This is a genomic window from Tritonibacter litoralis (assembly GCF_009496005.1).
Classification (GTDB): Bacteria; Pseudomonadota; Alphaproteobacteria; order Rhodobacterales; family Rhodobacteraceae; genus Epibacterium; species Epibacterium litoralis.
The window spans coordinates 1-115,343 of sequence record NZ_WIBF01000010.1; the positions used below are offsets into that span (position 1 = coordinate 1).

The window sequence follows — 115,343 nt, forward strand, 5'->3', positions numbered from 1 at the left end:
TAAGATAAAATAACAAACACACTTATCCACAAAACAAACCAAACAAACTCCAAATCAAACAATCAAAACGAGTCGGGAAAACATAAACACCGACTCGTTTTTACGAGTCGGTGTCGAAAACCGCAGGATTACCACTGGCGGCGGAGATGAGACCGCAAGGTGGCCTGCGTATACAGTAGGACTTAGGCGCGGACGCAGGCCGCGGGGCGCATAGCATCCATCATATCGACAGGATCACAGACCAGTGCATCCAGAGTAACTTCATCCAGGGCATGAAAGAACGCTTGGGCCGCATCTGACAGCGCGGTGCGCAGGCGGCACACGTTCAGTTGCGGGCACGTATCATCACCGTCACCAAAACATTCAACGATCGGCACCGGGCCTTCAACCTGACGAAACACATCACCCACACGGATCTCGGACGCGGGGCGCGCAAGGGCGATACCACCGCGGCGGCCACGATGGGTGTTGAGGAAACCCAGCTGGCTAAGCTGATTGATTACCTGAGCCAGGTGATTTTCCGAAATCTTGCAGCGGTCCGCGATTTCGGATTTGGTCACAAGACGATCGCTGTTGGCCGCACAATACATCAGCAACCGGACAGCAATATTGGTTCGTTTGGTAATACGCATAAGACATCTCCGGATAAATTCAGATGTCGAAGGGTTGCACAGTGCGGCAAAGACCGGTTTGACATACATCAATCTGATTTGGAGAAAACGAGAATGCAGAGCCCCTATTTTTTTGGCTATGGCAGTTTGGTGAATGTTGCGACCCACACTTATGTCGATCCACGGCCTGCACGGCTGTCCGGGTGGCGGCGGGCTTGGGTTCAGACGGATGTCCACCCGCTTGCATTTTTGAGCGCGGTTCCGGACGAGGCGTCGGTTATTTCTGGACTGGTGGCCTCGGTCCCTGGGGCAGATTGGGCGGCGTTGGATCTGCGGGAAACCGGGTATGATCGCCTGCCCGCGGCCGACCAGGTGGACCACGACCTGCCCGCGGAAACCGACGTTCAGGTTTATTCAGTGCCCAAGGCGACCCATATCACAGCGGAACCTCCCCTGCCCGTTTTGCTCAGCTACCTGGACGTTGTGGTGCAAGGCTATCTGCAGGTCTTTGGGGAAGAAGGTGTCGCCGGATTCTTTGACACCACCGACAGCTGGGATCGTCCGTTTGTAGATGACCGTACGGCACCCAGATATCCGCGTGCGCAGGTTCTGGATGCAAAAGAAACCGCACTGGTCGATCACTGGCTGGCAAAAACCGCCGCGATCCGGGTCGAGGTCTAAGTGGCGAGTTGATCAAAAACAAAAAGGCGCGCTCAGATCGCGCGCCTTTGTCCTTTGCGGTAAACAAACGTTAGCCGCGAGCGCGGACAACTTGCATCAGAGGCAGCAACGCGCCCATGTCGGGGCCGCGTTCCATGCCCGTGACAGCCTTGCGTAATGGCATAAACAGGCCTTTGCCCTTGCGACCGGTTGCGTCCTTGACGGCCGTGGTCCAGGCCTTCCAGCTTGTGCTGTCATATGGCCCCTCAGGCAGTAGCGTCATGGCCTGGGCCACAAACTCCTGATCCTCATCCGCAATCAAAGGCTCCGCACCCTCTTGGCACAGGCTCCACCACTGCGCCAGATCCCCCAATGTGGTGATGTTTTCCCGAGCCACATCCCAGAACGCCGGTTGGGTCTGGGCTGGAACGCCAAGCGCATCGAGCTCTGATTTCACATCTTCCGCCGATTGCGCCTGCAAATAGCGCGCCGTCAGCGGGAAGACATCCTGCACGTCAAACTTGGTTGGTGCGGTTCCAAAACGAGAGACATCAAAGCCTTCGATTAGTTCAGCCATATCCGTGCGCAGCTCCACCGGATCGGATGAACCAAGGCGCGCCATCAAGGACAGAAGCGCCATCGGCTGCACGCCCTGTTCGCGCAGATCACGCAACGCCAAAGTGCCGAGCCGTTTGGACAATGCCTCGCCCTGCGGGCCGGTCAACAGCGAATGGTGTGCAAACTCGGGATGATCAAAGCCCAGCGCTTCCATAATCTGGATCTGGGTCGCCGTATTGGTCACATGGTCCGAGCCGCGCACCACATGGGTCACACCCATGTCCGTGTCATCTACCACAGAGGCCAGCGTATAAAGGAACTGACCGTCACCACGGATCAGAACCGGATCCGACACCGAGGCCGCATCGATGGACGTGTCCCCACCAATGCCATCGGTCCAGTTGATCCGCGCATGGTTAAGCTTGAACCGCCAGACGCCATCACCGCGTTCCGCACGCAACGCGTCCTTTTCCGCGTCCGACAGCGCCAGCGCCGCGCGGTCATACACCGGCGGTTTGCCCATGTTCAGCTGTTTCTTGCGTTTCAGATCCAGCTCGGTTGGAGTTTCAAACGCCTCATAAAACCGACCAGCCGCGCGCAATTTGTCGGCGGCGTCGACATACATATCCAGACGCTCTGACTGACGTTCAATCCGATCCCAAGTCAGACCCAACCATTCAAGATCCTGCTTGATGGCATCAACATATTCTTCTTTTGACCGTTCCGGGTCGGTGTCATCAATCCGCAGGATGAAGGTGCCGCCTGCCTTGCGGGCAATCAGATAGTTCATCAGCGCGGTGCGCAGGTTGCCCACATGGATATAGCCGGTGGGCGACGGAGCAAATCGGGTGGTGGTCATCAAGCATCTCCTGTTGCGATTTGCTCTGTCATATGCGGGCCCGTTTGTCCAGTTGAGCAAGGCCGCGCGCTTGCCCAAGCGCCCTCTGGGCGCTGCCTCCGGCTGACGTATTTGGAAAAAGATGAAATTGGGGCCGCAAAAACGAGATTTCTGGGCAGGAGGTGTTTCACAGCAGCCGTCGCGTTTTCGTTGCAAACCTCACGCGCTCGTCATTACCATTTAATCGCCCTGACGTGAAAAACGCCTAGGTTAAAGGCGTTCGACTGCCCAATGGAATGAGGTTCCACCATGTCTTTCAAGTTTTCCCGCCGCGCAGCCCTTGGTGCTGCAGCCGCACTGCCCCTGTCGCTGACGGCGCGCCCGCTTCTGGCGAAGGGCAGCGTCACCCCGGCCAACAGCACAAAGGCCCGCAGCTTTGCAATTGGCAAATTTGTTGTCACCACACTGTTGGATGGGTCGGTTCTACGTGAAGATGCCCGCCAGATTTTTAGCGAAAGCACAACCGAAGAAGAATTCAATGCCGTGTCGGCAGCGAACTTCATCTCTCCAGAACAGGCGCAGTTCTATTTCACGCCGACCCTGGTGGACACCGGCGCAGAGCTGGTTCTGTTTGATACAGGCCTTGGCAATGGCGGCATCCAAGCGGGCCTGGCAGAGGTCGGCGTTACCCCAGATCAAATCGATGTTGTTGTCATCACCCATATGCATCCAGACCACATTGGCGGGTTGATGAGCAATGGCGCCGTTACCTTTCCCAATGCACGTTACGTGACTGCGGCGGCGGAATATGACTTCTGGTCCGGCTTTGACGAGACGCACCGCGTCGGAGGCTTGGTCAAGAAAAACGTGACGCCGCTGGCAGAAAAGACAACCTTTATCAAAGACGGCGAAGCCGTTGTCTCTGGCATCACGGCCATTTCGGCAGCGGGCCACACGCCGGGTCACACGATCTACATGTTGGAAAGCGACGGCCAGCAGCTGCTGCTGACCGCGGATATGGCGAACCACTATGTTTGGGCGTTCCAGAACCCCGAATGGTCGATCGTGTTTGATGGCGACAAGGAACAAGCGGCCAAAACCCGCCGTAAGAACCTGGATATGCTCGCAACAGACAAGATCCCGATGATCGGCTACCACATGCCGTTCCCGGGCATGGGTTTTGTTGAGACACGCGGATCGGGCTTTCGCTTTGTTCCGGTCAGCTATCAGTTTTCGCTTTAAGCGTAACTGCGAAAGGGGAGAGGCTCCCGCGCCCTCGGCCCCTTCCCGCCCTATCGGGCGGGCACGGACCTCACGCTTGGGGGTGGCGCCGCGCACAGCGCGGCGCCACCCCCAACGGGCACAGGTTTGCCTGCAAACCGAAGCCGGGCGGGAGAGCTTGCTTGATCCTGGAGGGGTCGTCTATTGAGGTGAGCGCCAGCGGTTCACAATTGGGTAGCGCCGGTCCAACCAGAATGCCCTTGGCGTGAGCCGGGCTCCGGGTGCGGATTGGAACCGTTTGTATTCGCTGATGAAGACCAGATGTTCGACTCGCTTAGCCTCTGCTGAATCAAATCCAGCCGCTACGCAATCCGCAACAGAGCCGTCCTGATCCACCAAAATGTCCAGTATCGCATCCAACACTGGATAATCAGGCAAGCTGTCGCTGTCTTTTTGGTCCTCACGTAGTTCCGCTGACGGCGGCTTGTCGATCACATTGGCGCGGATCACCTCACCGGCGGGTCCCATCATCCAGCTGCGATGATGAGCATTGCGCCAGCGGCAGGTTTCAAACACGCGGGTTTTATAGAGATCCTTGATCGGGTTATAGCCCCCGTTCATATCGCCATAAATCGTGGCATATCCAACTGCGACCTCGGATTTATTTCCTGTGGTCAGTAGCATCTCTCCGAACTTGTTGGACATTGCCATCAACAGCAATCCACGCAGGCGGGATTGGATGTTTTCTTCGGTCAGATCCGCATCACGCCCTGCAAAAAATGGTGCCAGCGTATTGGTTATCGCATCCCGCCCGTCTGAGATCGGGACATAATCATAGTGAACGCCCAGCGCCTTGGCGACGGCCTCGGCATCCGCGAGAGATTCGGCCGAGGTGTATTCAGATGGCAGCATCACACAGCGGACGTTTTCAGCACCGATGGCATCAACTGCAATGGCCGCAACCAGCGCCGAATCCACGCCGCCAGATAACCCCAGCAGAACTTTGCCAAATCCGCTTTTGCGCAGGTAATCACGGAGCGCTTCAACCATCACCCGGTAATCCTGCTCCCAGGCATCCGGCAGATGGGCTTTCTCGCCTTCAACCGCACGCCAGCCGTCCGGGCCGCGCTCCAGATCCAGCTGTGTCACCGCCTCATCAAACACCGGCATCTGCAGGGCCAAAGCGCCACCGGGGTTCAGCACAAAACTGCCACCATCAAAGACCTGATCATCCTGCCCACCAACCATATTCAGGTAGATCACCGGCAAACCCGTTTCGACGCAACGGGCGACCATATGGTTCTGGCGCACTTCCATTTTATCGCGATAGTAGGGTGAGCCATTGGGGATCAGCAGGAACTCGGCCCCGGTTTCCTCCAGCGTTTCCGCCACATCCACGTGCCACCCGTCTTCACAAATTGGCGAGCCCACACGGGTGTCCCCCACAACATAAGGGCCTCCGAGCGGTCCTGCGTCAAAGATGCGAACCTCGTCAAACACGGTCTCATTAGGAAGGTGATGCTTCAACACGCGGCTGGCGACCTTCCCCCCTTTGAGGATCAGATAGGCGTTGAAAAGCTTGCCGTCTTCAGCCCAGGGACAGCCGATGGCCAATGCAGGTCCATCGGCACAGCGGACTGCCAGATCCTCGGCTGCGGCCATTGCAGCATGGTGAAACGCCGGTTTCATCACCAGATCCTGTGCATTGTAGCCAGTCAGGAACATTTCCGGCAGCGCCACCAGATCCGCCGCAGCGCTGCGACCTTCTTCCCAGGCGGCAAACGCCTTGGCCGCATTGCCCGCAATATCACCCACGGTCGGGTTGAGCTGCGCCAGTGTTATGCGAAACCGATCAGCCATGTCTGTCCTACATCTTTTGGTCGTTCTCTTTGCCATTTATCAGATCATCCGCCTAAGGAAAGCCTCGAGCGCAAAAGAGATTGCGACAACGCGACGGCTGGCATAGTTTTTGCCCAAGCATTGAAGGCGACCAGAACGGTTGCCCCCCAGAAGGCAGGCAGAGGTTAATATGATCCGCTTTGGCACTTTCACCGCACTCACGACCGTGCTGACTTTGACCACGGCTGCTTGGGCGCAGGACAGCCAGCCGATCACCACCCAGGATGAGATCGGCGGAATCTATGAAGGCGCGTTCAAAGGCGGGCTGCAACATGGGATCGGCACTTATACGTTGCCCAATGGCTATGAATACTCTGGCGAATGGGTCGAAGGCGAAATTCAAGGCAACGGTGTCGCCCGCTTCCCCAACGGGTCGATCTATGAAGGGGAATTTGCCAAAGGCAAACCCGAGGGCCTTGGCAAGATCACCTTTGCCGACGGCGGCACCTATGAAGGTGAATGGCTGGACGGGGAGATCAACGGACAAGGCATCGCGATCTATGCCAATGGCATGCGCTACGAAGGTGCCTTTGCTGCGGGCAAACACCATGGTCAGGGCACCATGACAAACCCGGATGGGTATCAATATGCGGGCAACTGGGTGGAAGGGCACAAGGAAGGCAAGGGCAAGATCCTGCAAGCCAATGGTGCCACCTATGAAGGCGACATCCGCGATGGGAAGCTGGATGGTTTTGGCAAGCTGACTCTGCCAGATGGGTTGGTTTACGAGGGCGAATGGTTGAACGACCAGATGCACGGCCAAGGCAAGCTGACACTCCCCAATGGCGACATCTACGAAGGCCCGCTGGTCGCGGGACGCCGTCAGGGGAATGGCAAGCTGAGCTATGCGGATGGCTCGTCCTATCAAGGCGCATTTGAAGATGACCTGCGCCATGGCCAGGGCACATTTACCGGCACGGATGGGTATACCTATACGGGTGCATGGTCTGGTGGTCAGATCGAAGGCCAGGGCAGAGTCACCTACCCCGATGGATCGGTCTATGAAGGCGCGTTCCGCGCGGACCTGCCGGATGGTGAGGGCAAGGTAACCTACCCCGATGGGTCGTCTTATGAGGGCAACTGGATCGCGGGCGTGATCGAGGGCGAAGGCACCTCGACCTATCCCAATGGTGTTGTCTATGTCGGCACTTTCAAAAACGCCAAACACCACGGCCAAGGCGTGATGACCTATACAGACGGCTACCGTTATGAGGGCGGTTGGGACAACAACCTGCGTCAGGGCGAGGCGGTTGTGACCTATGCGGACGGCTCGGTTTACACCGGTGGGTTTGAGGCCGGGCAACGCCAGGGTTCCGGTAAAATCGTGATGGTTGACGGCTTCAGCTATGAGGGTCACTGGGAACAGGGCAAGATCACGGGCAAAGGCATCGCGCGCTATGCCAATGGCGACATCTACGAAGGTGGGTTTTTGAACGGCAAACGTCAGGGCCCCGGTGTGATCCGTTATGCCAGCGGTCAGGAAAAAGCAGGCCAGTGGGAAAACGGTGCGCTGGTTGTGGATCCGACCGAGACGGTTGAGGACGAAACCACAACCGAGGCGGCCAGCGAATAACGCAAGCCCAGTTGGATAAAACGCCAATGCGCCCGTCAATCATCATTGGCGGGCGCATTGTTGTTCAGTTGCTTTACCCCAGCTTGATGCGGCTCAGGTGATCGGGCTGGGGCACATCTAAGCGGGTTTCGGCGTCATCGATTGGCGGCATCAGGTTCATTTCGATCGGCACCACACCCGCCCAGATCGGCAGCTCATAGTCTTCCTCATCATCTTTAGGGCCGCCGCTGCGGATCTTTGCGGCCCCTTCGGTGATCGGCATACGCATGACCCATGTCGCCTTGAACTCTTGATCCGTCATCGGCCGCAAGGTCTCCCAACGGCCAGGAAACAACGCGTCAAACATCCGCTCCAAACTGGTTGCCGCGTGATCCCCCTCGACCCGCTCGGCCTCACCAAACAACATAACCGAGCGGAAATTCACCGAGTGGTGCATGGCTGAACGCGCCAACACATAGCCATCCAGGCAAGACACCGACAGGCAGACTGACTTTCCCTCCATCGCGCGCAGGGCCCGGCTGGCCGCAGAACCATGCCAATAGACATAATCCCCCTCGCGCCACTGAAGGGTGGGCAAAATCGAAGGCGCGCCATCGATTTCATAAGCAATATGGCACATGGGCATTGCTGCCAGAACCTGATCAATCGCTGCGCGATCATAATGACCACGTTCATGCGAACGCCGCAGGCGGCTGCGGTTGGTTTTCAGCGGGGCTTGGTCGGTGGATTGGGACATAGGCATCTACTTCATTCAAATTACGACTTACGCTTGACCTAAAGGTGATGCGGTCCTTTCATAAGATCCAGTTCTGATATAAATGAGCATACCAATATGATCGATCTCTCCACGCTCATAAAACCCGACGATCCAAAACCGATCTATGTGCAGCTGGTCGAGGGGCTGAGGCATGCGATTACCCAAGGGCGGCTGGCCGTAGGGACCCGCCTGCCAGCTTCGCGCACATTGGCGCATGATCTTGGCGTGTCGCGCAGCACCGTGATCCAAAGCTATGACCAGTTGGTGGCCGAAGGCTACATTGCCTCGCGCCCCGGCTCTGGCGTCTTTGTGGAAGATATTACGCCCTTGGCCGCTGTCCCCGCCCCCATCGCGCCACTTGCAACTTCACAAGCCCCTCACTCCTATACATCAGGTATGCTACGGCCAGGTGAGCCGGATCCAGCGCTGTTTCCCACGGGTGTTTGGGCGCGGACAATTGCGCGGGTGTCGCGGTCGACGCCCGAGGCGTTGTGTATTCTCAATGATCCTTTTGGCGATGATATGTTGCGGGCCGAGATCGCGAACTACCTACATCGCTGGCGCGGCATGACCTGCACGCCCGATCAGATCCTTGTCACCTCTGGCGCGCGCGAAGCCTTGGAGCTGGGCCTGGATCTTGTCATCGATGGACAAGACATCGGCTTGGAAAGCCCCGGTTTCTCCCCCCTGCACCGGTTTGCGGCGGTGCGCCATTGGCCCGTGCGCTGGCTGACACCCGGCCAACACGGTCCCGAACTTCCAAGGGATCTGGCCAAGGTCACTGTATTGACACCCTCACATCAGTTTCCATTGGGCGGCACCCTCCCCATTGCACAAAGGCAAGCGTTTTTAGCGCAGGCACAGGCCCAGGACGCCTGGATCATCGAGGATGATTTTGACAGTGAGTTTCGCTATGCCGGGCAGCCGGTGCCCGCGATGGCAGGGTTGGATCAGACCGGGCGATGCCTTTACGTCGGGACCTTCTCTAAAACATTCTCCCACGCAATCCGCCTTGGATATCTGGTGCTGCCGCCCGCCTTGGTCCCACACATGCGGCAACGTTTTGTGCATCCCAGCGCCGGGGCCAGTGTGACCGCCCAACGCCCGCTGGCGCATTTCATGGCCGACGGGCAATACGACAAACACATCCGCCGCGCGCGCCGCCACTATGGCGAGCGATATGAGGCGGCCGTTACCGCCCTTGCCAACTGGCCCAAGGTCTGGGGGCGGTTTCGACACCACCGTGCCGGCATGCAGATCGCGTTTCACCTGGCAGAAGGCATTGATGACACCCAGATTTGTGCGACCGCGGCCAGCGAGGGTTTTGCAGTCCAACCTCTGTCCTCAAACACCCCCGTCGGCGCAGCGCAGGGGCTTTTAATCGGCTTTTGCCGCACTCAGCCTCAAGACATCGCCCCGCAGATCGCGCAACTGGGCCAACATATCAGCGCCACACAGACCCGTGCGTTTTGACCCTTTTCATTTTGTGCGACGCCTGTATAAATCGCCCTATGACCGTTCGCGCACATATCACCCAAGCCGACACCGCCCTGTGCGGTGCGCTAGCGCGCGACCTACTGCTCCTAATCCGCCTCTGAGCGTGCCATTTGGCGCGCCCGCTCAGAGGGTTTGGATTGCGCGCCAGAAATGGATTTAGGACAGAGACACAGAAAGCTTACCGACATGACCACTGCATCTGACAAAGATCGCGTATTGATCTTCGACACCACTCTGCGTGACGGCGAACAAAGCCCTGGCGCAACCATGACCCACGACGAGAAGCTGGAGATCGCTGAGCTTCTGGACGATATGGGCGTGGATATTATCGAAGCCGGTTTCCCAATTGCCTCCGAAGGCGACTTCCGCGCGGTGTCCGAGATTGCGGAACGCTCAAAGAACGCCACCATCTGCGGTCTGGCACGTGCCAACTTCAAAGACATCGACCGCTGCGCCGAAGCGGTGCGCAAATCGGCCCGCCCGCGCATTCACACTTTTATCGGCACCTCGCCCCTGCACCGCGCCATCCCGAACCTGACGATGGATGAGATGGCCGACAAAATCCATGAAACCGTGTCCCACGCCCGCAATCTGGTGGACAATGTCCAATGGTCCCCGATGGATGCGACTCGGACCGAGTGGGATTACCTGTGCCGCGTGATCGAGATCGCGATCAAAGCCGGTGCCACCACCATCAACATCCCTGACACCGTGGGCTATACCGCACCGGTGGAAAGCGCCGACCTGATCAAACGGTTGATCGAGACCGTACCGGGCGCCGACGATGTGATCTTTGCCACCCACTGCCACAATGACCTCGGCATGGCGACCGCCAATGCGCTGGCCGCGGTGGCGGGCGGGGCGCGTCAGATCGAATGCACCATCAACGGTCTGGGCGAACGCGCTGGCAACACCGCGCTGGAAGAGGTTGTGATGGCCCTCAAGGTGCGCAATGACATCATGCCCTTCCACACCGGGATCGACACCCAGAAGATCATGCATATCTCGCGCCGTGTTTCGACCGTCTCTGGTTTTGTGGTCCAGCCGAACAAAGCGATTGTCGGCAAGAACGCCTTTGCCCATGAAAGCGGCATCCACCAGGACGGCATGCTGAAGAACAAGGAAACCTTTGAAATCATGCGCCCCGAAGATGTGGGCCTGTCGGGCACATCGCTGCCGCTGGGCAAACATTCTGGCCGGGCTGCGCTGCGCGACAAGCTCAGCCAGCTGGGGTATGAGATCGGTGACAACCAGTTGAAGGACCTGTTTGTCCGTTTCAAAGAGCTGGCGGATCGCAAGAAAGAAGTGCTGGACGATGACATCGTTGCCCTGATGCGCGTCAGTGAGAACGCTGAAGAAGATCATCTGCAATTGGTCTCGATGAAAGTTGTCTGCGGCACCGGCGGCCCAGCCGAAGCCACGGTTGAGATGGAAGTGGACGGCGCAGACATCACTGCAACATCGGAAGGCGATGGTCCGGTAGATGCAACGTTCAAGGCAATCCGCAAAATCCACCCGAACACCGCACGCCTGCAGCTTTATCAGGTGCATGCGGTCACAGCGGGCACCGATGCGCAAGCCACGGTGACGGTACGACTCGAAGAAGAGGGCAATATCGCCACCGGCGAAAGCGCCAATACAGATACGGTGGTGGCCTCGGCCAAAGCCTATATCCACGCGCTGAACCGTTTGATCGTACGCCGGGGTAAAATGGGAGAAGGCGCCGACGCGCGCGAGATCTCTTATAAAGACGTGCACTGACGCTTCGTAACGACTGCACGCAAAACCAAAGGGCGGTCTGGTCTGAACCAGTTCGCCCTTTTTTGCGGCGCGGCGCTGCGCACGTTGGAAAGACAAGCCCTCCCGCCCCCGCAGCTGCTCTGGCTGCGCCAGAACCGCTTGGCGGCGTTGGGCCGAGCGCTGCTGGCGCAGCGCGGTCGGCGTTCAACTGGACCGATGCGTCGGAACGCCAACCGCAGCGCACCGCAGGTGCGCTGCCACGCCCAAAGCTTTGTCAGAGGTCTTTGACCTCTAGCCAAGGCGCGGGAGCACCGCGTTTCAGCTCATGCCGCCATAACAGAGACTTGCCTCAGAGCTGGCGAAACCTGTCGGAAAGCTTTGCGCTTTCCTCTTCGATCCCATAGGGCGCGTTCACGACAAACATGCCGGATCCAATCATACGGTGCCCTTCGCGTGCGGCCGGGAACGTTACTTCGTGGCAAAACGTCCCGGGCAAATTCTGATGTTTCAGCGCGTTGATCATGGGTCTGTGCAGACCCTCGCGCAGGATTGGATACCAAAGCGCGATCACGCCCACATTCCACTTGCGGTGCAGTTTCGCAATGATCCCCGGCAGGCGCGCGTATTCGGTTTTAATCTCATAGCTCGGGTCAATCAAAAGCATCCCCCGACGGGGTGTCGGTGGCGCTAGCGACAGTGCCAGCTCATAGCCGTCCTGTTTGTGGACTTTGGCCCCGCGCCCCTTCAGCGCTTGACGCAGGGCTGTGTTTTCCTGCGGATGCAGCTCTGCAAAATGTAGGCTGTCTTGGGCCCGCAGCAGCGACGCCGCAATCAAGGGAGAGCCAGGATAGGCCTGCGCTCCATGATCTTGGCGCAACTTGGCCACCACATCCATCAGCGGGTGATCCGCGGGCAAAATACCCTCTGAGACAAAGCGCTCGACCCCCGCAGCGGCCTCACCGGTTTTTACCGCTTCGGGCGCATCCAAATGATACAGCCCGCGCCCCGCATGGGTTTCCATATAGGTCAACGGTTTGTCTTTTTGGGTCAGATACGTCAGCATCCAGGCCAGCAGCGCATGTTTCTGCACATCCGCCAGATTGCCCGCGTGATAGATATGTTGATAGGAAAGCATATCCCCCTCTACCGCGAAGCGACACATGAAGAAATGGCAAACTGCGGATCTTTTGCGCGAATCTTGCGCCGGGTTTGCGTAGATATGCGCCGCCTATCTCCTTTGACGCCAAGTCTTTTCTTGCCCACCAGCGAAAAGGCGCTGTTCCTGCGTATTCCAGTCTTTCGCGCGATGCCTGCGCTGCTTATAAGATCATAACGCCCTCCCACTTCAAGGGAGTCGGCATTTGATTGCAGCACTTACAGGATCCCGACTATATGGCGCTCTTCGGAAATCTAGGCGGTCTGTTCACTTCGGACATGGCCATCGACCTTGGCACCGCAAATACCCTTGTTTATGTCAAAGGGCGCGGCGTGATCCTGTCGGAGCCTTCCGTTGTGGCCTATCATGTCAAAGACGGCGTAAAGAAGGTGTTGGCCGTGGGTGAGGACGCCAAGCTGATGCTGGGCCGAACCCCCGGGTCCATCGAGGCGATCCGCCCGATGCGCGAAGGTGTGATTGCGGATTTTGACACTGCGGAAGAGATGATCAAACACTTCATCCGCAAGGTGCACAAACGCTCGACCTTCTCAAAGCCCAAGATTATCGTCTGCGTGCCCCATGGCGCCACCCCGGTTGAGAAACGCGCAATCCGTCAATCTGTTCTGTCGGCGGGCGCCCGTCGGGCCGGTTTGATCGCAGAACCCATTGCCGCAGCCATCGGGGCTGGCATGCCCATCACCGACCCAACTGGTAACATGGTGGTCGATATTGGTGGTGGTACAACCGAAGTTGCGGTTCTGTCGCTGGGTGACATTGTTTATGCACGCTCGGTCCGGGTCGGTGGTGACCGTATGGACGAAGCGATTATTTCTTATCTGCGACGCCAGCAGAACCTCTTGGTGGGTGAAGCCACGGCTGAACGGGTTAAAACCTCGATTGGTACGGCGCGGATGCCAGATGATGGCCGCGGCCAGTCCATGCAAATCCGTGGGCGTGACCTGTTGAACGGCGTTCCTAAAGAAATCGAAATCAGCCAGGCCCAAGTGGCCGAGGCGCTGGCGGAACCAGTACAACAAATCTGCGAAGCAGTAATGACCGCGCTGGAAACAACTCCGCCAGATCTGGCCGCTGATATCGTGGACCGCGGCGTAATGTTGACCGGCGGCGGTGCGCTGCTGGGGGATCTGGATCTGGCGCTGCGTGAACAGACCGGTCTGGCGGTGTCCATCGCGGATGAAAGCCTGAACTGTGTGGCGCTTGGCACCGGCAAGGCGCTGGAGTTTGAAAAGCAACTGGCGCATGCCATTGACTATGACAGCTGAGGCCCTGGCCCGCGTCTTCTGACCGGGCTGGACCACTCCCGAAAGGAACCCCCGTGTCCCGAGACCGGACTCAGCGTGAAGATTTTACAACCCCGCTGCGTCGCCTGCTGATTGGGGTTTTATGTTTGTGCCTGGCCGCAGTGTTTCTGGTCTGGCGTATCGACAACCCGCGCGTTGAACGGTTCCGCGCGCAGGTCATTGACCGTTTTGTGCCCAATTTGGACTGGGCTATGGCACCGGTCACGGGAACGATCAACCTGCTGCGCGATTTTCAAAGCTATCAACGACTGGCCGAGCAGAACCAGGAACTGCGGTCTGAGCTGCGCCAGATGCGCGCCTGGAAAGAGGCCGCATTGCAGTTGGAGCAGGAAAACGCCCGGCTATTGGATCTGAACAACGTTCGCCTGGACCCCCGGCTGACCTATATCACCGGTGTGGTTATGGCCGACAGCGGTTCACCGTTTCGTCAGTCCGTGTTGCTGAACGTGGGATCACGTGACGGCATTCAGGACGGCTGGGCGGCGATGGATGGGATTGGTCTGGTGGGGCGGATCTCCGGCACTGGGCGCAACACCGCACGGGTCATTTTGCTGACGGATACCGCAATGGCAGTGCCGGCCACCATCCAGCCGTCGGGCCAAACTGCATTGGTCACCGGCGACAATACAGCCGCGCCGGTTCTGAACTTCCTTGAAAACCCGGACCTTGTGCGCCCTGGTGACCGGGTGATCAGCTCGGGCGATGGCAGCGTGTTTCCGGCGGGGCTTTTGATTGGTCAGGTCGCCTTGGACCCTTCTGGACGTCTTCGGGTGCGCCTGTCGGCCGATTATGAGCGGTTGGAATTCCTGCGGGTGCTGCGCCATCACGGGACCGAGGTGATCACCGATCCCGGCGGGCTGGTGGTGCCTGATCCGGGCGCAACCACACCGCGCGAACGCCCCCAAAACCTAGAGGATCTGGCCCAAAGCGGAGCAGACAATGGGTAGCGGTCAACGCGCCAAAATCTGGTTGATGCGGGCAAATTTCGCGCTGATCGCGCTGGTGATTATGTTTTTCCAACTGCTGCCGCTGGAAACGCTGCCTCGCAAATGGGCACCGCCTGATATCATTATGGGCTTTGCCTTTGCTTGGTCTCTAAGACGCCCGGACTATGTGCCGGCGCTTCTTTTGGCGGTTATTCTGTTGCTCACAGACCTCCTGTTCCAACGCCCACCGGGCTTGCTGGCGCTGCTGGTTGTATTGGCCTGCGAGGTTCTGAAATCGCGTGTCCTCTCTCAACGTGAAACCACATTTGCCGCCGAATGGTTCGAAGTCGCCCTGGCCGTTGCCGCCGTCACCGCGCTGGATCGCATTATTTTGAACCTTACCGGCGTTGCACAGGCGGCTTTGACGCTGACATTGATCCAGATGATCATGACAATTGCCGCTTATCCGATTCTGGCTGTGATCAGCCAAAGCATATTTGGTGTACGCAAACTCACTCCGGTCGAAGCAGATGCCATAGGGGCCCGCTGATGAAACGCAATCCACAGGAACAAAACGGTGCGCATCGGACGTTCTCTCGTCGGGCTTTGTTGCTGGGCGGCGCGCAGCTGGCCTTTGCCGGTGGTCTGGCCATGCGCATGCGGTATCTGCAGGTTGAACAGGCCGACCAATTCCGGCTTTTGGCCGAGGAAAACCGGATCAAGTTTCAGCTGATCCCGCCCGCCCGTGGGGAAATCTTTGACCGCAATGGCATGATCCTCGCACGGAACACGCCATCATATCGGATCAATATTGTCCCCGAAGACGCAGGCGACGTGGAAAAAGTGATTCATGATCTGGGTCTGCTTATTGATCTGGATCCGGATGATCTGGAACGTGCACGGACTGAAATGCGGCGCAACCGAAATGCGCCCTTCCGTCCGATCACCTTGGCAGATCAGATCAATTGGGAGGACATCTCCAAAGTTGCGGTCAACGCCCCGGCCCTGCCTGGGATTTCCCCAGAGATCGGCCTGTTGCGCAGCTATCCGATGATGAACAGCCTCGCCCATGTTGTGGGCTATGTCGGTCCCGTCTCGGACTACGACCTCAGCCAGCTTGAAGACCCGGAACCGATCCTCAAGGAACCGCGTTTCCAGATCGGCAAGGTGGGTTTTGAGGCCAAACGTGAGGAAACACTGCGTGGCAAGGCGGGCACCAAACAGGTTGAGGTGAACGCGGCCGGGCGCGTGATGCGAGAGCTGAGCCGCCGGGAGGGGGAAGCCGGCGCGGATATGCAGCTGACAATTGACGCAGAGCTGCAAAGCTATGTTCAGGCGCGATTGGGCCGCGAAAGCGCCAGCGCCGTGGTGATCGACTGTGAGAACGGAGATTTGGCGGCGATCTGTTCAGCGCCAAGTTTCGACCCGAACCTTTTTGTGCGCGGCATCTCTGTGGCCGACTACCGCTTCCTGACAGAGGACAACTATCGCCCGCTGGCGAATAAAACCGTACAGGGCACATATCCCCCCGGTTCGACCTTTAAAATGGTGGTGGCTATGGCCGCGCTTGAGGCTGGGTTGATCGGCACCGATGACACTGTTTGGTGCCCCGGTCACCTGGAGGTTGCTGGCCGCCGATTCCACTGCTGGAAACGGGCGGGTCACGGGCATGTGGATCTAAACGGCTCGCTCAAAGGCTCCTGCGACATTTATTACTATGATCTCGCGCTCAAGGTCGGAATCGACAAGATTTCAGAGATGGCACAACGGTTTGGCCTTGGCACTCGCCACGACCTGCCGATGTCTGCAGTGGCTGCGGGGCTGGCACCCAACAAAGCCTGGAAAGAACGTGTGCACCAGCAGGATTGGCGCGTTGGCGACACGGTGAACGCATCCATCGGCCAGGGCTATATGCTGGCCTCTCCGCTGCAGCTTGCAATCATGTCCGCGCGGCTTGCCACCGGTCGGTCTGTGACACCGCGTCTGATCAAATCCATTGATGGGATCGAACAGCCCTCGGGCGCGGGCGAATCCATGGGGCTGAACGAAAACAACCTGCGCGTCGTGCGCAAAGGGATGTATTCCGTCAGCAACGAGCGCCGCGGCACAGCCTATCGCAATCGGATCGTGTCTGAAGGCATGCGCATGGCCGGCAAAACCGGCACCAGCCAGGTCCGCAATATCACCGCCGCAGAACGCGCCGCAGGCGTGATCCGCAACGAAGACCTGCCCTGGGAGCGCCGGGACCACGCGTTGTTTGTGTGTTTTGCCCCTTATGACAATCCCAAATACGCCGTCTCTGTTGTGGTTGAACACGGCGGGGGTGGCTCCAAAGCCGCAGCCCCGATTGCGCGCGATGTTCTGCTTCAGGCGCTTTATGGTGGCACCCCGCCGTTGGATGCCTACCCCAAAGGGGACCGGAGCCGGATCAAAGCCCAACAGGAACGACTGGCGCGCGACATCCAAAAAGCGCGCCACCCAGAGAGTGATCAAGCATGAGCTATCTCGCCTATCACGCCAAGACGACCCCAAGCGGCCTGCGCAAGATCCTGTATCTGAACTGGCCGCTCGTCTTGTTGCTGGGCACCGTGGCCAGCGTCGGCTTCCTGATGCTCTACTCGGTTGCCGGGGGGGATTTCTCCCCCTGGGTTGAACCGCAATTTAAACGGTTTCTGCTTGGCATCGGCGTCATGCTCTTTGTCGCCATGGTGCCGATCTGGTTCTGGCGCAATGTCTCGGTGGTGGCCTATCTTGGCTCCTTTGCTCTGTTGCTGGCGGTTGAGTTCTTCGGCACGGTCGGCATGGGCGCGCAACGGTGGATCGACATCGGTTTCATGCGACTACAGCCCTCAGAACTGATGAAGATCACATTGGTCATGTTATTGGCCGCCTATTACGATTGGCTTCCACAAGACCGCACATCACGTCCGTTTTGGATTCTGCTGCCGGTGGCCATGATCCTGATCCCAACCGCGCTGGTTCTGAAACAGCCCGATCTTGGGACCTCGATCCTATTGATGGCCTCAGGCGGAGGTGTGATGTTCCTGGCGGGGGTGCATTGGGGCTATTTCGCCGCTGTAATTTCGGCCGGTGTGGGTCTGGTTGCTGCCGTTTTCCAAAGCCGGGGAACCGATTGGCAGCTGCTCAAAGACTATCAGTTCCGCCGCATTGATACCTTCCTTGACCCATCCCAAGACCCGCTAGGCGCCGGCTATCACATCACCCAGTCTAAAATCGCGCTCGGCTCTGGGGGCTGGTCTGGCCGTGGTTTTATGCAGGGAACCCAGTCCCGTCTGAACTTCCTGCCCGAGAAACACACGGATTTTATCTTTACCACACTTGCAGAAGAGTTCGGTTTTATCGGCGGCTTTACCCTGCTCAGTATCTATATGCTGATCATCGTCTTTTGCGTCGCAGCCGCAATTGCAACCAAGGATCGATTCTCTTCCCTGGTGACCATGGGGATTGCGCTGACGTTCTTCCTTTTCTTCGCCGTGAACATGTCGATGGTCATGGGGCTTGCGCCCGTTGTAGGGGTCCCTTTGCCGATGGTGTCTTACGGTGGCTCCGCGATGCTGGTTCTGCTTGCGGCCTTTGGACTGGTGCAAAGCGCCAATATCCACCGTCCCCGTTAGGTCTGCAAAACACCCTCGCACAGCAGTGCGATCAATTTGCTGTCGGCATCCCGCTGGTGACACAACACGCCCAACGGGCGCATATGCCCAGCATATGGCGTAAAACAGATGCTGGCGTGGCGCGCCAAACCCCGCCACTGGGGCAAGACCGCCTGTGCAGCACCTTCTGCAACCAGTTGCGCAATCACCTCCAGCGCGTCCATCTCCGCCAGAATCTCCGGTTCGGCTGTCAATTCCTCCAGCAACGCCCAGCATTGCGCGCCGCCCCAGGCTTCGCGGCTGTATACCAGATACGGAAGATCAGACCGCGCATCCGCAGGACGCAAGACACCTATGGGCTGCTGCACGATCTCAAAAAAGGCAAAGGCCTTGGGTATCACAAAGGGCGGCGCAACCAGCAAGGCCGCATCAATCACGTCCTGTTCCAGGGCCTCATACAGCGACTGCGAGGTTCCGGGAACCAGCTGCACAGCCAGATCCGGGGCTTCCGCGTTCATGTGGCGCAACAGAGGCCCTGCGTAATCCCACATCGCAGTGGATACCGCGCCCAACCGCAAGCGACCGGACAGAACCGCTCCCCGCAGCGTGTTCTGCAACTGCGTCGTCTCGCGCAGAATCTGACGCACCTGCGGCAGAACATTGCGACAGGCCTCGGTGGGCTGCACCACACGCCCTGCCCGGCGCAGCAATTCGACCCCCATTTCACCTTCCAGCGCCGTGACACGCTGTGCAATTGCCGAAGCCGTAACATGCTCCCGCCGCGCCGCCGCTGCAAAAGACCCTTCCTCGACCACTGCGACAAGGCTGGAGAGAAACCGCGTATCCATAGAAAACCTTGTGTCTGACCGCAGAAAAACAAGCTACCCTTCTGCATCCTATCCGCATAGATCTGTCAGCAACAGAGACAGGAGCCGCGCATGAGCATTTTTCACCTCGCCTATCACGTCGACGATCTGGCCGCAGCGCGCCAGTTTTACGGCGACCTTCTTGGCTGTGCCGAGGGGCGCAGCACCGACACTTGGGTTGATTTCAACTTCTTTGGGCACCAGATCTCGCTCCACCTTGGACCCGTTTTCGCCACGGCAAATACCGGCAAAGTTGGCGCTCATATGGTGCCGATGCCGCATCTCGGCGTGATCCTACGCCAGGCCGAGTGGCACGCGTTGGCGGATCGTTTGACGGCCGCAAACCTCGCCTTTACGATCGCGCCAACAACACGTTTCGCCGGTGAACCCGGCGAACAAAGCACCATGTTCTTTCACGACCCCGCAGGCAACCCAATCGAAATCAAAGGGTTCCGCGACATGGCCGGAGTATTTGCCACATGATCAACGTCGAATTTGCCGCAGGCGCACACCGCTTGGAAAACTATGCAAAGCCATTGCAGCGCGCTTTTGACCAAGCCGGATTGGATGTGGACCTGCGCATCGGCCACAGACCTCAGGATGTGGACTACATCATCTATGCTCCAGGCTCCGACCTGCAGGATTTCACACCCTATTCCCGCGCCAAAGCCGTCCTCAATCTCTGGGCTGGCGTCGAACGTATTGTTGGCAATGAAACCCTCACCATGCCGCTCTGCCGCATGGTGGATCCCGGTCTTACGACGGCGATGGTGGAATGGGTTTGCGGCCACAGCCTGCGGTATCACCTTGATATTGACCGCTGCCTTGCGACCCAAAACCGATGGGAGCCTTTCCTGCCCCCTCTGGCCTGTGAACGCCCTGTCACGGTGCTGGGTCTTGGTGAACTTGGCCAGGCCTGTGCCACGGCTTTGTCGGCCCTGGGGTTCCCTGTCAGCGGCTGGTCCCGCAGCCCACGCGATGTCGCAGGTGTCACCTGTCATTCAGGTGCAGAGGGGCTCAAAGATGCGCTCAGTCGCGCACAGATCCTGGTGCTGTTGCTGCCAGACACCCCTGCCACGCAGAACCTGCTGAACGTGGAAACACTCAGCTGGCTGCCGCATGGGGCGCGGATCCTGAACCCTGGCCGCGGCCCTTTGATCGATGACGATGCCTTGCTTACAGCGCTAGATACAGGCCAGATTGCCCAGGCCACATTGGATGTGTTTCGCGTGGAACCTTTGCCCCTGGGACACCCGTATTGGACACACCCAAAAGTCACGGTCACACCGCATATTGCTGCGGAAACACGCCCCCTGACCGCGTCGCAGGTTGTGGCCGAAAACATCCGCCGTGGCGAAGATGGCGCGGAGTTCCTCTATCAGGTGGACCGCAGCGCCGGATATTGACAGGAAACGGGGGCACACGGCCCCCGCTTTCATCTTTTCAAAAATACTTCCGCCGGAGGCACCTGTGTTTTGCACATCGCAAAACACAAAAACCTGCATTTGCCGCAAGGCAAATTCCGTTACCCCGCGGCCAGACCTCGCCCTTTGAGCAGCGCATCCACACCCGGTAAACGCCCGCGGAAATTGGTATAAAGCTCTTTGGGATCCACCGACCCGCCAGTGGACAGAATATGCGTCTCCAATGCACGGGCACGATCCGGGTCAAAGGCGCCGCCCGCTTCCTCAAAGGCTTCAAACGCATCTGCATCCATCACCTCGGACCACATATAACTGTAGTATCCTGAGCTATAGCCGTCGCCTGCAAATACATGGGCGAAATGTGGTGTGGCGTGGCGCATTGTTATCGCGGCGGGCATTCCGATCTCGTCCAGAACCGCAGCCTGTTTTGCCATTGGATCAGCAGGTGCAGGACCATCATGAAAGGCAAGATCCACCAAGGCAGAGGCCACATATTCTACGGTCTGGAACCCCATGTCATAGGTTGCAGCCCCCAAAACCCGTTGCAACAGATCCTGAGGCATGGCCTCGCCGGTCTCCGCATGCGTTGCAAATTTCTGCAAGACCTCCGGCACCTCCAGCCAATGCTCATAAAGCTGGCTTGGCAGTTCCACAAAGTCGCGCGCCACCGAGGTGCCCGAGATGCTCTCATACGTCACATCCGACAACATCTGATGCAGCGCGTGGCCAAACTCATGAAACAAGGTGCGCGCATCATCCCAGCTCAGAAGCGCCGGTGCGCCCTTGGCAAAATTGCAGACGTTGATCACAATTGGAGCCTGCATATCCGGAAACTTGGCCTGGCTGCGCATGGCCGAACACCAGGCACCGGATCGTTTCGAGCCACGTGCAAAGTAATCACCAATAAAGACCGCCACATGTTCGCCGCCGCGCGTCACTTCCCAGGCGCGGCAATCCGGGTGATACAGCGGCACATCCAACCGAGCGAATTCCAATCCAAACAAGCGGTTCGCACAGTCAAAGGAGGCCTCGATCATGCGGTCCAGCTGCAGGTAAGGTTTCAACTCCGCCTCATCCAGATCATGCTCCTGGGCGCGGCGTTTTTCCGCGTAGTAGCGCCAATCCCAAGGCTCCAGCGGGCCATTGATCCCATCGTCCTGCATCATCTTTGTCAGATGCTCTGCATCCTGATCTGCCTGCGCCTTGGCTGGGGTCCAGACATCCATCAACAAGCCACGCACGGCCTCTGGCGTTTCTGCCATTTCTGTTTCCAGCTTGTAAGCGGCAAAGCTGGCATAGCCGAGCAGTTTCGCACGCTCTTCGCGCAAGGACAGGATCTCAGCCGCGATGGCACGATTGTCCGTTTCACCACCGTTTGCACCACGTGCCGCCCAAGCTTCAAAAGCCGTCTTGCGCAGATCCCGTCGCGGTGAAAACTGCAGGAACGGCGTAATGATCGAACGCGCCAGCGTCACAACCGGGCCTGCGGCCCCTTTCTCCTCACCCGCTGCGCGGGCCGCCGCAATCACAAAGTCTGGCAGCCCTTCCAGATCGTCTTCTGAAAGCTCCATAAACCAGTCGCGTTCATCCGCCAGCAGGTTCTGAGTAAAATTGGTGCCCAATGTGGCCAGTCGCGATTTGATCTCTTGCATGCGGGTGTCCTCTGCGCCTTCAAGAGCTGCGCCACCGCGCACAAACCCGCGATGGGTCAGCATCAGAACCCGCGCTTGTTCGTCGGTCAGATACAAACCGTCACGCTGATCCCAAACGTCTTTGACCCGCGCATAAAGCGCCTTATTCGCGGTGATCGCGGAAAAATGCGCCGCAAGCTTAGGGGAAAACGCCCGCTGCAACGCTTCACGCGCAGGATTGCTGTCCGCTCCGGCAACGGTGAAGAACACGGATAGAACCTGCTCCAATGCCACACAAGGCGTCTCGAGCGCTTCAATCACATTGGCAAAGCTTGGCGCGTCGGGATTCTCTGCGATCGCTGCAATCTGTGCGTTATGCGCCGTCAGAGCCGCATCCAGGGCTGGCGCAAAATCATCATCGGAAATCTCTGAAAACGGGGCGAGGCCAAAGGGCGTGGACCAAGTCGCCAAAAGCGGGTTCGTCATGGGTAAATCTCCTTTGAAGAGCAGGCTAGCGGGATGTTTTTGGGGGCGCAATGTGTTGTGGGACATGAAGGCCAAAGGCCAAGCGCTCCCGCCCGTGTCAGAGGCGTCCTTGCGGACCCCTCCTCCCCCGTTGGGCGTGGCCGCGCTGGCGCGCGGCGGTTACGCCAAATGCAACTACGCCGCTCCTTGGCTACCGCAGACCGGGCAATCTGCACGCGGTTTGAGCGCTATACGCCGGGTCTCGGCATAAAGCGCATCGTAGATCAACATTGCTCCGCGCAGGGTCTCTCCGCTGCCGGTGATATGTTTCAGCGCTTCCACAGCCATCATCGCGCCGACAACACCCGGCAAGGGGCCAATCACGCCGGCCTCGGCACAGGCCGGAGCCAGACCTGGGGCGGGTGCTTCGGGAAAGATGCACTGATAACAGGGGCCACCCGCGGCCGGATGATAGAGAGAGATCTGCCCCTCCCATTGGGTCAGTGCGCCAGATATCAGCGGTTTACCCAGCTCAACAGCCACCCGGTTCGCGAGATACCGCGTGTCAAAATTATCTGTCCCATCCAAAATCAGATCATATTCTGCGAACAGCTCGGACGCGATGTCTGCGCCAAGCCTGCGGTGATAGGGCTTTACTGAGACATAGGGGTTTTGCGCCTCCATCGCAGCCTGGGCAGAGAAAACCTTGGGCATACCAATATTAGCGTCCGAATGAATCACCTGCCGCTGCAAGTTGGCATTTTCCACCACGTCATCATCGATCACACCAATGGTGCCCACCCCGGCCGCTGCCAGATACTGGAGCGCAGGCGCGCCCAGGCCGCCGGCCCCGATCACCAGAACCTTGGCGGCCTTGAGCTTTTTCTGCCCAGCGCCGCCAATTTCACGCAGAACAATATGGCGGGCATAGCGGTTCAGCTCTGTCGGCGTGAATGCGCCTTTCTTTTCATCTGTGGTGCTCATGTCGTTGCCTTTTGCTCGTTCTTTCAGCCACCTCACGCCATAGGCATAGGCCGAGATGGCCACGCCCAGCGCGCCGGCCAGAAGCCATGGCACCACTGAGCCACCCAAATTCACGCGCAATGGCGCAGTCTCGGGCAAGGTGAGCTGCACCGTGATAATCGCACCATAAAGAACCAGTAACAAAAGCCGACGCAGCGCGCTGCCCATGCCCAGAAACCCACCGCCCCACCAGATCAGCGCAGCGAGGATCAGGACAGAAATCATTATGAACGCCCGGTCGAGCCAAAGCCGCCCGCACCCCGTTCTGTGTCGCTGAGGTTATCTGTCAATTCAAATCGCGCCTGCACCACAGGAGCCAGGATCATCTGCGCGATGCGGTCGCCATGGGCAATGGTAAACGCCTCTTGGCCTGCGTTCATCACAATCACGCCCAAGGGACCGCGGTAATCACTGTCGATGGTTCCGGGTGTATTGGGCAGGGTGATCCCGTGTTTCAACGCCAGCCCCGAACGCGGACGGATCTGGATTTCATAGCCTGCGGGGATTTCCAGCCGCAGCCCTGTGGGCACCAGCACCCGCTCGCCCGGTGCCAAGATCACGCTTGCGCGATCCGGCAGATTGGCCCGCACGTCTGCACCCGCTGCACCGGTGGTTTCATATGACGGCAAGGGGACATCACGGTCCGCCGTGTCGTCGAAGGTAACTTTTACCGGAATGGCAGGGCTTAATGTCATTGGGCTGGTCCTTCAGCTCTTGGGGCAACTGTGGGCGCGGCTGTCATCTGCTCGGCTCTTTGGTAAGGCTCTCGGCAATCTTGGCAGCAAGCCGATCGGCAACTGCGGATTTATCCATGCGAGGCCAGGTTTCGGCCCCCGTCGCCGATATCAGAACAACCGCATTTTCAGTGCCGCCCATAATTCCCGTTTCAGGGGAAACATCATTGGCCACGATCCAATCACAGCCTTTGCGCAGCCGCTTGGCGGTGGCGTTTTCGACCACATCATTGGTCTCTGCGGCAAAGCCCACGACCAATTCCGGACGCCCGGTTTTCATCTGGGCAACACTGCGCAGGATATCAGGGTTTTCCGCAAAGGTGAGCGCGGGCTGGCCATCGGTGGTTTTCTTCAGCTTGCGGTTGGATGCAGAGGCCACCCGCCAATCGGCCACGGCCGCGGCAAAGACGCCAGCGTCTGCGGGCAACGCGGCCTGCACTGCGGCCTCCATGTCTCGGGCCGTTTCGACAGCCACCACGTCTACGCCTGCGGGGGGCCGCACGGTTGCCGGGCCCGTGATAAACACCACTTCCGCTCCCAGCGCGGTCAGAGCACGGGCCACCGCTGTGCCTTGCGCCCCGGAAGAGCGATTGGCGATGTAACGCACCGGGTCTATTGGCTCATGCGTTGGGCCAGAGGTGACGATTATCCGTTTCCCCGCCAAAGGGCCCTTGGAGACGGCACTGGAAATTGCAGACAGGATCGCATCAGGCTCGCTCATGCGACCGGGACCAAATTCGCCGCAGGCCATATTGCCCGCCTCTGGTCCGACAAACTGCACCCCATCTGCCCGCAACTGCGCGATATTGCGTTGGGTCGCCGGATGCTCCCACATGCGCACATTCATCGCGGGCGCAACCAGAACAGGTGTATCCGTGGCCAACAGCAGGGTCGAGGCCAGATCATTGGCCAATCCACCCGCCATTTTTGCCATCAGATCTGCCGTAGCCGGCGCCACAACCACCAGATCTGCGCTGCGAGACAGCTGGATATGGCCCATCTCTGCCTCGGACGTCAGATCAAACAGGTCCTGATGCACCGGCGCTCCCGCCAGGGCAGAGACAGACAAGGGCGTCACGAACTCAGCGCCGGCACGGGTCAGCACTGGTGTCACGGCACCGCCCTGGTCCTGGATCCGCCGGATCAGTTCCAACGTTTTATAGGCCGCAATGCCGCCGCCGATAATCAGTAGGATGCGTTTGCCTGCCAGCATGCTTCAAGCCTCGTGTTGCACAACGGGTCTGACTGTACAGTCCCGCTCCGCCAGAGGGAAACAGCTTTTCCGAACAAAGCGCAATGCGACATCGCGCGACCACAGGCTGCGCCGCGCGTCACATCAAAAGATTGGCGACCTCTCGCGATTGCGACTGCAAGTTCTTGCGCATTTTTACAAAGGCCCCGGCCTCCAGCTGTCGCACCCGCTCTTTGGACAGGCCCAGCTCACGACCAAGGCTTTCCAGGGTCCGCGGCGGTTCGTTTAACTTGCGGGCCCGGATGATCAGCCGTTCCCGTTCGTTCAACGACATCATTGCCGTCGCTAACCATTTGCGCAGTTGATGACGGTCCAGCGAGTCTTGAACAACTTCCGCCGCCTGCGCGCGTTCATCTTCCAGCGCCTCGATCCATTCACGGCCGTCCTCATCCGAGGACTGCACCGCATTCAACGAGAAGTCCGCCCCCGACAGGCGGCCATCCATCATCTGAACATCACGCAGCGGGACGCCGATCTCAGCAGCGATTTTTTCATGCAGCTGATGTTTGTCAAGCTTCATGCCATCTGCAAAAGCATCCCGTTCCAGCTGCGCCTGAATGCGGCGCATGTTAAAGAACAATGACTTTTGCGAAGACGTCGATCCCGTGCGCACCATGGACCAATTGCGCATCACATATTCCTGGATCGACGCTTTGATCCACCAGACCGCATAGGTCGAAAACCGCACGCCCCGATCTGGATCGAATTTATCCGCCGCTTTCATCAGACCCAGCCCTGCTTCTTGGATCAGGTCATTCATCGGCGCGCCGTATCGTTTGAATTTGGCCGCCATGGATATCGCCAGACGCATATAGGCGTTGATCAAGCGGTGCAGCGCTTCCACATCTTGGTGGTCACGCCAAGCATAGGCCAGTTGCAGTTCTGTTTCTGCATCCAACAATTCCGCGCTCATGGCCCGTTTGGGCAACGGATTTGGACTGGAGTCGTCAAGTGCCATGTCTTCCCCCCGAAATCAGATAAACCGAATACGCCCTGCGGGAAGTTTTGGATTAGTTTTTAAAAGGTCCGGTGATCGATTGCGTGCTGAATCACCTGGGAACGGCCGCTAGCGGTACGGCTGTTGCTGCCTTGCGCCGATGTTGTGGCTCCCCCCCTCTGAGGATCCAAACATTCAGGTAGGCTTGTCTTTGACGGACCTTGCGGATACCCACAGGGACATCTCTATCGTAACCCTAGGGTAATAAAATTGTCCGGCTCTGTCACACTCATTCTTGGCGGCGCGGCTTCTGGCAAATCCAAATTTGCCGAAGAATTTTGCGCAAACACTGGAAAAGAAAAGATTTATTGGGCCACATCACAAATTTTCGATGACGAGATGCGCGCCAAGCTGGCACGCCATATTGCCCAACGTGGGCCGCATTGGACCACCCTCGAGGAAGCGTTTTCAGCAAAACTCGCCCTATCCGGTCTAAACCCGGACCAGATCTGTTTGATGGATTGCGCCACGATGTGGCTGACAAACCACCTGTTGGCCGATCATGCGCTGACGGAAGCTGAGGCAGAATTGTTTGCCGCGATGGACGGCTGCTGCGCGGATCTGGTGATTGTCAGCAATGAAACCGGCATGGGCATTGTCCCTGAAAACGCCCTGGCGCGCCGATTTCGCGAAGCCCAGGGACGGCTGAACATCGCCTTGGCAGAACGGGCGGAGCGCGTGATCCTGGTGGCGGCAGGTCTGCCCCTGGTTATGAAAGGGCGCGCGCTGTGACCCGGTTTTACCTGCTCCGTCATGGGCCCACCCATGCAAAATCAATGGTCGGCTGGTCTGATCTACCGGCAGATCTCAGCGACACAGCCGCCTTGGCGCGGATCCATGATTATGTGCCAAACGATGCATTGGTTGTCAGTTCAGATCTGTCCCGCGCCGTGGAAACGGCCCATGCGGTTCAAGGTCAGCGACAGCGCCTGCCCCATGATCCCCGTTTGCGCGAGATGCATTTTGGCGCCTGGGAGCTGAGAACATGGGCCGAGCTTGAGGCCGAAACACCCGATCACATTCGCGCCTTTTGGGAGACCCCCGGCGATGTCCAACCGCCAGATGGTGAAAGCTGGAACCAGCTTTGCACGCGTGTGGACACTGTTTTTGATGACCTGGCCACACAGTATGCGGGGCAAAACCTCTTGGTCGTCGGGCATTTTGGTCAGATCCTGACGCAAGTTCAACGCGCAGATCAATTGACAGCAGAGGAAGCCTTTGCCCATCGCATCGATAACTTGTCGGTCACCGAGGTCGTCAAAGGTTCGGATGGCTGGTCTTTGCAGAGAATAAATCAAATTTTGTGATGCAAAACAAAAATATATAAGATTTGATTATGTAATTTTTCTGCTTAGGCTGCCACCAAAGCCTATCAGAAAGGGTATTCCATGTACGAGCTTTTTATTGGTGACCGCCTTTTTTCCAGCTGGTCGATGCGCGGATGGTTGATGCTGCGCAAATTTGATCTGCCGCATCAGGTGCACATGATTGGTCTTTACAGTGGCACAATGGCCGCCGACATGGAACCATTGGCACCGGCCAAATTGGTCCCAACCTTGCGGACGTCGGCAGGTGTGGTTGTGGGTGAAAGCTTGGCTATGGCTGAAACTCTGGCCGAAGAAAACCCCGACGCAGGCCTGTGGCCAACGGATCCGGCGGCCCGGGCCACGGCACGGTGGCTTTGTGCGGAAATGGTTGGCGGTTTCTCAGCCCTGCGCGGCGAATGCCCGATGCAGCTGCGCCATGTCTGGCAGGGTTTCTCAGTTTCCGACGCTGTTCAGAAGGATCTGGACCGGCTCGCAACCCTGTGGGCCCATGCGCGCAGGTTTTCGGATGGTAAGGGTCCAGGATTGTTTGGCAGCTATTCACTGGCGGATGTGTTCTATACCCCGGTTGCGGCGCGGATCATCGGGTATGGCCTGCCCGTCTCTGACGAAGATCGCGCCTATTGCCTCACCCTGCTCTCGGACCCGGCGGTGAAGGACTGGCGCGCTGAGGCGCTCAAAACCACCTATGACCCGATGCCTTATGATCTGGCGCTCACGCATGTCTCTTGGCCAGTCTGAGCGATTTCACGCAGGCCTGATGCCGCGTTAAGCTTCTGGAAACCATGATTGCCAAGCCTGTCTGCCATCAAGGGAGACAGGCAATGACCACACGCTGCTACACAGTTGCCTTCCAAGGGGTTGAGGCGCGCACCGTCGAGGTGCAATGTGCCGTCGCCCCCGGCTTGCCTGCCTTTAATCTGGTTGGCCTCCCGGACAAAGCGGTCAGCGAGGCCCGCGAACGAGTACGCGCGGCGTTTTCAAACATGTCCGTGGCCTTACCGTCCAAACGGATCACCTTGAACCTGTCACCCGCGGACCTGCCAAAAGAAGGCAGCCATTTTGATCTGCCTATTGCCCTGGCCCTGCTGGCCGCGATCGACATTATTCCCCCGGATCTGGCGGCTGAGACTGTGGCACTGGGAGAACTCTCGTTAGATGGCAAAGTGATGCCGGTTCTGGGCGCTTTGCCTGCGGCCCTGAACGCCGCCGAGGCCAAGCGGACATTGCTGTGCCCTAAAACCTCCAGCGCCGAGGCGGCTTGGGTCGATGCGGCCACGGTTATTGGCGCGGACAGCCTGATGGATGTGGTGCGCCATTTCAGCGGACAGATGCCGTTACCGCCTGCACAGGCTGGCGAAGTGCTAGAGGGCGAGACACACAAAGACCTGCGTGATGTCAAAGGCCAGGAACGCGCCAAACGTGCCTTGGAAATTGCAGCAGCAGGTCGCCATCATATGCTGATGGTCGGCCCGCCGGGGTCCGGCAAATCCATGTTGTCTGCGCGTCTGCCCTCCCTGTTGCCGCCCTTGACCGCAACAGAAGCGTTGGAAACCTCCATGATCCAATCCCTGTGCGGATTGTTAGACGAAGGCGGCATCCGCCGGTCACGTCCCTTTCGTGAACCCCATCACACAGCGTCCATGGCGGCCATTGTCGGTGGCGGGCGGCGGGCGCAACCGGGAGAGATCAGCCTGGCTCATCACGGTGTCTTGTTTCTGGATGAACTGCCCGAATTCAGCCGAACGGTGTTGGAAACCCTGCGCCAGCCCATTGAAACGGGAGAGGTGATGGTGGCACGCGCCAATGCCCATGTGACTTATCCGTGCAAGTTCATGCTGCTGGCCGCAGCAAACCCCTGCAAATGCGGACATTTGGCGGACCCAAACCGCGCCTGCGCCCGCGCTCCCGGATGTGGTGAGGATTACCTTGGCCGCATTTCGGGGCCATTGATGGACCGGTTTGATTTGCGGGTGGATGTACCGCCGGTCGCGTTTACGGATCTGGATATGCCGCCCCCTGTGGAAGGCTCTGCCGAGGTGGCACCACGGATTGCCATGGCGCGCGAAATCCAAACGGCGCGATACGCCGACCAAGACGGCGTGCAGCTGAACACAGATGCCGAAGGTGCCGTTTTGGAAAATGTAGCGCAATCCTGCGCAGACGGCCGCGCGCTTTTAAAACAAGCTGCGGATCGATTTGGCCTGACCGCACGGGGTTATCACCGTGTGCTGCGCGTGGCGCGCACAATTGCGGATCTGGATGCCTCGGATCGGATCGAACGCACCCATATGGCCGAGGCGATCAGCTATCGCCTCAACCCTGCTTTGAACAAGGCTTAAACCTTGGCCTCAATCGCCTGCCAGACCTTTTCGGCGATGTTCACACCGTCAAACCGCTCCAGCTCTTGGATCCCGGTGGGCGAGGTCACGTTGATCTCGGTCAGATAGTCACCAATCACGTCGATCCCCACAAAGATCTGGCCCTTTTCCCGCAACAAGGGACCAATGGCGGCGCAGATCTCAAGGTCGCGGTCCGTCAGGCCGATCTTCTCGGGACGCCCGCCGACATGCATATTCGAACGGGTCTCACCGGCGGCTGGCACACGGTTGATCGCGCCAACCGGCTCCCCATCCACCAGGATCACCCGTTTGTCTCCGTTAGAGACATCCGGCAGGAATTTCTGCACAATCAACGGCTCGCGGCTGAAGCCGGTGAACAGCTCATAAAGCGAGGACAGGTTGCGGTCGTTTTGATCCAGACGGAACACACCCGCACCACCATTGCCGTAAAGCGGCTTTAGGATGATATCGCCGTGCTTTTCCTTGAACGCTTTGATCGTATCCAGATCCCGCGCGATGGTGGTTGGCGGCGTCAGATCCGGGAAATTCAACACCAGCAGCTTTTCGGGATAGTTGCGCACCCAGAACGGGTCATTCACAACCAGGGCCTGCCCTTTGAGCCGATCCAACAGATGGGTCGAGGTGATATAATGCATGTCAAACGGTGGGTCCTGACGCAGCCAGATCACATCAAAATCCGCCAGATCCACTTCGCGCAGATCACCCAAAACCGCAGGCGCATCCGCAACCCGCTGCACGGTCATGTCATGGCCACGTGCGGTGATCCGCCCCTCTTGAAAGGCCAGCTGGTCCGGTGCGTAGTAAAACAATTCATGCCCGCGGGCCTGAGCCTCTTCGGCCAGACGAAAGCTGCTGTCGGCGTTGATGTCGACCCCAAGGATGGGATCCATCTGAAAGGCGATTTTCATGGCACATGTCCCCTGTCGTGTTGGCCCAATACATGGCGTAGCGATCCGTTTTGTTCAATGGGGTCAGCCCAATCCAAAGGCATTTTCAAGGATTTCGATCTGCCCTTGCCCGTCCACCAAGGCGGCATCAAATCTCATATCGCAATGGTGCAACTCGGGGTGTTCGGCTAGAAACGCCTCTGCTGCGCGATAGATCCGGGTCTGTTGCGCGTGGCTCAGGTGGCTGGCGGCCTGAGCATGGGTCTGGCTGTGTTTGACTTCCACGAACACCAGCTGTGCGCCTGCGCGCAAAATCAGATCGATCTCACCCCCTGCCCCACGCCAGCGCTGCGCCTCTACTATCATGCCGCGCGCCGCATAGGCGCGCAGAACCGCCTGTTCCGCCGAAGCCCCTGCCAAATAGGCCCGCTGGCCTGTGGTTTGGCGGGGATTGCGCGCCATTTTATGCGTCGTCCTTAGCCAGTTTCAGCGCCAGCTGGTACACTTTGCGCCGGGGCAGATCATGAGTTTTGGAGACCAGATCCGCCGCATCCTTGACCGAGTTGTCTTTGAGCGCGGCGCGCAAATCGCTTTCAAGATCATCGGCGCTGACCTCCACATCCCGCATGCGTTCCACCACCAGAACAATCTCACCTTTGACCGGTTTCTCTGACAGGTTCTGCGCCAGTTCAGCCAAGGGCAGCCTGCGCACCTCCTCAAACTTTTTCGTGAGCTCACGACACATCGCGGCGGGACGGTTGCCCAGAACCTCTGCCATGTCCCGCAGCGCCGCTTCGACCCGTTTGGGAGATTCGTAAAACACCAGCGTTCCAGGAACGGGTTTCAGCTCTTCCAATCGTTTGCGACGCGCGCCGGTGGCATTGGGCAGAAATCCTGCAAAGAAAAACGCATCTGTCGGCAAGCCCGCCAGGGTCAGCGCGGTAATTGCTGCCGAAGCGCCCGGCGCGCAGGTCACAAGATGCCCCGCCTCCGAGGCTGCGCGGCTCAGATCATATCCCGGATCGGCAATAAGCGGCATGCCCGCCTCGGATGCATATGCAACAGACTGTCCCGCCGCGATCGCCTCCAGAAGGCGCGCGCGCGTGCCAGCACCGCTGTGATCATGATAAGCAATCACATTGCGCCCTTCCAGGGGAACGCCGTGTATTTCCAAAAGCTTGCGCAGACTGCGCGTGTCCTCAGCCGCAATAACATCCGCCGAGGCTAAGACGTCCAATGCGCGTAACGTGATGTCGCGTGCCGTCCCAATGGGTGTGGCAACAAAATACAGTCCCGGCTGCAATCGGACTTTCAGGTGATTCAACGCTGGACCCGCCTTATTGGTTGTTTATTATTTACGCTTGAACCCCAAAAACGGCCCTCGTGGTCGGAGCTAGGAGCAAAAGCATTATTATGTTTGCTGTTTTCAAGAACGCCCGCAAGATGGCATGTGGCGCCGCACTGGCAATTTCCGCCTTGGCCCTTGCCGCGTGCGAACCCATTGCATTGAATACCGGTCCTACGATCAACCCCTCAAAACCCGTCAAAGTTGCCCTGTTGGTGCCGCGTGGCTCAGCCCAGTCAGGGGACTCTGTATTGGCGCAAAGCCTTGAAAATTCGGCGCGTCTGGCCATCGCCGATCTTGATGGCGTCGAAGTTGATCTGCGCGTTTACGACACCGCAGGTTCACCCGAGGTGGCCGCCACCGCGGCCGGTCAGGCGGTCAAAGATGGCGCCAGCATTATCCTTGGCCCGCTTTATGCTGAGGCCGCCAATGCGGCCGGGCTGGTTGCGGCCCAACGCGGCGTGAACGTTCTGGCGTTTTCCAACAATACGGCCATTGCCGGTGGCAACGTGTTCATTCTGGGGTCGACTTTTGAAAACACCGCACGCCGCCTGTCGCGTTACTCTGCGGCACAGGGCAAATCGAACATTCTGGTTGTAACCGGTGACAACCCCGCCGGTGCCGCCGGGCGCGACGCGATCAACCGTGCTGCCGCAGGGTCAACCGCGCGGGTCACGGGCTCTGTCAGCTATGAGCTGTCCCAACAAGGCGTGATCAACGCAATCCCGACCATTCGGGATGCGGCCGCAAGCGGTGGCGCAGATGCCGTGTTCTTGACGGCGACCACAGCCGGTGCTCTGCCCCTGCTGACCCAGCTTCTGCCAGAGGCGGGTGTGTCACCAGAGCAATACCAATACATCGGCTTGACCCGCTGGGATATTCCCACGCAAACGCTGGAGCTTCCGGGCGTGCAAAACGCGTGGTTTGCCTTGCCTGATCCCGCGCAATCCAGCCGCTTTCGCGAACGCTATACCGCGACTTATGGCGCGGCCCCGCACCCGATCGGCGGACTCGCCTATGACGGGATCGCGGCGATTGGTGCTTTGGCGCAACAAGGCAACAGTGACGCTTTGACGGCTGCGGCGCTGACCCAAGGTGCAGGTTTCCAAGGGACCGGCGGCATCTTCCGCCTGCGATCCGATGGCACTAACGAGCGCGGCCTGGCCGTCGCCACGATCCAAGACAAAAAGGTTGTCGTAATTGACCCAGCCCCCAAAAGCTTTGCCGGCGCAGGCTTCTGACGCGCCCACCACTGTGCAAGCGGACCCCGAAACACCCCAACAGGTGCCATTGATCTTGGCACCTGAATTGATTTTCGACGTCAAAGCAGCTGAAGCGTTTATTGCAACACAGGCCGAGACCTTGTCCGGGGGCGACCTGAGACAAGCTGTCGTGGGGCTCTTGCGCGACAACAACAAGGCCGGGCGCGCCGCGATTGCCGAAGCTTTCGCCGCCGCTCCCTTTGCGGCGCGTGAGCTGACGCAGTCTTATACATATCTGACAGATTGCCTTGTGCGCACAGCATTTCATGCGGCCACCCGACACCTGCATCCCAATGGCTCTCCGACACAAGCGGAACGCATTGCGGTGATGGCCGTCGGCGGTTATGGCCGCGGAGAGATGGCACCGTTTTCCGATGTAGACCTGCTGTTTCTGACCCCTTACAAAATCACCGCCTGGGCCGAAAGCGTGATCGAAACCTCGCTTTACATCCTGTGGGATCTGCGCCTGAAGGTCGGCCATTCCAGCCGCACGATCCGCGACTGCATCCGCCTCGGCAAAGAAGACTTCACCATCCGCACGGCCATGTTGGAACACCGTTTCCTAACCGGTGACGCTCCGTTGGCGCAGGAGCTGGAAGATAAACTTAACACCGATCTCTTTGCCCATAATGCACGCGAGTTTGTTGCGGCCAAACTGGCGGAGCGCGACAGCCGTCACCTGAAACAGGGTGAACGTTATATGGTAGAGCCCAACGTCAAAGAGGGCAAAGGCGGTCTGCGGGATCTTCAATCCCTTTTCTGGATCGCCAAATATCTGTACCGGGTGCAGGACGCCGAAGAGCTGGTGAGCCTCGGGCTTTTTAGCTCGGATGAGTTTGAAGAGTTCACCAAGGCCGAAAGCTTCCTGTGGGCCGTGCGTTCGCACCTACACCTGTCAGCCGGTCGCGCCACCGAGCAGTTGAGTTTTGACCAACAAGTTGAAGTGGCCAGCCGCATGGGGTTCAAAGACACGGCCGCGCGACGTGGGGTTGAAGTCTTCATGCAGGAATACTTCCGCCATGCAACGCGCGTGGGTGATGTAACGCGGATCTTCTTGACCAAATTGGAAGCGAGCCAGCAAAAAGAAGAACCCTTGCTAGATCGGATTTTCCGCCGTCGTCCTAAGGTCAAACCGGGTTTTGTGGTGGTTCACAATCGTCTGCAAATCGAAGACCCCGAGACCTTTCTGGAGGACCGTCTGAACTTTTTGCGCCTGTTTCAGGAAGGCCTGCGCACCGGAATGTTGATCCACCCGGACGCGATGCGGCTGGTCGCCGCAAACCTGCATCTGATCGACGACGAGATGCGCCAAGACAAGGAAGCCAATCGCATCTTCCTGGATCTGATGCTGAAACACGGCAATCCCGAACGTGCCCTACGTCGGATGAACGAGCTCGGTGTGCTTGGGGCGTTTGTGCCCGAGTTCGAACAGATCGTCGCGATGATGCAGTTCAATATGTACCACTTTTACACGGTGGACGAACATACGATTCAGGTGATCTCCAACTATGCTGCGATCGAACGCGGCGAACTGGAAGGCGAACTGCCGCTGTCGTCCGAGATCCTGCGCAAAGGTTTGAACCGCCGTGTTCTGTTCCTTGCGATGTTGCTGCATGATATTGGCAAAGGCCGCGAAGAGGATCATTCCATCGTGGGCGCCCGCATCGCGCGTAAACTGGGACCGCGATTTGGCCTGAACAAGGCCGATTGCGAAACCCTGGAATGGCTGGTGCGCTATCACCTGCTCATGTCTGATATGGCCCAAAAACGCGACATCGCGGACCCTCGCACGGTGCGCGATTTTGCCAAGGCCGTCAAAACCGTAAAACGGCTGGACCTTCTGTTGTTGCTGACCGTCTGTGACATTCGCGGTGTCGGACCAAATACGTGGAACAACTGGAAAGCCGTGCTGCTGCGTGCGCTTTATGGTCAGACCCGCAAAGCACTGGAAGGCGGTATGGAGGCTCTCAGCCGTGAGACACGCGGCCATGAAGCCAAGACCAAACTCCGGGCTGCGCTGCCAGACTGGCCTAAGGCTGCATTGAAACGGGAAACCAATCGCCATTACCCGCCCTATTGGCAGGGGCTTCACGTCACCGCCCATGTGGATTTTGCGGTTATGCTGCGTGAACTGCAGGACAGCGACGACCCTGGCACAATCTTGATCCGCATGTTCCCGGATGAAGACCGCGACGCGACGCGCGCGTGTTTTGCCATGGTCGATCATCCCGGAATCTTTGCCCGCGTGGCCGGAGCTTTGGCGCTGGTTGGGGCCAATGTGGTCGACGCGCGGTCTTATACAACAAAAGACGGTTATGTGACGGATGCGTTCTGGATTCAGGACGCGGACGGCAGCCCATTTGAAGCCTCGCGCCTGCGGCGTTTGGAGCAGATGATCAACAAGATCCTCAAAGGTGAAGTTGTTGCAACCGAAGCCCTGAAAGACCGCGACAAGATCAAGAAACGCGAGCGTGCGTTCAATGTGCCCACGCATATCACCTTTGATAATGAAGGGTCCGAGATCTACACGATCATCGAGGTCGACACTCGTGACCGGGCCGGGCTGTTGTATGATCTCGCCCGCACCCTGGCGCATATGAATGTCTATATCGCCAACGCAGTGATCGCGACCTATGGAGAACAGGTTGTGGACACCTTCTATGTCAAGGACATGTTCGGGTTGAAGTACTACTCAGAGTCCAAACAGCGAACGCTCAAGAAGAAGCTGATGGAGGCGATCAAAGAGGGCGCCAAGCGGGCCGAAACATGAAGCCGATCAAACTGTTTTCGGGGTTCATGACCGTCGGGTTCTGGACCTTGGCCAGCCGTATCCTCGGCTTTTTGCGGGAAATTCTGATTGCCGCCTATATTGGTCCGGGGCCGGTGTTTGATGCCTTTGTGGCGGCCTTTCGGCTGCCCAATATGTTCCGCCGTTTTCTGGCCGAAGGTGCGTTTAACGCAGCTTTTGTTCCGATGCTGTCCAAAAAGGTTGAGGACGACAGCGGCGCAGTCGAATTTGCGCAGGATGCCTTCAACCTGCTGAGCGCTGCGGTGCTGGCTTTGGTGGCCTTTGCGATGATTTTTATGCCTGCGATGATCTGGTTCACGTCAGGCATAGATCCCGCTGACGGGCGTTTTGACACCACGGTCGGCTTTGGCCGCATCGTCTTTCCCTATATCCTATGCATGTCCTTGGCAGCGCTGTTTTCTGGCGTTCTGAATGCAACCGGCCGGTTTTCTGCGGCGGCCGCAGCCTCGGCCCTGCTGAATGTTGTCGCAATCCCCGCCATGATTGCCGGCGCGGTCCTTGGCGGCACGGTCATCGACTGGCTGGTCTGGTCCATTCCCCTGGCTGGACTGGCGCAGCTGGTATTGGTCTGGGTTTCTGCCGAACAGGCCGGTTTCAAACTGCGCCCCGGCCTGCCCCGGTTGACCAAAGATATGCGCCGCATGGTTCGTGTGGCGCTGCCCGCGGCCCTTGCCATGGGGGTCACTCAGGTCAACCTGGTGGTCGGTCAGCGCGTGGCACAAGACATCGAAAACGCGCTCAGCTGGCTGTTTATTGCGGATCGCTTGTATCAACTGCCCCTGGGCGTGGTTGGCATCGCAATTGGGATCGTATTGCTGCCGGATTTGTCCCGCCGCCTGCGCGCGGACGATGACGCAGGTGCGCAGAACGCGCTGTCCCGCGCGGGCGAGTTTTCCCTGCTGCTGACCCTGCCGTCGATGGTGGCGTTTGTCGCGATCCCTCTGCCTTTGATCTCCGTTCTTTATGAACGTGGAGCGACAGATGCCAATGATGTGGCGGCGATTGCGCTGGCGGTGGCCATCTATGGTGTGGGCCTGCCCGCATTTGTGCTGCAGAAAGTCCTGCAGCCCTTGTATTTTGCACGCGAAGACACCAAATCCCCGTTTCGCTTTGCCTTGGTGGGCATGGTTGTCAACGCAGGTCTGGCCTTTGGGCTGAAGCCATATGCTGGATGGATTGCACCGGCCATCGCAGCCAGTGCGGCGGGTTGGGCGATCGTTCTCTTGCTCTGGTGGGGCACCCGCCGCATGGGCGACGTGGCGCAGTTTGACACCCGGTTTTACAGCCGCAGCTGGCGCATCCTGGTCGCCTCTCTGGTGATGGGCGCTGTTGTGTGGCTGGCGTATCAGCAGTTCTCGTGGCTGTTTTACCTTCCCACCTGGCGATATCTGTCGCTTCTGGCGCTGATCGCCTTGGGCGCGCTCAGTTATTTTGTCGCAACTCATGTTTTGGGCGCGATGAAACTGTCAGAGATGAAACAGTCCCTGCGCCGCGGGCGTAGTTAATTGCGGCGGATCTTTTCGAGGATCCGCTGCCATCCGCCCGGCACCAGAAAAAACGACAGCCCAAAGCCTGCGCCAAACCCCGCAAGATCCGCAATCCAATCGGGACGAGAGCCAAAGATCAGGCCAAACAACAGCTGAACCCCCATTAGCATGCCAATCAGACCAAAGGCACGCGCCTGCTGTTCTCCCATCGCGCCCAAGGCAATCCAGCGCACGAAGGTAAACGCTCCGATCAATCCGTAGACCGCCGGAAAGCCACCGATCAGCGGATATTCGGAGCCAATCAGCGCATAGACCAAAGCCCCCGTGATGCCCGATGCCAAGAACACGACAAGCATGCGGATCTCGCCAAAGACCTCAGCCACCATTTTGCCAAGCGCCAAAAGAAACACGCAGACAAAGATCGCCTGGGTGAAGGAGCCATGGACAAAGAGGTATGAAACACAGCGGATCAAATGCTCCAGCGGCCAGCGAGAGGTGTCGATCATCCACCAGAAGATATCCGACGAAAACGCATAGGACTGCAACGCATCCAGCCGCCACCCCACGGCCGAGGGCCCACCAACAATGCCCCGCGCACCCAAGGAAAACGCAGCTTCGATCCCCATGATGATCAGGGCCAGCGCGACAACAACGGCGGGCACGGTGTTAAACGGGGATTGCGTGTCTGGATTGCGCATCAATTGTGCTCCTGTGCCACGCCTTTCGGGCTGGCTGTTGACGATAGGTTGCGCCATGGGTAAGCGACTGAGGTGCAATTTTCCAGACGGGAGTTTCCTGACATGAGCGAAACCAGCTTCACCCCGCGTGTCTTCTCGGGCATCCAGCCTTCGGGCAACCTGCACCTGGGCAATTACCTGGGCGCATTGAAGCGGTTTGTGGATTGGCAGGATCGCGATGTAGAATCGATTTTCTGCATGGTTGACCTGCATGCGATCACCGTCTGGCAGGATCCAGCAGACCTGAAGCAATCAACCCGCGAACTGTGTGCCGGTTTCATCGCCTCGGGGCTTGATCCAGAGAAGTCGATCCTGATCAATCAGAGCCAGGTGCCTGAACATGCCCAACTGGCCTGGGTGTTCAACTGCGTGGCGCGCATGGGTTGGATGCAGCGCATGACCCAGTTCAAGGACAAGGCGGGTAAGAACGCGCAGAACGCCTCACTTGGCCTCTTTGCTTATCCGGCACTGATGGCCGCGGATATCCTGACCTATCACGCAACCCATGTTCCGGTGGGCGAGGATCAAAAGCAGCACCTGGAGCTGACCCGCGACATCGCGACCAAGTTCAACCATGACTATGGGGTCGATTTCTTCCCGATCACCGAACCGGTCATCGAAGGGGCAGCCACCCGCGTGATGTCCCTGCGCGACGGCTCCAAGAAGATGTCCAAATCTGATCCATCTGATGCAAGCCGTATCAACCTGACCGATGACGCCGACACCATCGCCAAGAAGATCCGCAAGGCCAAGACCGATCCCGAGGCGCTGCCGTCTGAGGCAAAAGGGCTGGAAGAGCGCCCTGAGGCGCGCAACCTGGTCAATATCTATGCGGCGATGAACAACCAGACCGTGGATCAGGTTTTGGCGGATGTGGGTGGCAAGCAGTTCTCGGAATTCAAACCGATGCTGGCAGAATTGGCCGTGGCCAAGATGTCGCCGATCACGACCGAGATGGCCCGGCTGATGGAAAACCAGGACGAGATCGACAAGATCCTGACCCGTGGCTCAGAACGGGCCCGCGCCATCACTGCCCCCATCCTGCGCAAGACGTATGAGATCATGGGCATGGTGCCGCCGGTCGAGGTCTAAGCGTTTCCACAGAAATGCCGCCCCAACAGGGCGGCATTTTTCTTGACCCAGTCCAAATCGCCAAATTACTGGAAACAAAAGCGTTTTTATTGACCTCTCGTTTTCCACAAAGAAAAATCACTTTTCCTGCATTTCCGACTTGACCCCCCCCGCGCTATTCCTTAAATCGCCTCCACACAGTCACTGAGACAGTGAATGTCACTGTGGCGGAGTAGCTCAGCTGGTTAGAGCAGCGGAATCATAATCCGCGTGTCGGGGGTTCAAGTCCCTCCTCCGCTACCACCTTTCCCCAAAATCAAACCGGATTTAGTGTCCCTTGAAACCGCACAGGGGAGAGATCGCGCGCCAAAAAGGCGCGCTATTTTGTTTAAGGGAGCGCCGCCGCCAAAGCCGAGCTCAGCCCGTCAACGATCAGCCCGATGTGGTCGTCTTCCATGATAAACGGCGGTGCCAGCAGGATATGTGCGCCGTTTTGGCCGTCGATGGTGCCGCCCATCGGATAACAGATCAGTCCAGCTTCAAAGGCGGCAGCCTTGACCTTGTTTGCAAGGTTCAGATCCGGCGCAAAAGGCGTTTTGCTGTCGCGATCAGCCACCAGCTCCAGCCCCAGAAACAGGCCACGGCCTCGGATATCGCCGATATGCGCATGCTGTCCGAATTCACTGTGAAGCGCAGCACGCAGCTTCTCCCCCATTGGCGCGACGCGATCGACGACCTTGTCATCAATCAACCGCTCCAGAACCGCCAGCGACGCCGCTGCAGCCATCGGGTGCCCCATATAGGTGTGACCATGCTGAAAAAAGCCGCTGCCGTCGCGAATGGCGTTATAGATCGTGGTGGAACAGAGCATCGCGCCGATCGGTTGATAGCCTGCCCCCAACCCTTTGGCGACGGCACAGATATCGGGGCTGATCTCATCCTGCTCACTGGCAAACAAAGTGCCGGTGCGCCCCATACCACACATCACCTCATCCAGAATGAGGAGGACGCCGTGAGCATCGCAGATCTCACGCACCCGCTTGAAATACCCCTCAACCGGCGGCACGGCGCCGGACGTGGCACCAACAACGGGCTCTGCAACAAAGGCCATGACGTTTTCATGCCCCAGCTCTTGGATCTTTGCCTCCAGCTCATTGGCAACGCGCTGACCATAGTCAAAACTGCTCTCCCCGTCGCCTTGATCGCGATAGGCGTAACAGGGCGCGATGTGGTGCGTCTCGACCAAGAGCGGATCAAATTGGGCCCGCCGCCACGCGTTGCCGCCAGTGGCCAAAGCCCCCAACGTATTGCCGTGATAGCTTTGACGGCGCGCAATGACATGGCGACGGCTTGGCTCACCGATCTCCAGAAAATACTGCCTTGCCAGTTTCAACGCGCTTTCCATCGCCTCGGACCCGCCAGAAACCAGATAAACCCGATCAAGCCCCGCAGGCGCATGTTTGATCAGCTTCTCGGCCAGTGCCTCAGCCGCGTCGGTCGTAAAAAACCCGGTATGAGCAAAGGCGACCTGCTCAAGCTGCGCCTGCAACGCTGCTGTGACTTTGGCGTCTGTATGCCCCAAACAGGACACCGCCGCCCCACCGGACCCATCGAAATACCGTTTCCCGTTTTCGTCTATTAGAAACGGCCCGTCTCCTCCACGGGCTACAGGCAAGGTTTTGCGGGTATGACGTGGGAAGACGTGGCTCATTTTATTGATCTTTCAATAGTGTTCTATTCAGCGCATGTGCCAGCTTCACTACGGCTGACACGCTTTCGGCATTGTCCTGAAGCGGTTCCCCGTTTGGACGATTGAGGTTGTTTTCAAACCCTATGCGCACATGCCCGCCCAACGCGATGGCAGCCTGTGCCACCTCCAATTCGGTATCGCCAAAGGCACAGACGGTCCAATCCGGAAACCCATCTCCCAGGGCCGCGACAAAGGGGGCCACATCGGACGGGTCTGCGGCCTGTTCCGAGGCGTATTTGCCAAAAACCAAAATGACGCGGGTCATGGATTGCGGCACGATCTCTGCCGCCAACAGACCTTTTAGCAGTTCGAGATCTTCTAGCGAGTACAGGATGTGTTGGACATCAATACCAATACGCGCGCACATCGCATAGAAATGCGGTGCCAGATGTGTGTCCCTCAGAACTTCGCGTACAGAAACGCTGGCCGAAGCCGGGCGCAGCTCCCGCAACACTTCATATTGTTCAAGTGCGGAAAACACGCCTGCGGATTCCGTTGTGACCTGGATTGCCATATCGGGGGCAATTGCGCGAATGGCTGCAATCGCTTGCTCATACAGGTCAACGGACAGGGAATGCTGCCCTTTTTCATCACGCACATGCAGATGTATCTCATCCGCGCCGGCCGCGTAACACTCGCGCGCACAGACCGCAATCTCTGCAACCGAAATCGGCAAAGCCGGATGTTGGTCCGCCTGTCTGCGGGCCCCATTTGGCGCGACCGTAATCTTGAGCGGTTTGTGATTTGAGGTAATCGACACCGCCGCACCCACGGCAATATCACTTTCATCGGATTTGACCTGCATGGTCCTCTTTCTGCGTCGTGTTTCTGCTGGCAAGTTTCTACGTGCTCTGCAAAAGAACAATTTTAGGCAGCACGCATGAAACAAGTGTTTCAAAAGTTGACTTCGAATAAAACGAATGAAAATATCGAGTCAAGGGAGGCTCTCATTGCCCAACGAGACAAGAATAGAAGACACTGTGTCGAAACATTATCCTGAGCTTAGCCAAACCTTGCGGGTTGCGGCGGATTTTGTGGTTGCCAATCAAATGGATGTGGCAACGCGATCGCTGCGATCTGTCTCGGGCAGCAGCGGAGTTTCTCCGGCGGCGTTTTCCCGCCTAGCACGCGCTTTGGGCTTCGAAACTTATGAAAACCTGCGTGAAACATGCCGAAATGGGCTGTGGGACCGCGGCGCAAGCTTTGCGGAACGGGCCGAACGGCTCCGCAATTGCGCTGATGAAACAGATGCGATTCTCCACCGTCACACGACCGCCTGTTTGAACAATATCTCGGAAATGACCGACGCCATCGCCACCGCCCGTTTGCGTGCTGCGGTGGATGCGTTGCAAGCTGCCAATTCGGTGCTTTTGTTTGGCGCTTTCAGCTCATTTGGGATCATCGAATACATGGGCTATCTGGCGCAGTTTTTTGCGTCAAACTGGTCCATCGGCGGACGTATGGGGACCTCTCTTGGAAGTTCCTTGGCAGACCTTGGATCCACGGATGTGGTGCTGATTGTCACCAAAACCCCGTATGCACGCCGCGCCGTTGCCGTGGCTGAACGGGCCAAAACAACCGGGGCACAGGTTATTGTTGTAACAGACAGTCATATCTGCCCTGCAATAAAGTTCGCAAATTTCCCCTTTATTGTTCCGTCGGACAGCCCTCAATTTTTCTCATCCTACGCCGCAACCATTGCATTGCTGGAAACTATCATTGCAATGGTTGTCGCGCAGACCGGTGATAAGGCCACAAACCGAATTGCCGAAATAGAAGGTCACAACAACCGTCTGGGAGAGTTCTGGACGGAGTGAGACCGAAACCAAGACCAAAAAACCTAATGGGAGCAAACTATGAAGCACACATTTAAACTGGCAGGGGTTGCTGCAATCTCGACCCTGGCGTTTGCAGGAACCGCATCTGCGGATGAGTTTATTTCAATTGGTACCGGTGGTGTAACCGGCGTTTATTATCCGACCGGTGGCGCGATCTGCCGTCTGGTCAACAAAAGCCGCAAGGAACATGGCATCCGTTGTGCGGTCGAATCCACCGGTGGTTCCGTTTACAACATCAACACCATCAAAGGTGGTGAGCTGGAATTTGGCGTTGCGCAGTCCGACTGGCAGTACCACGCCTATAACGGCACGTCCAAATTCTCGGACAATCCGTTTCCCGGCATCCGCGCCGTCTTCTCGGTCCACCCGGAACCCTTCACCCTGGTGGTGCGCGGTGACAGCGGCATCGAAGACTTTGCAAGCCTCAAAGGTAAGCGCGTAAACGTTGGCAACCCAGGGTCCGGTCAGCGCGCAACCATGGAAGTTGTGATGGACGCCTATGGTATTGCCATGGACGACTTCACTCTGGCGACCGAGTACAAAGGCTCGGAAATGGCGAAACAGCTGTGTGACGGCAATATCGACGCGATGATCTACACCATCGGTCACCCGTCCGCCGCGATCAAAGAAGCCACAACCACCTGTGATGCGCATCTGGTGTCTGTAACCGGTCCTGAGATCGACAAGCTGGTTGCTGACAACCCGTTCTATCGCACCGCGACCATTCCGGGCGGCACCTACAAGGGCACCGACGGCGACACCACCACCTTTGGTGTGGGCGCGACCTTTGTGACCTCGGACAAAGTTTCGGAAGACGTGGTTTACGTAGTCGCCAAATCGGTGATGGAAAACATCGAAGACTTCCGCAAACTGCACCCTGCTTTTGCAAATCTGGAACCGTCCGAGATGGTCTCCGATGGCCTGAGCGCACCGCTTCATGATGGTGCGGCCAAAGCCTATAAAGAGCTGGGCCTGAAGTAAGCGGCACGCCTGTCGCAATAACAATAATACACGAAACAGGGCGTGCCGCTTGGGTTGGACCAAGGCGGCGCGCCCCCATTTGTTTCAGGGGATTCACATGACACAGCAGGACCACACCCAAGGGAGTGCGGCCGCAGACGCGATGGTGGCCGAAGCGGACACCGGCGCGCGCAACGCCACCGGCGTGCAGGGCAAGACCATCCTGGCGCTTTGTATTATCTGGTCTTTATTCCAGCTTTATATCGCCTCCAAACTGCCCGGCATCATGGCGCAGCTGACGGGGTTTTCGGATTTCGCCAATATCGTGGCGCAAGCGCGTTATGTGCACTTGGCCTTTGCCATTGCGCTGGCCACTCTTGCTTTCCCGCTGTTCAAAACCTCACCACGTGATCGTATTCCGGCCTATGACTGGGTGCTGTTGGCGCTGGGGGTCGGGGCCTGTCTCTATCTGGTGATCTTCCGCTATCAGATTGCTGACCGCCCAGGTCTGTGGAGCACCAGCGATATCGCGGTATCAGCCACCGGCATGGTGGTTTTGATGGTCTGCGTCTACCGCGCGCTTGGTCTGCCGCTGGTCATCATTGCCTCTGCCTTTGTGCTGTTTGCTTTCTTTGGTGGCTATTCCGAATGGGTGCGCGAGCTGACGAATTACGGCGGCGCCTCCCTCAGCAAGGCTCTGGGGCATTACTGGATGCAAACTGAAGGCGTCTTTGGCGTGGCCCTTGGGGTGTCGACCACGATGATCTTTTTGTTTGTTCTGTTTGGCGCGCTTTTGGACCGTGCAGGCGGCGGCAATTGGTTCATCAAAGTTGCCATTGCCCTCTTGGGTGCGCTGCGCGGCGGCCCGGCCAAAGCGTCCGTCCTGTCATCTATGCTGACCGGCATGATCTCCGGCTCGTCCATCGCCAACACCGTGACCACCGGCACCTTTACCATTCCTCTGATGAAGCGCATTGGCTTTCCAGCGGAAAAGGCGGGCGCGGTAGAGGTTGCCTCCTCCACCAATGGTCAGCTGACCCCGCCTGTGATGGGGGCCGCGGCCTTCCTGATGGTGGAATACGTCAACATTCCCTACATCGACGTGGTGAAACATGCGTTTCTGCCTGCGGTGATCTCTTACATCGCGCTGTTGTACATTGTGCATCTGGAGAGCCTGAAGATCGGCCTTGAAGGTCTGCACAAACGCGGGCGCAAGATCGGGGTTTTGATGATCCTGATCCTGTTCCTCTCTGGTTTCATCTTCCTCGGATTGGCGACCTTCCTGATGATCGGCGTGCGTGCGCTCTTGGATCCCATTATGGGCGACACGATCTATGCGGCCCTGGCCATTGTGGCGGTGCTGTATGTTGTGCTGGTTGCTGTGGCTGCGCGGTATCCGGATGTTGAGGTCGACGATCCCAACGCCGCCGTACCCGAAGCACCGCGCCTGACGCCGACGCTGTTGGGCGGAGCCTATTTCGCGCTGCCGATCTTCATTTTGGTGTGGAACCTGATGGTGCGCACCGAAAGCCTGGACCGGCTGTCCCCGGCCTTGTCCGCATTTTGGGCAACCATCTTTATGGTCATCGTTGCGCTGACGCACCGCCCCCTCAAAGCGTTCTTTCGCCAGCATGATTTTGTGGCCGAGGTCACGGCAGGCTGGAACGATTTTGTCCAAGGTCTGATCATGGGCGCGCGCAATATGATCGGGATTGGTGTCGCCACCGGTGCCGCTGGCATCATTGTTGGCACCATCTCTTTGACCGGCGCGCATCAGGTGATCGCACAGGTGATCGAGGTTGTCTCGGGCGGGAACCTGATGGTTCTGCTGTTCCTGGTTGCGATCCTGTCGCTGATCCTGGGCATGGGGCTGCCGACCACCGCGAACTATATCGTCGTGTCCAGCCTGATGGCTCCGGTGATTGTCACTGTGGGCGCGCAGGCGGGCCTGACCGTGCCCCTGATCGCCGTTCATATGTTTGTGTTCTACTTTGGCATCCTCGCCGATGACACGCCACCCGTGGGCCTTGCGGCTTATGCGGCGGCTGCGATCTCGCGTGGGGATCCGATCAAGACCGGCATCCAGGGCTTTGGCTATGACATCCGCACGGCGTTGTTGCCGTTCCTGTTCATCTTCAACACTGATCTGTTGTTGATTGACGTGGGGCCGCTCAAGGCGGTGTTTGTCTTTGCCGTGGCTTTGGTGGCGATGCTCTTGTTTGCGGCAGCAACCCAAGGGTACTTCATCGCAAAATCCCGACTATGGGAAACCGCTGCGCTGCTGCTGATTGCCTTCACGCTGTTCCGTCCGGGCTACTTCCTCGACATGGTGTCCGAAAAATACGCCGAAGCCTCTGGCCCGGCGGCGATCACCCTCATGTCTGAACAGGCGGATGCCAGCGACATCAGGCTTGTGGTCGCAGGACCGGATTTTGACACTGGCGACATACGACGCACCACCGTTGTGATTCCCGCCGTTGCAGGCGACGGCACCGCGGCACTGGATGATCAAGGGCTGACAGTCCTGCAGGATGGCGACACGCTGGCGCTCGAGGAACCCTTCCCCGGCACGCCACATTTCGACACGCTGGGGACGGAATATGATTTCTATGGCGACACGCCGGTTCAGATTGAACTGGTTCAAGTGGAAAATGACCGCCTGCCCAAAGAGATCTTCTTCATCCCGGCCTTCCTGTTGTTGGCGGCTTTGGTCCTGATCCAGCGCCGCCGCGCCACCCAACCTGCGTTTTAGGGGAGAGTAAGATGTTCAAGACCATATTGCTTGCTGTTGATGTAAACGATCCCAAAGGCGCCGAACGTCCAGCTGCAACAGCGCTGCAACTGGCTGGTGCCGCCGGGGCCAAGCTGCACATTATGAACGTGGTGCCTGATTTCGGGATGGCGATTGTGGGCTCCTTTTTCACCCAGGATCACAATGCCCAGATCATGGCGGAAGCCAAAACCGCACTGGAAACCTGGGCCAAGGCTTTGAAGGACGCCCCCAAAGATACGGTTCTCCACGTCGATCAAGGCACCATCTATGAGGAGGTTTTGAAAGAGGCTGCGCGGATCAAAGCCGATGCAATTGTTGTTGGGGCTCATAAATCTCAGCTCAAGGACTACTTGATCGGCCCCAATGCGGCGCGGATTGCGCGTCATGCCCAGCAATCGGTGTTTGTCGTCCGATAATGGCCTTGGTCATGCGGGGCAGGTTTTTAGGGCCCCGCATGTTTCCACAAAATACCAGAAAAACTGCCTGGTAAATGTCTTGGAGCGCTAACCCCCTCCGGAGCGAACACCTCCAGATCTACCAAGGCAGGATCCCCAAAACCGATCGCAAAAGACCACTTGACGCTTGGGGTGGATAACAACGCTCCCGCCCAAAAAAGGCGGGAGCGAGCAATACTTTTGAAAAACTCGTTTGGCTTAGCGCGAGCGGAAAAAGAAGTAGGCCGACGCCATCACAACCATTACCACCAGGATGGGGGTCACTTCGGTGCCATGGGGATGCAGATGCGCCCCCTCATGGGCCCAAGCCGGAGCTGTTGCAGCCAGTGTCGCGGTTACGGTCAGAAGGGTTTTCATGTTTCGATTTCCTGTTTGCGTTCCAGTAGAAACTCACGAATGTCGCGGGTCTGTTTTTCATCCATAGAGACATAGATGAGCGCCATATTGGTTCGCTCTGTCACCATCTCACCCGGAAAAGGCAAGTAACTCAGCTCTCGCGAGCCAAAGGAAGGAGAGGCGGTGCCCACCTGCCATTCGGTCTTCAGCTCGATATCAATCAGCTTCAGCGCCTTGGCCCCATCCTTGGACGGGCGCTCAAATGGCACGCCGGCCAGTTTCAGATAGCTCGCCTTGTCTGTGGCCTGCAGAAACCCTTCGATAAACTGGGTCGCCAGAACTTGTAGATCTGCCGCCACATCTTCGGCATGCATATGAGAATGCAGGTGATCCCCATGGGCGTGGTTATGCCCTGCCCCATGATGATGGTGGTCAGGATGATGGTGGTGATGGTCGTGTGGGTGATCGTGGGGCATCATTCACCTATCTTATGAGGTTCAGCATTGGCCCAGCGTTTGCCCTCGAACTCGCCATGCGGGAGCGACACCGGCTTGTCGATATGACGCTTGTGCGCGCCCAGTTTGCCGTTTGACACCATTGCACCCAGCACATCCACGATAACACGCGTGCCCATCAGTGCCGTGATGTCCGACGTGTCATAGGGCGGTGAGACCTCGACCAGTTCCATGCCACAGATGCCTTCGGCAGCGATGCCAGAGGCCAGCGCCAGCGCTTCGCGCGGCAGGAAACCACCGGGTTCGGGCCAGCCTGTCCCTGGGACAAAGCCACAGTCGATGCTGTCGATGTCAAAGGACATATAGACCATATCCACATCTTTCCACGCCATCTCCAAAGCCATTTCGATGGTCTTGGCGATGCCCATCTTCTCAACGTCGCCCATGGTGATGATATTGGTGTTACGCTCGCGCGCGACTTTCACCGCCTCGCGCGGAACCTGCCAGCCACCGATCCCGATCTGCACCAGATTGGTGGCCGGAACATTGGGCAGGTTGGTCGAATGGAACCAGGGCGTTGTGTGCATCCGCTCATCCAGGTCTTTCTCCTGAATGTCGGCGTGGCGGTCGAAATGCACGATACCGATCCGTTTGGACGTACATTCTGCGATGCCGCGCACACAAGGGAAGCCAATGGAATGATCGCCGCCAATCATGATCGGCAAGGACCCGGACGAGAATACATGGCTGACGCCACGGCTGATCTGGTCAAAGCTCTTTTCGATATTGGCGGGGATCGTGAACACATCCCCTGCGTCACACAGTGTCATCTGTTCGCGCAGATCAACACCCAGCTCATAGTTATAGGGCGTATAAAGCGCCGAGATCTTGCGCACACCTTGCGGGCCGAACCGTGTGCCCGGACGGTAGGTGGTGCCGCCGTCAAACGGAATGCCCAGAACCGTTGCATCGTAATTCGCAACATCCAGCACATCTTCGGCATAGGGCGCTTTGAGGAAGGTGTTAATGCCCGCAAAATGCGGCAGCTCACCACGGGCAAAGGTTGGAATCGACTTATCCTCGATCGTGTCCGCCCCCGTCAGCCCCATGCGCAGCGCCCAGCGGCGCTCTTCCTCAAGGCGGCCTTCGGGCAGGTCGGCTTCTTTTTGCATGGCTTTCCAACCCGCGAGCTTAGTCAGATCGGGGTGGTGGGCGCGTCTGTCGCGCCGGTCCAATCGCGCCCGCTGATCGGCCGGATGGTGCGATCGGTTATGCGGTCGCTGTGTGAACAACATTTTCGTTCTCCTTGGTGGTTTGGAAAGGAATGCCGTTGTTACGGGCATCAAAGTCATAGGTGATCGTGGCGCCGTAACGCCCCGGATCATGCGGGTCCCAGCGGGGCTTGTCGAAAACCAGACAACGGTCGCCCAGCTTGAAGCCTTCTTCCAGATCATGGGTGACCATAAAGACTGTCATATTGGTCTCGGCCCGCAGCTCTTGCAGAAAGTCATGCATTTTCAGCCGGGTGCCAGGATCCAGCGCGCCAAAAGGTTCATCCAGCAGCAACACCCTGGGTTTGGCTGTCAACGCCTGCCCAATGGCCAAACGCTGCTGCATCCCCCCCGAAAGCGCGGCGGGGTATTGCTCGGCCACGTGATTAAGACCGATCCGCTCCAACATCTCATCCGCGCGTTCTACGGCCGCGCGCCGGGCGGTGCCAAACAGCCGCCCCCATGGGGTCTTGAACCCTTCGCCTGCGATCAGATTTTCGCGCACGGTCAGATGCGGAAACACGGAATAGCGTTGAAACACAACGCCGCGCTCCAGGTTGGGCTCCACCGCCGGTTCACCGCCATCAATGCGAATGGTGCCTTTCTTGGGCGTCTCTTCCGCCAGAAGCATCCGCAGAAAAGTGGATTTGCCGCAGCCCGACGCGCCAACGATTGAGATAAACTCCCCCTCGTCCACGGTGACATTGACCCGTTCCAGGATCGAGCGATCGCCATAGGCCTGCCAGACGTTTGAGACATCAACAAAACTCATAGACCCGCCTCCATCCATGGAAAGGCCTTGCGGGACAGGGTCTTGAGCAGCCAGTCGATGACAAAGGCCAGAAGCGTGATCCAGATGACGTAGGTCAGGATCACATCCATCGCGAGGTAACGGCGCACCAGAAAGATCCGGTAGCCCAGGCCCACGTTTGAAGCCACCGCTTCCGCCGCGATAAGGAACAGCCAAGCCGAGCCCAGCGACAGGCGGATGTTTGAAATCAAGCGCGGCAGCAGCTGTGGTAGAACCACGTTCAGCGCCACCACCCAGGTGGACGCACCAAGGGTCTGCGCCTTCACAAATTGTTCGCGGGGAATATCCAGCACCCGCTGTGACAGATCTCGCGTCATGAAGGGCGTGATGCCAATGACAATCAGCACCACTTTGGACACTTCGCCAAGCCCAAAGACGATAAACAGGATCGGCAACAGCGCCAAAGGGGGCACCATGGACAGAACCGCGACAAAGCCGGACAGGCCGCTGCGGGCATAAGGCAAAAGGCCGATCGCCATACCAATTATCAGCGCAATCGTGGCCGAGATCACAACGCCCCCCATTAGACGTGCGAGGCTGGCGAATGTGTCTTTCCACAGCAGAATATCCTGACTGCGCCGGTCAGGTTCCGTGAACAGCCGCACCGCCGTGTCCCAGATGGTGCCGGGTGCCGGCAGCAGCTTGTCCGACGGGTTGGCCGTCAATCGGATCTCAGAGCCGATGGCATAGGCGGCCAGCACAAGTATGAACGGCAGCATCGCCAAGGCCACCGCCCCGGGACGCGCCGGAATTTGGTTCATCAATCGCATGGTGAAACCCTCGCTAAGTTGGTCCGTGAGTGGTGGGGCCACCGCATAGCCGCAGCCCCGCGAGGGATCAGAGAGCGCCGTCGGCCGCCATTTGCATATAGGTCGCGTCAAACCGGAACTTCACATTGCCCGCGTCACCGGTTGTGCTGCCATCGGGGTACGCAATGCCCACAAAATCCGCGCTTGGCGCGCCCTCCCCCAAGATCCCCTTGTCAAACAGGAACTCTGCCACATTGGTCATCGTGGTGGGCAAATCGGCGGATTGAGCCTGCGCGACAGCGTCTGCGGGATCAAAGAACATCTCTGTCGCGGCCAACTGCGCTTTATAGCCCGCCAAATCTGTGCCCGATGCTTCGGCCATTGCCGTCAACGTGGCTTCATCACCCGCTGCCATCAGCGACATGACCTCATACCATGCGCCCGCCACTGCTTTGCCAAACGCCGGATTGTCGGCCAGGGTTTCGGTGTTCACCACCATCAGGTCCAGGATTTCACCGGGGATTTTGGAGCTGTCAAACAGCACAGTCGCATCGGGGTTTGATCCTGTGATCTCGGACACCAGCGGGTTCCAGGTCACCACCGATTTCACGTCCGAGGTCGCATAGGCCGCGATCATATCCGCGTCCGAAGTGTTGATGACCCCGCCAAGGTCCGCCTCTTTCAGGCCAACGGTGTCCAACCCGCGCGCCAGAAGGTAGTGTGAGACCGACAGCTCCACGAGGTTGACTGGCGCGCCTTTCAGATCTTCCAGCGTGCCTTCCCCTTTGAGGATCACTGCATCGTTGCCGTTGGAGTAGTCGCCAATAATCAGTGCCGTCGTGTCGACCCCACCGCCAGAGGGGATCGAAAGCGTGTCCATATTGGTGGCCGATACGCCGTCAAATGCACCGGCTGTGTATTGGTTGATGGATTCCACATAGTCGTTGATCTGGACGATCTCCACGTCGATACCGTATTTTTCAGCCCATTTGTCCATGATGCCACTGTCTTCGAGATAGCCCCACGGCATCCAGCCCACATAAATGGACCAGGCCAGTTTGAACTCGGTCTTTTCCTCAGCAGCCAGTGGCGCGACGCTTCCGGCAAGAATACCTAATGCAAGAGCGGTAGCGGACAGAAACTTGGTCTTGGTCATGACTTTCCCCGTTGTCGCGTCCCGCCCATGTTTTTGATTGGTTTACGAGCCGCTGGCGGAACAAAGAGATAAGGCGCGGACGAAACCTGCGCAGTACTCTCCCGGGATTTTGGCCCGCCGTGTGCCTAAGGGGAATTTGCCCCACAGGTGGCGCTTCTCGGACCAGACTTGTCAGTTTACGACAACGGAACCCTAAGCACCCTGCAGCCTCAGTAGGGGACGGGACGATGGATTCTGTCAAAAATCGCTGCCCTTAAATCGGGCTTCAAAACGCATCCGCATAGTTTTTCACCTCGATTACGAAAGCTTTGCGTAATCCTGAGGCGGAAAACACGTCCAACCTGTCGTTTTACGGACATGCTCCCCCGCTAGGATCACGTGAACCCCATTAATGCGCACAATAAATAGGCATCCAGTAGCGACCAATGTTGTCGCTTTTGAGCGCTGCAATGGCCAGACCTCAAACGCCTTGCTACGGTGAGAGTATGACGAGCGCACTTCCCCTTTTGGTCTTTTCAGACCTTGATGGCACTTTATTGGATCACCAAACCTACAGCTGGGCCGCCGCCCGCCCCGCGCTGAACGCGCTTGCCGATTGTGGGGCTGGTGTGGTTCTGGCCAGCAGTAAGACCGCCGTTGAAATCCAGATTTTACAACAAGAGATGGGGCTGACCCAATGGCCCGCCATTGTTGAAAACGGGGCCGGCGTGATCTGGCGCGCGGACAGCGATGTCTTTGACACCGCGAGTTATGACAAGCTGCGTGTGGCCTTGGCCGATCTGCCATCCGGGTTCGTGGGATTTGGAGACATGTCCGATCAGGATGTGGTTGATGAAACCGGCCTGTCCCTGGAAGGTGCAAAAGCCGCACGGATGAGGTGTTTCAGCGAACCCGGCCTTTGGCAGGGCCCTGTGGACAGGCTGGCAGAGTTTTTGGATGCTGCCCGCGACAAAGGTATATATGCGCGTCAGGGCGGGCGATTTCTGACCTTGTCCTTTGGCCGCACCAAAGCTGACGCCATGGCCGAGGTTGCGGCGCGTCTGGCCCCCAAAACAACGCTCGCTCTGGGCGATGCACCCAATGATATTGAGATGTTGTTGGCCGCAGACCACGGGGTCTTGGTGGCAAACCCGTCTGCGCCCCCCATCCCCAAAACGCCGGACACGAAAAAGTTGATCCGCACCATCGAACACGGCCCCATGGGGTGGAACCAGGCGGTTCTCTCCCTATTGAACGACCAAAACCTGACCAAAGGCACAACTGCACATGGCTGACTTTCACCAAAACGGCAACATCACCACTTTGCACAATCTGCGCCAGCGCCCCTTGGGCAGTTTGGACCACGAAATTTCCGTGATCGCCGAAAGCCGCAAAGTGTCACTGATCCTACCGTGTCTCTATTCCGAGCTGGAAGGGCCCGCCCTTGGCAATATTCTGGAGGAGCTGGCGCAGGTCCCCTATTTGCACCGGATCATCATTGGCCTGGACCGCGCGGATGAGGCGCAGTTTCTCAAGGCGCGTGAGTTCTTTTCCCGTCTGCCACAAGAGCATGTGGTGATCTGGAACGACAGCCCGCGCATGTTGGAAATGCAGTCACGACTGGTTGAACTGGGGCTGGCCCCCCAAGAACCCGGCAAGGGCAAAAACGTCTGGTCCTGTATCGGCTATCTGATCGCCTGCGCCGACAGCTCGATCATGGCGATCCATGATTGTGACATCGTGACTTACAATCGGGAGATGCTGGCGCGGCTGATCTATCCGGTGGTGAACCCTGCGTTCCCATACCAAATGTCCAAAGGGTTCTATCCACGGATCGGTGACGGAAAGCTGAATGGCCGCGTCACTCGCCTGCTGGTCAGCCCCTTGTTGATTGCCTTGAAACGTGTGATCGGAGACCGCGACTACCTCGATTACCTGCGCAGCTTCCGATACCCGTTGTCGGGCGAATTTGCCATGCGCACGCCGATCCTGCCGGATCTGCGGATCCCCTCCGATTGGGGTCTGGAAATCGGTGTCCTGTCCGAGGCCTGGCGCAACCTCGCGCCGAAATCCGTCTGCCAGGTTGAGATTTCGGACGCCTATGATCACAAGCACCAGGATCTGTCGCCTGAGGATGCCTCAAAAGGCCTCAGCCGCATGTCCGTTGACATCTGCAAAGCCATCTTCCGCAAGCTGGCGGCGGATGGCACCGTATTCACCCCCAATATATTCCGCACGCTCAAGGCGACCTACTACCGATCAGCGTTGGACCTTCTGGAAGGCTATTACAACGATGCCAAGATGAACGGGCTGGAGCTGGACCGCCACAAGGAGGAAAAATCGATCGAGATGTTTGCAGAAAACATCCTGCTGGCCGGTCAGATCTTCTTGGAAAACCCGCATGAAACGCCGTTTATCCCCACCTGGAACCGGGTGCATTCCGCAGACATGAGCTTTCTGTCGGATATGCACCGGGCCGTGGCGGCGGATCTAGCGGAGTTTACTCCGCCTTCCGGTTCGTAATCCAGCGGCACTGGTAAGGCGCCAAAACAATGTCTTCACCGGTGGGAGAGATCACCTCACCGGTGAGAAGATCCATCCAATCATCCCCTTCAATAAGATTGACCGCCATAGGGCTGATGCCCAGGGTTTCGTCCGACACATTATGAAGGGCAAAGATCGACTGATCCCGGTCCAGACTTTGCCGCCACAGGCCAAAGATCCGGTCATCCAGGCGCAGCGTGAACTGCGTGGCATTGGGGTGGAAGGCCGGTTGCTCTCCACGCAGACGCAGGCGCCGGGACAATTCCGCCATAACCAGCGATTGATTTGATCCCGGATCCGCCAGACGTGCATTCAGTTCGGCATAGTCCCAGCGATGGCGGTTGATCGCCCGGTTCATACCGCGCCGCTCCACGGCTTCGTGATCGTTTGGCGTGGCCAACAGGGAATGGATGTAAAACGCCGGGATCCCTTCCAGCGACATCACAATCGTCTGCGACGCAATGAACCGCGCCAGATGATAGGCATCCTCGCCATTAAAGGTCGCGCGCATCGCCTCAAAGAAGCTGCAGTTCAGTTCATAGGGTTCCTCGCCCCCGCCCGGCAGCGCCCGCATCGACACCAAACCGCCAATGCTGCGTACGGTTTCGATCATCCGCTCTTTTTCTTCCGGCGGCAGCACCCCTTCGGCAGGACGCATGCCGATGCCATCATGGCTTGCGGTGAAATTCAGATAGGCACAGCCCAATTGCGCAGGCGGCATCGCTGATTGCCAGCGCAGCAGATACTCCGCAGACCCCGATTGCATCGCATGCAGGATCAGCGGCGGCAGCGGAAAGTTATAGACCGCGTGCGCTTCGTTCCGGTTGCCGAAATAACTGAGGTTTTCGGTACGCGGCACATTGGTTTCCGTCAGCAGAACCACCGTCTCCTGCGTATAGTCACACAACAGCCGCATCAGCTGAACAATCGCATGGGTTTGCGGCAGGTGGATACTGGTGGTGCCAACCTCCTTCCACAGAAAGGCCACCGCATCCAGACGCAGGATACGCACACCGTTGTCGATATGCATGCGGATGATACGCAGCATCTCAACCAGCACCTCAGGATTGGCAAAATTCAGGTCGATCTGGTCGTGGCTAAAGGTACACCAGACGTGGCGCGGGCCATCGCTGGTCTCGACCTCGCGCAACAACGGCGTGGTGCGGGGGCGGACAACCGCGCTCAGATCATCGGTGGGCGAGGCCTCGTAAAAGAATTTATCATGCGGGGATTTGCCCTGAAGGTAGTTATTGAACCAGGCGCTCTGGCTCGACATGTGGTTCAGGACCAGATCCGACATCAGATGGAAATCATCCGCAATCCGCTGAATATCCGGCCAATCCCCTAGCTGCGGGTTCACCGCACGATAGTCGGTAACGGCAAACCCATCATCCGACGTGAAGGGAAAAAACGGCAGGATGTGCACGCCATGGATCACCCCCTGCAGATGCCGTTTCAGAAAATCATGCAATACATCCAGGGGCTTGTGTGCCTTGTCGACAATCGAGTTGCCATAGGTGATCAGGACGCTGTCCTTCTCTGACCACAGATTATTGCCGGGTTTTCGCCCTTGTTTACGTCGATGGCTGCCTTCCGGCCAAAAGGCGTCAATGACCTCCTCGGCCAGAGCTTCAACATCTTGTTCGGGGTAAACCTGACCCAAAAGGTCACACAGGCGGCGAGACAGAGAAAGATTTGACGTGGACACGGGGGCCTATTTGTTCGTTCAGTTCCGGAAACAACTGGTAAAATGTTTGGCCCCTTTGCCCCCCCTGTCAACATGAAGCCGGAAATGCTTATGAAAAAGGACACAACCCGCGTGGTTTATGCGGATTGCGTCCATTCTGTAATCGTTACGCGTATCTGGCGTCAGCGATGGCCGCTCGCCAAATTCTGGTGTTGCACGGATGGCAGCTCTCCAAAACCGCGCCGGGGTGCACGTAGGGAAAACTCGGGCAAGCTGGAAAGCAGCATCCGAATAGCATCGCTTCCGGTGCCGCCCGTCCGCGAGATCTGATTGATCACGCTCAGCACCCGAAGGGTTGGAGCAAACCCTGGATTGTCCGACAGTGCCCGCTCTGCGCGTTCCGCCGCTTGTTCAAATGCGCCAGCGGACAAGTAAGCGACAGCGGACAGCGTCTCAAAATAATACTTCTGCGGGCCGATGGGCAGCAATTCACACGCCGCTTGTGTCAGTTCTATCGCCTGTTCCGGCATCTCAAGATAGGCACAGGTCAGCCCTTTGAGACCCAGCGCAAGGGCCTCGTTCGGGTTATCTTCCAATGCCAGCTCAAACGAGGCATAGGCGGCATCAAAGTTGTAAGACATCTGACAATCCACCATCCCGTTCAGCGCATGGGCCAAGGAATACAGCGGATCCACGGCCAGAGCCGCTTCGGCATGATGGCGCGCGGCGGCCAGATCTGCGGCACGGCTTTCGGACAAGCCATGTTCAAACCGAAGCACATGCCAAATCCCTTGCCAGCACCGCACGGTTGGATGGTTCCGCTCGCGTTCAGACAGGGTGCGCAATATGTCCTTGGACTGTTCGAACATCGCCCGCTGACCCATCTGCATCATGGAAATGGCCGACATCAACAGTGTGTGGTTTTCCAACTCGTGCATCTGGTTGAAGGAAGCAGTGTCCATCGCCTCTCCCCAGATCGTGCGCGAGATGTCCCGCACCATACGTTGGGTGTGCACAAAGGCTGCAGCGCCTTTGGTTGTCGAGTCATCCTCATACCTGCGGGACCAGATCAGTTTCTGCCGCTGTACATCATGCAGATCCAAATCAATCGTCACGTGATCTTGATTGATCGAGACATAGCCCCCCACCATATAAACCGCCTGCTTAGCCGCATCCGGCTGACCGATGGATGCCGCGCCAAGGTCAAAATGCTTGGCTGCCATGTAGGATGTGACACTAAAGGCCTGCGACCGAGCCAGACAACGGGTCAGATCCTCGGTCAGAAAGGACAAATTGGGTTTAGGCGCGCTGTCGTCTGTGCGGACCTGAAACGGCAGAACCGCAATGGAGGGCAAAACCGCATCTTTGTTGCGGCGCAGACCGCTGTGCGCAACCCGTGACATGTTTTTTGACGCAAGATCCGTGCGAACAGATTGGCCGCGCATCTTTTCCAACCATTGGGAGAATTTTTCTTCATGGGAGAGTTCGAACCCCTCCATAAATTCTCCTTTATTTGCATCATCGTCGATTTCAACGTGATCAATCTTAAGCGTCACCCGCTCCCGGTTGGCCATCAACAGCTTGGCGGCATCCGGGCCTAGGTGCCGCTTTAACGTCGATAAAGCCGTGCGCAAACTGGCTTTGGCTTGTTCCGGTTGAGATAAACACCACAGCGTATTTTCCAAGAAAGAACGCGTTCTTACACCGCCCTCCCCCGTTGTCAGCAAAGCAAGCAAAGCTTGATGTTTGGCCCCCAATGGAATGCTTTGGCCATTGGCATGGAATACGCCAAACGCACCGAAGTGCCGGACTTTCAATAATACAACCATTTTTTCACCAAATGCTCATGACACCTTTTGAATAACACTATCGCATGACATAAATAAAATTCAACTATTACTACTTAGGATTGTAAAAATATAATGTGAGAAATATTGAAGTGACCCAATACGTTGACACTCTACGTAAAATTGAGGCCTTACAATGGGCATTAACCCTTAGGTATATACACCCATGGTTGCAGTAAGTCTACCGCAAAGTCTCAATCCTATGAATGGCTTGCGTCACCAACTCAGATCGACAAACCAAGACAAAGCGGCTTGCACTCAACCTGTGAGTAACCTTTTAGCACCTACCCTGGAGGTCTTGGGGTTATCGGCTCAAAGGCCAATCTTGAACCGCGTCACAGGATCACAAGCACTCTATGTCGCCGGCAAGATCCTTGAGAATGGGGCAATCCGGACGGTTGTCACCTGCACAGCAATGAACCAGCTCAGTGAGCGTGTCACGCATGGCCTCCAGATCTGCAATCTTTGCTTCGATCTTGGTCAGATGCTCCTGGGCGAGCGCTTTGACATCCGCGCTGGCACGGGTGTCATCCTCATAAAGGCCCAACAGAGTCCTGCAATCCTCGATCGAGAAGCCCAATGCCCGCGCACGCGCCAAAAATGCGAGCTTGTGGAGATCATTTTCAGCAAAGCACCGGTATCCGTTGGCACTGCGATGTGGACGGATCAAGCCTATGTCTTCGTAATAACGGATCGTTTTTGCGGGCAAACCAGAGCGCTCCGCGACATCACCGATATTCATGCTAGATCGTTCCTTTGCTCAACCAATGCGCGGGGCACCTTATCACCCATGCTGATTATCATGTAAGACCGGATCTAAATTTCGCAAGCGCAGCGCGTTGGTCAGAACCAAAACACTGGAGGCCGCCATTGCCCCTGCAGCCAAGGCCGGAGACAGCTGCGGCCCGCCAAATGGCACCAAAAGACCGGCCGCAACCGGGATCAACAGCACGTTGTACCCAAAGGCCCAGCCTAGGTTCTGGCGTATGTTGCGCATGGTCCGTCGGCTTGCGTCTAACGCGGTCACAACGGACGAAAGCTGCCCGGATGACAGCACGACTTCGGCCGCTTCGATTGCAACGTCCGTGCCATTGCCCAGCGCCACGCCACAATCTGCCGCCGCAAGAGCCGGAGCGTCATTGATGCCGTCACCGACAAAGGCCGTTGCGCCAAAGGTCGTCTGCAGTTCTGTGAGCTTGGTCAATTTGTCCGCTGGTAAACACTCTGCAAACACGTGATCGATGCCAAGCTGATCCGCCACATGCGCGGCTGTACCCTTAGCGTCGCCAGACAACATCGCAACCGCCACACCGCGCTGTTTCAATGCGGCCACGGTTTGGGCCGCATCTTCGCGAATGGGATCACTGACGGCGATCAGTGCCGCCGCTGCGCCAGCGACTGAAACGGCAACGGGTGTCACACCGTGTTGCGCCATCGAGGTGGCCTGATCCATCCATCCATCCGGCAAAGAGGCTGTTTCCGCCACAAAGGCCAAGCGCCCCACACGCACGTCACGGCCTTCGACTTGCGCCACAATCCCGCGGCCTGCATGGGCGTGAACCGCTTCCGCATCGGGCAGCGCAGCCGCGCCTGCAGCGGCCACAAGGGCGCGCGCAATGGGATGTTCAGATTGCGCTTCAACGGCCGCAACCAAGGGCATCAGCTCTTCACGGCGCCATTCACCGTGGAAAGCGATATCCGTGACCACGGGACGCCCCTGTGTTAGCGTTCCTGTTTTGTCAAAGACCACCAGTTTGACGTCTTCCAATTGCTGCAATGCGGTGCCTTTGCGGAACAACACGCCAAGCTGCGCAGCCCGGCCCAGCGCCACCATGATCGAGGTTGGCGTGGCCAGCCCCATGGCGCAAGGACACGCAATGATCAACACGGCCACCCCAGAGACAAGCGCAGCAGTCCCCTGCCCCAAGGCCAGCCAGATCAAAACCGTCAGCCCCGCAATGGCCAAGACCGCTGGCACGAACCGCAGCGTGATCCGGTCCACCAAAGCCTGAACCGGGAGCTTTGCGCCCTGCGCGCGTTCCACCATGTGAATGATCTGCGCCAGACGTGTATCCCGGCCCACGCCGGTGACCTCAACCTCAATAACGCCCGTGCCATTGTTGGTGCCTGCGCTGACGAATGCGCCAGCCGCCTTGGCCACCGGCAACGGCTCTCCGGTCAGCATGCTCTCATCGATGTCGCTGCGCCCGGATACAATTGTGCCATCGACGGCCACCCGCTCTCCGGGACGCAAGCGGATGCGGTCGCCTGTTTGGATGTCAGCGATCGCCACGTTCTTGGGGCCGTTGTCTGTCACAACCAACGCCGTGTCTGGCTGCAGACCGGCCAGGGTGCGAATGGCCGCGCCTGTGCGCCCTTTGGCGCGTGCTTCCAGCAGGCGACCCAACAGGATCAGCGTCACAATCACAGCTGCCGACTCGTAATAGACCTGCACCGCTTCGTCCGGCAGAACGCCAGGCGCAAAGGTCGCAACCAGCGAATACCCAAAAGCAGCCGCTGTCCCCAGCGCCACCAAGGCATTCATATCCGGCGCGCCACGCAACAGCCCCGGAATCCCCCGCTCAAAAAACCGCCGCCCCGGCCCGGCCAGAACCAGCGCAACCAAAATGGCCTGTAGTGTCCAGCTCAAGGACTGGCCAAGCGTGGCCATGACCCAATGATGGAAGGCCGGAACCATATGGCCACCCATTTCCAAGACAAAAACAGGCAGCGTCAGCACCAGCGCTGTCCAGACATCACGCTGCAGCGCTTTGACCTCGCTGGGTTTATCAGACGGTGCCTCATCACTGGAACGCGCGTCATAACCTGCGCCTTTGGTGGCGTTCTGCAGGTCCCCAACCGACACGATGCCGGCAACATAGCGAACCCGTGCCATGCCATCCGTGAGGGTCACAGTCACAGACAACACCCCATCCAACGCGCCCAACGCAGCTTCGACCCGCCCCACACAGGAACCGCAGTTCATCCCCGACAGGGCCAACGTCACCTCATGTTCTGCGAATGGGTAACCCGCGCCCTTGACCGCCTGTACAAGCGGCGCAATCGACAGCGCCCGGTCTGCCTCAATTGTCGCTGTTGCCGTTGCAAAATTAACCGAAGCCCCCTGCACGCCGGGCACCGCCTGCAGTGCGCGTTCTGCGCGCCCAGCACAGCCTGCGCAATTCAATCCAGTGAGTTGCAAAGCATATTCTTGATGCGCCACGGGCAGGTCCTTTTTGAGTGCCAAGATCAAAGATCCAGATCGTCTTTGCAGGTGGATATGCTCCTTCCAGCAACCGGAAGGTCAACACCTTTTGACATGTTTTTGTGATCTGTCCTGCAGCCTTGCGATGTGATTGACGTTTTACGGCGCTTCTGTGTGAAAACGGCGGGGTGTGATAAGCTTTTCAAATGGTGCGTTAAACGAGATGCCCTTGCAGGATGACCCAATTGCGGGTTAGCCGTTTTCAATACCTTCGCCGGTGAAGGACAAACCGCTCCGCAAATCGCTCTGTGGCTCCAGAGCGATCAGCCACAACAAAAAGGATGTCGTCATGATGCGTACCCGCGCCGCCGTTGCACTGGAACCAGGCAAACCGCTGGAGATCATGGAAGTGAACCTAGACGGCCCGAAAAAGGGTGAGGTTCTGGTTGAGATCAAAGCCACAGGGCTGTGCCACACAGATGAATTCACCCGTTCCGGTGATGACCCCGAAGGGATTTTCCCCTGCGTTCTGGGTCACGAAGGGGCTGGTGTTGTATTGGAAGTTGGCGAAGGCGTGACCACGCTGAAACCGGGCGATCACGTGATCCCGCTTTACACGCCCGAATGTGGTAAATGCCACGCTTGCCGGTCGGGCAAAACCAACCTGTGCACAGCAATCCGTGGCACCCAGGGTCAAGGCTTGATGCCCGATGGAACCACCCGGTTCTCCATGCTGGATGGCACGCCGATCTATCATTACATGGGCTGCTCCACCTTTGCCAACCACACCGTGGTGCCCGAGATTGCCCTGGCCAAGGTGCGCGATGACGCCCCATTTGATAAGATCTGCTATATCGGTTGTGGCGTCACGACAGGTATCGGCGCAGTGATCAATACCGCCGGTGTGGAACAGGGCGCAACGGCTGCGGTCTTTGGCCTCGGTGGCATCGGTCTGAACGTGATCCAAGGCCTCGAGATGGCCGGAGCCAGCAAGATCATCGGCGTCGACCTGAATGACGACAAAGCCGAGATGGCGCGCAAATTCGGTATGACCGATTTTGTAAACCCGTCCAAACTGGATGGTCAAACCGTGACCGAAGCGATCATTGAACTGACCAAAACCGACGAAGATGCGTTCGGCGGTGTAGATTACTCCTTTGATGCGACGGGTAATGTGAAGGTTATGCGCGATGCGCTGGAATGTTCGCACCGGGGTTGGGGCGTGTCCGTGATTATCGGCGTAGCGCCTGCAGGTGCAGAGATTTCAACGCGTCCCTTCCAGTTGGTGACCGGTCGCGTCTGGAAAGGCACCGCCTTTGGCGGCGCAAAGGGGCGCACTGACGTGCCAAAATTTGTAGATTGGTACATGGACGGCAAGATCGAGATTGACCCGATGATCACGCACAAGTTGTCGCTGGATGAGATCAACCACGGTTTCCACCTGATGCACGAAGGGAAATCGATCCGCGCGGTTGTCGAGTTTTAATCGCAACAGCACATACTGAAACGAGAACAGCCGCAGGCCATTCCCTGCGGCTGTTTCATGTTAAACATTGGCAACCTAGGACGAGATTTCCAGCTCTACCGCGTCCAGCGTGACCCCATAGCCCCAGAGCCTGCGCAAATGCAGCAGCACCTGCTCTTTGTCCTCTTCGTTCAAGTGAATTCCATCGCGAACTGTATGTGTGAGTTTTAGCTCGCGATCCCCCTTCAAGTCCGCATCTGTAACCTGAATATCGGGCTCGATATAGGCGAGGTCATATTGCTTGGCCAAATCGCGGCGAATGGTACGATAACCCGCGCGGTTGTGGATTGTGCTGACCACCAGATTTGGCTGTGTCGCATCATCGGTCAACGTAAACAGCTTGAACTTGCGGATCAGGTTAGGCGACAGGAATTGCTGGATAAAGCTTTCATCGCGGTAATTCGCCCAGGCGTCCCGCAACACTTTGCGCCAGTCTGGATCGCCCGCGAAATCCGGGAACCATTCGCGGTCCTCGTCTGTCGGGTTCTGACAGATCCGCTTGATGTCCTGCATCATTGCAAAGCCCAGCGCATAAGGGTTGAGCCCAGAAAAGCGCGGATCATCAAATTCCGGCTGCAAGACCACATTGGTGTGGCTGTGCATCATCTCCATCAAGGCACCCTGTGAGATGCGCCCCTGCTCATAGAGCTTGTTGATGATGTAGTAATGAACAAAGGTCGCACAGCCTTCGTTCATGACCTTGGTCTGTTTCTGCGGATAAAAATACTGTGCCAGAACTCGAACAATCCGCAGAATCTCACATTGCCAGCTTTCCAGCACAGGGCTGTGTTTTTCCAAGAAGTAAAGGATATTTTCCTGCGGCATGTTCATCGCTTTGCGACGGCTGCTGTAGGGCTCATCGCGGAGGGTTTCGCGTTTCTCCCGCCCCAAGGTGGAGTCGGTCCAGATATCCAGCAGGGTTTGCGCGCTTTCATATCCATCACGCACCCGCTGCATCGCCTCTTGCTCGGCGGCGGTTGGTTTGGGCGGGCGGCCATATCGAAACACACCCTGGCTTTGCAGCGCATGGGCTGCATCCAGAACCTCTTCGACCGCATCCCAGCCGTATCGCTCTTCGCAGGCGGCAATATAGTTCTTGGCAAAGGCCAGATAGTCCTGAATGCCGTCTGCATCCGTCCATTGCTGGAACAGGTAATTGTTCTTGAAGAAATGGTTATGGCCAAAGGCCGCATGCGCCATCACCAGGGTCTGCATCGCCATGGTGTTTTCTTCCATATTATAGCTGATGCAAGGGTTGGAATTGATCACAATCTCATAGGCCAGGCCCTGACGGCCTGTCCGATACAGCGCTTCGTCCCGTGCGAAATGTTTGCCAAAGGACCAGTGGTTGTACATCAAGGGCAGACCAACGCAGGAATAGGCATCCAGCATCTGCTCCGCCGAGATGATCTCGATCTGGTTGGGATAAACGTCAAGCCCCAGATCCTCCAGCGCGATCTGTTCGATCGCATCCCGCGCCGTCTCCAACAGTTCAAAGGTCCATTCCGGACCGTTGAATAAAAGGCCGGGCGCGTCTTTGTTATCCAGCATTCACTCTCCCCTTTGCTTTGGGCATGAAGAACTCGCGGAAAATCGGATAGATATGCGACGGGAAAGCCACCCGCTGCATTTCAAAATGCGCCGCCTGCCCTTGCACCTCTCGGTAGTTTTGCCACAGATCTTCGCCTGCGTCGGGGTTCAACAGCAGATGATCGGCAGATTCCTCGACGATTTCGACATAGGCATAGAACTGGCAAACTGGTAACAGATGCTCAAGCAGCAGCGATTTGCAGCGCGTTGAGTCATTGCCAAAATTCTCCCCATCCGAGGCCTGCGCCCCATAGATGTTCCATTCATCTGGTGGGTAACGCTCGTCGATGATCTCTTTCATCTTTTCCAACGCCGTGGACACAATGGTGCCGCCGGTTTCGCGGGCATAAAAGAACGTGTCCTCATCCACCTCCTGCGCGTGATGTGTATGTCGGACAAAGACGATCTCTGTGTGTTCATAACAGCGTGTCAGGAACAGATGCAGCAGCAGGAAGAAGCGTTTGGCCAAATCCTTCTCCCGCTCCTGCATCGAGCCGGATACATCCATGAGACAGAAAACCACCGCCCGCGAATTGCGGATTTTCTCCGGCACATAGGTGTCATAGCGCAGATCCAGCGGATCGATGTAACCCACCACTTTGCGCTTGCGGATCAGCCCGTCCAGCTTGCGCTTCAGTTCCGCCAGCACCTCTTCCTGGGCAGGGCTGCGCGCTTCGATCTCTTCCAACTCGGCAACTTGTTTCTCCAGCGCCTTCTGGGTCGATTTGGACGGGCGTTGCAATGCAATCCGCCGCCCAAGCGAATTGCGCATGGTGCGAACAAGGTTCAGATTGTTGGGTGTTCCCGCCGTTGTCAGACCCGCACGGCGGGTGCCAATGGTTTCGGTCTCCACCGTTTGTTTTTCAACAAGATCCGGCAGTTCCAGCCCGTCAAACAGGATCTCAAGATATTCATCCCGTGTCAGGGTAAAGGAAAACTCATCCGAGCCATCCCCATCATCAGACCCTTGCTTGCCGCCCTCCCCGCCGCCTGCGGGGGGACGTTTGATCTGATCGCCAACGACATAGTCTTTGTTGCCCGGCAACACATGCCGCCGGTGCCCCCCTTTGCCGTCGTGAAAGAACCGCGGTTCTTTCAGACCTTTTGAGGGGATCGTGATCTTTTCGCCCGATGCTTGATCCGCCGACCCGTCCTGGATCGTCTTATCCCGCACTGAACGGTCGACACGCTCTTTGATATTCTCCCGTGCGCGGCGCAAGAACCTTTGGCGATTGCCAAGGCTCTTGCCCTTGGGATTGGCGCGCCTGTCAATGAATTGGTGCATTAAGTGCCCTCGCCGTTAACCCGCTTTGTTCACACGCATGTACCACTCCACCAGGCGCCGGACTTGCCGCGACGTGTAGCCATGGTTTTGCATCCGATCGACGAACTCTTGGTGTTTGCCTTCGGTCTTGCTGTCTTTCTTGCTCCCGAATGAGATCACCGGCAGCAATTCTTCCACTTGGCTGAACATGTGCTTCTCGATCACGTCACGCAGCTTTTCATAAGAATTCCAAGCCGGGTTTGATCCCGTATTGGCCCGATGACGCAGCGCGAATTTCACCACTTCGTTGCGGAAGTCCTTGGGATTGGCGATGCCGCAGGGCTTTTCAATCTTGGAAAGCTCTGCATCCAGGATTTCCCGATCATAAAGCTGTCCAGTATCGGGATCCTTATAGTCCTGCTCTTCAATCCAGGCGTCCGCATAAGAGATGTAGCGGTCAAAAACGTTCTGACCATATTCAGTGTAGCTTTCGAGATAGGCTTTCTGGATCTCGTTGCCGATAAACTCCTCATAGCGCGGCGCAAGCTCTGTCTTGATAAACTCCAGATACTTGGCCTCGGTCTCGGTTGGGAACTGCTCCCGTTTGATCATCTGCTCCAGCACATACATCAGATGCACCGGATCCGCGGCGACCTCTTCGGTGTCAAAGTTGAAGACTGACGACAGCACTTTGAAGGCAAACCGGGTTGAAACCCCATCCATGCCCTCGTCCACACCCGCGCGGTCTTGGTATTCCTGCACGGTTTTGGCTTTGGGATCCGTGTCTTTCAGGCTTTCACCATCATAGACGCGCATCTTGGAGTAGAGGTTCGAGTTCTCATGCGGCTTCAGACGCGTCAGAACCGAGAAGCGGCTGAGGATTTTCAGCGTTTCCGGTGCACAGGGCGCATCTTTCAGCTCGCTGTATTCGATCAGCTTTTCATAGATCTGCGTTTCATCCGAGACGCGCAGACAATACGGCACTTTCACAATCGACACCCGATCGATAAAAGCCTCATTGTTCTTGTTGTTTTTGAAAGTCTGCCACTCGCTCTCGTTTGAGTGGGCCAGGATCAGACCATTGAACGGAATAGCGCCAAAGCTTTCGGTCCCCATATAATTGCCCTCCTGCGTTGCCGTCAGCAACGGGTGGAGCATCTTGATGGGCGCTTTGAACATTTCGACAAATTCCAAAACACCTTGGGTGGCGCGGTTCAGCCCGCCCGAGAAGGAATAGGCGTCCGGATTGTCCTGGCTGAAATGCTCCAACTGACGAATGTCGACCTTACCAACCAAAGTAGAGATATCCTGGTTGTTTTCGTCACCTGGTTCGACCTTGGCAACGCAGATACGGCGCAGGCGGGAGGGATGCAGGCGCACGACGGTAAACTTGTTGATATCGCCTTCGAATTCATCCAGGCGCTGGACTGCCCAAGGCGACATGAGCCCTGGCAAACGGTGCTGGGCAATCCCAAATTCTTTTTCCAGGATCTTGCCCATTTTTATTGGGTCAAACAGCCCCAGCGGGCTTTCGAAAATCGGCGAAATCTGATCGCCAGCTTTCAGCACATAAATCGGTTGGTCTTCGACCAGTCGCTTGAGACGTTCCGCCAACGAGGACTTGCCGCCCCCCACTGGTCCAAGCAGATACAGGATCTGTTTACGTTCTTCCAAGCCTTGGGCGGCATGGCGGAAATAGCCCACGATCCGTTCGATCGTGTCCTCCATCCCATAGAAATCTTCGAAGGCCTTGTAACGCTTGATCGTTCGGTTTTGGAAAATCGGCCCTAATCGCGCGTCTTTTGACGTGTCGACAAGCTCCTCCTCTCCGATTGCCTTAAGCATTCGTTCTGCCACATTGGCATAAACGCTTGGGTCGTCCCGACAGGCCAAAAGATAATCCTGCAAGGACATCTCCTGCTCTTTGGTTTGCCCATACTGCTCAGCAAAAATTTCGGCGATATTCGTCATATGATCGAGCCTCCTGATCTAATTTTGCGCCCGTTCCTCCTGGGATACTGCTCACACACAGACAGAGCCTCCCTACACGTGGGCCAAAGTCTGTCCGCATCGTTCTCGAATTCTGAGTTCTGCTCGTCACCGCGGGCAGTCGCACGCGTTCCCGCCTCTCGCCTCTAAAGGGCGATGAATGGCCGGGAACCTGTCTCCGCGGCGGCGTCTGTTTGAATACCAGACTACTATATTCGTCTACTTCACGCTATCCGTAACTCGTGAATTTTCGACTAATTGCCACAAACTTTTAACAAACATCCGTTCACAAGCCAGAGATTTGGGCACCTGCAGCACGCCCATCGCATACTGGTTGGCAAAGGTTTTTCGGCAGCTGCGCACCCTTGTTGCGCAACCCCATCCTTAGGAACAGGATGTCACGATTGGGTTTAGAACTGCAGGAAATTCTTTATCAAAGGTTAACGGACTGTGACTTACCCACAACATTCTGATTGAGTAGGGCCAGTCCACCCAGTGATTGCGGCACATTGGCCACAATTGTTCAAGATTAACCAAACCGCATCCCCCTGCGACACTAGACAAATCAGCCAATCCCGCCGCATTATGATCACAAATCGGCCACCATAAGGCCATGAGGCAGTTAGGCATAAATCAGGCATCCTCCGATTTCGGCGGCAATTCAGCTGTGCGGAGATGCCATATTAAGAACGAGCGGTAAAACATGAGTACCATTGCATTTATTACCCGAGACCAGGCGGGAACCAAACAGCACGGCGAATTTGCCGAGGCGAACTCTGTTTTGGATGCGACCTCCGCCAAAGATATTTCCTTGAACCTGTCTACAGCAGACGTCCAAGGATACAGCAGGGTCGGAAATGACTTGCAGATTCTGACCATGGACGGTCAGATACTCGTTCTGGACAATTACTTTGCGACAGGGCTGACAGGGGAAAAGAACCTGTTCCTGAGCGACAATGGCGAATTTATCGAAGTTGTCATTGATGCCAGCCCCGAAGGCGCCTTGTACCCAACCTACGAGCCCCTCGACGTATCCGGCAAATGGAGCGCTTATGATGAGCTGGTGTTCCTTGAACTGGACCGTGTGGAGCCGGTGATTGCACCGCTTGTGGCAGCACCTGCATTGGGTGGGCTGGGGGCTGCTGCCGCGGCCGCTGGCATTGTTGGTGCCGGTGCCCTGGCCGCAGGTGGAGACGACGACGAAGCGGGCGACGGTGACGGAACCGGCGGCGGAGCAGGTGATGGCGGCGACGACACAGGCGACGACGATGACACAGGCGATGTCGGAGACGACGGTGGCGACGGAGATGGCGATGACGACGGCGGTGACTCCTCGGATGATGGCGACTCAGGCTCAGTAACGCCCACAGTCGACAATCCTGACGCCTCCTATGATGTTGCAGGCGACACGACCGACCCGGTCACGATTTCAGGAACCGGTGCGCCCGGCTCAACCGTGGATGTCACAATTGGCACCGCCACGCAGACTGTAACCGTCAACGACGACGGCATCTGGAGCGCGCCGTTTGACCCAGCTGATCTGCCCGCAGACGGCAATTATGACGTCGAAGTTCACGTAGAAGACCCAGATGGTGAAACCTTTGACCTTGATGGTCCAACGTTAAACATTGACACCACGCCGCCGCCGATCGCTATCACCGAAGGCACGCAATCGGTGGGCGAAATTGTCAACGCCAACGAACAGGCAGACGGTCCGGTGATCTCGGGCGAAGGCGAAGTTGGCGCTTCCATCTCTGTTGAGATTGACGGCACCACACATACGACAACCGTCGGTGAAGATGGAACTTGGTCCGTCACTTTTTCCGAAACCGAAATAGCGACTGGCGAGTACACCACCACCGTCACGGTGACCAGCGCGGACGCCTTTGGCAATACGACGGTTGTAACCGATGTTCTGGAAGTGGACACAATTGCGCCCGCCATTGGTGTGGATACGGTTGAAGGCGATGATTTGGTCAATGCCGCCGAAGCGGCGGATGGCGTAACCCTGTCTGGAACCGGCGAAGCGGGTGCAGCCATCTCGGTGGAATTCATGGGCGAGACCGCCACCACCACCGTTGGCGCAGACGGAACATGGGCGGTTGCCTATGACGCCGCCTTGATCGCCGGTGGTGAATATGATGCAACCGCGACGGTCACCAGCACTGATGCGGCAGGCAACAGCTCCACAACCAGCCATACCGTAGAAATCGACACCGTCGCACCGACGGCAACCATCAATACGGTTGAAGGCGATGATGTCGTGAATGCCGCCGAAGCGGCAGATGGCGTAACCCTGTCCGGAACCGGCGAAGCGGGTGCAGCCATCTCGGTAGAATTCATGGGCGAGACCGCCACCACCACCGTTGGCGCAGACGGAACATGGGCGGTTGCCTATGACGCCGCCTTGATCGCCGGTGGTGAATATGATGCAACCGCGACGGTCACCAGCACTGATGCGGCAGGCAACAGCTCCACAACCAGCCATACCGTAGAAATTGACACCGTCGCACCCACGACAACCATCAATACGGTTGAAGGCGATGATTTCGTCAATGCCGCCGAAGCGGCGGATGGCGTAACCCTCTCTGGGACTGGTGAAGCTGGTGCGGCCATCTCAGTGGAATTCATGGGGGAAATTGCGACCACGACGGTTGGAGATGATGGCAGCTGGTCGGTTGCCTATGATGCCGCTGTTATTACGGCCGGCGAATACGACACGACCTTTACGGTGACCAGCACCGACGCCGCTGGCAACAGCTCAACCAGCGATCATACGGTTACGATTGATACCGTCGCGCCGACCGCAACCATCGATACGGTTGAAACGGACGATGTGGTCAATGCTGCAGAAGCATCAGACGGCGTGACATTGTCCGGCTCTGGTGAAGCTGGATCTACTGTTGAGGTCACATTCCTTGGCTCCACCCGGACGACCACAGTTGCCGGTGATGGCAGCTGGTCGCTGGATTATGACGCAAGCGACGTTCCAGCGGGCGAGAGCAGCCAGACTGCGTCCGTCACGTTGACCGATGCCGCAGGCAACGTAGGCCCAACCGTTACCCACACCGTTGAGGTCGACACATTGGTCGATCCCCTGACGTCGGACGCGCTGCAAACTGCGGACGATATTATCAACCAGTCCGAACGCGCCGCTGGCGTCACTCTCACAGGCACAGTCGAGCCGGGTTCAAGTGTGACTGTCACCATCAACTCGGTCACCCGGTCCGCCACCGTGGACGCAAGCGGCAATTGGACCGTGGACTTTGACGCGGCGGACCTGCCCGAAGGCACCTACAGCGAGACCGCGACAATCACCGCGACCGATGCTGCAGGGAACACCGCCAGCATTTCCGAGACCTTCGCTGTCGACACCTATGGCGCGTCTGAGTATCACGGCTTGGAAACAAACTCTGGTGATATCGAACAGCTGATTTTTGAAGACGAAATCACCGATATGGCCGTCAGCACAGTGGCCGACGACGGCACCGTAACCGCAATCAGCGGCGTCAGCCGGACAGACACTGCGACGGACCCGTTTGACCCCTCAATCGTGACGACCGAGACCTCGTTCTTCCTTGCGGATCCAACCCAAGTGCCAGATGGCTCCCGGCTGGTCATCACCGGGACGGACACCTCAGGGAACACTGCCGACACGCTGTTGATCCTCGAAGACAATGTGAGCGGCAATGTCCTGGATAACGCAGGTCTCAGCGGGTTCAATGTCGAGATCCTGGCCCTGGATGAAAGCGCAGCCGCAGATATCGTCATCACAGAAGACGATATCAAAGCGTTGTCATCCAATACAGATACGCTTGTGGTACATGGCGGCACTGACGACACAATCACGGTAACGGGCGTCACCGCCTCTGAGACGCGTACAATCGATGGTGAGAGCTTCAACGTCTACACCGTCGGAACCGATGGCACCACGCTGATCGTCGAAGAAGACGTCAACGTCATCATCTAATCGCTTGGTCTGCGGCAGATCGGCTGTGGCAGACCCAACAACTATAATGGCGGCGGGGGCAGAATGCGGTTAGCGCGTTCAATAATGAGTATTTTAGCGGTCAGCACCGTCATGGGCTGCACCGAGAACGCGGGTGTTTTAGGCCCGCGAACCAATGCGGGTGCCCAGGCGGTTGCTGCAGGCAATTTTGATCAATCCGGCCAGGAACAACCGTCAGAAGTGATTGAGCAACTGTTGGCGCGGCGTTCCCTTTTGGAACAACAAAGCATCTATGGCTCGGTTGCCTCTGCGGCGCTGACAGCCAGCCTGCGCGCATCCGAAGCCGAGCTGATCAGCGCAAAACTGCGTGCCGAAGCCAGATCCAAAAACTGGTTGCCAACCCTTGGCCCGACCATCAGCCTGACGGATTTGGGCGATATGGTCGCAGGCTTGTTGATTGAACAGGTTCTGTTCGACAATGGACGCCGCAAAGCGGAACGGGCCTTTGCCGCTGCCGATGTCGAGGTTGCAGCCGTCAACCTGTCGGTGGACCAAAACAGCCGCGTTGAAACCGCCTTGCGTCTTTACATCGCGGCGCAGCGCGATGATGAAAAGGCTCGGTTTGGCGACAAAGCCATCAGCCAGATGCACGAGTTTGAACGCGTCGTCATCGGCCGTGTCGAAGGTGGTGTATCGGATCGTTCTGATCTTCAGGTGGTTCAAAGCAAAATCGGTGGCCTGCGCTCTGGCGCAGCAACCGCGCGCGAAGGCGCCTCCACCGCGCGGGCAGAGCTTTATGAGCTGACCGGACAGGATTTCGACGAACGCCCGCAGCATTTGTCCATCGGCACCCCGCCCGAAGCCGCCGGATACCTGGATGTCTTGCTTGCACAATCTGAAGCCAACCGCGCAATTGCGCAGGCAACCTTGGAACGTGCGGGGCTGTTGCCCACTGTGTCTGCGGCAGGAAATATTACCAGCGATGGTTCCGGTGCAGGGATCACAGCCGGGGTTGGCCAACCTTTGGGTCTTGGCACCCCAGCCGCATTAAAAGCCGTGGAAGCGTCCAAAGAAGTGGCCCGTCGACAGATTGGCGAAGCCGAAGAAAACGCGCGCCGCTCTTATGCGCGCCAGTTGCAGCGCTTGACCTCCTTTCGGCGGCAAGAAGAAGAAACCACGCGGCTGGCACGCACCAGCCACGAGACATACAGGCTTTTTAAGGCACAGTTTGAGGCCGGGCAGCGATCGGTGATCGATGTCATCAATATTTACGAGGAATACGTCCGCCGCGAGCTGAGCCGCATTGAGGCAAAATACGAAGTGATCCAGATCCAGCTTGAGATGGCGCGCGATCAAGGGCTTCTGGCAGACGGGGACAAGATTTGACCGAGCACACCCCGAAAATGGACCAAAACACATCCGCCCCTCGCCCGACCCTTCGGGCCGTAGAAACGGACGACATCGATCACGCCGAACGGCCCAACGCGGCGCCAGAGATTCTGGCTGCGGACGTAAAGCTGGATGACATCCAACTGGAAGGCGGCGAGGATCGCGGATCAGAGGTCCATGCTCTGATCGAGGGGACTTCGTCCCGGATCCAGCACCGGGCGACCTTGGTGTCGACCCTGGCGGCGATCAACGGCATCGAAGCCCCGCCCAGCGACCTCGCTGATTTCCTGTGGAGCAACAATCCCGGCGATCAGACCTTTGAAACCATGGCCCGGGCGCTGGATTTCACCGGTTTGAACCCGGTCATCGACACCAATGTGCGCCTGCAGGCGGATGCCTGGCCAGCAGTTGCGATGATGAACAATGGCCAATGTGTTCTGGTTCTGGCCCAGGATGGCGACACGCTCAGCATCTTTGATCTGACCTGCGCCGATCATCGCGCCGAGGTGCCGGTCAAGGATTTCCAGCCCTATTTCACCGGGGCCACGCTGACGGCCCGCCAGTCCATGGATCAGATGGCCGCGCGCCATACGCCGAACCTGAAGGCAAACCATTGGTTCTGGGGTGAGTTTCAAAAATATCGCCGTCAGGTGATTGAAATCATGCTGGGCTCGCTAGTGGCGAACATCCTGGCGGTCTCTGTGGCGCTGTTCTCGTTACAGGTCTATGACCGTGTGGTGCCGCATCAATCCCAGGCCACCCTATGGGTACTTGCGGGCGGGGCCATTCTGGCCATCGGCTTGGAAGGCTTGCTGAAACTGGCCCGTGCACGTCTGACTGATGCTGCTGGTCGCCAGATCGAATTGTCGGTGCAGCGCAACCTGATGCGCCGTCTAATTGGCATGCGTTCCGATAAAAAACCGCTGCCGCCATCCGGCCTGTTTGCCGCAATGCGCGACTTTGGTGCCGTGCGTGAGTTTTTCACCTCCTCGACCATCTCAACGCTCGCAGATATTCCGTTTATCGCAATCTTCCTGCTGCTGGTGGCGTCCATTGCGGGACCGATTGTCTGGGTTCTGGTTCTGGGCGCGGCGCTGATGCTGGCTCCGGCCTATTTCATGCAGCGCAAGATGATTGCCCTGACGCGCCAGACCCAAGGTGCCAATGCCAAAGCCGGGCGGCTGCTGCACGAGGTGATCACCGAACTCGATACGCTCAAGACCCAACGGGGCGAAGACCGTGTTATGCGGCTGTGGGACGAGCTGTCGGCCCTGTCGTCACATTCCGCTGCCGAGCAACGCCGCCTGTCGAGCGCCCTGACCTATTGGTCGCAAGGCATTCAGCAGTTCACCTATATCGCGGCTGTCGTGTTCGGCACCTTTATGGTGTTCAAGGGCGAGTTCACAGTTGGTACGATTATCGCCACCGGCATCCTGACAAGCCGGACGCTGGCCCCGCTGACCCAGTTTGCCGGTGCCATGGCCCGATGGAGCAATGTCAAAGCGGCGCTGGAAGGGCTGGATGCCATTGCTCTGGCCGATCAGGAAAAAGCCGAAGACCGCACCTATCTGCGGCGTGAGAGTCTGCAAGGCAAGTTCGAGCTGCGCGAAGTCGTATTCCGTTATGACGAAGATGGCTCCCCCACCGTGGATGTGCCTGCGGTGCTCATCAAACCAGGTCAACGCGTGGCCATTCTCGGCGTCAACGGTTCTGGTAAATCGACCTTGTTGAAACTGCTCACCGGCCTTTATGCGCCGGATCAGGGGCGGGTCATCATTGATGGCACCGATATGAACCAGATCGATCCGCGCGATTTGCGCCGCCATATCGGCTACCTCAGCCAGGACATCCGCCTGTTTGCGGGCAGCTTGCGCGAGAACCTGAACATGAACCTCTTGGAGCGCAACGACGACCGTCTGATGGCCGCGCTCGATTTCTCGGGTCTTGGGGCCTATGTGCGCAACCACCACAAGGGGCTGGATCTGGAAATCAGCGATGGCGGCGGTGGCCTGTCCATTGGTCAGCGCCAGTCCATTGGCTGGGCCCGCCTGTGGCTGCAGAACCCGTCGATTGTTCTGCTGGATGAACCCACAGCCTCCCTGGACCAAACGCTGGAGCGTACATTGGTCAGCCGTCTGGACACCTGGTTACAAGGTCGAACCGCTGTGATTGCGACACACCGCATGCCAATCCTGCAACTGACAAACCGCACCTTGATCCTGCAAGCCGGCCGGATGGTGGTGGATGGCCCACGGGATCAGGTTCTGGCGCATCTGGCTGCAGGGGATAAGAAATGACCTCGATGCAACAGGAGCTGGCCCGCAGCTCGCTGGGCTCAAGCCGCATTATCTATCTGGCTGCTGGTGCCGTCCTGGTCTTTTTGATCTGGGCGGCTTTTGCCTGGATTGATGAGATCGTGCGCGCCGATGGTGAGGTCGTGTCTTCCTCGCGCTCCCAGATCATTCAAAACCTGGAAGGCGGCATTCTGGCTGAGCTTTATGTGCGTCAGGGCGACACAGTTGAGGCCGGACAGGTGCTGGCCAAACTGCAGGCCACCCGGTTCCAGACCACCGCTGATGATCTGCAGGATCAGATCGACGCACTGGCGATCAAACAGTACAGGTTGGAGGCCGAAGCCTCTGGCGCGTTTGAGTTTGACGTGTCACCAGAACTGGCGCAGCGTTCACCGGATATTTTGGCATCAGAACGCGCCTTGTTGCGCGCCCGCCAGGCCGATTTCCAATCCCGCCGCCACAGCGCGAAACAGATCCTGGATCAGCTGCGTTCCGAGCTTGAGAATATGGAGCGCCTGCACAAACAGCGCATCGTGGCCCTGATCGAGGTGAACAACGCCAAGAAATCCGTGACCGATGCCGAAGCCAAATACAATGAGATCGGCACCCAGGCCGAACTGCATCTGGCCGAAGAGTATTCGCAAACGCTGCAAACCCTGACTTCTCACCGCCAAGAGCTGCGCATTGCCTCGGACCAGCTGTCACGCACGGTGATCACCTCTCCGATGCAGGGGGTGGTGAACAATATGGCTGTGACGACGATTGGCGGGGTGATCCGGCCCGGCGAAGAGATCTTTGAGATCATCCCATTGGGCGAAGAACTGTTCGTGGAAGGCCGCGTGAAGCCGGAAAACATCGCCAGTGTCCAGACCGGCCAGGATGCGACGATCAAACTGTCTGCCTATGATTACACCATTTACGGCTCCCTCAAAGGGAAGGTAGACTTTGTCTCGGCCGATACCTTTGAAGATGAGCGCGACCCCCGTGGCGAGCCGTATTACCGAGTGACGGTCAAAGTGGACCGCGGCAGTTTCACCGACCGCCAGCGCGAGATTGAGATCCGACCGGGCATGCGGTCCATTGTCGAGTTGCAAACGGGATCGAAAACGGTCCTGCAATACCTGCTGAAGCCGCTTTACAAATCCAAAGAAGCGCTGCGCGAACCCTAAAGCAAAAAACCCGCGCCATACTGGCTGCGGGCTTTTTGAAACCTGATTGAAAAGTAACGGCCGACGTTAACCGGCCCGCTGTACCAGCTCCCACAGGGAGTTATCAATTGCAGTGCCAATCGACACCCGCTGGCTGCCCATTGCGGCCTTGGCGGAAATCACCGATACCAAACGAGGTGCACGCCCTGGCAAAACCTCGAACACGGGCGATCCGGATGCGCCATATTCGACGCGGCAGGTCATCACCATGGTCTGTCCCTTGCGGGCCAAGACATGGCAGGGCTGCTCCCAATTGGGGCGATCCCGATGCTCATAGCTGTAAGACATCACCCCCACCGCATCGCCGCGGCTCGCCTGTGACGAGGTGGCAAAGGGCTGGATCTGTTCAGTACTGATCGGGCGATCCAGGCGCAGCACGGCCAAGTCATGACCCAGCTGCGAATCTCCAACCGCCCGAAACACGTATTTCGGGTGCACAACGGCCTTCACCACTTGGCGTGCGGCCTTGGCATAGCGCCCGTTTAACCCGGCTTCGAACCGGATGCTTCCGGGGTTCACCGCCCGGCCAGATTGGGGATCATACAGGCAATGTGCTGCGGTCAGCACAAGGTTGGGCGCAATCAGCGCGCCTGTACACATATTCCGCCCTGAGATGTTGAGGCGCCCCACGGCCTCCCATCCATGAACAGAGCGTGCGGCCGCGCTATCTTGCGCTGCTGCAACGTTCGGCAGAGCCCATGACAGGCACGCCGCAACAACCGCGATTAGACGTTTCATGTTCCACTCCAATTTCCCACCACCACAATGTCATTCAGTGGTGCGGCTGGAATGTGGCCCAAAGCTGCCCGGTCGAGACAGTTTTGTGGATAGATTGTGACAGACTTAACAAACCATTACCCCCCAGAGTAACTCTGGCCCAATCATCGCAAATATCACCCGTTTCGCACGCTTTTTTCCGCGCACTCCTGCAAATTTTAGGTAAATCCCCGGAATCTATTACCCTTTTGGTAACGGGTAGACCCAAGGAAAGCGCCCGCAGAAGGAGAGATATGGGACCAGAACACCCCCAACGCCCGCGACTCTGTGCCAATTGCGGCGGGACTGTGGCCCCGTTTCTTACGAAAAGGTGAGGCAACTCTTTCCAGGGCCGTTAAGATTTTAACGGTTTCCGGCGGAAACACAGGGTCGTTGGCCCTGTTGCCCAAAGGAAAATGCTATTTGATTCCCGCCCGCATAAAGCTTTGGACGAATTGGCGTTGGAACAGCAGGAACGCCAAAAGCAAAGGTCCCGACGTCATCAAGGTGGCAGCATTGATCACGCTCCACTCCACCCCGGAATCGATCGAGGCAAAGATCGACAAGCCGACCGTCACAGGCCGGGTCTCAACCGAATTGGTAATAATGAGCGGCCACAGAAAATTGTTCCAGTGGTGGCTGACGGAGACCAGCCCATAGGCCAGATAGGTCGGCAAGGCCAAAGGCACATAGACCTTCATCAGAACCCCAAGGGCAGACATGCCCTCGATCTGGGCGGCCTCTTCCAGTTCCTTGGGAACCGACAAAAAGGTTTGCCGCAACAGGAAGATGCCAAAGCCAGAGGCGATATAGGGCAGAGCAATCGCAGGGATCGTATCAATCAGGTCCAGGGCACGGATCAGCTTGTAGTTTTCCACGATCAGGATGTCGGGCATGATCATCAGCTGGACCAGAACTAGGCCAAACAGCAGGCCGCGCCCCGGAAAGCTGTAGCGCGCAAAGGCATAGGCTGCCAATGTGCCCAGAATAAACTGACCGATCAGGATTGCGGTCACCAGAATGAACGTGTTCAGGAAATACCGCCCAAATGGCGCCGCCGACCATGCCTTGGCAAAGTTCTCCAGCGTCAAAGGTGCCCAAAGGGTGAAATTCGCCTCATAGGCCGCCGGGTGAAAGGCGGTCCAGATGGCATAGGCCAGCGGCAGCACCCACAAAAGCGCCAGCGCCCAGGCCCCAACAGTATTCAGCGCACGATCCCAGCTCATTTATAATGTACCTTACGGTCAAAGAAGAAGAACTGCCCGATTGCCAGGGCTGCCAGGATCGCCAGCAAGACCACCGTCAGCGTCGCCGCATAGGCCGTATCCCAAAAGCGAAAAGCGACCTCGTAGATGTAAAACAACAGCAAGGACGACGCATTATCCGGCCCGCCACCGGTCAGGATAAAGATGTGGTCCACCATGCGGAAGGAATTGACTACGGCGTTGACCGAAACAAACAACGTCGTTGGCATCAGCAACGGGAAGGTGACCCGCCGAAAGATGGTCCAAGGCCCTGCCCCTTCGATCCGCGCGGCTTCGATCAGGCTGGGCGGAATGGTCTGAAGCGCGGCAAGGTAGAAGATCATAAAGAACCCCGCCTCTTTCCAGATGGTGACGATCATCACCCCGACCAACGCAGTGTCGCTTTGCCCCAGGATATTGGACTGCGCCATGCCAAACAGGCCAGTGATCTGGTCGATCAAGCCAAATCCAGGCGTGTAAAAGAACATCCATATATTCGCGACCGCGATCATCGGCAGCACTGTGGGGGTGAAATAGGCCATGCGGACAAAGCCCCGCCCTGCCAGTTTTTGGTTGACCCACACGGCCATGACCAATGCGATGACAATCGATGTGGGGATGGTCCCGATGGCAAACCAGATGTTATTGACCAGCACTTTCCAGAACACCGGATCGGCAATCAGCGTGTCGTAATTGTCCAACCCCGCCCAACGGCTGGGGCGGCGTCCTCGTGCTGTGGTCCAGAAACTGTTCCACAGGGTGGTTATCGCAGGAACATGGGTAAAGGCCAAAAGAAACACAAAGGCTGGCAGCAAAAGCAGCCAAGCGTGGATCCACTGTCGTGTCCTTTGCATATCTTTTGTCCCTTGTGCGTCGATGGTGAAAAGGCCCGCGCAGCGCACCGCACGGGCCCAGGATGTTTAGCGGTAAGGCTTCAAGATCGCTTCGGCCTGCGCCTGGGCTTCCTTCAGCGCGTCTGCCGCGGTTTTCTCACCGGTGATGGCAGCGGCCAGCGCGTCGTTGAACACGCGGGTCACACGCTGGTTTTCATAGGTGGACAGCTCTGCAACGGCATGCTCCAGCTGGTCACGGGCGACCAATGCAGGCGGGAAGTCAGCAGCGTATTGCTTCATCACTTCGGTGTCCCACGTGGCAGGCGACGGCGCGACGTAACCGGTTGCGATGGACCATTTGGCGGCCTGGTTGGGCTGTGTGATCCATTTAATGAAGTCAAACGCCGCTTTGGTTTCAGCTTCGTCAGACCCTTTGAACAGGTAGAAGTTGCCGCCGCCGGTTGGCGCGCCACGGCGCACATTGGCAGGCAGCATAGCCACACCAAAATCAAACGGTGCGTTGTTGCGCACGTTGGTCAGGTTACCGGTTGAGGTCCACATCATTGCGGTCTGACCTTCAAAGAACGCTTTGGGTGTTGCGCCCCACTCGATGATGCCAGGCGCCATCACTTCGTGCTCTTTGGACAGGTCCACCAGATATTCCAGCGCCTCGACCACTTTGGGATCGTCAAAATTGGTCTTGGTGCCACCGTCAGTTGCCAGGATTGCACCGTTTTCGGTGGTCAGGCCTTGGAACAGCCAGTAAGGGAAGCCCGAAGACGGGATGCGCACGCCCCACTGGGTGACGTTGCCGTTGTCGTCTTTGATGGTCAGCTGCTTGCCCATCTCGACCATTTCTTCCCAGGTCGCAGGTGCGTGTTCTGGATCCAGACCGGCTGCTTTGAACGCTTCTTTGTTCCAGTACAGAACCGGAGTAGAGCGCTGGAACGGAATGCCATAGGTCTTGCCATCGATCTGGCTGTTTTCCATGAACGCCGGGTAGAAAGACTTCAGCCAAGCTTTGTCTTCGTCGCTGGTGGCGAACGTGTCAAAGGAATGGATCAGGTCTTCGTCGTACAGGGTGAACATGTCGACCGACAGAATCACGCTCAGCTGTGGGGCATTGCCACCGCGGGCAGCAGTCAGCGCTTTGGCGACGGTATCCTGATAGGAACCCGCATAGATCGCTTCGATATTGACGCCTTCGTTGGCCGCCACATATTCGGCGGTCAGCTCCTCGATGGTATTGGCAGCCGCGCCACCAACAGCAACCGGGAAATAGAACTGAAGATCGACATCAGCCGCTGCAGGCGCAGCCGCAAATGCCAGGGCGGCCGCGGCCGCTTTGAATTTGGTCATCAGCATTGGTTTTCTCCGCAGAAAAAGAAGCCGGTCAACTGCCGGCGGGCAACATCCCGAAGGGTTCGGGTGTATGGGGGAAAGTGGACAGTCTGCGCGGTCATGCCTGCGCGCCCGCAATCCGCGCCACCAGGGCGGGATCGTCCAAACGGCCATTGCTGGCCACATCAAAGACGTGAATATCAGATGGTGCCACGCTGAACCGAAGCTCTTCGCCTGGCAGAACACTGCGATTACCGGCCAGTTTCGCCAAAAGCGGCGCGCCGTTTGCATCCAGTTCAACAAGCGTGTCCGCGCCCAGAAACTCGGCTGAGCGAACAGTCGCTGCAAACGCCCCATGGCGGTCTTCGCTCAAAACCTCGGGGCGGACGCCGATCTGAACACCCTCGGACCTTTTGTCCAGCAACGCGCCAAAGGCCGACGGCGGCAATAGGTTCATAGGCGGTGTGCCAATAAACCGAGCGGCAAAAGGCGTTGCGGGCGCGGCATAGATCTGTTGCGGCGTGGCGACTTGTTCGATCTGGCCCTGATTCATCAAAACCACCTGATCCGCCATGGTTATCGCCTCGGTCTGATCATGCGTGACGTAGACCATGGTAAAGCCAAGCGCCTGTTGCAGCTTGCGAATTTCACGCCGCATTTCATCCCTGAGACGCGCGTCCAAATTCGACAGCGGCTCATCCATCAGACACACAGGCCTGCGGGATACGACGGCGCGCCCCAAAGCCACCCGCTGCTGCTGCCCACCCGACAAAGCCGCAGGTTTGCGGTCCAAATAGGGGGTGAGCTCCAAAAGCTCCGCCACCTCAGCCAGCCGCGCCAGACGTTCCTGGCGCTGCATCCGCGCGACTTTGAGGCCAAAGACAATATTCTCGGCCACGCTCAGATGTGGAAACAGCGCATAGGATTGAAACACCATCGACAGGTTGCGTTGTGCCGGGGACATGGCTGTGACGTCCTGATCGCCAATCAAAACCCGCCCGCTGGTGACATCCTCAAGCCCCGCAATCACCCGAAGGCTTGTGGATTTGCCACAGCCCGAAGGCCCCAAAATAGCGGTAAATTGACCCGCTAGAATTTCCAAATCTATCCCACGCAACGAGACCGTCTCACCCCAGGCCTTGCGCACGTTTTGCAACGTTATCGATTTGCCTTGATCCATCACGCAGCCGCCTCATCACAAATGGTGAGTGTTACATCCGCCTGTTCAAGCATCCGGCAGATCGGTTCGGGGGGGCGGGTATCGCAGATCACCTGCTCCACATCGTGAATCATCCCGCTGCGGGCATGGGCCTTGCGGTTGAACTTACTGACATCCAGCACCAGAATTCGGGTGTCTGCATTGCGGAAAATAGCGTCGCGTGAGCGCACGTCCTCTTCGGACAGATCCAACAGAGCCCCATTTTCATCCACAGCCGCCACGCCGAAAACACCAAAATCAAATTTGTAACTGTCAAAGAAGTCGACCGCCGTGGGGCCCACAATATCGGCTTCTGCGTTGCGCAGAGTTCCACCTGGAATTGTCACTGTCGCATTGTCAAACCGCTGAGCGGTCATCGCCACATGCAGGTTATTGGTAAAAAGGCGCAAACCCTGATGCTGTCCAAGGCTCGCAACAACCATTTCGGGCGTGGTGCCTATGGACACCGCAATCGAGGCCTCGTTTGGGATCACGCTGGCCGCCGCCGTGGCAATCGCCCGTTTTGCCCCAAGGTTCAGAATGCGGCGCAAATCATAATGCCCTGCCGTGACAGGCGAAAGCTCCACCCCACCATGCACACGCCGCAACAACCCCCGTGCACATAGCGCGTTCACATCCTTTCGGATCGTTTGGGTCGTGACACCAAAACGCTGTGCCAGATCATCGACCTTAGCATGGCCTTCCTGGCGCACGATCTCGGCCACCTGCGCTTGGCGTTCCGTTCCCCAATGGGTGGGAGATTCTTTGGAGTTTTGCGACTCAGGGTTCATATGAATGAACTAAGCATTTCACATGAACCTGATATGACGGTTTTATCTCAGTCTCACGACGGCACAGCTTTGCAACGCAAAGATGCCAGCCCTTTGGCGAAACGCATCAGCCAGGTTCGGCTGTGGCTGCACCTCAGCAGTCATGGTGTGAAAAAGTCCCCGGCCTGCTCAGCTAGTTACCGCTGTTTTCAAGATGATGGGTAGGCAAATTCACGTGCTCCGCTGGTATGTCAAAATTTTCACAAAAGCTTTGATTTTGGCCTTGTTTCCCCCCTTGGCGGGCCATATACGGGTCAGCGGAGACGTGGCCGAGTGGTCGAAGGCGCTCCCCTGCTAAGGGAGTATACCGGAAACGGTATCGAGGGTTCGAATCCCTTCGTCTCCGCCACCTACAGTTCTGAACCGGTTATTGAGACGGCGCTGTAAAACAACGGCGCTGTGTTGCTTGTAAGGCTGCAACATGTCGCTCAATTATTCTGCGACGATCCGCCTATGTCAGCCGCTAAACCTTCAAACACGCCTCTAGACCACCGCGCCTAAATGACGGGCACCGGCCAGTTGCACAGTGTGTCTTTTACATGTGCGCCTGTCACTACGGACAACACCTGTTAGAGTGGCCTTATGAGCCTTCCTATTGCACAACAATGGTATGACACACGCCGCCTGGATGATCGCATCTGGTTGATCACCGAGCCGCATGTGCATCCGATTTTCTCTGCCAATATGCATCTGGTTCTGGGACGGGATGCGGATTTGTTGATCGACAGCGGGATGGGGATTGCGCCGCTGCGACCGGTTGTGGATGGGCTGCGCGATGATCCCGGCAAGCCCCTGATTTGTCTCTCGTCCCACACCCATGTTGACCACATTGGCGCGGCGCATGAATTTGAACAGCGGCTGGTGCATCCGGCAGAGGCAGAGGAGCTGGCAAATCCGTCGCCTTATTCGCTGACAAGCGCGGATATTCCCGCTGCTTTGGTTCGCCTGTTCCTTGATGCAGGTTACCCGCCCTTGTGGGAATATTTGATCAACGCAGTCCCTGTGCCCGATTACGATATCGCTGCGTATAAAATCCCAGCAGCACCTGCCACCGGCACGGTAGAAGACGGCGATATCATTGACCTGGGCGATTGGCAGGCAACTGTTCTGCATCTGCCAGGCCATGCGCCGGGGCAAATTGGTCTGTGGCATCCTGAGAGTGGCACGCTGTTTGGGGCAGACGCCATTTATGATGGTCCATTGATCGTTGAGGATCAGGAAACCTATGCCAACAGCTTGAAACGCCTGCGCGGCTTGCCGATTAAACGCGTGCATGGCGGTCATGATCCGACCTTTGACCAGACGCGATGCCTTGAAATTATCGCTGATTATCTGACCCGTTGGGGCAGAGCCTAAATCGGTATTTCCAATGTCTGGGCCTGCCCGTCAAATGTCACGCCCGTGAATTGAAACCCAGCTGAGATGCGTGTCAGAACAACCTGCCCTTCGAGGAAGGGATTGGTGGCCAACCGCGCCTGCCCGGCGGTGCCGTCCCATTGCCCAAACACGTAGTGCGCGGCAAAATGGGTGTGAAGACTATCCGGGATCTCCCCACCCTTGAGCGCCGCGATCAAAGGGGCGGTGGCTGGGGCATCTGGGTGGCCAAAACCGATCAAAAACTGGGTGTTGGACAGAACCAGAATGCCCTGCCCCGCCTCGTCAGCTGCAAAGCGATAGGCGGCTGTCGGCCTTTCGGGCATCGACCGCCACAGCTCCGCATAGTCTGCATGCACGCCGTCTTCGATCAGATCACCGGCCGCATCAAAAGACATGCGCCCGGCATCGATGCCATCTGGCGTGCCATGCCAGTTGATCTCACGCGTCCAGGTGCAGATGCCGTCCTGAACATCAATGGTGCCCGCAAAGCCTTCGGCCTGCATCAGGATCAGCAATTGATCTGCCGACAATTCGCTGAGCGCGCGGGCATTATTCAGCGCAGGTCGGTCCGATGGAATGCGGATGTCCGCATAAAGCGCACCGGATTGCATCCAATGCACCCGCGTCATCGCATCCTCATGCCCTGGTGCACGCAGCCAGATACGTTGCCAATGCGCCTCTAGATCGCGGGCCGTTATCATTCGGCTGCAACCTTCAATGTCGAAAGCTTCGCAACAATCTCATCCGTGGTTTGCACCGCACCGGTCTGCAGATACTCCATCGCGTTCAACGAGGCCTGATGCGCCGCATCCGAGGTGCCACCCACGCTGTCCGCAATCACACGCATGTAATAGTCATGCTGATGCCCATCTACAAAAGTGTAGTGCACACAGACATCCGTCATGCCGCCCACAAGGATCAGCGTTTCCGCCTTGAGCCCTTTGAGGAGGATTTCCAACTCAGTGCCAAAGAAACAAGAATAGCGGCGTTTGCGGATAAAATAATCACTGTCGCGCATATCCATCTCTTCGGCGGCGACGGGTGTGCCCGGTTCTCCGTCCAAACAATGGATGCCTTCGGATCCGTCAAGCTCGCGCCCATAGTCCACCATATCCCGGCGGTGATTTTCCTCAAAAAAGATCACAGGGATCTCGGCGGCATGAGCCGCATCAACCACCCGCCGCGCTCGTGCCATATTGTCAAAATAATCCGGCATGGTTGGAATGCCCGCATTGCTGCGGTCCAGAAACGCGCCTTTTTGGATGTCGACAACAATCAGAACAGTCTTCCCGACCAAGGTTGGTTGACGGGCCATGGTGGCTCTCCTTTTGGTTTTAGGGTTTGGCAGGCTCCGCCCCCATCAGGCGCGGCAGATCCCCCCAGCGGGCGACGGCGGAAAACACCATCAGCGAAACAACGATAAATGTGATCGCGGCCACGGCCATGGTGGGCGTGTAGCCATTGCGCAGCGAATTGAAGATCTGCAGCGTCACCGTGGAGTAAGCCGATGCGGATACAAAGAACATCACGATGAACTCATTAAAGCTGAGCACCAGCGCAAAGAAAAATCCAGAGATTGTATAGGGCATCGTCTGCGGCAGGATCACGGTGCGGAAAATGACCGAAGACGTTGCCCCCATTGTGGCCGCCGCATCCAGATGCGACCGGTCAATGGATTGCAGCCCGATCGAGATGGTCACAATCGGCAGCGCCAGAAACAAGGTCGCATGGCTGATGATCCCCGCCCAGACAGCACCCAACGCGCCAAGGAAGGTCCATAAAAACCCAAGCCCGACACCAAATACAATCGGCGGCAGGGCAAAGGGCATCGACCCAAGACCGGCCAGAACCTGTGATGCACGCCCCCCTTTGGCCCAGAGCCCATAAGCCACTGGCCAGGCCAGCAAAACCGCCAATGCCGCACTGCCAAAGGCAATCAGGATCGAGTTTCCAAGCGCCGTGACCCAAATGGGTTCTGCGATGAAAAACTCATAAAACCGGGACAACGTGGGCTCTTTTGGTGGGAAGAACATCGTGCGCCCGGAATTCAGTGCCGCGCCGCAGACCACGACAATCGGCAGCGCCAGCAGGATCGCTGACAGCGCCAGAAACAGGTTGGACAGGCTCCGCAAGATCATGACGCGGTCCTCCGGTTCATCCACTGCCCCAGCACCAGAAAGATCGCGGCCGTCACCAGTAACACAATTGCCTGTGCCGCCCCAAATGGCGCGTTCAACGTATTGCCGCGCACTGCCCCATAGACAGAGACCGACATGGTTTGTTTGGCCGGTTCGGCAAAGACCGTGACCGCCACATAAACGCCCAAAAGAAACACAAACAGCAAAAGGATGGTGCCCACCAGCGGCAACCGCATCGCGGGCAAGACCACGGTACGCATCACCGTCCACGGGCCCGCACCCATGGTGTGCGCAGCTTCCACCATACTGCGATCCAGCCGCGACAGCGGCGGATACAGCAGGATCACCGCATAGGGCCAAACCAGATAGGACATGGTCAGAACGGTCGCCAGAACCGAGGTTTTGAATTTCACGTTGCGTGGATTGGCCAGCCCCCATTCCCGCAAGACGTCAAACCACCCCACAGCTTTGAGCCAATCCGTCAGACCGGTTTCCTTGAACACCATTGGCAGGCCAGAGCGATTGGACAGCAACACATCCCAGCCCATGACGATAAAAACCTCGGACAAAGACAGGCTGGAGAGCAGGAAAACCAACCACGCGCTTTGGGCGCGACGCGACAGGCCGGTCATCAAATAAGTAAAGGGAAAGGCGGTCACAACGGCCAATACCGCCGCAATCACCGCATAGTACAACGAATAATACAGCCGTTGCAGATAAAGCCATGTGACTTGATCCGGCCATTCTGCCCCAACAAAAACCCGTTGGTAATTCGCAAATGAAAAACCCCAGACCCATCCTGCGCCTTCGACTTTGTGCCCAAAGGAAACGGCAAAAATCAGAATAAAAGGTGTCAGACACAGAAACAGGACCACAGCCCAGATCAAAACCTGTGGGTTGGCCCATTTTCTGGCTTCGCTGCGCGTTGTATTTGGTGGCTGTGCGACGGCATCCAGATCCGATATCACGCTCATAAGACGGCCTTTTCTTCGGGAAAGACATGCAAGCCTTCGGCAGGCAAGGTCACCACGGTTTCCTGTCCCACCCGATATTGCTGTTGATCTTCGCCTTGGGCGTATTCTACAATCATCGGGCCGATTGCGGTTTTTAGATGAATGTCGCGCGCAGGCCCAAGGTCCCGGACAAAGGTCACCGTGGCGTTCAGACGGCTGCCTTCGACGTCTTCGCGGTCCAGACATGGGAGTTCAGGGCGGCAGGCGATGCGCACACCGGATCCGTTCAGAAATGCAGGCGCTGGAGTGGTGTTCAACACCGTATCCGCAATGCGCAGCTGACCATTTTCAACCACGCCATCAAAGAAGTTCGCCCGGCCGATGAAATCCGCCACAAAGGCATTTTCGGGACGGTGATAAATGTCTTGTGGAGAGCCCACCTGCTCGACCTTGCCCTGGCTCATGACAACAATTTTGTCGGCCATGGTCATGGCCTCGCGCTGGTCATGGGTCACCACAATGGTTGTGATCCCCAGGCGCTGTTGTAACAGGCGCAGCTCAACCTGCATGTCTTCGCGCAGCTTGGCATCCAGCGCCGACATCGGCTCATCCAGCAGAAACACATCCGGCTCCTGCGCCAAAGCGCGTGCAATGGCCACCCGCTGACGCTGCCCGCCCGACAAGGCGCTGATACGGCGGTCGCCGTACCCTTTGAGCTGCACCAGATCCAGCAGACGTTCGCCGGTTTCCATTGCATCCGCCTTGGCGGTGCCGGAGATCACCAGAGAATACACGATGTTTTCCCGCACGCTCAGATGCGGAAACAGGGCAAAGTTCTGAAACACCATGCCAAAACGACGTTTATGCGCAGGCAGCGCCGTGATGTCGTCATCATTCAGTCGGATTGCGCCACCGCTGGGCAGTTCCAGCCCCGCGATCATCCGCAGCAAGGTTGTTTTACCACATCCCGACGGCCCCAACAGCGCAGTCAGCTCCCCTTGGGCAAAGTCGAGATGAACGTTTTCGACAGCGCGCACGCTGCCGAAATCCTTATAGATACCTGTCAGGCTCAAACCATTCATGGTTTACGCACCGGCCAGCATCTTTTCCCAGGTTTCTTTGATAAAGGTCTCGCTGTCCAAATAGGCTTCATAAGCCGGTTTGATGGACGGCGCGCCAGAGACAAAGGCAAATTCATCATCCGTCAGATCGGTTTTGGACTGGGGCACCAGCGGGGCCGTGCCGATTTTACGGCTCATCAAGGCCTGTGTTGCTGGGTCGGAAGAGAAGTTCACAAACTCAGCGGCTTCCGCACCTTTTTCCGAGATCGAAGATAGACACCAGGAGCCATAATCCTGCGGGTTACCCTCTTTTGGGAAGACCGGCTGAACGGGGAACCCATCGGCCGCCATCAGGTTTGACACATCCAGATAGTACTGTCCGCCGATGACATCGCCATTTTTCAAGGCCTGTTCCATCTGGCTTTCTGCGGACCACCACAGGGCCACGTTCGGCTTGATCTCGGCCGCTTTTTCCACCAGCGCAACGATACCATCCTTGGTTTTAAACGTCGCCTCGCCCTCAAAGAAAGTCGCGGCCACAATGTCCAAGAACTGCGCGTTAAAGTTCTTGGGCAAGCCCAACGAGGCCTCATATTTTTCGCTGTCCCAGAATTCTGCCCAGCTGGCGGGGGGGCCAACTTCCTCGGGGTTGATCACCATCGCGGTGAACCAGGACATGGCACCCACACCAATTGGGCCGGTTGTATCCTCAAACACAAAGTAAGGATCAAGGTCACCTGTTTTGGGTGCAGCCTTCAGGTCCAGCGGCGACAGCAGCCCGCCAATGCGCGACGCTTTGATCATCGTATCGCGCGCATAAAGGGACAGATCAGCCGGAACCGAGCCCGCTTTGGTGGCCTGCGTCATAGTCACCAACCAATCGGTTGAGTTCGGCTGTGTCACGCTTTCTACGTTGATACCGGTCGCGGCGGTAAAGGCGCTGTAGACATGTTCTTTAAGGCTGTTCTCAAAGTAGCCACCATAAGCGCCGATCTTGAGACTGCGTTCTTTTGCAATCAACGGCGTGCCGATTACGCTGGAGGCTGCAGTCAGACCTGCCACGCTGCCGGCAGATTTCAAAAGTGCGCGTCGGTTCATCCGAGTCATTTGTGTCTTCCCCTGTTGGTTTTGTGGTGTTTGCCCGGCGCGATTTGCAGCGCCGTTTCCCAGGCTAGGCTGCACCGCAGCGCGCGCATGGCGTGAGTCACAAGGCGTAAAACAGGTCAGAGTTAGTCACCTTTGTTTAACTTTTGAGCGAATTGTCCGGACGACTAAGGTTTTATGACCAGTTTTTGTATGCCCTGCCCGCATTGCCGTGAATGATTTCCGCGGGCTCTCCCCGTCCCGTCGCAGTGCAGAGGGCCCGTCGGCGGGGCCTTGTGGGGAATACTCAGTCATACGGACTGAAAGAGGACTGATACATGCGATCCGACATTTCTGACGACCAGCGTGCGCTTACGATCGAGGATGCCAACCTTCCTGTTGTGGACCTGACTGGCCTGTTTACGGGCCAGCCTGATGACAAGGCCAAAGTCGCCGCGGCCTTGGGCGATGCAGCCCGGACATCCGGCTTTTTCTACATTACCAATCACGGCATCCCCCAAGAGCAGATTGACGCGCTTTTTGCCGCTTCCAAAGAATTCCACGAAAAGCCGCGTAACTTTAAGATGAAGTACTGGTCGGGCTTTACAACGCATCACCGTGGTTATGTCCCGTTTGAGGAAAACGGCAGTGATTTCCCAAAGACAATCAATTTCAACGAAGCTTGGGATATGTCATTTGAGGCGCCCGAGGATCATCCGGATTATCTGGCCAACTGGCGGATGACCGGGCCCAACATCTGGCCGGATATTCCTGGCTGGAAGGACACGGTCGCAGGTTATTACGATGCGGCCTTTAATCTGGGGCTCCGCCTGCTGGATGCATTGGCCACCGAATTGGGCGTCGCCCCCGAAGAGCTGACGCAGCATATCACCTATCCGACGTCACAACTGCGTCTGCTGCGCTATTTGGAAAACGACATGCCCGCGACCAAGGAGATTGTTGGCATTGCGGCGCATTCGGATTTTGAGTGTTTCACCCTGTTGCTGACCGGCGCACCGGGGCTGCAGGTGATGAATGCGGACGACGTCTGGATCGAGGCCCCGCCCATTCCAGGCTGTTTTGTGGTCAACATCGGCGACATTTTTGAAACCTGGTCCGGTGGCCAGTTCAAGTCGACCCAACACCGGGTGATCAATGTGGGCAAGGAACGCTATTCCATGCCGCTGTTCTTTGGACTGGATTACCACACTGTTGTGGAGCCGCTGGAGAAATTCCGCACGCCCGAAACAGCGGAAAAATATCCCCCCATGAAGGCCGGTGAACATCTGATGCGGATGTCGGTCAATGCGTTCCGGTATATGTCAGACGCTTACGACAAAGGGGAACTGGTGCCCGACTATGAGGTTCCCGAAGAAAACCCGTTCAAGCGCACCGCCAAAGAAAGCTGACACCCAAATGAAAACCGCCCCTGCGCATGTGTCACGGGGGCGGTTTTTAAAAAGTCAGACCGTTTCGGGATTAACCGCCGAAATCGTCCAGCATGATGTCTTCACGATCCACACCCAGTTCCACCAGCATATTGATGACCGAGCTGTTCATGATCGGCGGACCACACATGTAGAATTCGCAGTCTTCCGGCGCTGGGTGGTTCTTCAGATATTCCTCATAAAGAACATTGTGGATGAAGCCGGTGTAGCCCCCCCAATCATCCTCGGGCAGCGCATCAGACAGCGCCACGTGCCAGGTGAAGTTCGGGAACTCTTCGGCCAGCTTGTCGAAATCTTCGACAAAGAACATCTCTTTCTTGGAGCGCGCACCATACCAGAAGGTGATCTTGCGGTCCTTGTTCTTGAGACGCTTCAGCTGGTCAAAGATATGCGACCGCATCGGCGCCATACCTGCACCACCGCCGACAAACACCATCTCTTTGTTGGTGTCGCGGGCGAAGAATTCGCCAAACGGACCGGAAATGGTCACCTTGTCACCCGGTTTCAGGTTGAAGATGAAGGACGACATTTTGCCCGCCGGAATGTCCACCGAACCCGGAGGCGGCGAAGCCACCCGCACGTTCAGCATGATCAGACCTTTTTCATCCGGGTAATTCGCCATGGAATAGGCGCGTTCAATCGGCTCATCCACTTTGGAGGCATACTGCCACAGATTGAATTTGTCCCAATCCGCACGGTATTCTTCACCGATGTCGAAATCGGTGTACTTTAGCTCATGCGCCGGGGCCTCAATCTGGATGTAGCCGCCAGCGCGGAAGTTCACATCCTCGCCCTCAGGCAGTTCCAGAACCAGGTTTTTGATAAAGGTTGCAACGTTGTCGTTGGACCGAACGGTGCATTCCCATTTCTTGACGCCAAAGACCTCTTCGGGAACTTCGACTTCCATATCCTGTTTCACCGCCACCTGACAGGACAGACGGTCCCCACACGACGCCTCACGCTTGGTGATGTGGCTTTCCTCGGTTGGCAGGATCGAGCCGCCGCCCGAATGGATCCGCACGCGGCATTGCGCACAGGTGCCACCGCCGCCACAGGCAGAGGGCACGAACAGTTTCTGCTCGGCCAGGGTTTGCAGCAACTTACCACCTGCAGGCACCGAGATCGTCTTTTCACCGTTGATGGTGATGTTGACGTTCCCCGAAGACACCAGACGCGAGCGGGCCGCCAGAATGATCGTGACCAGGGCCAGAACAATCAGGGTGAAAAGAATGATACCAAGACCAAAAGTTTCCATGTGCCCGCCCCTTTACAGTTTCACGCCAGAGAAGGACATGAAGGCCATCGCCATCAGACCTGCGGTGATGAAGGTGATGCCCAGGCCCTGCAGACCATCGGGAATGTCCGAGTATTTCAGCTTTTCACGCACGCCCGCCATTGCGGTGATCGCCAGCGCCCAGCCAAAGCCCGAAGACAGGCCATAGGTCGCGGCTTCGGCAAAGTCATAGCTGCGCTCCACCATAAACAGCGACCCACCCAGGATCGCGCAGTTCACCGTGATCAGCGGCAGGAAGACACCCAGCGCGTTGTAAAGCGGCGGGAAATACTTATCGAGCACCATTTCAAGGATCTGAACCAAAGCCGCGATCACCCCGATATAGGAGATGAGGCCCAGGAAGGTCAGATCCACGTCCTCAAACCCGGCCCAGGCCAGTGCGCCCGGTGCCAAAAGGTTGTTCAGGATCAGATTGTTGGCTGGAACCGTAATCGCCTGCACGATCATCACCGAAATGCCCAGACCGATCGCCGTAGAGATCTTTTTGGACACCGCAATAAAGGTACACATGCCAAGGAAAAACGACAGGGCAAGGTTTTCAACAAAGATCGCCTTAACCGCGAGAGAGAGAAGGCCTTCCATCAGTGCGCCTCGACCGTTTGAATTTTATATTCGCGCTCTTCGACTTGGTTGGTCTTCCAGGACCTAAAGGCCCAAATGATCAAACCAATGATAAAGAAAGCAGAAGGAGGCAGCAGCAGCAGACCGTTGGGCACATACCAGCCACCGTTGTTAACGGTCTCCAGAATGGTGACGCCAAACAGGCTGCCGGACCCAAACAGCTCGCGGATGGTGCCCACCAGCATCAGGATCAGGCCATAGCCCAGACCGTTGCCAATCCCGTCGATGAAACTGTCCAGCGGCGGGTTCTTCATTGCAAATGCTTCGGCGCGGCCCATCACGATACAGTTGGTGATGATCAGACCCACAAAAACCGACAAGGTCTTGGAGATCTCAAAAGCATAGGCCTTCAGCATCTGGTCCACCAGGATCACCAGCGAGGCGATGATCACCATCTGCACGATGATCCGGATCGAACCCGGAATGTGGTTGCGCAGCATCGAGATGAACATAGAGGAAAACGCGGTCACCAAGGTCACCGCGATGGCCATCACCACCGCTACTTTCAGCGAGGAGGTCACAGCCAGGGCCGAGCAAATGCCCAGAACTTGCAACGTGATCGGGTTGTTGTCGACCAATGGGTCGATCAGCATTTCCTTGCGTTTATGCGCCATTAGACATTCCCCGCTTTCAAGTTTTCCAAGAACCGACGATAGCCTGCTTCGCCCATCCAGAAATTCACAAGATTGTGGACACCGGCCGTCGTCAGTGTCGCACCGGCCAATGCATCGATGTGGTAATCCTTGCCTGCAGGCGGCACCGCTTTGGTCACGCTGATCTGCAGTTCACCGCTGTCGTCGACCAGTTTCTTGCCATTCCACAGCGCTTTCCAGCGGGGATTGTCCACCTCAGCACCCAGGCCTGGTGTTTCCGCGTGTTCATAGAATTGAAGACCAAAGATATCGTTCCCGTTCTCTTCCAGCGCGATAAAGCCATACAGCGTGGACCACAGACCGTAGCCGTGGATTGGCAGGATCACCTTGTCGATGGCGCCAGCCTCATCGCGCAGCAGATAAACAGTGACAAATTTGCCCTGGCGCACGATGCCTGCCGGGTCATCCGACAAGGCAACCGACGTCGCGGGATCATCCGCTGCAGACCGGTCATCAAACGAAGCCGGGTCGAATTGATCCGTGAACTCGCCGGTCGCAAGCTCCAATACTTTTGGCTCAAAGGCTGCAAAAGCCTCCAGCACATCCTGGGACGGGTCATAGATACCCGCAACCTGCAGAATGTTGATCTGCTTGTCTTTCAGCGCATTGACCGCCTGTGTCGGACGCAGTGCCACAGCGGCGGCGGATACGATCATGGATGCAACCAGACAGACCGCAACCGCGACAAAGATGGTCTTGGGAACCGAATCTGTCGGCAAAGCGAGGAAACGGCCAATGAAGCCCTTGGGCGCGTTCTTATTGTTATCAGACATTGCGACGAGCCCTCCGTTTGATGTTGGCCTGCACGACAAAATAGTCGATGAGCGGCGCAAAGACGTTGCCGAAGAGGATGGCGAGCATCATGCCTTCGGGGAAAGCCGGGTTAATCACGCGGATCATCACGACCATAAAGCCGATCAGCGCGCCATAGATGTACCGACCGAGGTTGGTGTGAGCGCCTGAAACAGGCTCAGTCACCATAAAGACCAGACCAAAGGCATAGCCCCCCAGCACCAGATGCCAATACCACGGCATGGCAAACATCGGATTGCTGTCAGAGCCGACCCAGTTCAACAGTAGCGAGAACCCGATCATCCCCCCCAGACAGCCAAGCACCATCCGGTAGTTCGCGATCTTGGTCGCCAACAAGAACAACAGCCCCAGGAAAGCAGCTACAGTCGACGTCTCACCCATGGAGCCCGGTATGAAGCCCAAGAAGGCATCCCACCAGGTCATGCCCATGGCGGCCAAGTGCTGCACACCGTTAGAGGCCGAAACCGCCAGCGCGGTTGCACCTGTGAAGCCATCAACCGGCACCCAGACGCTGTCGCCAGACATCTGCGCGGGATAAGCGAAATACAGGAACGCACGGCCCGTCAGCGCCGGGTTCAGGAAGTTCTTGCCAGTGCCGCCAAAGACTTCCTTGCCGATCACCACACCAAAGATAATGCCAAGCGCAACCTGCCACAGCGGCGTGGTTGCAGGCATGATCAACGCATAAAGCATGGAAGATACCAGGAAACCTTCGTTCACCTCGTGTTTGCGCACGGTGGCAAAGATCACCTCGAACACACCACCGGCCACCAGTGTCGTGATGTAAATCGGCAGGAAATACATCAGACCATGCAGCATATTGGCCACGGGGTTCGCGGCGTTAAAACCGATGCCCAGACCTTCGATGATGCTGGCGCGCCAGCCAGAAGACCCAAACTCGGCAATGGCCAGATTGGCCTGATAGCCGGTGTTATAAAGCGCCATCAAGATACAAGGGATCGTCGCGATGACCACATAGGTCATGATCCGCTTCATATCCACATAAGAGCGCGCGTGCGGCGCAACCGTTGTCACGGTCTTGGGAGTGTAGAGAAAGCTTTCCACCATCTCATACATGGGGAAGTATTTTTCCCACTTGCCGCCCTTCTCAAAGTGCGGCTCTATTTTGTCGAAAAAGTTTCTCAGGCCCACGGTTTAACCCTCTTTCTCGATCTTGGTCAGGCAGTCCCGAAGCGCCATCCCATATTCATATTTTGCGGGACAGGCAAAACCGACAAGTCCCAGATCTTCTTCGTCCAGCTCCAGCGCGCCCAAAAGCTGAGCCTGATCGGTGTCCATCACCAACAGGGCCCGCAGCAGTTGCGTCGGCAGGAAGTCCTGCGGCATCAGCTCCTCGAATGTGCCCAGCGGCACCATCGCGCGACGACCCCCATTCAGGTTGGACGTCAACGGAAACGCACGCTTGGACAAGGCAGAGCCCAAAACAGGCTGCACAGCAAATTTGGAGAACATCGGCCGGATCCATCCCATCGGGATCTGCTTTTTGTCCTCTTCAATCACGGTGATTTGGCGCGCATAGCGGCCCAGATATCCGCTGGCTCCTTCGCCCGCGCGGCCGCTGAGGATCGAGCCCGAGATGATCCGAACCGGCAGATCCTGGGGCAGATCTTTCGCCAACAGATCCGCCATTGCGGCACCTGCGGGGACACGCACCAGACGCGGATCCTTGCAGAGCGGCCCCGTCAGCGCGATCACCCGCGACGGATCATAGGTGCCGGTCAGCATCAGGCGGCCAATGACAATCACATCGTGATAGCCAATGGTCCAAACGGTTTTCTGAGCTGTCGGCGCTTCGAGGAAATGCATATGTGTGCCCGCAAGACCAGAAGGGTGCGGCCCCACAAAGGCAGCGGCTTCAACACCTGCCAGGTCATGACCCGGCAAGGCCTCACCATCACCCTGACACAGATATGTCTTGCCACCGCTCAGCGCGGCGACGGCTTCCAGACCTTTGGTGAATGCCTCGGCCTCTTGCTGGATCGCAATCGCCGGATCCATGGCCAGCGGTTCACTGTCAGCAGCGGTCACATAAATGGCCGCAGGCGTTGTATCCGGGGCCGGAACCTTGGAGTAGGGGCGCGTGCGGAAGGAGGTCCACAGACCCGCCGCGCACAGACGTTCCACTAGACCGTCGCGTGTTGACGCATCGCCCACATCTGAGAAATTGAGCGCTTCGCCTGCCGCAGGATCGATGTCGATCTCCACACTGACCAGCTTGCGTCGTGCGCCCCGGTTGATGGCGCGCACACGGCCCGCCACCGGTGAGACCACCTGGGCCTCTGGCATGTTCTTATCGAACAAGACGGGGGTGCCGGGCACCACCACGTCCCCCTCGGCCACAACGATTCGTGGCTTGAGATCTATGTAATCATCGCCCAGGACTGCTGCTGTCTGGACCTGTTCGGAGTCCTGGATTTCAAGGCGCGGTGCGCCGATAATACGTAAATCCAGACCTTTGCGTAAGTTGTACCGCTTCAACGACTGAGTTCCTTGATCTTGGGAAAACGCCGCAGATCACGTGATCCGTGCTTTGCCGGGCGACCCCCCACCTCGACGTCCTGCTAGAGGTTTTTTTCCAAAATGACCAGAAAGAGGTTGAAGAAATCTCAGAATTTCCTCATCTAGCCCGGAACTCGTGAAATGAAGGGCATGCTATGACGTCTTTGAAGTCGTTTTCCCGTAGATCTTTTCTTGTGATGCCCCTGGCATTTGCAGCCTGCCGATCAAACAAGCAAGTCATTGATATTAAAGGTCAGTCCATGGGGACAACCTATAATGTTGTGGCGATTGATCACAGCAACAAACTGAAAGAATCAGACGTAAAAACCGCAATTTCAGAGGCCCTGGCGACTGTTAACGCAAGCATGTCAAATTGGGATCAGACCTCCGAAATTTCTCGAATCAACGCCGAAAAAACAGACAGAATGACCACATTGTCGCCGGAGCTGGCACAGGTCATGGAAGCTGCGGCCTTTGTGAACCAGGCAAGCGGTGGTCGTTTTGACACAACCGTCGGCCCGCTGATCGAGCTTTGGGGCTTTGGCGCGCCGGGTGCACAGAGCATGCCGTCCGAGGGTGCCGTGGCCGATGCCCGTGCGAAATCGGGGCATGAAAACACCCTGCGCATTGGCGCGGGCACGCTGCAGAAAACCCAAGCCGACGCGCAAATCTATCTGGCGGCGATCGGTAAAGGCTATGGTGCAGACCATGTGGGACGCGCGCTGGAACAGCTGGGTGTCAATGACTATTTGGTCGAGATTGGCGGTGACCTCTATGCCGCTGGCCGCAACCCTGATGGCCTGCCCTGGCAAATCGGCATCGAAGCCCCCAACGCGGCTGACCGCGGTGTGCTGGGTGTGGTCGGCCTGTCGGGTCTGGGTCTGGCGTCTTCGGGCGATTACCGGAACTATTTCGAAGTCGACGGCCAGCGCTATTCGCACCTGATCGACCCGGCCACTGGCCGTCCGGTTGACCACAAGACCGCGTCCGCTACTGTATTGGCTGAAAACGCGATGCTTGCGGATGCATGGTCGACTGCAATGCTGATCCTGGGTCGGGAACGTGGCCTTGAAGTTGCAGCGCAGCATGGCATCGCCGTTCAGTTTGCAGAGCGTGACCCAAGCGTCACCGCGCTGCAGTTCAAAACCTACGCGAGCGAGGCGTTCAAAACCCTCGCCGCATAACCCACGGAATTGCGAGACGCATCAATGACAGTCTTCTTTTTGACCTTTGCTTTGTTTTTGTTGGTAATGCTCGGTATGGCACTTGGCGTGATCCTGATGAACAAGCGGATCAAAGGGAGCTGCGGCGGATTGAACGCCATTGGTGACGCAGATCAGTGCCTTGTGTGTCACAAGGAAATCGACCCGGACTCTCCTCTTCGGGAACGGCTTGAGTGCCCGCGCGCCAAAAAGATGTTGGAACGCGCGGGGCTCGACACAGGCGTCTAACCCGCCACATTCAGCGGAATAAGTCCCAGGGTCACAAGGCCAAGCGCCGCAATGGTGCCAAACAGCCAATATTGATACCTGGGGCCTTCGCGTTTCCAAACACGGCGATATTGATACCCAGCCAGACAGGTGATGCAGAACATCACAGTTGCGGCTTGTGGGCTCAGGGTGAGCTGTTCAAAATTCATCTGATTTGGTTCCCTTCCCCTTATCGCGGCTCAGGCGGCACATGTGCCACCTGAGCCCCGGACTGTCCAGTCGGGGTGCGGAACTTAGAGGCTGAGCTCAGGTCTCAACGGTTAGCCGACGACGCGATGTCCGCGGCCGCGCATGCATTCGACCACAATCTCCTCGCGGCGTTCATCTGCATCAGCAACACCAGAGGCGCCGCCAACCAGCGCGCCGACAACAGCGCCACCCCAGGGATCATCACTGGAATCAACTTCCCCCAACACAGCCCCAATTCCGGCCCCCAAAACGGCGGCCTGCACGGTTTCGCTATCGAACTGCTTCTGATCCCGCGCCAAGGATTGGCAGGCTGTCAAATCCACCTGAAAAGCGGCCGAAGGCGCACCATCCAAAATCGGTTCATATTCAGCTCCGCTTTGGCCGCATGCAGCAGCAACAAGGAGGAAAGGGAGGCAATAGGCTAGTTTCATCGATCTCTCGTTTTCTATTTTCAGAATAGGTCATCCAAAGGACGAGGCATCCTTGGGTCCTGTGTCAGGTCAGGCCACGCAGCCCGTAAGGCGTCGTGGTTTGAATGACGCAATACTGTAGATCGTTGAGCAAACCGGCGACCGAACCGGTTGGTTGCAACGTCCGAACAAACTGGTTCGGACCTAACTTTAAATTAATTCCATAAAATCAATACGGTAGCTCGCACCACTTCAGTGCCCCTACCCCAGACCAAGGCTGGTTAGACTTTCGCCATTGCGACGGCGTCTGATCCGTCACTTTCTTGAAGCTCGCGTTAAAGGTGGATTTGGCATTGAATCCCACCGTTTCACTGATCTCTAGGATCGTCAAATTCGTGTCGACCAACAGGGCGCAGGCATCCCGAACTCGGCATTGGTTAATGTAGTCGTAAAAGGTCATACCCAGTTGTGTGTTCAAAACTTCGGAAAGGTGAACAGAAGAAACGGAAACCTCTTGCGCGAGTCGGCGCAGATTTAGACCGTGATCCCGCCACAGCTGCCCTTCGGCCACGCGTGCCTCCAGACGTTTTGCAAAACGGTCCAGATCCTCAGCTTGTAGTCCTGATCGGGCATAACGATTGTCCTGCCCTTGTTGTGGCGGTTCTTTCAGTGATGGGTTCGGCAGGACCTCCTTGGACCACTGTGGCAGCGGAGGCACTGCGCGCAGTGCAAATACGCCAAACACACCACTCAGGACCACGTCAAAAGATGCGGATTTCACGCCGGTCAGGAATCCAGCGTGGCCCGCTAACATGCGGCTTTCATCAACAATCACGATCAATGCGAGGGTCAAAATCGTCGCCACAAGCCCATCCAACCAGCGGAGGTTCTTCCCCTCCAGATCCGAGAATAGCTCCCGAACATTATGCTTGTGACGCAACAGGCGCCGCACACAAGCCCCGCCGTAGAGGACCAAAACAATGATCCACATGCCCCAAAAGGCGACCTCTCCATACGCGATCCAGGTTTGATGCGCCTCAGACACGGTGATCTTCGCAAAGCCAGCCCGCTGTGCGCCCGGCAATAATAGGCTGGGCAGAAGGCAGAAGAACCCGCCAAGAAAGGGCAGTACATGAACCAAGTCGCGCACCGATAGCTTGGGTTCCGAGCTCGTCAATCCGCGGACAAAGAAGTACAGAGACACCATAAAGCCTGGAAGGAGCAGATGCTGCCACTGATAGAGGGTCATCGGACCAAAAGAAGCCGCCCCGTAGGCCAAGCTGTCCCACAAATCGAGGCAATTGATCGCAAAGAAGGCAAGCATCGCCCATAGGAACATGCGCCGTTCAGAGGTCTCCCGTAGCCTCCAGATCAAGCCGATCAACACAAAACAGGATATCCCCAGGCCTGCGGCGTAGCCCAAAGTTTCCCAGTATGTCTCAATATCCAACAGCATTTCGCCTGCCTTATGCACCCCCGTTTGGTCTGTTTGAACACGACCCACCCGATGCAGGGAAGATGTAAATGCCGCTAAACTGGGCTTTACCCTTGCAACAACCCTCGGATACCCAGGAACCAGCCAATGTCCTGCAATTTCGAACATAGTGCAGAGGATATGGCGACGGCGGAAACCAAAATCCAAACATCACAATAGACGCCAGGTCGACCATTGGAACGCGGGATTTCAACGGGTTCTCAGGGGAATGCGGTTATCTGCATCCAAACAATAAATTATGCTTAGCACCCAGATGGCAGGGAAAAGGACAAAGCCTACCTGGCATGATCGCCTGTGATTTGCGCGAAGGGATTATTGTGGGAGAACTGGCCGAAGGTGAGACTATCCGCAAATAAACGCTCACCAGCAAACCGTCTAAACCGGACCGGGGAACATCTGTTGGACGCCATCGCTGTTCGGCGTTCGGCAGACAACACTAAGCCAAGCCAGAGCCATTTATTGTCGAACTGAAGCTGTGCCTGTGCATGGCCAGTCAAAAATGGATACATCAATCCTTGTATGCTTCACCACCAACAAAAACAAAGCTTTATACCCGTTCGCGCTCACTGAAAACGTTCTATTGCAGATCAAGGAGCCGCCACGGGTTCCTTTCTTATTCAATCTCCCCTATGCGACTTTGGTCGGCCTTGGCGATCCCCAAGCAGTCCTTACCTTTTTTCAAGACCACCAAAGGGATGAGAGAAATGACACACACACCCGAGAAAATCGTAATCACCGACGCCGCCCGGACGCTATTGACAGAGTTAAGAGCTGAATATGGCGAGGTTGTTTTTCAACTGTCTGCCGGTTGTTGCGACGGCAGCGGCGCCATGTGTTTTCGCAAGGACAGTGCCTTTATCGGAAGCCAAGACATTCAATTGGGTGAAGCAGACGGCGCTGGAGTCTGGGCTTCTCCCTCCATCGCTGGGATCTGGGAAAACTCGCAGCTTATTCTGGACGCAGGTCCGGGAAGCGGTGACGGCTTCAGCCTCGACAACGGGCGCACCACCCGGTTTCTGACCAAAGCCCGCATTCTAAACCCCGGCGCCTAACAGCCTTACGGGAATCACTACACGTCATCGTTGAGCCGCGGCAAAGATCGCCGCTCAGCGTCATCAGAATCCTGTGGATTTTGCGAAAATTTTTTGACGGCTGATCACAGGAATTCATTCGTTTCTGTGAACGCCAAAACCGTCTTTTGGCTCACAAGATCGGTTTAAATTCCCAATATTGCATGCATCTTTTTACGAAACGCTGACCGATGGAATCATCGACCCACGTTGGGGCTGACCCCCCATTTCACATATGCCCACTTTGATGTGAAAAAGCGGATCAACCGGAGTTAAGACATTTTTAAGATCTCCAGCCACTATGTTGGAACTGTTACCCAACACCCCTCTTAACCATTGTTATTATTGAAAATAATCTAGAACAGGATTAACAAAATGCCCACAACGCTTATCGGTACCGCATACCGCATCGACGGGGTCGAGCTTGGCCAGAACGACATCATTTCTGCCGGCACAACCTTGACCGCAGTTGAATTGATGACTGTTGACCAGGACAGCAACGACTTCATTGTCATTCCAGAGTCCGTCATCTTTGAAGGCACAGTAAACGAGACCGTCTTGAGCGAAGCTGAAGCCATCGACTTCTTTGTCGACGGTGTCCAGATCGCTTCTGAATCTCCTACTTATGAGTTCGTGAGCCTCAGCACCGACGCAGGAACTGTCTTTGGCATCACTTTCTCCGCTGGTGGCGACACCTACTTCCTGCCGCGCAACGACTTTGCGGTTGATGGCATCACCACCGTGACTGCAGATTCGAAGATTCGCGCCAATGATGTAGCCTTTGACCAGCTGGACTTTGGCCTGCTGCCTCCGGGCGCGAGTGCATTCGAAGGCCGTGTCTTTGGCTCTGGCGCCATCGACGCACCAGGTCTGGGCACCACACGTACCGTGATTGACACAGACGACACCCCGTTCAACGGTGGCGAAAGCACTGAAATCAACCCGTTCAACGCCGAAGTTCTGGTTCGCGTAACCTTTGCAGACGGTGCTTCGATTTCGGGTGTTCAGGCCTATCAATCGGGCGGTATTGATTTTGTGAACAACCAGAATGTTGATACACGTGCCTATGCTGTAGAAGTCGCCGCAATCGAAGATGCAGGCTACACCCTGAACGACATCGTTAGCGCCGATTTCCAAAGCTTCACCAGCCACGATCTGTCCTACGCTGACATCGGCTTCACCACCGATGGTGTTGTAGAGATCAATGAAGATCCAGCACCGACCCCGGATCCAGAGCCCACGCCTGAGCCGGAAACCATTGTCATCACCGGCACTGGCGGACGTGACACTCTTGTTGGCACCAATGCGGATGAGACCTTTATCTCTGGTGCTGGCAACGACAAGCTGACTGGCGGCGCAGGTGCGGATACCTTTGTGTTTGGTGCGGATGCAGCAAATGGTGATCGCGAGCGTGACGTCATCAAAGACTTCGATGCAGCCGAAGACACTATCGTGCTGGAAGACGGTGTGGGCATCCGCAACGTGTTTGAACGCAATGGCGATCTGCACATCCAATTGGACGGCGGCGACCGTGACCGTGTGATCGTGCGCGACGCGGACGACAGCCTTGTCGAAGACATCGTCTTTGTCGCGGATGATTTCCTCGTCTAAGCAAAAGACCTTTACAATCTGCCTAGTGCGTTCTGCGCACTAGGTTTTCTGATTTGCTCAGACACTGAACCGTTTTGCCGGGGCTTGATCAGTGGCTATTTGCCGAATATTTACTCTCATCCGCTAGCTTGGGGCCAGGTCGAGGGCTTTCTGCCCTCCTGAGTTTTGACCCAAGGTGAAGCGTAATGGGATTTTCCGCACGGTCGTTGATGTTCAAATTCGCGGCTCCTGTTCCAATGTTGATACTGGCTTGCGTCATCGCAGGTTTCTTTGTCGTGCCTAAGCTGATTGAGCAAACGGTCATCGCGCAGGCCACCACAACAACATTGCAAAGTGCCCATCAAATCCGGACGCTGCTGGGTGATTCCGACACGCTCTCCAGCGATGATTTGGAGCTTTTTGACGGAAGTTTTTCGATTTCTGTGCATTCCCAACAGGAAATCACCGCAAACCCGGCGCTGGTTGCACTGCGTGACGCCATATCTCTCAGTAAAACCGGTTATGTGAGTCAGTATTCACAAATAGATCAGATCCATAAATTGCGGATTTTGTTACCGGTTTCTCCCACGCAAGCTGATGGCGCGATGATCGACGTCAGCCGCCAAATAGATGACGCAATTGCCGCTGCCGCACGATTGGCCTGGGTTTTTCTAGCTGGATTGGCAGCTTTGGGGGCAACAGCACTCGCGAGTTCGGTGTTGACTGCCCGGTCAGTTGTCCGCTCGGTCGAAGCCATCTGTGCTGATGTCAACGAAATGGCATCTGGCAACCTCGACCTAGAGATTGCGACTGCAGAACGGGCAGATGAAATTGGCAAAGTTGGACGTGCATTGATCTCGCTTCAGGCAGACCTCTCCAAAGCTCAGCAGGCCGAGGGCGCGCGGAGCGAATTGCAAGAGCAACAGGCTTTTGTTGTCAGCCGCCTGCGGGAAGGCCTGAATGCGATGGCCAAAGGGGATCTGACTGTGGTGATCTCGGAAACCTTTCCAGAAGATCACGAACAGCTGCGCCGCGATTACAACCGCACCGTGGAAACGCTGTCGGAAACCATGCATGAGATTGTGGAAACCTCAAACAACATCCGCAATGGCGCATCCGAAATTTCCGCCGCATCTGATGATCTGGCGATGCGCACCGAAAGCCAGGCGGCCACGTTGGAAGAAACCTCTGCAGCCCTGGATGAGCTGACAGGCAGCGTGCGCACCGCCGCCGAAGGCGCGCGTGATGTGGAAACCACGATGGGCGATGCTCATTCGGTCGCACAGAGCAGCGACAACGTGGTGAAACGCGCAGTTGATGCCATGAACGAGATTTCGGACAGTTCAAACCAGATTGCAAAAATCATCACGGTCATTGACGATATCGCCTTCCAGACCAATCTCTTGGCACTGAATGCCGGGATTGAAGCCGCGCGCGCAGGTGAAGCGGGACGCGGGTTTGCGGTGGTCGCCGCAGAAGTGCGCGCATTGGCCCAGCGATCGTCAGACGCGGCGATGGAGATCAAAGACCAGATTGGCAACAGTGGTGAACAGGTCGAAAACGGCGTGCGTCTTGTCGGCGAAAGCGGCGGTGCCCTATCCGCCGTGGTGGGTCAGGTCAGCCACATCTCAGACTTGATCTCGGGCATCGCTCAAGCTGCAGAACGCCAGTCCACTGGTCTCAATGAGATCAACGTTGGCGTACTTCAGCTGGATCAGGTGACCCAACAGAATGCCGCGATGGTCGAAGAGTCCACTGCAGCCAGCCATCTGTTGAAAAACGAGGCCGCGAAACTGGCCGAGCTGGTCGCGCATTTTGACATCGAACGCCGCTCTAACGGTGAAATCTTCTTGTTCGACCTTGATGCCCCAGAAGAAGAAGTCCCGGATGTACCTCCAGTTCCCCAAACCTCAGCCAAGATTGCTCAACTGGCCGCAGGTGGCGGGGCCAGCCGCGAGTGGCAGGACTTCTGATCCCACGACTAGTCCCAATGGTTTTGAAATCCACGAATTTGGGCAGTTGCCCTAAGGCAAAAGGGCCAACCGTTTCATAAACTGCGTTTTGACCACGTCCGACTTCACGGCCATACACACTTGAACCGGATCACGTCCGCTGTCTGGATCTGCCAGAGTGGCACCCGAAGTCTCCCCGTCGCATGATACGACGACGGGGACTTCTCGTATCTCGAAATGTTCGGGGTGCGTTGCTGCGATGATGGCCGAGGGATCATGCATGCCACAGCCATTAAGCCCCGCAACCTCAAGGTAGAACTTGATGTAGAAATGGGACATATCCTGCAGCATCCCGCCCAATTCGGGGGATTGCGCGGCCATGGCCTCAAAATCATCCGGAGTGCACAGGATGCGATGGGTCACGTCCAACCCGACCAAGACAACCTTTGCCCCGCCCTGGACGACAATATCCGCCGCATGCGGATCGTGATAGATATTGGCCTCGGCATGGGGGGTGATGTTGCCGCCCTCTTCCAAAGATCCACCCATGATGACGATCTTTTTCACATTCGCCACAAAATCCGGGTCGCGCTGCATGGCAATTGCAATATTGGTCAGCGGCCCGATGGGGCAGACAACCAGCTCACCCTTGTGCGCGCGCGCCATGCGGATCAGGAAATCCGCCGCGTCCTCATCCACCGCTTTGCCTTTGGGCTCAGCCGCGGGAATATCGCCAAAGCCTTCATCGCCATGCACATTCAACGAAGGCGGAAACGGCGGCAGAACCAACGGTTTTGCGGCGCCTTCTGCCACAGGCACATCCTCCAAACCGGCGGCCTCCAGCAAGCGCAAGGCGTTGCGCGTGGCCATTGTGTTGGTCACATTGCCAAAGATTGTGGTCAGACCCAGCAGCTCGATATCCGATGCCGCCGCCGCGTAAAAGATCGCCATGGCATCGTCAACGCCAGGATCAGTGTCAATGATCATCTTCATGTCTTGTCCTTCCAAACCGGCCGCAGCCTCGACAAGATCGCAGATTTGCACGGTTTTCACCCAGTCTTCAATCGCAAAAGAAAAGACGCGCCCCGCTCTGGGACGCGTCGTACAAAGCATACATGAACACTGGGATCAGGTGTTGAAAAGGAAGTGCATCACATCGCCATCCTGCACGATGTAGCTTTTGCCTTCCGCGCGCATCTTCCCGGCGTCCTTGGCCCCAGATTCGCCGTTTCCTGCGACGTAATCCTCATAGGCGATGGTTTCCGCGCGAATGAAGCCTTTTTCAAAATCACCGTGAATGACGCCCGCCGCCTGTGGGGCTGCAGTGCCTTTGGTGATGGTCCAAGCTCGGGCTTCTTTGGGCCCAACGGTGAAATAGGTTTCCAGCTGCAACAGCTCATAACCAGCACGGATCAAGCGGTCGAGCCCGGCTTCGGCCAGCCCCATTTCCTCAAGGAACATGGCCGCTTCATCGGGTTCCAGCTGGCTGATCTCTTCCTCGATCTGGGCAGAGATGATCACATGGCTGTTGCCTTGCTCCGCCGCCATCTCAGCCACGCGTTTGGAATAATCGTTGCCTTCCACGCTTTCGCTTTCGCCAACGTTGCAGACATAAAGCACCGGTTTGGTGGTCAAAAGCTGCAGCATATCCCAGGCTTTTGCGTCCTCGGAGTCTACTTCGACCAGACGTGCAGGTTTGCCATCTTCCAGCATGGCCTGCGCTTCGGCCAGCAAGCGGTCCTGCTGCTGGGCTTCCTTGTCGTTGCCTTTAAGCTTGCGCACCAGATTGGCGCGGCGCTTCTCGATGCTTTCAAGATCGGCCAGCATCAGCTCGGTCTCGATGGTTTCCGCATCCGCCACCGGATCCACGCGATCTTCCACGTGAGTCACGTCCTTGTCCTCGAAACAGCGCAGAACATGAGCGATGGCGTCAACTTCGCGGATATTGGCCAGAAACTGGTTGCCAAGTCCTTCGCCTTTGGACGCGCCTTTGACCAGACCCGCAATATCCACAAAGGTCATCCGCGTCGGGATGATCTGGGCCGAGCCTGCGATTTGCGCCAGCGTGTCCAGACGTGCGTCCGGCACGCCCACATCACCGACATTAGGCTCGATCGTACAGAACGGAAAATTGGCCGCCTGCGCCGAGGCGGTTTTGGTCAATGCGTTGAACAGTGTTGACTTGCCCACATTGGGCAGGCCCACGATTCCCATTTTAAAGCCCATCTCGGCCTCCTGATGCCATTTGGGTGCCGCTTCTAGGCACCTAAGTCCCAAGGCGCAAGCATTGCGCACGATCTGTGGCCTACACAGGACAATCGGCGACATAATCATCACCAGATCGTCATCCCTCTTTTTGTTGAGCGTTTATTTGCCTATATGCTGGCCGGTACAACAAAAACACGACGAGGGCGTGATGAAATCTTTGCTGATAGGCGCTGTAATGGCCGCAGCCGTCGCAGGCACCGCGCAGGCGCAATCTTTGGTCTTTGGTCTGGGGCAATCCGATTATTCGGAAACCGGATCCGAAGATGGCATTGTCTTTGAGGTGGAACTGCACGGTGATTCCTTTTTTGAACGTGGCAATTTCTCAGCTGGCTGGGGTGGTGTTGCATCTGTTCAAGAGACCGGAGACGCATTCATCGGCGGCGGTCTGGTTGGCACCTTCCAATTGCGCAATCGTTGGTTCATTGAAACCAGTGTGATGCCGGGCGCCTATTTCGAAAGCGAAGAGGGCAATGATCTGGGCTCCACGTTTGAGATCCGCAGCCTGTTGGGTGTCGGTCGGACCCTGAACAACGGCAATGCGATCTCATTGTCTGTGTCCCACAAATCCAACGCCTCCACAGCAGAGCGTAACCCCGGTGTGAACTCTGTGACCTTGCGTTGGCACAAACCGCTCTGACCCAACGCACAAAAAGGCCTTGCGTTGCATACATTCCGGGCCTTTCCAGCGGGTTCTGAGCGACCGGGATTGATTTCCTGTCCAAGTTTCGGCACATCAGTCCAGAACAAGGAACAAAGGCACGCTCATGACCCGCATCGACGCCAAATTCGCAGCCCTTCAAGCCGCTGGCAAAAAAGCATTTGTCACCTATGTGATGGCGGGCGACCCCGATTTCGACACCTCGCTTGAGATCGTCAAGGGCCTGCCGGATGCGGGTGTCGACATCATTGAGTTGGGTCTGCCGTTCACAGATCCGATGGCAGATGGTGCAACCATCCAATTGGCGGGACAGCGCGCCCTGGAAGCCGGGATGACGTTGGAGCGCACGCTGGATCTGGCACGCGAATTCCGCAAAACCGATGATACAACGCCGATTGTTTTGATGGGCTATTACAACCCGATCTATAACCGTGGTGTGGACCAGTTCCTGATCGACGCCAAAGCGGCCGGTATTGACGGACTGATCGTCGTTGACCTGCCCCCCGAAGAAGACGAAGAGCTCTGTATTCCGGCCCAGGCTGCGGGTCTGAACTTTATCAGACTGGCAACCCCAACCACGGACGATGCCCGCCTGCCCCGCGTCATGCAGAACACGTCAGGCTTTGTGTATTATGTGTCGATCACCGGCATCACCGGCGCTGCCGAGGCACAAGCCGCGGATGTGGCGCCCGAAGTGGCACGGATCAAGGCCGCAGGCGATCTGCCTGTTATTGTCGGCTTTGGCATCAAAACTCCTGAAAACGCCCAATCCATCGCCGCGATTGCAGATGGGGCTGTTGTGGGCAGTGCCATCGTGAATGAAATTGCCCAAGGCAAGCCGGTGAAAGAGGTGCTGTCTTTTGTCGCCTCTTTGGCGGATGGCGCACATCGCGGCTGACCCCAAGCCCTAATCTGTTTCGAACACAGTCTGATTCTAACGCCACCTGCCCAAAGCCGGTGGCGTTTGTCGTTTTTGGTTAAAACTCTGGGGTTCCTATCCCAAAGGATAGGTTGAACCGCCGCACATACCCTTTGGCGCAGTCCAGAATACCTTCGCTCCCCGATCTTTTATCGAAAAATGTAGCATACTGTGGGCACAGGATGTGTAGGAGATCGGAAATGGATAAGCTTTGGATCAGCGCTTTGGTCGGTGCCCTCACCGGCGGGTTCACCTCCTCCATATGTGTGGTGGTATTTTCGATGCCGCTGTGGAGCTTGATGGTCATTTACCCGTTGATAGGGCTTGCAACTTTCGGCGTGATCTATGGCTTGTGGCGTCACCTTGAGGCACCGAGCATCCAACCCCAGGACGGGTTTGGCGACAAACTGGTTTATGCTGATCTGCTCCTAAAATGACGTCTCAGCTTGCGCGGGTAAGCAATCCTTCACGAGTATCAATAGAGTTTTAAAAGAAGTGTCGATAGCTTTCCCTTGCCGAAAAGGGTCCGCTTATCGTTAGTGTTATTAGGGTGAAGACCGAAAGGTTGAATGGGTGAAAACATGGCGTTTTTTGGTTTAGCAAGTGGAATGTTTTTTGGTGCAATCGCATCATTTGTGGCGTGTTTTGTGTACGGCCTACCGTTGTGGATGGGGTTGGTAACCTATTCTGCCTGCGGTGTTTTCACCACCATGGCCGTTACTACGGCGCTTTACATGCGCAGCGATAGCGACGATGGCAGCGGCAGCATGTCCCGCTTTAACGAAGACAAAAGCGATGCAGAATGGCTGGCAGCCCTTAACGGCGAAAGCAAAGGGCAAAAAGTGGCCTGACGGTATCATGGGGTTCGCCTTTGAATGACGTGCGAACCCGGATTTCAAGTCAAAAGCAGAATTTTAGTGAAACTGGGCTGCATTGCTCGATCGGTTGCAAAAAGCCGAGCGAGCTTGCGCCCAAAACGCTTGAAATCCTATAAGTTAATAAAGCTCAGACCAAAACCAGGCTAAGCGCCGAACCAACAAAGCAGCGACAACAGACCAGTTCCATTCTTTGAAAGGCACCCGTTTCAAGGAGTGCCACCACTCCGAAATTGGAACCGCCGGTTTTTGAAAACCTTGACGGCCGCATCGCAGTGACGGTAAGACGCCTTAGATGGTTCTCGAAGACCAAGCTTCGGAGAGATGAAATGGGAATACGGTGAGGTGTAGCCATCAGGCGCCGAATCCGTAACTGCCCCCGCAACTGTAAGTGGCGAGCGACCCCGATTAAACCACTGGGCCACCGATGACGGTGTGGCCTGGGAAGGTCTGGGAAAGCAATGATCCACAAGTCAGGAGACCTGCCATCACGGGCGTTTTTAACGTCGTGATTTCAACTGACCCAGGCGGGGTGTCCTGGTGGGAGCCATTTATGTTCGACCTACGAACCGTTGATCTGTTTCGGCCTCTTACGTTGCCCCCGCTACCGCGGAGGCAAATATGCAGGTTTCAAAATCCCAAGTTCCGTCTGAGCCGAATCTCACGAAACTGACCTTCTGCCTAACCAGTATGAGCACTGCCTCGCTGGTTGGAAGCGCTGTTGCAGCATCTGCCGTCTTGTGGCTGTGCATTGTTGTTGTGTTGTAAATGGCGGACTTGCTGAAAATCCGGAACCTTGCGCTTGGCTACCCCGGTCTGACCTTGTTTCGTGGTCTGTCAATGGACGTGACCCAGGGGACAAGTCTTGCCGTACTGGGCGCCAATGGGTCAGGGAAAAGCACATTTGTCAAAATGCTGCTGAACTTGATCGACCCGCTGGCGGGCAAACTGAGCTGGCCAAACGGACGCCCTTCTGAGGTTGGATACCTTGCCCAGTTAACAGAGTTCGACCGGCGGTTTCCCTTGCGCGTGCGTGATCTTGTTGCCATGGGAGCCTGGAAAGGCTTTGGCCTGCGCGGGCATCTGAGCGCTGAAACCCACGACAAAATAACATCCGCCCTGGAGGCAACCGGGGTATTGGAAATCGCGGACCGCTCGCTTCACACATTGTCCGGTGGACAATTGCAACGTGCTTTGTTCGCCCGTGTCATTATGCAAGACACACCGCTGATCCTGCTGGATGAACCCTTTGCCGCGGTGGACCAAAACACCGAAGCACATCTGTTGACGCTGATTGACCGATGGCGTGACGAAGGCCGCGCGGTCATCCTGGTCGTGCATGACTTGTCGTCTGTACTGGACCGCTGCGACCACGTTTTGCTGCTCGGCGGCGGCACGGCAAGCTTCGGCCCGGTGCGAGACATTCTGACGCCCGAGCGCCTTGTTTCACAAAAATATCTATCCGAAAGCCAAGCCGCCTGGATGTTTCCAGAGGCCAGCCGGGAGGCGGCGCATGATTGAACTTCTGATCGAAATGTGGAGCTTTGCTTTTATGCAACGCGCCATTGTTGCGACAACGGTCTTGTCGGCATCGGTTGCCCCGGTTGGCACCTTCCTTGTTCTGCGACGTCTTTCGCTGGCCGGTGAGGCGATGGCCCATGCGATTACACCGGGTGTGGTTATCGGCTTTGTTGTGGCCGGGCTCTCTGTGTTCTCATTGCTGATTGGCGGGGTGATAGCCGGAGGTGTCGCCGCCGTGCTCACTGCGCTTTTGGCTCGAAAAACCATCCTGCGCAGCGATGCAAGCCTTGCGTCGATCTATCTGATTGCACTGGCGGCCGGGATATTCATCTTGTCCGCTGCAGGCTCTGCCGTGCCACTCAAAAGCTTTCTGTTTGGATCCATTCTTGGCATCGATGACGCTTCGATGATCCTGATCGGAGCGGTGGCAACTGTGACCCTGGTGGCCTTTGCTTTCCTGCTGCGCCCTTTGATCATCAGCACCTGCGATCCGGTGTTTTTCGAAGCCCAGACCAAGCGCCCGCTGCTTGTCGAACAAGCCTTTATGCTTTTGCTGGTGCTCAACCTGATCGCAGCGTTCAAGACCCTGGGCACGCTGATGGCCGTTGGGTTGATGATCTTGCCCGCGACCACCGCGCGGTATTGGTCAAGCACGATCACAGGGCAATTGGGGCTGACTTTTGTCTTTGCCCTATCCAGTTGCTGGGTTGGCTTGACGCTTTCCTATTTCTTCCCGGAAACGCCGTCTGGGCCAGCCATTGTGCTGACGGCTGGCGGGTTTTTCTTGGTGTCGGTCCTTTTGGGACCCCATGGGTTTGGGGTGCGGCTGCGCAAAACCACGCCCCAATCGACTTCGTCTATTGTGCAAACTCCAACAGAAAAGAGTCCTCAATGAGTTTTAACAAGAAAATCACCACAGGGTTGGCGTCTGCCGTCTTGGCGCTGGCGACTTTGCCGGCATTTGCTCATGACATGAAAGTGGTGGCCAGCTTCTCGATCTTGGGCGATATGGTCGAACAGGTGGTTGGCGAACATGCAGACGTCACCACAATTGTGGGGCCGGACGCGGATGCGCATGTTTATCAACCTTCTGTCGCGGACGCCAAAGCGGTTGCCGAAGCGGATGTGATTTTTGTCAACGGGCTGGGCTTTGAAACCTGGTCAGACACGCTTATCGCCGAATCCGGCAGCGACGGCGCAGTGTTTGTTGCGACCAAAGGCATCACGCCGGTACTGGTCGAAGGCGAAGCAGATCCGCATGCGTGGAATGCACTGACCAATGGCGTAATTTATGTCCAAAACATTTCCGCGGCCATGTCCGAAGTCATGCCGGATCACGCTGCTGACTTCCAAGCCAATGCGGATGCCTATATTGCACAGCTTACGGCTCTTGATGCGAAAACCAAAGCCAGCCTGTCACAATTGGACGCTGATGCGCGTACCGTGGTCACCGCCCATGATGCCTTTGGGTATCTGGCCGATGCCTATGGGCTCAACTTCCTGGCGCCTGTCGGGATCGACACCGAAGCCGAACCCTCCGCAAAAGAGCTTGCTGCGTTGATCAAACAGCTGCGCGAAGAAAAAGTGGCAGGACTCTTTGTTGAGAACATCACCAGCCCTGTTCTGGTGCAACAAATTGCCGAAGAGACCGGTATCAAAATCGGGGGGCGTTTGTTCTCGGACGCGCTGTCCGAGCGGGGTGGCCCTGCGACCAGCTACTTGGCCATGTTCCAGCACAACTTGGACACATTGCTGGCGGCCCTGACCAACAAAGGGTCCAGCTGATACGCTGTTTGATGTAAGGCGCGGTCTCTTGCGCCTTACGCTTCCCTCCCGGTCAACAAAGTTGCCGGACTTTTCGGATCGAAACCGTCCGTCAAATCACGGTCACAGTTGTGCCAACGGGAACCCGTTCATAAAGATCGGCAACATGCGCGTTGGACAGGCGAATGCAGCCATTGCTGACCGCGCTTCCAATGGTTTCAGGACGGTTTGTCCCATGGATACGAAAATACGTATCAACCCCATTTTGATAGAGATAAAGCGCGCGCGCACCCAGAGGATTTTCTGGCCCGCCGGGCTGGATGTATTCGTTGTCGACAAACTTTGAATAGGCGCGCGGATCGCGTTTGATCATTTCCGGTGTCGGCCGCCAACTTGGCCATTCGCGCTTGCGTTCAATGATCGCAGACCCGGTAAACTCCAAACCGGCTTTGCCGACTCCGACACCATAACGGATCGCCCGGCGCGGCTTTACCACAAAATACAAATAGAACGACCGTGGAACGACAAGGATTTGTCCGATGTCCTCTTGCTTTTTGATCTTTACAATCTGTGGGGTTGGATCAAACGGTTTTGGTTCAGCGGCTTCCAACATTGGCGGTCGCCACGAAAGAGCGATTGCACAAGAGGATGTTGTGACAAACTGGCGTCTGGAAAACATGGAGCAACCCGAACTTACAACACAAGACCACATTAGTTTTAGAACACATAAGTCTTAAAGCCAGCGAAACATTTTTGCGTAGGCACAGAAAAAGTGAAAGTTACTGGTCAGCATCATGCGGCGCAGGCCGCACAGAATGTTTTTTTACGTTGAGTTGCGGCACTGGCCACCTCATCAGTTGGATTAAAGTGTCACGCGCAACAGCGCCCTCTGGGCACCTAACCTTTTTCCGAAAACCGGTCATTTGGCGTGTAAAGCCGAAGGTGCCGCATAAAAGCGCGCGCGATCCGCGGCACGGGGCGCGTATCTGCCACCATAAAGTTCACCCGATAGGTGATCGGCGCGATAAAGGGTCGGAACTCAAGCCGCTCTGGTTTGCGGTAGTGGATTGGAAACGGGTTGACGACCGAAACCCCAAGTCCCGTGCTGGCAAACTCCGCCGCCGCAAAACTGGTTGAGACCTCGGCCACCAAATGCACCCGGCTTTGTGCCTGTGCGAGGATCCGGTCCAGCTGGCCGCGCCGTGTCTGTCGCGGTAGAAAAGTGATCAGATCCTGCCCGTCCAGATCCGCCGGGTGGATTTCCTCACGTTCAGCCAGCGGGTGATCGCGCGCCATAGCACAAACGGCTCGCGCGCTGCGAAAAGGAAGCTGTTTTAACCCGGCGCGGCTGTAATCCACGCTGCACAGTCCAAGGTCCGAGCGCTGTTCCAGCACAGCACGGGCGACCTCTTCCGAGGTTCCAACTTCCAAGCGAACGTAGAAATGCGGGTTCATTTGCAGAAAGCGCCCAATTTGGTCTACCAGAAACGTATGGGCAAAGGATGGCGGCGCGTGCAGATGCAGCGTTTCTTCCACCGGCTCGGATGTGCCATCGATCAAATCCAGCGCGTCGAACAGGCTATCCAACCTTCGATTTAGCGTCATTGCCTCTTGGGTCGGCGTCAGCCGTCCGGACGTACGCTCAAAATATGTGCGCCCCATCCGCGCCTCTAACGAAGAAATCGAACGCGAGATCGCCGACTGGGAAACCCCCAGGCTGGCCGCTGCAGCCGTCGCCGTTCCCGTTTGTATCAAGGCTCTGAGGGCTTCGTATTCAGGAATGGAATGCCATGATTTCCCCGAAATTTTCTCCACCAAAACAGCACCCTTCCCGTTAACAATAAAAAGCTGACTAAACCTATGAGTTTTTATCATAGCATTTTTTCTGGCCTATGCGCAGGTCGA

General features: G+C 57.1%; 100 protein-coding genes, 2 tRNA genes and 2 riboswitches. Of the genes, 47 read left to right on the top strand and 55 right to left on the bottom strand.

The window, feature by feature from the left end:
- Nucleotides 1-182: 182 nt before the first annotated feature.
- A complete protein-coding gene (locus GFB49_RS14755; RefSeq protein ID WP_153216698.1) occupies nt 183-632 on the bottom strand; it encodes an RrF2 family transcriptional regulator in 450 nt (149 codons plus the stop codon).
- Between the two features lie 93 nt (nt 633-725).
- On the opposite strand from GFB49_RS14755, the gene GFB49_RS14760 reads away from it, so the two are divergent.
- On the top strand, nt 726-1,292 hold the full coding sequence (locus tag GFB49_RS14760; protein ID WP_153216699.1) for a gamma-glutamylcyclotransferase family protein: 567 nt from the start codon (nt 726-728) through the stop codon (nt 1,290-1,292).
- A 70-nt stretch (nt 1,293-1,362) separates the two neighbouring features.
- On the opposite strand, the gene gltX is transcribed toward GFB49_RS14760, so the two are convergent.
- The gene (gltX, locus tag GFB49_RS14765) at nt 1,363-2,688 is read right to left on the bottom strand and encodes a glutamate--tRNA ligase (protein WP_153216700.1); all 1,326 of its coding nucleotides are present in this window, start codon (nt 2,686-2,688) and stop codon (nt 1,363-1,365) included.
- 288 nt (nt 2,689-2,976) lie between these two features.
- Between gltX and GFB49_RS14770 the strand changes: the two genes are divergently transcribed.
- The gene (locus GFB49_RS14770) at nt 2,977-3,909 is read left to right on the top strand and encodes an MBL fold metallo-hydrolase (protein ID WP_153216701.1); all 933 of its coding nucleotides are present in this window, start codon (nt 2,977-2,979) and stop codon (nt 3,907-3,909) included.
- Nucleotides 3,910-4,089: 180 nt separating this feature from the next.
- Here GFB49_RS14770 and GFB49_RS14775 read toward each other — a convergent pair whose 3' ends face one another.
- Nucleotides 4,090-5,748 carry an NAD+ synthase gene (locus GFB49_RS14775; protein ID WP_153216702.1) on the bottom strand — a complete coding sequence of 553 codons (1,659 nt, stop codon included), beginning with the start codon at nt 5,746-5,748 and terminating at the stop codon, nt 4,090-4,092.
- A 169-nt stretch (nt 5,749-5,917) separates the two neighbouring features.
- Here GFB49_RS14775 and GFB49_RS14780 point away from each other — a divergent pair, with 169 nt between their 5' ends.
- Nucleotides 5,918-7,360 carry an MORN repeat-containing protein gene (locus tag GFB49_RS14780; protein ID WP_153216703.1) on the top strand — a complete coding sequence of 481 codons (1,443 nt, stop codon included), beginning with the start codon at nt 5,918-5,920 and terminating at the stop codon, nt 7,358-7,360.
- Nucleotides 7,361-7,433: 73 nt separating this feature from the next.
- On the opposite strand, the gene GFB49_RS14785 is transcribed toward GFB49_RS14780, so the two are convergent.
- On the bottom strand, nt 7,434-8,096 hold the full coding sequence (locus GFB49_RS14785; protein ID WP_153216704.1) for a pyridoxamine 5'-phosphate oxidase family protein: 663 nt from the start codon (nt 8,094-8,096) through the stop codon (nt 7,434-7,436).
- Nucleotides 8,097-8,192: 96 nt separating this feature from the next.
- Here GFB49_RS14785 and pdxR point away from each other — a divergent pair, with 96 nt between their 5' ends.
- Both pdxR and GFB49_RS14795 read left to right on the top strand, forming a co-directional pair.
- A complete protein-coding gene (gene pdxR / locus GFB49_RS14790) occupies nt 8,193-9,590 on the top strand; it encodes a MocR-like pyridoxine biosynthesis transcription factor PdxR (RefSeq protein WP_153216705.1) in 1,398 nt (465 codons plus the stop codon).
- Nucleotides 9,591-9,800: 210 nt separating this feature from the next.
- A complete protein-coding gene (locus tag GFB49_RS14795) occupies nt 9,801-11,375 on the top strand; it encodes a 2-isopropylmalate synthase (RefSeq protein ID WP_153216706.1) in 1,575 nt (524 codons plus the stop codon).
- A gap of 328 nt (nt 11,376-11,703) precedes the next feature.
- On the opposite strand, the gene GFB49_RS14800 is transcribed toward GFB49_RS14795, so the two are convergent.
- A complete protein-coding gene (locus GFB49_RS14800; RefSeq protein WP_153216707.1) occupies nt 11,704-12,489 on the bottom strand; it encodes a 23S rRNA (adenine(2030)-N(6))-methyltransferase RlmJ in 786 nt (261 codons plus the stop codon).
- A 257-nt stretch (nt 12,490-12,746) separates the two neighbouring features.
- On the opposite strand from GFB49_RS14800, the gene GFB49_RS14805 reads away from it, so the two are divergent.
- From GFB49_RS14805 to rodA, 5 genes are read left to right on the top strand one after another with little or no spacing between them, the layout of a single operon-like run.
- Nucleotides 12,747-13,793: a rod shape-determining protein gene (locus tag GFB49_RS14805; protein WP_153216708.1), complete on the top strand. Its 1,047-nt coding sequence runs from the start codon at nt 12,747-12,749 to the stop codon at nt 13,791-13,793.
- Between the two features lie 53 nt (nt 13,794-13,846).
- Nucleotides 13,847-14,779 carry a rod shape-determining protein MreC gene (mreC, locus tag GFB49_RS14810; protein ID WP_343032595.1) on the top strand — a complete coding sequence of 311 codons (933 nt, stop codon included), beginning with the start codon at nt 13,847-13,849 and terminating at the stop codon, nt 14,777-14,779.
- Nucleotides 14,772-15,308, top strand: coding sequence for a rod shape-determining protein MreD (locus tag GFB49_RS14815; RefSeq protein WP_153216710.1), 537 nt, complete (start codon nt 14,772-14,774; stop codon nt 15,306-15,308). The genes mreC and GFB49_RS14815 overlap by 8 nt, the downstream gene beginning before the upstream one ends.
- Nucleotides 15,308-17,257, top strand: coding sequence for a penicillin-binding protein 2 (gene mrdA, locus GFB49_RS14820; protein WP_153216711.1), 1,950 nt, complete (start codon nt 15,308-15,310; stop codon nt 17,255-17,257). Before GFB49_RS14815 ends, mrdA begins: the two co-directional genes overlap by 1 nt.
- The gene (rodA, locus tag GFB49_RS14825) at nt 17,254-18,393 is read left to right on the top strand and encodes a rod shape-determining protein RodA (protein ID WP_153216712.1); all 1,140 of its coding nucleotides are present in this window, start codon (nt 17,254-17,256) and stop codon (nt 18,391-18,393) included. The genes mrdA and rodA overlap by 4 nt, the downstream gene beginning before the upstream one ends.
- On the opposite strand, the gene GFB49_RS14830 is transcribed toward rodA, so the two are convergent.
- The gene (locus GFB49_RS14830) at nt 18,390-19,220 is read right to left on the bottom strand and encodes a LysR family transcriptional regulator (RefSeq protein WP_153216713.1); all 831 of its coding nucleotides are present in this window, start codon (nt 19,218-19,220) and stop codon (nt 18,390-18,392) included. The two genes, rodA and GFB49_RS14830, sit on opposite strands and share 4 nt — an antisense overlap.
- Nucleotides 19,221-19,310: 90 nt before the next feature.
- On the opposite strand from GFB49_RS14830, the gene GFB49_RS14835 reads away from it, so the two are divergent.
- Nucleotides 19,311-19,721 (top strand): VOC family protein, encoded by a 411-nt coding sequence (locus GFB49_RS14835; RefSeq protein ID WP_153216714.1) that lies wholly within the window; start codon nt 19,311-19,313, stop codon nt 19,719-19,721.
- Nucleotides 19,718-20,644 carry a 2-hydroxyacid dehydrogenase gene (locus GFB49_RS14840; protein WP_153216715.1) on the top strand — a complete coding sequence of 309 codons (927 nt, stop codon included), beginning with the start codon at nt 19,718-19,720 and terminating at the stop codon, nt 20,642-20,644. Before GFB49_RS14835 ends, GFB49_RS14840 begins: the two co-directional genes overlap by 4 nt.
- A gap of 119 nt (nt 20,645-20,763) precedes the next feature.
- Here the strand turns inward: GFB49_RS14840 and GFB49_RS14845 are convergent, their stop codons facing one another.
- From GFB49_RS14845 to GFB49_RS14865, 5 genes are all read right to left on the bottom strand, one after another.
- Complete coding sequence (locus tag GFB49_RS14845) at nt 20,764-22,779, bottom strand: M3 family metallopeptidase (protein ID WP_153216716.1); 2,016 nt, start codon at nt 22,777-22,779, stop codon at nt 20,764-20,766.
- A 174-nt stretch (nt 22,780-22,953) separates the two neighbouring features.
- Complete coding sequence (locus GFB49_RS14850) at nt 22,954-24,006, bottom strand: HesA/MoeB/ThiF family protein (RefSeq protein ID WP_153216717.1); 1,053 nt, start codon at nt 24,004-24,006, stop codon at nt 22,954-22,956.
- Nucleotides 24,006-24,476, bottom strand: coding sequence for a dUTP diphosphatase (gene dut / locus GFB49_RS14855; protein WP_153216718.1), 471 nt, complete (start codon nt 24,474-24,476; stop codon nt 24,006-24,008). Before dut ends, GFB49_RS14850 begins: the two co-directional genes overlap by 1 nt.
- A gap of 43 nt (nt 24,477-24,519) precedes the next feature.
- Entirely contained in the window at nt 24,520-25,728 is a 1,209-nt protein-coding gene (coaBC, locus tag GFB49_RS14860; RefSeq protein ID WP_153216719.1) for a bifunctional phosphopantothenoylcysteine decarboxylase/phosphopantothenate--cysteine ligase CoaBC, read from the bottom strand.
- Between the two features lie 118 nt (nt 25,729-25,846).
- The gene (locus tag GFB49_RS14865; protein WP_153216720.1) at nt 25,847-26,725 is read right to left on the bottom strand and encodes an RNA polymerase factor sigma-32; all 879 of its coding nucleotides are present in this window, start codon (nt 26,723-26,725) and stop codon (nt 25,847-25,849) included.
- 249 nt (nt 26,726-26,974) lie between these two features.
- Here GFB49_RS14865 and cobU point away from each other — a divergent pair, with 249 nt between their 5' ends.
- The 4 genes from cobU to GFB49_RS14885 all read left to right on the top strand — a co-directional run bounded on the left by cobU (nt 26,975) and on the right by GFB49_RS14885 (nt 30,431).
- Nucleotides 26,975-27,496: a bifunctional adenosylcobinamide kinase/adenosylcobinamide-phosphate guanylyltransferase gene (cobU, locus tag GFB49_RS14870; RefSeq protein ID WP_153216721.1), complete on the top strand. Its 522-nt coding sequence runs from the start codon at nt 26,975-26,977 to the stop codon at nt 27,494-27,496.
- Nucleotides 27,493-28,071, top strand: coding sequence for a histidine phosphatase family protein (locus GFB49_RS14875; protein WP_343032596.1), 579 nt, complete (start codon nt 27,493-27,495; stop codon nt 28,069-28,071). The genes cobU and GFB49_RS14875 overlap by 4 nt, the downstream gene beginning before the upstream one ends.
- Nucleotides 28,072-28,152: 81 nt before the next feature.
- Nucleotides 28,153-28,830: a glutathione S-transferase gene (locus GFB49_RS14880; RefSeq protein WP_153216722.1), complete on the top strand. Its 678-nt coding sequence runs from the start codon at nt 28,153-28,155 to the stop codon at nt 28,828-28,830.
- An 83-nt stretch (nt 28,831-28,913) separates the two neighbouring features.
- Nucleotides 28,914-30,431 (top strand): YifB family Mg chelatase-like AAA ATPase, encoded by a 1,518-nt coding sequence (locus GFB49_RS14885; RefSeq protein ID WP_153216723.1) that lies wholly within the window; start codon nt 28,914-28,916, stop codon nt 30,429-30,431.
- Here GFB49_RS14885 and gshB read toward each other — a convergent pair.
- The 3 genes from gshB to rsmI form a co-directional block, all read right to left on the bottom strand.
- On the bottom strand, nt 30,428-31,360 hold the full coding sequence (gshB, locus tag GFB49_RS14890) for a glutathione synthase (RefSeq protein ID WP_153216724.1): 933 nt from the start codon (nt 31,358-31,360) through the stop codon (nt 30,428-30,430). The genes GFB49_RS14885 and gshB overlap by 4 nt on opposite strands.
- A gap of 63 nt (nt 31,361-31,423) precedes the next feature.
- Complete coding sequence (locus GFB49_RS14895) at nt 31,424-31,801, bottom strand: YraN family protein (protein ID WP_153216725.1); 378 nt, start codon at nt 31,799-31,801, stop codon at nt 31,424-31,426.
- 1 nt (nt 31,802) lies between these two features.
- Nucleotides 31,803-32,663: a 16S rRNA (cytidine(1402)-2'-O)-methyltransferase gene (rsmI, locus tag GFB49_RS14900; protein WP_153216726.1), complete on the bottom strand. Its 861-nt coding sequence runs from the start codon at nt 32,661-32,663 to the stop codon at nt 31,803-31,805.
- A gap of 89 nt (nt 32,664-32,752) precedes the next feature.
- Here rsmI and GFB49_RS14905 point away from each other — a divergent pair, with 89 nt between their 5' ends.
- Genes GFB49_RS14905 through murJ form a run of 3 tightly spaced genes read left to right on the top strand, consistent with a single transcriptional unit; the run spans nt 32,753 to nt 38,260 of the window.
- Complete coding sequence (locus tag GFB49_RS14905; RefSeq protein ID WP_153216727.1) at nt 32,753-33,925, top strand: penicillin-binding protein activator; 1,173 nt, start codon at nt 32,753-32,755, stop codon at nt 33,923-33,925.
- Nucleotides 33,885-36,716 carry a [protein-PII] uridylyltransferase gene (locus GFB49_RS14910; protein ID WP_153216728.1) on the top strand — a complete coding sequence of 944 codons (2,832 nt, stop codon included), beginning with the start codon at nt 33,885-33,887 and terminating at the stop codon, nt 36,714-36,716. The genes GFB49_RS14905 and GFB49_RS14910 overlap by 41 nt, the downstream gene beginning before the upstream one ends.
- Nucleotides 36,713-38,260 carry a murein biosynthesis integral membrane protein MurJ gene (murJ, locus tag GFB49_RS14915; RefSeq protein ID WP_153216729.1) on the top strand — a complete coding sequence of 516 codons (1,548 nt, stop codon included), beginning with the start codon at nt 36,713-36,715 and terminating at the stop codon, nt 38,258-38,260. Before GFB49_RS14910 ends, murJ begins: the two co-directional genes overlap by 4 nt.
- On the opposite strand, the gene GFB49_RS14920 is transcribed toward murJ, so the two are convergent.
- Entirely contained in the window at nt 38,257-38,940 is a 684-nt protein-coding gene (locus GFB49_RS14920; protein ID WP_153216846.1) for a rhomboid family intramembrane serine protease, read from the bottom strand. The genes murJ and GFB49_RS14920 overlap by 4 nt on opposite strands.
- 102 nt (nt 38,941-39,042) lie before the next feature.
- Here GFB49_RS14920 and trpS point away from each other — a divergent pair, with 102 nt between their 5' ends.
- A complete protein-coding gene (trpS, locus tag GFB49_RS14925) occupies nt 39,043-40,071 on the top strand; it encodes a tryptophan--tRNA ligase (protein ID WP_153216730.1) in 1,029 nt (342 codons plus the stop codon).
- Nucleotides 40,072-40,276: 205 nt separating this feature from the next.
- Nucleotides 40,277-40,353, top strand: a tRNA-Met gene (locus tag GFB49_RS14930).
- An 85-nt stretch (nt 40,354-40,438) separates the two neighbouring features.
- Here the strand turns inward: GFB49_RS14930 and GFB49_RS14935 are convergent.
- Together GFB49_RS14935 and GFB49_RS14940 are read right to left on the bottom strand one after the other, a co-directional pair.
- A complete protein-coding gene (locus GFB49_RS14935) occupies nt 40,439-41,761 on the bottom strand; it encodes an aspartate aminotransferase family protein (protein ID WP_153216731.1) in 1,323 nt (440 codons plus the stop codon).
- A gap of 1 nt (nt 41,762) precedes the next feature.
- Nucleotides 41,763-42,605 (bottom strand): beta-keto acid cleavage family enzyme, encoded by an 843-nt coding sequence (locus tag GFB49_RS14940; RefSeq protein ID WP_153216732.1) that lies wholly within the window; start codon nt 42,603-42,605, stop codon nt 41,763-41,765.
- Between the two features lie 145 nt (nt 42,606-42,750).
- Between GFB49_RS14940 and GFB49_RS14945 the strand changes: the two genes are divergently transcribed.
- The 4 genes from GFB49_RS14945 (at nt 42,751) to GFB49_RS14960 (ending at nt 47,787) form a co-directional block, all read left to right on the top strand.
- Nucleotides 42,751-43,617, top strand: a complete 867-nt coding sequence (locus GFB49_RS14945; protein ID WP_214644968.1) for a MurR/RpiR family transcriptional regulator — start codon at nt 42,751-42,753, stop codon at nt 43,615-43,617.
- A gap of 39 nt (nt 43,618-43,656) precedes the next feature.
- Nucleotides 43,657-44,619: a TAXI family TRAP transporter solute-binding subunit gene (locus GFB49_RS14950; protein ID WP_153216734.1), complete on the top strand. Its 963-nt coding sequence runs from the start codon at nt 43,657-43,659 to the stop codon at nt 44,617-44,619.
- Nucleotides 44,620-44,716: 97 nt separating this feature from the next.
- Entirely contained in the window at nt 44,717-47,350 is a 2,634-nt protein-coding gene (locus GFB49_RS14955; RefSeq protein ID WP_153216735.1) for a TRAP transporter permease, read from the top strand.
- Nucleotides 47,351-47,361: 11 nt separating this feature from the next.
- Nucleotides 47,362-47,787 carry a universal stress protein gene (locus GFB49_RS14960; protein WP_153216736.1) on the top strand — a complete coding sequence of 142 codons (426 nt, stop codon included), beginning with the start codon at nt 47,362-47,364 and terminating at the stop codon, nt 47,785-47,787.
- A gap of 237 nt (nt 47,788-48,024) precedes the next feature.
- On the opposite strand, the gene GFB49_RS14965 is transcribed toward GFB49_RS14960, so the two are convergent.
- The 6 genes from GFB49_RS14965 to GFB49_RS14990 all read right to left on the bottom strand — a co-directional run bounded on the left by GFB49_RS14965 (nt 48,025) and on the right by GFB49_RS14990 (nt 52,604).
- Nucleotides 48,025-48,183 (bottom strand): peptidase M23, encoded by a 159-nt coding sequence (locus GFB49_RS14965; protein ID WP_153216737.1) that lies wholly within the window; start codon nt 48,181-48,183, stop codon nt 48,025-48,027.
- On the bottom strand, nt 48,180-48,641 hold the full coding sequence (locus GFB49_RS14970; protein WP_246149744.1) for a hypothetical protein: 462 nt from the start codon (nt 48,639-48,641) through the stop codon (nt 48,180-48,182). The genes GFB49_RS14965 and GFB49_RS14970 overlap by 4 nt, the downstream gene beginning before the upstream one ends.
- Nucleotides 48,638-49,912, bottom strand: coding sequence for an agmatinase family protein (locus GFB49_RS14975; protein WP_153216739.1), 1,275 nt, complete (start codon nt 49,910-49,912; stop codon nt 48,638-48,640). The genes GFB49_RS14970 and GFB49_RS14975 overlap by 4 nt, the downstream gene beginning before the upstream one ends.
- Entirely contained in the window at nt 49,887-50,660 is a 774-nt protein-coding gene (locus GFB49_RS14980) for an ABC transporter ATP-binding protein (protein WP_153216740.1), read from the bottom strand. The genes GFB49_RS14975 and GFB49_RS14980 overlap by 26 nt, the downstream gene beginning before the upstream one ends.
- Nucleotides 50,657-51,469: an ABC transporter permease gene (locus GFB49_RS14985; protein WP_153216741.1), complete on the bottom strand. Its 813-nt coding sequence runs from the start codon at nt 51,467-51,469 to the stop codon at nt 50,657-50,659. Before GFB49_RS14985 ends, GFB49_RS14980 begins: the two co-directional genes overlap by 4 nt.
- A 67-nt stretch (nt 51,470-51,536) precedes the next feature.
- Nucleotides 51,537-52,604 (bottom strand): putative urea ABC transporter substrate-binding protein, encoded by a 1,068-nt coding sequence (locus GFB49_RS14990; protein WP_153216742.1) that lies wholly within the window; start codon nt 52,602-52,604, stop codon nt 51,537-51,539.
- Nucleotides 52,605-52,700: 96 nt separating this feature from the next.
- Nucleotides 52,701-52,811: riboswitch (guanidine-I (ykkC/yxkD leader) on the bottom strand.
- Nucleotides 52,812-53,089: 278 nt separating this feature from the next.
- Here GFB49_RS14990 and GFB49_RS14995 point away from each other — a divergent pair.
- Both GFB49_RS14995 and GFB49_RS15000 read left to right on the top strand, forming a co-directional pair.
- Nucleotides 53,090-53,878, top strand: a complete 789-nt coding sequence (locus tag GFB49_RS14995; protein WP_153216743.1) for an HAD-IIB family hydrolase — start codon at nt 53,090-53,092, stop codon at nt 53,876-53,878.
- Complete coding sequence (locus GFB49_RS15000) at nt 53,871-55,106, top strand: glycosyltransferase family protein (protein WP_153216744.1); 1,236 nt, start codon at nt 53,871-53,873, stop codon at nt 55,104-55,106. The genes GFB49_RS14995 and GFB49_RS15000 overlap by 8 nt, the downstream gene beginning before the upstream one ends.
- Here GFB49_RS15000 and GFB49_RS15005 read toward each other — a convergent pair.
- From GFB49_RS15005 to GFB49_RS15020, 4 genes are all read right to left on the bottom strand, one after another.
- Nucleotides 55,084-56,835, bottom strand: a complete 1,752-nt coding sequence (locus tag GFB49_RS15005; RefSeq protein ID WP_343032597.1) for a sugar phosphorylase — start codon at nt 56,833-56,835, stop codon at nt 55,084-55,086. The two genes, GFB49_RS15000 and GFB49_RS15005, sit on opposite strands and share 23 nt — an antisense overlap.
- A 161-nt stretch (nt 56,836-56,996) precedes the next feature.
- Entirely contained in the window at nt 56,997-58,643 is a 1,647-nt protein-coding gene (locus GFB49_RS15010; RefSeq protein ID WP_153216745.1) for a transcriptional regulator, read from the bottom strand.
- 361 nt (nt 58,644-59,004) lie between these two features.
- A complete protein-coding gene (cueR, locus tag GFB49_RS15015) occupies nt 59,005-59,403 on the bottom strand; it encodes a Cu(I)-responsive transcriptional regulator (RefSeq protein WP_153216746.1) in 399 nt (132 codons plus the stop codon).
- A gap of 42 nt (nt 59,404-59,445) precedes the next feature.
- A complete protein-coding gene (locus GFB49_RS15020; RefSeq protein ID WP_343032598.1) occupies nt 59,446-61,884 on the bottom strand; it encodes a heavy metal translocating P-type ATPase in 2,439 nt (812 codons plus the stop codon).
- 334 nt (nt 61,885-62,218) lie between these two features.
- On the opposite strand from GFB49_RS15020, the gene GFB49_RS15025 reads away from it, so the two are divergent.
- Nucleotides 62,219-63,352, top strand: a complete 1,134-nt coding sequence (locus GFB49_RS15025) for an S-(hydroxymethyl)glutathione dehydrogenase/class III alcohol dehydrogenase (RefSeq protein ID WP_153216849.1) — start codon at nt 62,219-62,221, stop codon at nt 63,350-63,352.
- A gap of 75 nt (nt 63,353-63,427) precedes the next feature.
- On the opposite strand, the gene GFB49_RS15030 is transcribed toward GFB49_RS15025, so the two are convergent.
- The 3 genes from GFB49_RS15030 to GFB49_RS15040 are packed head-to-tail and all read right to left on the bottom strand — an operon-like array spanning nt 63,428 to nt 68,216.
- Nucleotides 63,428-64,942 carry a SpoVR family protein gene (locus tag GFB49_RS15030; protein ID WP_153216747.1) on the bottom strand — a complete coding sequence of 505 codons (1,515 nt, stop codon included), beginning with the start codon at nt 64,940-64,942 and terminating at the stop codon, nt 63,428-63,430.
- The gene (locus GFB49_RS15035; RefSeq protein WP_153216748.1) at nt 64,932-66,266 is read right to left on the bottom strand and encodes a YeaH/YhbH family protein; all 1,335 of its coding nucleotides are present in this window, start codon (nt 66,264-66,266) and stop codon (nt 64,932-64,934) included. The genes GFB49_RS15030 and GFB49_RS15035 overlap by 11 nt, the downstream gene beginning before the upstream one ends.
- A gap of 15 nt (nt 66,267-66,281) precedes the next feature.
- Nucleotides 66,282-68,216 (bottom strand): PrkA family serine protein kinase, encoded by a 1,935-nt coding sequence (locus tag GFB49_RS15040; protein ID WP_153216749.1) that lies wholly within the window; start codon nt 68,214-68,216, stop codon nt 66,282-66,284.
- A 721-nt stretch (nt 68,217-68,937) separates the two neighbouring features.
- Here GFB49_RS15040 and GFB49_RS15045 point away from each other — a divergent pair.
- The 4 genes from GFB49_RS15045 to GFB49_RS15060 all read left to right on the top strand — a co-directional run bounded on the left by GFB49_RS15045 (nt 68,938) and on the right by GFB49_RS15060 (nt 77,035).
- Nucleotides 68,938-72,204: an Ig-like domain-containing protein gene (locus GFB49_RS15045; protein WP_153216750.1), complete on the top strand. Its 3,267-nt coding sequence runs from the start codon at nt 68,938-68,940 to the stop codon at nt 72,202-72,204.
- Between the two features lie 84 nt (nt 72,205-72,288).
- Nucleotides 72,289-73,569 (top strand): TolC family protein, encoded by a 1,281-nt coding sequence (locus GFB49_RS15050; protein WP_246149745.1) that lies wholly within the window; start codon nt 72,289-72,291, stop codon nt 73,567-73,569.
- A gap of 17 nt (nt 73,570-73,586) precedes the next feature.
- Nucleotides 73,587-75,869, top strand: coding sequence for an ATP-binding cassette domain-containing protein (locus GFB49_RS15055; RefSeq protein WP_194269369.1), 2,283 nt, complete (start codon nt 73,587-73,589; stop codon nt 75,867-75,869).
- Nucleotides 75,866-77,035 (top strand): beta-barrel domain-containing protein, encoded by a 1,170-nt coding sequence (locus tag GFB49_RS15060; RefSeq protein ID WP_153216752.1) that lies wholly within the window; start codon nt 75,866-75,868, stop codon nt 77,033-77,035. The genes GFB49_RS15055 and GFB49_RS15060 overlap by 4 nt, the downstream gene beginning before the upstream one ends.
- A gap of 66 nt (nt 77,036-77,101) precedes the next feature.
- Here the strand turns inward: GFB49_RS15060 and GFB49_RS15065 are convergent, their stop codons facing one another.
- The 6 genes from GFB49_RS15065 to GFB49_RS15090 form a co-directional block, all read right to left on the bottom strand.
- Complete coding sequence (locus GFB49_RS15065; RefSeq protein ID WP_153216753.1) at nt 77,102-77,812, bottom strand: trypsin-like serine peptidase; 711 nt, start codon at nt 77,810-77,812, stop codon at nt 77,102-77,104.
- Between the two features lie 437 nt (nt 77,813-78,249).
- The gene (locus GFB49_RS15070) at nt 78,250-79,056 is read right to left on the bottom strand and encodes a carbohydrate ABC transporter permease (protein WP_153216754.1); all 807 of its coding nucleotides are present in this window, start codon (nt 79,054-79,056) and stop codon (nt 78,250-78,252) included.
- A complete protein-coding gene (locus GFB49_RS15075) occupies nt 79,053-79,928 on the bottom strand; it encodes a carbohydrate ABC transporter permease (protein WP_153216755.1) in 876 nt (291 codons plus the stop codon). Before GFB49_RS15075 ends, GFB49_RS15070 begins: the two co-directional genes overlap by 4 nt.
- A 66-nt stretch (nt 79,929-79,994) precedes the next feature.
- The gene (locus GFB49_RS15080) at nt 79,995-81,272 is read right to left on the bottom strand and encodes an ABC transporter substrate-binding protein (RefSeq protein ID WP_153216756.1); all 1,278 of its coding nucleotides are present in this window, start codon (nt 81,270-81,272) and stop codon (nt 79,995-79,997) included.
- A 94-nt stretch (nt 81,273-81,366) separates the two neighbouring features.
- Nucleotides 81,367-82,428, bottom strand: coding sequence for an ABC transporter ATP-binding protein (locus GFB49_RS15085; protein WP_153216757.1), 1,062 nt, complete (start codon nt 82,426-82,428; stop codon nt 81,367-81,369).
- Nucleotides 82,428-83,237: a DeoR/GlpR family DNA-binding transcription regulator gene (locus GFB49_RS15090; protein WP_153216758.1), complete on the bottom strand. Its 810-nt coding sequence runs from the start codon at nt 83,235-83,237 to the stop codon at nt 82,428-82,430. Before GFB49_RS15090 ends, GFB49_RS15085 begins: the two co-directional genes overlap by 1 nt.
- A gap of 298 nt (nt 83,238-83,535) precedes the next feature.
- Between GFB49_RS15090 and GFB49_RS15095 the strand changes: the two genes are divergently transcribed.
- Together GFB49_RS15095 and GFB49_RS15100 are read left to right on the top strand one after the other, a co-directional pair.
- Nucleotides 83,536-83,625 (top strand) — tRNA-Ser (locus GFB49_RS15095).
- A 233-nt stretch (nt 83,626-83,858) separates the two neighbouring features.
- Nucleotides 83,859-84,632 (top strand): MBL fold metallo-hydrolase, encoded by a 774-nt coding sequence (locus tag GFB49_RS15100; RefSeq protein WP_153216759.1) that lies wholly within the window; start codon nt 83,859-83,861, stop codon nt 84,630-84,632.
- Here GFB49_RS15100 and GFB49_RS15105 read toward each other — a convergent pair.
- From GFB49_RS15105 to GFB49_RS15130, 6 genes are read right to left on the bottom strand one after another with little or no spacing between them, the layout of a single operon-like run.
- Nucleotides 84,629-85,354 carry a hypothetical protein gene (locus GFB49_RS15105; RefSeq protein WP_153216760.1) on the bottom strand — a complete coding sequence of 242 codons (726 nt, stop codon included), beginning with the start codon at nt 85,352-85,354 and terminating at the stop codon, nt 84,629-84,631. The genes GFB49_RS15100 and GFB49_RS15105 overlap by 4 nt on opposite strands.
- A complete protein-coding gene (locus GFB49_RS15110) occupies nt 85,351-85,968 on the bottom strand; it encodes a cysteine hydrolase family protein (RefSeq protein WP_153216761.1) in 618 nt (205 codons plus the stop codon). The genes GFB49_RS15105 and GFB49_RS15110 overlap by 4 nt, the downstream gene beginning before the upstream one ends.
- Nucleotides 85,969-85,987: 19 nt before the next feature.
- Complete coding sequence (locus GFB49_RS15115) at nt 85,988-86,791, bottom strand: ABC transporter permease (protein ID WP_153216762.1); 804 nt, start codon at nt 86,789-86,791, stop codon at nt 85,988-85,990.
- Nucleotides 86,788-87,765, bottom strand: a complete 978-nt coding sequence (locus tag GFB49_RS15120; protein ID WP_153216763.1) for an ABC transporter permease — start codon at nt 87,763-87,765, stop codon at nt 86,788-86,790. The genes GFB49_RS15115 and GFB49_RS15120 overlap by 4 nt, the downstream gene beginning before the upstream one ends.
- Complete coding sequence (locus GFB49_RS15125; protein ID WP_153216764.1) at nt 87,762-88,826, bottom strand: ABC transporter ATP-binding protein; 1,065 nt, start codon at nt 88,824-88,826, stop codon at nt 87,762-87,764. Before GFB49_RS15125 ends, GFB49_RS15120 begins: the two co-directional genes overlap by 4 nt.
- Nucleotides 88,827-88,829: 3 nt before the next feature.
- Nucleotides 88,830-89,912, bottom strand: coding sequence for an ABC transporter substrate-binding protein (locus tag GFB49_RS15130; RefSeq protein ID WP_153216765.1), 1,083 nt, complete (start codon nt 89,910-89,912; stop codon nt 88,830-88,832).
- Between the two features lie 314 nt (nt 89,913-90,226).
- On the opposite strand from GFB49_RS15130, the gene GFB49_RS15135 reads away from it, so the two are divergent.
- A complete protein-coding gene (locus tag GFB49_RS15135) occupies nt 90,227-91,297 on the top strand; it encodes an isopenicillin N synthase family dioxygenase (protein ID WP_153216766.1) in 1,071 nt (356 codons plus the stop codon).
- 70 nt (nt 91,298-91,367) lie between these two features.
- Here GFB49_RS15135 and nqrF read toward each other — a convergent pair whose 3' ends face one another.
- From nqrF to GFB49_RS15165, 6 genes are read right to left on the bottom strand one after another with little or no spacing between them, the layout of a single operon-like run.
- Entirely contained in the window at nt 91,368-92,591 is a 1,224-nt protein-coding gene (gene nqrF, locus GFB49_RS15140; protein ID WP_153216767.1) for an NADH:ubiquinone reductase (Na(+)-transporting) subunit F, read from the bottom strand.
- A 12-nt stretch (nt 92,592-92,603) separates the two neighbouring features.
- Entirely contained in the window at nt 92,604-93,212 is a 609-nt protein-coding gene (gene nqrE, locus GFB49_RS15145) for an NADH:ubiquinone reductase (Na(+)-transporting) subunit E (protein ID WP_153216768.1), read from the bottom strand.
- On the bottom strand, nt 93,212-93,865 hold the full coding sequence (locus GFB49_RS15150; RefSeq protein WP_153216769.1) for an NADH:ubiquinone reductase (Na(+)-transporting) subunit D: 654 nt from the start codon (nt 93,863-93,865) through the stop codon (nt 93,212-93,214). The genes nqrE and GFB49_RS15150 overlap by 1 nt, the downstream gene beginning before the upstream one ends.
- Entirely contained in the window at nt 93,865-94,677 is an 813-nt protein-coding gene (locus GFB49_RS15155) for a Na(+)-translocating NADH-quinone reductase subunit C (RefSeq protein ID WP_153216770.1), read from the bottom strand. The genes GFB49_RS15150 and GFB49_RS15155 overlap by 1 nt, the downstream gene beginning before the upstream one ends.
- A complete protein-coding gene (locus tag GFB49_RS15160; RefSeq protein WP_343032599.1) occupies nt 94,670-95,869 on the bottom strand; it encodes an NADH:ubiquinone reductase (Na(+)-transporting) subunit B in 1,200 nt (399 codons plus the stop codon). The genes GFB49_RS15155 and GFB49_RS15160 overlap by 8 nt, the downstream gene beginning before the upstream one ends.
- Before the next feature lie 3 nt (nt 95,870-95,872).
- Complete coding sequence (locus GFB49_RS15165; protein WP_153216771.1) at nt 95,873-97,216, bottom strand: Na(+)-translocating NADH-quinone reductase subunit A; 1,344 nt, start codon at nt 97,214-97,216, stop codon at nt 95,873-95,875.
- A gap of 281 nt (nt 97,217-97,497) precedes the next feature.
- On the opposite strand from GFB49_RS15165, the gene GFB49_RS15170 reads away from it, so the two are divergent.
- The gene (locus GFB49_RS15170) at nt 97,498-98,421 is read left to right on the top strand and encodes an FAD:protein FMN transferase (RefSeq protein ID WP_246149746.1); all 924 of its coding nucleotides are present in this window, start codon (nt 97,498-97,500) and stop codon (nt 98,419-98,421) included.
- 24 nt (nt 98,422-98,445) lie between these two features.
- Nucleotides 98,446-98,688, top strand: coding sequence for a (Na+)-NQR maturation NqrM (gene nqrM / locus GFB49_RS15175; RefSeq protein ID WP_153216773.1), 243 nt, complete (start codon nt 98,446-98,448; stop codon nt 98,686-98,688).
- Here nqrM and GFB49_RS15180 read toward each other — a convergent pair.
- The 3 genes from GFB49_RS15180 to GFB49_RS15190 all read right to left on the bottom strand — a co-directional run bounded on the left by GFB49_RS15180 (nt 98,685) and on the right by GFB49_RS15190 (nt 100,968).
- The gene (locus tag GFB49_RS15180; RefSeq protein WP_153216774.1) at nt 98,685-98,876 is read right to left on the bottom strand and encodes a hypothetical protein; all 192 of its coding nucleotides are present in this window, start codon (nt 98,874-98,876) and stop codon (nt 98,685-98,687) included. The genes nqrM and GFB49_RS15180 overlap by 4 nt on opposite strands.
- Before the next feature lie 111 nt (nt 98,877-98,987).
- Nucleotides 98,988-99,347 carry a YMGG-like glycine zipper-containing protein gene (locus GFB49_RS15185; RefSeq protein WP_153216775.1) on the bottom strand — a complete coding sequence of 120 codons (360 nt, stop codon included), beginning with the start codon at nt 99,345-99,347 and terminating at the stop codon, nt 98,988-98,990.
- 208 nt (nt 99,348-99,555) lie between these two features.
- On the bottom strand, nt 99,556-100,968 hold the full coding sequence (locus GFB49_RS15190) for a helix-turn-helix domain-containing protein (RefSeq protein WP_153216776.1): 1,413 nt from the start codon (nt 100,966-100,968) through the stop codon (nt 99,556-99,558).
- A gap of 557 nt (nt 100,969-101,525) precedes the next feature.
- Here GFB49_RS15190 and GFB49_RS15195 point away from each other — a divergent pair.
- From GFB49_RS15195 to GFB49_RS21425, 3 genes are all read left to right on the top strand, one after another.
- On the top strand, nt 101,526-101,873 hold the full coding sequence (locus GFB49_RS15195; RefSeq protein ID WP_153216777.1) for a DUF779 domain-containing protein: 348 nt from the start codon (nt 101,526-101,528) through the stop codon (nt 101,871-101,873).
- 393 nt (nt 101,874-102,266) lie between these two features.
- Nucleotides 102,267-103,502, top strand: coding sequence for a M10 family metallopeptidase C-terminal domain-containing protein (locus tag GFB49_RS15200; RefSeq protein WP_153216778.1), 1,236 nt, complete (start codon nt 102,267-102,269; stop codon nt 103,500-103,502).
- Between the two features lie 185 nt (nt 103,503-103,687).
- Complete coding sequence (locus tag GFB49_RS21425) at nt 103,688-105,454, top strand: methyl-accepting chemotaxis protein (protein WP_153216779.1); 1,767 nt, start codon at nt 103,688-103,690, stop codon at nt 105,452-105,454.
- 51 nt (nt 105,455-105,505) lie between these two features.
- Here GFB49_RS21425 and GFB49_RS15210 read toward each other — a convergent pair whose 3' ends face one another.
- Both GFB49_RS15210 and ychF read right to left on the bottom strand, forming a co-directional pair.
- Entirely contained in the window at nt 105,506-106,426 is a 921-nt protein-coding gene (locus tag GFB49_RS15210; RefSeq protein WP_153216780.1) for a nucleoside hydrolase, read from the bottom strand.
- Between the two features lie 135 nt (nt 106,427-106,561).
- Nucleotides 106,562-107,659 carry a redox-regulated ATPase YchF gene (ychF, locus tag GFB49_RS15215; RefSeq protein WP_153216852.1) on the bottom strand — a complete coding sequence of 366 codons (1,098 nt, stop codon included), beginning with the start codon at nt 107,657-107,659 and terminating at the stop codon, nt 106,562-106,564.
- Nucleotides 107,660-107,849: 190 nt separating this feature from the next.
- Between ychF and GFB49_RS15220 the strand changes: the two genes are divergently transcribed.
- The 7 genes from GFB49_RS15220 (at nt 107,850) to GFB49_RS15250 (ending at nt 113,459) form a co-directional block, all read left to right on the top strand.
- Nucleotides 107,850-108,338 (top strand): acyloxyacyl hydrolase, encoded by a 489-nt coding sequence (locus tag GFB49_RS15220; RefSeq protein WP_153216781.1) that lies wholly within the window; start codon nt 107,850-107,852, stop codon nt 108,336-108,338.
- Nucleotides 108,339-108,465: 127 nt separating this feature from the next.
- Nucleotides 108,466-109,257 (top strand): tryptophan synthase subunit alpha, encoded by a 792-nt coding sequence (gene trpA, locus GFB49_RS15225; protein ID WP_153216782.1) that lies wholly within the window; start codon nt 108,466-108,468, stop codon nt 109,255-109,257.
- 221 nt (nt 109,258-109,478) lie between these two features.
- A complete protein-coding gene (locus tag GFB49_RS15230) occupies nt 109,479-109,715 on the top strand; it encodes a hypothetical protein (RefSeq protein WP_153216783.1) in 237 nt (78 codons plus the stop codon).
- Between the two features lie 132 nt (nt 109,716-109,847).
- The gene (locus tag GFB49_RS15235) at nt 109,848-110,129 is read left to right on the top strand and encodes a hypothetical protein (protein WP_153216784.1); all 282 of its coding nucleotides are present in this window, start codon (nt 109,848-109,850) and stop codon (nt 110,127-110,129) included.
- A gap of 303 nt (nt 110,130-110,432) precedes the next feature.
- A riboswitch (cobalamin riboswitch) is annotated at nt 110,433-110,657 on the top strand.
- A gap of 264 nt (nt 110,658-110,921) precedes the next feature.
- The gene (locus tag GFB49_RS15240) at nt 110,922-111,674 is read left to right on the top strand and encodes a metal ABC transporter ATP-binding protein (protein ID WP_153216785.1); all 753 of its coding nucleotides are present in this window, start codon (nt 110,922-110,924) and stop codon (nt 111,672-111,674) included.
- Nucleotides 111,667-112,569 carry a metal ABC transporter permease gene (locus tag GFB49_RS15245; RefSeq protein ID WP_214644969.1) on the top strand — a complete coding sequence of 301 codons (903 nt, stop codon included), beginning with the start codon at nt 111,667-111,669 and terminating at the stop codon, nt 112,567-112,569. The genes GFB49_RS15240 and GFB49_RS15245 overlap by 8 nt, the downstream gene beginning before the upstream one ends.
- Entirely contained in the window at nt 112,566-113,459 is an 894-nt protein-coding gene (locus GFB49_RS15250; RefSeq protein WP_153216786.1) for a metal ABC transporter solute-binding protein, Zn/Mn family, read from the top strand. Before GFB49_RS15245 ends, GFB49_RS15250 begins: the two co-directional genes overlap by 4 nt.
- Nucleotides 113,460-113,550: 91 nt before the next feature.
- Here the strand turns inward: GFB49_RS15250 and GFB49_RS15255 are convergent, their stop codons facing one another.
- Both GFB49_RS15255 and GFB49_RS15260 read right to left on the bottom strand, forming a co-directional pair.
- Complete coding sequence (locus tag GFB49_RS15255; protein WP_425505229.1) at nt 113,551-114,051, bottom strand: L,D-transpeptidase; 501 nt, start codon at nt 114,049-114,051, stop codon at nt 113,551-113,553.
- 284 nt (nt 114,052-114,335) lie between these two features.
- On the bottom strand, nt 114,336-115,253 hold the full coding sequence (locus GFB49_RS15260) for a LysR family transcriptional regulator (protein ID WP_343032600.1): 918 nt from the start codon (nt 115,251-115,253) through the stop codon (nt 114,336-114,338).
- Between the last annotated feature and the right edge of the window lie 90 nt (nt 115,254-115,343).

What these genes read in the sequence shown, in the direction of transcription:
- GFB49_RS14905 (WP_153216727.1), top strand. Translation starts at nt 32,753, where the DNA reads ATGTTTGCTGTTTTCAAGAACGCCCGCAAGATGGCATGTGGCGCCGCA.
- coaBC (WP_153216719.1), bottom strand. Translation starts at nt 25,728, where the DNA reads ATGCTGGCAGGCAAACGCATCCTACTGATTATCGGCGGCGGCATTGCG.
- cueR (WP_153216746.1), bottom strand. Translation starts at nt 59,403, where the DNA reads ATGAATATCGGTGATGTCGCGGAGCGCTCTGGTTTGCCCGCAAAAACG.
- GFB49_RS15065 (WP_153216753.1), bottom strand. Translation starts at nt 77,812, where the DNA reads ATGAAACGTCTAATCGCGGTTGTTGCGGCGTGCCTGTCATGGGCTCTG.
- GFB49_RS14840 (WP_153216715.1), top strand. Translation starts at nt 19,718, where the DNA reads ATGATCAACGTCGAATTTGCCGCAGGCGCACACCGCTTGGAAAACTAT.
- GFB49_RS15180 (WP_153216774.1), bottom strand. Translation starts at nt 98,876, where the DNA reads ATGAATTTTGAACAGCTCACCCTGAGCCCACAAGCCGCAACTGTGATG.
- ychF (WP_153216852.1), bottom strand. Translation starts at nt 107,659, where the DNA reads ATGGGCTTTAAAATGGGAATCGTGGGCCTGCCCAATGTGGGCAAGTCA.
- GFB49_RS14965 (WP_153216737.1), bottom strand. Translation starts at nt 48,183, where the DNA reads ATGAAAACCCTTCTGACCGTAACCGCGACACTGGCTGCAACAGCTCCG.
- GFB49_RS15080 (WP_153216756.1), bottom strand. Translation starts at nt 81,272, where the DNA reads ATGCTGATGACCAAATTCAAAGCGGCCGCGGCCGCCCTGGCATTTGCG.
- GFB49_RS14850 (WP_153216717.1), bottom strand. Translation starts at nt 24,006, where the DNA reads ATGATTTCTGTCCTGATCCTCGCTGCGCTGATCTGGTGGGGCGGTGGG.
- GFB49_RS14770 (WP_153216701.1), top strand. Translation starts at nt 2,977, where the DNA reads ATGTCTTTCAAGTTTTCCCGCCGCGCAGCCCTTGGTGCTGCAGCCGCA.
- GFB49_RS15085 (WP_153216757.1), bottom strand. Translation starts at nt 82,428, where the DNA reads ATGGATCAAGGCAAATCGATAACGTTGCAAAACGTGCGCAAGGCCTGG.
- GFB49_RS15125 (WP_153216764.1), bottom strand. Translation starts at nt 88,826, where the DNA reads ATGAATGGTTTGAGCCTGACAGGTATCTATAAGGATTTCGGCAGCGTG.
- murJ (WP_153216729.1), top strand. Translation starts at nt 36,713, where the DNA reads ATGAAGCCGATCAAACTGTTTTCGGGGTTCATGACCGTCGGGTTCTGG.
- GFB49_RS14895 (WP_153216725.1), bottom strand. Translation starts at nt 31,801, where the DNA reads ATGGCGCGCAATCCCCGCCAAACCACAGGCCAGCGGGCCTATTTGGCA.
- GFB49_RS15090 (WP_153216758.1), bottom strand. Translation starts at nt 83,237, where the DNA reads ATGAACCCTGAGTCGCAAAACTCCAAAGAATCTCCCACCCATTGGGGA.
- GFB49_RS14935 (WP_153216731.1), bottom strand. Translation starts at nt 41,761, where the DNA reads ATGAGCCACGTCTTCCCACGTCATACCCGCAAAACCTTGCCTGTAGCC.
- GFB49_RS14775 (WP_153216702.1), bottom strand. Translation starts at nt 5,748, where the DNA reads ATGGCTGATCGGTTTCGCATAACACTGGCGCAGCTCAACCCGACCGTG.
- GFB49_RS15030 (WP_153216747.1), bottom strand. Translation starts at nt 64,942, where the DNA reads ATGCTGGATAACAAAGACGCGCCCGGCCTTTTATTCAACGGTCCGGAA.
- GFB49_RS15010 (WP_153216745.1), bottom strand. Translation starts at nt 58,643, where the DNA reads ATGGTTGTATTATTGAAAGTCCGGCACTTCGGTGCGTTTGGCGTATTC.
- nqrM (WP_153216773.1), top strand. Translation starts at nt 98,446, where the DNA reads ATGACAGTCTTCTTTTTGACCTTTGCTTTGTTTTTGTTGGTAATGCTC.
- GFB49_RS15035 (WP_153216748.1), bottom strand. Translation starts at nt 66,266, where the DNA reads ATGCACCAATTCATTGACAGGCGCGCCAATCCCAAGGGCAAGAGCCTT.
- GFB49_RS14785 (WP_153216704.1), bottom strand. Translation starts at nt 8,096, where the DNA reads ATGTCCCAATCCACCGACCAAGCCCCGCTGAAAACCAACCGCAGCCGC.
- GFB49_RS14845 (WP_153216716.1), bottom strand. Translation starts at nt 22,779, where the DNA reads ATGACGAACCCGCTTTTGGCGACTTGGTCCACGCCCTTTGGCCTCGCC.
- GFB49_RS15245 (WP_214644969.1), top strand. Translation starts at nt 111,667, where the DNA reads ATGATTGAACTTCTGATCGAAATGTGGAGCTTTGCTTTTATGCAACGC.
- GFB49_RS15155 (WP_153216770.1), bottom strand. Translation starts at nt 94,677, where the DNA reads ATGTCTGATAACAATAAGAACGCGCCCAAGGGCTTCATTGGCCGTTTC.
- GFB49_RS15255 (WP_425505229.1), bottom strand. Translation starts at nt 114,051, where the DNA reads ATGTTGGAAGCCGCTGAACCAAAACCGTTTGATCCAACCCCACAGATT.
- GFB49_RS15135 (WP_153216766.1), top strand. Translation starts at nt 90,227, where the DNA reads ATGCGATCCGACATTTCTGACGACCAGCGTGCGCTTACGATCGAGGAT.
- GFB49_RS21425 (WP_153216779.1), top strand. Translation starts at nt 103,688, where the DNA reads ATGGGATTTTCCGCACGGTCGTTGATGTTCAAATTCGCGGCTCCTGTT.
- GFB49_RS14760 (WP_153216699.1), top strand. Translation starts at nt 726, where the DNA reads ATGCAGAGCCCCTATTTTTTTGGCTATGGCAGTTTGGTGAATGTTGCG.
- nqrE (WP_153216768.1), bottom strand. Translation starts at nt 93,212, where the DNA reads ATGGAAGGCCTTCTCTCTCTCGCGGTTAAGGCGATCTTTGTTGAAAAC.
- GFB49_RS14795 (WP_153216706.1), top strand. Translation starts at nt 9,801, where the DNA reads ATGACCACTGCATCTGACAAAGATCGCGTATTGATCTTCGACACCACT.
- GFB49_RS15185 (WP_153216775.1), bottom strand. Translation starts at nt 99,347, where the DNA reads ATGAAACTAGCCTATTGCCTCCCTTTCCTCCTTGTTGCTGCTGCATGC.
- GFB49_RS15200 (WP_153216778.1), top strand. Translation starts at nt 102,267, where the DNA reads ATGCCCACAACGCTTATCGGTACCGCATACCGCATCGACGGGGTCGAG.
- GFB49_RS14955 (WP_153216735.1), top strand. Translation starts at nt 44,717, where the DNA reads ATGACACAGCAGGACCACACCCAAGGGAGTGCGGCCGCAGACGCGATG.
- GFB49_RS14990 (WP_153216742.1), bottom strand. Translation starts at nt 52,604, where the DNA reads ATGACCAAGACCAAGTTTCTGTCCGCTACCGCTCTTGCATTAGGTATT.
- GFB49_RS15150 (WP_153216769.1), bottom strand. Translation starts at nt 93,865, where the DNA reads ATGGCGCATAAACGCAAGGAAATGCTGATCGACCCATTGGTCGACAAC.
- GFB49_RS14835 (WP_153216714.1), top strand. Translation starts at nt 19,311, where the DNA reads ATGAGCATTTTTCACCTCGCCTATCACGTCGACGATCTGGCCGCAGCG.
- GFB49_RS15115 (WP_153216762.1), bottom strand. Translation starts at nt 86,791, where the DNA reads ATGATCTTGCGGAGCCTGTCCAACCTGTTTCTGGCGCTGTCAGCGATC.
- GFB49_RS15220 (WP_153216781.1), top strand. Translation starts at nt 107,850, where the DNA reads ATGAAATCTTTGCTGATAGGCGCTGTAATGGCCGCAGCCGTCGCAGGC.
- gltX (WP_153216700.1), bottom strand. Translation starts at nt 2,688, where the DNA reads ATGACCACCACCCGATTTGCTCCGTCGCCCACCGGCTATATCCATGTG.
- GFB49_RS14885 (WP_153216723.1), top strand. Translation starts at nt 28,914, where the DNA reads ATGACCACACGCTGCTACACAGTTGCCTTCCAAGGGGTTGAGGCGCGC.
- GFB49_RS15250 (WP_153216786.1), top strand. Translation starts at nt 112,566, where the DNA reads ATGAGTTTTAACAAGAAAATCACCACAGGGTTGGCGTCTGCCGTCTTG.
- GFB49_RS15025 (WP_153216849.1), top strand. Translation starts at nt 62,219, where the DNA reads ATGCGTACCCGCGCCGCCGTTGCACTGGAACCAGGCAAACCGCTGGAG.
- GFB49_RS15075 (WP_153216755.1), bottom strand. Translation starts at nt 79,928, where the DNA reads ATGCAAAGGACACGACAGTGGATCCACGCTTGGCTGCTTTTGCTGCCA.
- GFB49_RS14865 (WP_153216720.1), bottom strand. Translation starts at nt 26,725, where the DNA reads ATGGCACTTGACGACTCCAGTCCAAATCCGTTGCCCAAACGGGCCATG.
- GFB49_RS14970 (WP_246149744.1), bottom strand. Translation starts at nt 48,641, where the DNA reads ATGATGCCCCACGATCACCCACACGACCATCACCACCATCATCCTGAC.
- GFB49_RS15060 (WP_153216752.1), top strand. Translation starts at nt 75,866, where the DNA reads ATGACCTCGATGCAACAGGAGCTGGCCCGCAGCTCGCTGGGCTCAAGC.
- GFB49_RS15100 (WP_153216759.1), top strand. Translation starts at nt 83,859, where the DNA reads ATGAGCCTTCCTATTGCACAACAATGGTATGACACACGCCGCCTGGAT.
- GFB49_RS15110 (WP_153216761.1), bottom strand. Translation starts at nt 85,968, where the DNA reads ATGGCCCGTCAACCAACCTTGGTCGGGAAGACTGTTCTGATTGTTGTC.
- GFB49_RS14940 (WP_153216732.1), bottom strand. Translation starts at nt 42,605, where the DNA reads ATGCAGGTCAAATCCGATGAAAGTGATATTGCCGTGGGTGCGGCGGTG.
- GFB49_RS15235 (WP_153216784.1), top strand. Translation starts at nt 109,848, where the DNA reads ATGGGTGAAAACATGGCGTTTTTTGGTTTAGCAAGTGGAATGTTTTTT.
- GFB49_RS14980 (WP_153216740.1), bottom strand. Translation starts at nt 50,660, where the DNA reads ATGAGTTTTGTTGATGTCTCAAACGTCTGGCAGGCCTATGGCGATCGC.
- GFB49_RS15045 (WP_153216750.1), top strand. Translation starts at nt 68,938, where the DNA reads ATGAGTACCATTGCATTTATTACCCGAGACCAGGCGGGAACCAAACAG.
- GFB49_RS15230 (WP_153216783.1), top strand. Translation starts at nt 109,479, where the DNA reads ATGGATAAGCTTTGGATCAGCGCTTTGGTCGGTGCCCTCACCGGCGGG.
- GFB49_RS15050 (WP_246149745.1), top strand. Translation starts at nt 72,289, where the DNA reads ATGAGTATTTTAGCGGTCAGCACCGTCATGGGCTGCACCGAGAACGCG.
- GFB49_RS15040 (WP_153216749.1), bottom strand. Translation starts at nt 68,216, where the DNA reads ATGACGAATATCGCCGAAATTTTTGCTGAGCAGTATGGGCAAACCAAA.
- rodA (WP_153216712.1), top strand. Translation starts at nt 17,254, where the DNA reads ATGAGCTATCTCGCCTATCACGCCAAGACGACCCCAAGCGGCCTGCGC.
- trpA (WP_153216782.1), top strand. Translation starts at nt 108,466, where the DNA reads ATGACCCGCATCGACGCCAAATTCGCAGCCCTTCAAGCCGCTGGCAAA.
- GFB49_RS14800 (WP_153216707.1), bottom strand. Translation starts at nt 12,489, where the DNA reads ATGCTTTCCTATCAACATATCTATCACGCGGGCAATCTGGCGGATGTG.
- GFB49_RS14995 (WP_153216743.1), top strand. Translation starts at nt 53,090, where the DNA reads ATGACGAGCGCACTTCCCCTTTTGGTCTTTTCAGACCTTGATGGCACT.
- GFB49_RS15240 (WP_153216785.1), top strand. Translation starts at nt 110,922, where the DNA reads ATGGCGGACTTGCTGAAAATCCGGAACCTTGCGCTTGGCTACCCCGGT.
- dut (WP_153216718.1), bottom strand. Translation starts at nt 24,476, where the DNA reads ATGACATTAAGCCCTGCCATTCCGGTAAAAGTTACCTTCGACGACACG.
- GFB49_RS15105 (WP_153216760.1), bottom strand. Translation starts at nt 85,354, where the DNA reads ATGATAACGGCCCGCGATCTAGAGGCGCATTGGCAACGTATCTGGCTG.
- GFB49_RS14920 (WP_153216846.1), bottom strand. Translation starts at nt 38,940, where the DNA reads ATGCGCAATCCAGACACGCAATCCCCGTTTAACACCGTGCCCGCCGTT.
- GFB49_RS15130 (WP_153216765.1), bottom strand. Translation starts at nt 89,912, where the DNA reads ATGACTCGGATGAACCGACGCGCACTTTTGAAATCTGCCGGCAGCGTG.
- nqrF (WP_153216767.1), bottom strand. Translation starts at nt 92,591, where the DNA reads ATGGAAACTTTTGGTCTTGGTATCATTCTTTTCACCCTGATTGTTCTG.
- GFB49_RS14975 (WP_153216739.1), bottom strand. Translation starts at nt 49,912, where the DNA reads ATGTTGTTCACACAGCGACCGCATAACCGATCGCACCATCCGGCCGAT.
- GFB49_RS15195 (WP_153216777.1), top strand. Translation starts at nt 101,526, where the DNA reads ATGACACACACACCCGAGAAAATCGTAATCACCGACGCCGCCCGGACG.
- GFB49_RS14985 (WP_153216741.1), bottom strand. Translation starts at nt 51,469, where the DNA reads ATGCGATTGATGAACCAAATTCCGGCGCGTCCCGGGGCGGTGGCCTTG.
- GFB49_RS15120 (WP_153216763.1), bottom strand. Translation starts at nt 87,765, where the DNA reads ATGAGCGTGATATCGGATCTGGATGCCGTCGCACAGCCACCAAATACA.
- GFB49_RS15000 (WP_153216744.1), top strand. Translation starts at nt 53,871, where the DNA reads ATGGCTGACTTTCACCAAAACGGCAACATCACCACTTTGCACAATCTG.
- gshB (WP_153216724.1), bottom strand. Translation starts at nt 31,360, where the DNA reads ATGAAAATCGCCTTTCAGATGGATCCCATCCTTGGGGTCGACATCAAC.
- GFB49_RS14880 (WP_153216722.1), top strand. Translation starts at nt 28,153, where the DNA reads ATGTACGAGCTTTTTATTGGTGACCGCCTTTTTTCCAGCTGGTCGATG.
- trpS (WP_153216730.1), top strand. Translation starts at nt 39,043, where the DNA reads ATGAGCGAAACCAGCTTCACCCCGCGTGTCTTCTCGGGCATCCAGCCT.
- GFB49_RS15070 (WP_153216754.1), bottom strand. Translation starts at nt 79,056, where the DNA reads ATGAGCTGGGATCGTGCGCTGAATACTGTTGGGGCCTGGGCGCTGGCG.
- GFB49_RS14780 (WP_153216703.1), top strand. Translation starts at nt 5,918, where the DNA reads ATGATCCGCTTTGGCACTTTCACCGCACTCACGACCGTGCTGACTTTG.
- GFB49_RS14960 (WP_153216736.1), top strand. Translation starts at nt 47,362, where the DNA reads ATGTTCAAGACCATATTGCTTGCTGTTGATGTAAACGATCCCAAAGGC.
- GFB49_RS14815 (WP_153216710.1), top strand. Translation starts at nt 14,772, where the DNA reads ATGGGTAGCGGTCAACGCGCCAAAATCTGGTTGATGCGGGCAAATTTC.
- GFB49_RS15170 (WP_246149746.1), top strand. Translation starts at nt 97,498, where the DNA reads ATGGGGACAACCTATAATGTTGTGGCGATTGATCACAGCAACAAACTG.
- GFB49_RS14830 (WP_153216713.1), bottom strand. Translation starts at nt 19,220, where the DNA reads ATGGATACGCGGTTTCTCTCCAGCCTTGTCGCAGTGGTCGAGGAAGGG.
- GFB49_RS14805 (WP_153216708.1), top strand. Translation starts at nt 12,747, where the DNA reads ATGGCGCTCTTCGGAAATCTAGGCGGTCTGTTCACTTCGGACATGGCC.
- mrdA (WP_153216711.1), top strand. Translation starts at nt 15,308, where the DNA reads ATGAAACGCAATCCACAGGAACAAAACGGTGCGCATCGGACGTTCTCT.
- GFB49_RS14950 (WP_153216734.1), top strand. Translation starts at nt 43,657, where the DNA reads ATGAAGCACACATTTAAACTGGCAGGGGTTGCTGCAATCTCGACCCTG.
- pdxR (WP_153216705.1), top strand. Translation starts at nt 8,193, where the DNA reads ATGATCGATCTCTCCACGCTCATAAAACCCGACGATCCAAAACCGATC.
- GFB49_RS15210 (WP_153216780.1), bottom strand. Translation starts at nt 106,426, where the DNA reads ATGAAGATGATCATTGACACTGATCCTGGCGTTGACGATGCCATGGCG.
- GFB49_RS14755 (WP_153216698.1), bottom strand. Translation starts at nt 632, where the DNA reads ATGCGTATTACCAAACGAACCAATATTGCTGTCCGGTTGCTGATGTAT.
- GFB49_RS15055 (WP_194269369.1), top strand. Translation starts at nt 73,587, where the DNA reads ATGGACCAAAACACATCCGCCCCTCGCCCGACCCTTCGGGCCGTAGAA.